Source organism: Micromonospora sp. MW-13, from assembly GCF_003434305.1.
Classification (GTDB): domain Bacteria; phylum Actinomycetota; class Actinomycetes; order Mycobacteriales; family Micromonosporaceae; genus Micromonospora.
This window is the reverse complement of the sequence record NZ_QKKX01000011.1, coordinates 115,344-230,686: the sequence shown is the minus strand read 5'-3', so window position 1 is coordinate 230,686 and position 115,343 is coordinate 115,344. Positions and strand designations below refer to the sequence as shown.

The window sequence follows — 115,343 nt, the reverse complement described above, 5'->3', positions numbered from 1 at the left end:
AGCCGCAGGTACGCCCAGGCCAGCAGCGCCGCGCCGGCGGCCCGGCCGAAGGCGACGAACCACGGGTCGAGCTGTCGTACGGCGACGCGGGTGGCGGGCAGCGACATGCTGAAGGCGAGCACGCCCAGCGCGCCGAGGGCGAGACCAACCGCCCGATCCGCCGTTACCGTGGTCCTGACAGTAGCGCTACTCTTGCCTCTCATGGGTAAGCGTAACTCGGTGACTCGCGTTATCCAAGATCTTCGCCAGCTCGCGGTGGCCGCGGAGCCCGGCGCGCGGCTGCCCTCGGTGCGGGAACTGACCGCCCGGCATCAGGCCTCGCCGGTTACCGTCACCGAGGCGATCCGGCAGCTGGTGGCCCAGGGCCTGATCGAGGCGCGATCGGGCAGGGGCACCTTCGTGGCCGCCCGGCCGGACGAGCGGCGCGCACCCGACCTGTCGTGGCAGACCGTGGCGCTCGGCCCCCGCCCGGCGGGGGAGGAGGAGATGCAGGCGCTACTGGCGTTACCTCCTGCTGGAGCGATCGCGTTGTCCGGCGGCTACCTGGACGCGGATCTGCAGCCGGCCGCCGCGCTCGGCGCCGCGCTCACCCGGGCCGCCCGGCAGCCCGCCGCCTGGCAGCGTGGGCCCGTCGAGGGCCGCGAGGACCTGCGCGCCTGGTTCGCCCGCGAGTCCGGGGGCGGGCTGCGCGCCGAGGACATGGTGATCTGTCCCGGCGGGCAGGCCGCGCTGTCGTCCGCGCTGCGCGGGCTCACCGCGCCCGGGGACACCGTGCTCGTCGAGTCGCCGACCTACCTCGGCGCGCTGGCCGCAGCCCGAGCCGCGGGACTGCGGGTGGTGCCGGTGCCCGCCGACGCCGACGGCGTACTCCCCGACCAGCTTGCCGCGGCGTTCGCCCGTACCGGCGCGCGATTGTTCTACTGTCAGCCGCTGCACGCCAACCCGCACGGCGCGACCCTGGCGGGTCACCGCCGGGCCGAAGTCGTCGGGGTCGTCCGCCACTCCGGGGCGTTCCTGATCGAGGACGACTACGCCCGCGACCTCACCATCGACGGCGAGGCCCCGCCACCGCTGGCCGCCGACGACCCCGACGGGCATGTCGTCTACCTGCGTTCGCTGACCAAATCCGCCGCTCCCGGGCTGCGGGTCGCCGCGATCGGCGGCCGTGGCCCGGCCGGCGCCCGGCTGCGGGCGGCCCGACTGCTCGACGACTTCTTCGTGGCCGGCCCGCTGCAACAGGCCACGCTCGAGTTCGTCACCGCTCCCGCCTGGGCGCGTCACCGCCGTGCCCTGCGCACCGCGCTACGCACCCGGCGCGAGGCGTTGCTGACCGCGCTGCGCCGGCAGCTGCCGGAACTCGTCCCACCGGCGGTCCCGCGTGGCGGTCTGCACCTGTGGAGCCGCCTGCCCGACGGTACCGACGACGTCGCGCTGGCCGCCGCTGCGGCTGCGGAGGGTGTCATCGTCTTCCCCGGCCGTCCGTGGCACGCCGCCGAACCCCCGGCCCCGCATCTGCGCCTCACCTACGCCGCCGCCCCAGCCGAACTCATGGACGAGGCCGTCGACCGCCTCGGCCGCGCCCTCCGGCGGGGCGCGGCACGTTCCTAGCCGCTCGTCCCGGTGCTGGCTGTGGGGACAGCCACTCGACGGTTTTGTCACTGATCGTGATGGATCCCGGATCTCCTGGGCTGTCCCGCGTGGCGGGCCGGCGGCTCCGTTCTTGTCGTCCGGGTGGGCTAGCCTCCGGTATCTTTTCCCGTCGAGCGTTGGATGTCCACATGGGATGGTCAGAGGTGGCGGGTGGCTATCAGGTCACTCTCCGCGATGGCGAGGTCGTCGCCCGTAATGCCAAGGGCAGGGAACTGCGCTCCCTGCCGACATCGTTGCGGGACGACCCGGCCGTGGTCGGGCTTCGGCAACTCACCGAGTGGTTGGCCCGGCACGAGGCACAGTGCCGCACGGACATCGAGCGCTGGATGGTGCGCTCGCTGCCGGTGCCGGTCGCGGTCCTGACCGAGGTGTGGCCGGACGAGGCGTGGCGCAACGCCCTCACCGACCTCGTCGTCGCGGTGCTCGACGACGACGGCGGCTGGGACCCCGACGAGGTGGGCCTGCTCCGCGAGGCGGGCGACGGCCAGATCGGCCTGGTCGACCTGGACGGTGACACGGTCCGCCGGGCCGCCCGGCGGGTCGTCGTCCCGCACCCGGTCGCGCTCACCGACCTCGACGACCTGCGTGAGTTCGCCGCCGACCTCCAGGTTCGCCAGTCCGTCGACCAGCTCTTCCGGCAGACGTGGGTCCGTGGGGCGGACGTGGACCCGAAGGCGTTCCGGTTCAGCGAGTACTCCGGTGGCCGGTACGGCCAACTGAGCCACCTGACGGCCCGCGCGACGAAGCTCGGCTACCCGGTGCGCGGCGGCAACGCGGTGTGCCGGGTGTTCGAGAACGGCCGCACCGTCGAGGCCCGGTCGTGGGTCGGCGCCGACGACCCGTACTACGAGACCGAGACCGGCGACCTCGTCTTCACCGACCGGCACGGCACCGCCCTGCCGTTGGGGACGGTCGGCCCGGTGGCCTGGTCGGAAGGCACCCGGATGGCTGCCGCGCTGTACGCCGGACGGATCGTGGCACAGGAGCAGGAGGAGGAGCAGTGAGCGCGGACGCGATGGACCTGTTGGATGCGGGTGCCGTGCTGCCGGCCGGCACGGTGGTGGCCAAGGACGACACGGTCGACACCCTGACCGCCCGCCGGTACGCCCACCCGGTGCTCGCGGAGCGGACCGTGGTGCGGCTGGTCAGCGGCACGCTGGGCGAGGCCGAGGACCTCTCCATGGAGTTCCTGGGCTTCGCCCGCCCGGAGCGGGTGGCCCAGGTCGGGGTGGTCCGCCAACAGGCGCTCGGCTTCCCGGCGTGGGCGTTGGTCCACGATCCGGCCAACGGGCACCACGCCCTGGCCCTGGTCAAGGAGATCGAGCGGCTGGCGCGGACCGCCCGATCCCGGGTCGGCCCGGCGAAGGACGGCTTCAACGCCCTCGGGGAGCGGCTGGCCCGGTCGGTGCCGCACTTCCTGCCGACGTTCTACGAGGAGGCCGGGCGGGCGTTCCTCGCCGCCGACAGCGTGACGTACGCGGCGAGCATGTTCGGCAGGGCGCGCGAGGCCGAACGGGCCTACGCGCTGACCATCGACGAGGAGCGCCAGCACGCCGTGTTCCTGGAGTTCGCCCTGGCCGGCGCGTTGACCGCGAAGGCGCTCTCCAACCACGCCCGGGACCTGGCGACGCGGTGCGAGCCGTCGGCCGCGTACGACCGGTTCCTGCGGCTGTGTGTGGAGCGCACCCTGGGTGGTCTCCCGCCGTACGCGGCGATGCACACCGACCTGCGCCGGCTGGCCCGCAAGGCCGGGGTCGACCCGGTCGCCACCGACGAGCGGGTGCTCCGCGAACTGCTGGACGCTCCGGCGATCAGCCGGGCCCCGGAGGCGTTCTGGGTGGCCTACCGGGCACCGTTGGCCCGGCTCGCCGCCGCCGACCCGGCCCTGCGCGGCCGGCTACTCGGTCTCGTGCCCGAGCACTGCGGCGACGACGTCTGGCTGGGTGTGCTGGAGGACGCCGGAGCCACGGCGGCGCTGACCGAGCCGGCGGGAAGCGTCCCCGCCGGGGCCGACTCACCGGACGGCCCCGCCGGCTGGCTGCGCCGCTTCGACGAGCACCGCGAGAGACGCTCCTGGCGGACCCGCAACCGGCACCCGGGGCTGCTGGCGTTGGTCGAGCGGATGGCCGGTCGGCTGAAGTCCGACGGTGCGCCGGTCGCGCTCTGCCGTAAGCACGACGGCGTGGACCTCGACCTGCTCGACACCTGCCTGGCGCTGGGGGTGCCCGTCGCGGATCCGGCCCGCGCCGCCCGGTACTGGGTGGAGCAGTGGCTGTCGGATGAGACCGACGGTCGGCGTGACCTGGTGGCGACCGCCGCCGACCCGCGCTTCCTGCCGGCGCTGCGGGAGGGCGTGGAGAGCCAGCTACAACCCGGCTGGCGCGACGAGAACACCGACCCGACGGCGCGGGTGGGTAAGGTGATCGCGGTACCCGGGCTCCGGACGGCCCTCCAGAGCTGGCTGGACACCGTCGCCGACGCCGTCGCGCGGCAGGGGCTGCCGACGCTGGACAGCCAACTCGACCGGGTCGGCACCGTCGCCTGCCCGGCCGGGTTCGCCGTCAATCCCGAGGCGGTACGCCGGGTCGTCGACCACGACCTCGGCCCCGTGCTCGGCCGCACGCTGCGGGCCGGTCTGCTCGACGAGTACGGCTGGCCCGCCCTGGAGTCCGCCGCCGAACGCCTCGGCCTGACCGGCGAGCAGGACAAGGACCTCCAGGTCATCGGGCAGTGGCCGTACCTGCTGCTCCGCCGCGGTGACCTGGTGCTGGTGGTCGGGCGCGACGGGGTGGAGTACGAGCACCTGATGCGGATCCCGGCCGACGAGCGCCGCTACATGTGGCGGCTGGTGCTGCGCTACGTCGACGGCCAGTTGCTGGTCTGCTGGGACCGGGGCCCGGACCGGGCCGGCTACTGGAGTGGCGCGCCGGAGGACGTCTTCACGGTCGCCGACGACGCCTTCGCCATGAACGCCGCCCTGTCGCTGCCCCTGCCCGGTGGCGGGCGCACCTTCGGCCGGCGCCCGCTGCGGGTGGGTGACCGGGGCGAGCGGACTGCCGGCCGGATCATCAGCGACGGCAGCACCTACTGGGTGCGCTCCGGCGACCAGGCGCCGCGATGGCGCGAGTACGACCCCGCGACCGGCGAGCCCGGCCGGTTCTCCATGCCGGCGTTCTTCGAGGACGGCGCCGTCGACGGCCAACCGTTGGACGCCGACCTGTCCTGGCTGCGCCCCACGGAGTCGTCCGAAAGCCCGCTGGGCCGGGCCGACGGGCTCGCCGGGTGGCGGGCCCGGCGGCGGCCCGACGGCGGCTGGGCCGGCGAGGCCGTGGACGGCCGGTCCTTCGCGTTGCCGGCCGGCACCGACCTCGACGCGAAGCTGGCGGGAGCGGTGCGGTTCCCGGGCGCAACCGCCACCTACGGTCTGTTGTCGGGTGGCCGGGGCCGCAACGGTGAGCTGCTGCTCTGCGCCGACGACGGCTTCCTGCTGGGGCGGTACGCGCTCGACGGCGAGGCCTCGACGTCCGCCACGGGCACCCGGCTGCTGCCACCGGTGGCGTTCTGGCACTTCCTGCGTCCCCGCGACGAGGCCGGTTCGGCGGCGCTGCGGGCCGTGACCGACGAGCAGGCCGGGGCGCTGCTGGCCGAGGCGGCCGGCCTGGACACCGCACAGGTGCGCGCCCTGGTCGGCCGGTACCTTCCGCAGCTCACCGCCCCGGCCCTCGTCGCCGGGGTCGCCGGCATCGTCGAGCAGGCCGCCGGGCAGGCGGCGAGGCTACGCACGTTGGCCGGCGTGCTGGCGGGCCGGGGGAGTCTCACGGAGCTGGCCGGGTCCGCCGGGGATCAGGGTTCCGCCGGTACCGAGGACGCGGCCTCGGACAAGCTGCTCGCCGCCGGACTGTCCGGGCTCATCCGGTACTGCTACTGCCGGGGGAACAGCGCGCGGCGGCTCATCGCGCGGGCGGGAGCAGTGCTCACCGGCGCCGTGCCGGTCCCGGTCGACGGGGTCGAGCTGGACGGTGACGTCGACTGGTTCTACGCGCTGGAGCTGCTGCCCGCCGCGATGTACCGGGCAGCGGCGCCGCTGACCACGCCCGACGTGCGCGACGCCCTGCTGACGCTGCTGGAGACCTGCGCCCGGTCCGGGCTCGTCGCCCCGGGCAGCCGGGTACGGCGGGCCACCCTGGTGGCCGACGGCACCGGCCAGCTCAGCCAGGACAAGGGGCAGGTGTTCGAGGCCGACGGGCGTCGGCTGCTGGTGCTCGATGTGGACACCGACGACCGCGAGGTCGACGTGCTCGAATGGGCACCCACCGGGCGGTTCGGGGCGGTGCCGGGCTTCCGGATCACCCGGGAGCGGATCCTCCTGGGCGGTGCGGTCACTCCGGAGCGGATCGACGAGTTCGTCCGGCTCGTCCGGGAGAACGGCCCGGTGGCCTGGCGCGCGGACCGGGCGCGGGCGTTGTCCGAGGAGGCGGGCATGGGTCACGCCGAGGCGGTGCTGCTGCTGGCGGGCCTGCCCGAGGCCGCCTGGGAGAGGGCGGAAGCCGAGCCGGCCCGTACCACGCTGGGGTTGCCCGACCCGGTGGCCGCGTCGGTGGCGGCCAGGTACTGGGGCTCCGGCCGCCGTCGGGGCGGCGGTGGCGGCGTCGCCGAACTGCTGGGGCTGCTGTTGCCCGAGGACCCGGCGGCGCTCTGGGCCGACGGGCCACGATGTCACCTGATCGTCGAGGAGTGGACCCGGCTGCGCGGGCGGCGCCGCCCGGTGCCCGACGAGCTGATCGTCGCGGCGCACCGGGCCAATGTGGCCAGCCCGCTGGCGGCCTCGGAGGTGATCCACGGCGTAGCCAACCCGACGACCTGCCGCTGGCTGGCCGGCTCCGTGCCCAGGATCGACGACGACGACGTGCTGACGGCGTTGACCAAGACGCTGCCGTGGCTGGCGTACCACCTGCCCGCCACCGACCCGATCCGCTCGGCGCTGCCGGTCGCCGCCCGACTGGTCCGGCAGCGGCTGGCCGATCCCGATTTCGCCGTCCCGGTGGGCCACCTCGACGGGAAGAAGATCCCGGCGTTGGCCGCCGCGCTCGGCGTCCCGGCGGTGGCCAACCCCGCCGGGACCGAGATCGGCCCGGTGCTGATCCCGCCCGCCGACGTTTGGCACCGGGTCCTGCTGCGCCCGGCCGGGCTGCGGGGGGTGGACGATCCGGTGCTCGTGGTGCTGCAGGCCCGCCTCGACCAGGTCGACGAGTCGGTGTTTGCGGCGCTGCGGGCCCTGATCGGTGACCAGGTCACCGAGGTGGTGTCCTACGCCGTCCCGGACGCGGCCGAGGGGTTCGCGCAGGATCCGACCCGTTCCGCGCCGGACCTGGTCGCTGCGGTCGGCGCCAGGCTCGGCCTGGGTGCCGACGCGTCGGCGTTGTACCTGCAACTGCTCGCCCTGCCCGACCCCACCGACCGCAACGTGGCCCGGTGGACCGGCTGGAAGCCGGCGCGGCTCAAGGCGGCCCGGACGGAGCTGGCCGCGACCGCACACGTCGTGGCGGCGAAGCGACCCCGAGCCGGGCGGTCGCTGTTCCTGCCCGGTGGCTGGTTGGCGCTGAAGGCGCCGCTGCTCCCGCTGGAGCGGTGGAAGCTGCCGCTGCTGATCGGGGACGAGGGCGGCGTCTCCGCCCTGGGCATCATCACCCCGGTCGCCCCCGCGCCCCGGCTGTTCGAACTCGCCTGGGCCCGGCTGCTCGCCGGTGACGCACCCCGCTTCGACGATCTTGTTACGGAAAGGCGCCGATGACCACGACCACCCCGGCGGTTCGGCAGGTGGATCCCGCCGAGCACGCCCACGCCACCGAGTTGGAGTTCCTCGCCGCGTACGACGACGGGCCCCGTCCCCCGGGCTGGCGGCTGACCCCGCGCGCGGTCGTCACGTTCATCGCCGGCAGCGCCGGCGGCGAGCTTGAGCTGCCGAAGGAGGCGCGCCGCGAGGGCCTGCCCCGCAAGCTGGTCATCGCCGCCAAGTTCGTCGGCGAACGGGCCCTGGTCGAGCGCTGTGTCGTCACCCTTGCCGGGGAACGGGGCCTGCTGCTCGTCGGCGAGCCGGGCACCGCGAAGTCGATGCTGTCGGAGTTGTTGTCCGCGGCGGTCTGCGGCACCAGCGAGCTGGTCGTGCAGGGCACCGCGGGCACCACCGAGGACCAGCTCCGCTACGGCTGGAACTACGCGCTGCTGCTCGCGCACGGCCCCAGCGCCGCCGCGCTGGTGCCGTCGCCGATCCTGTCGGCGATGCGTACCGGCGCGGTCGCCCGGGTGGAGGAGATCACCCGTTGCCTGCCGGAGGTCCAGGACGCCCTGGTGTCCATCCTGTCCGACCGCCGGATCGCCGTGCCCGAGCTGTCCGGTACCGCCGACGCCACCGTGCCCGCCGCGCCCGGTTTCACGCTGATCGCGACCGCCAACCTCCGGGACCGGGGCGTGTCGGAGATGTCCGCCGCGCTCAAGCGACGGTTCAACTTCGAGACCGTCGGCCCGATCCCCGACCTGGCGCAGGAGACCGCGCTGGTCCAGCGGCAGGCCCGGGCGGCGCTGGACCGGGTGCGGACCCCGTTCGCGGTCGACGACGCGGTGCTGGAGGCGCTCGTCACCGCGTTCCGGGATCTGCGCGCCGGGCGCTCGGTCGAGGGCTGGGAGGTGGAGCGGCCCTCGACGGTGATGAGCACCGCCGAGGCGGTGGCGGTCGCGACGTCGCTGGGGCTGGCAGCGGCGTACTTCCCCGGTGACCGGGACGTGTTGTCGCTGTTGCCGGGGCACCTGCTGGGCGTGGTCCGCAAGGACGACCCCGCCGACGGGGCCAAACTGCTCGGGTACTGGGACGGCGCGGTCCGGCGCCGGGCCGAGGACGGCGCACGGCTGTGGCGCCGGCTCTGGGAGCTGCGTGATGTCCTTGCCGACTGAGCCGCCGGACCTGACCGGGCCGCCAGCCGCCACCGGGCTGGTCGACCCGACCGGACTGGTCGATCCGGTGGTCGCGGTCACGGAGCTGGCCGGGCACCGCCGGCCGTACCTGATCGGGGTGCGGCACCACTCACCCGCGCTGGCGGTGGCACTCCCGCGACTGCTGGCCGAGTTCCGGCCCGAGGTGCTGCTCCTCGAACTCCCACCCGAGCTGGGCGAGTGGCTGCCGTGGCTCGCCGACCCGGCCACGATCGCACCGGTGGCACTGGCCGGGGTGGTCGGCGACAGCGGGGGACCCGCGTTCTACCCGTTCGCCGACTTCTCCCCCGAACTCGTCGCGGTGCGCTGGGCCGCCCGCAACGGGGTCCAGGTCGTACCCTGCGATCTGCCCCTGGCCGACGAGGCGTGGCGGCAGGGCGGGCCCGCACCGGGCGACGTCGCGGCGGCGGGCCGGTCGTTCGCCGACTCGCTGCGGGCGGCGGGCACCGGGCGCTGCGACGAGGACCTGTGGGACCGGTCCGTCGAGGCACGGGCGCCGGGCGCGAGTCCGGAGGCGGTCCGCCGCGCGGCGCTGGCGGTCGGCTGGGCGCTGCGCGTCGACGCCGAGCGGGGCGCCGGGGTGTCCGCACTCGACCTGCGCCGGGAGGCGCGGATGCGGCAGTGCCTGGCCGAGGCGGGCCAGCGGCGGGTCGCCGCCCTGGTCGGCGCCTTCCACGCCCCGGCGCTGCTGACCGGGGCGGGCGCACCGCCGCAGGACGGCCCGGCCACACCGCCGGTGGTGACCTCGCTGGTGCCGTACACGTTCGGGCTGCTGGACGCCCGGTCGGGCTACCCGGCCGGGATCCGCGATCCGCAGTGGCAGCAGTCGGTCCTCGCGGCCGACGGTGACCCCACCGCCGTCGAGTCGGCGACGGTGTCATCCGTGGTGGCCGTGTGTGCGGCGGTCCGCCGGGCCGGTCACCCGGCGGGCCCCGCCGAGGCCCGGGAGACGGTCCGCCTCGCGGTCGACCTGGCCCGGCTGCGGGGCCTGCCCGCACCGGCCCGGGGCGAGCTGGTCGAAGCGATGCAGAGCGTGCTGGCCCACGGCGAGGTGATGGGCCGGGGCCGGGTGGTGGCCGGGGCCATGGAACAGGTGCTCGTCGGCGATCGGCGTGGCGCGTTGGCCCCCGGCACCCCCCGCTGCGGGCTGGCACCGGCGGTGCGGAAACTGCTGGCCGGGCTGCGGCTGCCCGGCGCCGGCGACCCGGCCAAGGAGCTGCGGCTGGATCCACTCCGTTCCGATCTGGACCGGCGTCGGGAGATCACGCTGCGCCGGCTCGCGGTCTGCGGCGTCGCCTACGCCGAACCGGTCGCCAGCGAAGGGGTCGGCGGTGTCGACCCGGTCACCGCGCGCTGGCGGGTGGGCTGGTCGCCCCGGACCGAGGCGACGATCGAGGTGGCCGGCCTGCGTGGGGTGACCCTCGCCCAGGCCGCCGAGGGCGCCCTGGTGGAGCAGCGGCGGCGTGCGCAGGCCGACGGAGGTCCGACCGCGACCGCGGTGATCAGTGGTCTGGAGGCCGCCGCGCGCTGCGACCTGGCCGACCTGGCCGCGCGCCGACTCACCGAACTGTCGGTCACGGTACCGGCGGAGGGCACCCTCACGGAACTGATCATGGCGTTGGCGCTGCTCGACCGGCTGCGCCTCGGCCACCTGCCCGGTGGGTCAGGGTTGCCGGTGAGCGACCTGAGCGCGGTGGCCGAGGCGCTGGAGAGCGCGGCGATCCGGCAGGTCGACGGGCTGACCGGCTCCGAGGAGGTGACCGACGCCGAGGCGTTGGCCGCGCTCGCCCAGCGGGCCGACACCGCCGGGGCGGGGCTGCGCCTGGCCGACTGTCTCACCCGGCTCACCACCCAGGGCACGCCGATGATGGCCGCCGCCGCCGGGGCGGTGCGGGTCCTGTTGGGCCTGGGGAAGCCGGCCGCGTTCGGGCGGCGCATCGCGTCCTGGCTGGACACCGCGACCACGCCCACGGCGCGGCACCAGCTCCAGGGCCACCTGACGGGGCTGCTGGCCGTCGCCGAGCCGCTGCTGCGGGCCAACGACGATGTGCTGGGTGGGCTCCTCGACCGGGTCGAGACGCTGCCCGACGAGGAGTTCCTCACCCGGCTGCCGGCGCTGCGCGCGGGTTTCCACGTGATCAGCCCGGCCGGCCGGGACCGGCTGCTGGACGTGGTCCGGGAACGGCTCGGCGGCAGCGATCCGGCCACCGACATCTCCGTGGTCGACGATCCGGACACCCTGTTGGTCCGGCTGCTCGCCGACCGGGCGGGCCGGTCGGCGCTGGTCGCGCAGGGTTTCCTCGCCCCCGAGCCGAACGACCCGCCGGCCGACCCCGGCGCCCCGGGGCCGCCCACCCGCCGGGCCCCGGCCGGTGAACTCTCGACCGTCGACCGTTGGCGGCTCGTGCTCGGCCGGGACACCGCTCGGGTCCGGCCGGGCGTGCGCCGGTACGCCACCGCTCTCGACGAGCTGTACGGGGCTGGCCGGGGCGAGGGCGCCGGCGCCGAGGCGGCCGGACGTGCCGGCCGGGAGGCATCGTTTCCCGGCGTACGGCAGTGGACGGAGGAGCTGTCCGCCCTGTTCGGGCCCGGGGTCCGGGAGGAGGTGCTGGCCCGGGCCGTCGAGGCGGGCCGGCTGGACGTGCTCACCGAGCTGGATCCCGAGGCGGTGCGCCCCTCCGTCGAGCTGCTCCGGGACGTGCTCACCCTCGCCGGTGGGCTTCCGGAGTCCACCGTGGCGCGGCTGCGACCGCTGGTGGCCCGCATCGTCGAGGAGCTGACCAGGGAGTTGGCCGCCCGGCTGCGGCCGGCCCTGACCGGGCTGACCACGCCACGTCCCACCTACCGGCCGGGCGGGCCGCTGGACCTGCCCCGGACGCTGCGGGCCAACCTGGCCACGAGCCGCCGCGACGAGCGGGGCCGGATCACCCTGGTACCCGAGCGGCCGGTGTTCCGGACCCGGGCCCGGCGGGGGGTGGACTGGCGGCTGGTGCTCGTCGTGGACGTCTCCGGCTCGATGGAGTCGTCGGTGATCTGGTCGGCGCTCACCGCCGCCGTCCTGGCCGGTGTCCCGGCGCTCACCACGCACTTCGTGGCCTTCTCCACCGAGGTGGTGGATCTGTCCGAGCGGGTGGACGACCCGCTGGGCCTGCTGCTGGAGGTCAGCGTCGGTGGGGGTACGCACATCGCGGCCGGGCTGCGCTACGCCCGTTCGCTGGTCACCGTCCCGCAGCGGACCATGGTGGCCGTGATCAGCGATTTCGAGGAGGGATTTCCCATGGGCGGGCTGCTGGCCGAGACCCGGGCGTTGGTCGAGGCGGGCTGTACGGTGCTGGGCTGCGCCAGCCTGGACGACACCGGGCGGCCCCGGTACTCGGTCTCGGCAGCGGGGCAGCTGGTGGCGGCGGGGATGCCGATCGCGGCGTTGAGCCCGTTGGAACTGGCCCGGTGGGTCGGGGAGCAGGTGCGCCGGTGACCGGCCTGCCCGCGGTGACCGCGCCGGTGCTGGCCGAGGCGCTGGACGCGCTGCCCGGGCGGTTGCGCAAGAAGGTGGACGACGCGGTGGCCCGGGCCGGTGGCTGGCCGGTCACCGGCGGGGCCGGCGAGGTGACGGTCCAGGTCGACGACGCGACCACCGTGACGCTGGTGGCGACCGACGGAGTGGTGCGCGACGCCGCCGCCGCCCGGTGCAGTTGCCTGCTCGCGCCCAACTGCCTGCACCGGGTAGCGGTGCTCGCCCTGGCCCCGGTGGACGACTCGGCCCCGGTGGACGACTCGGCCCCGGTGGACCCGGCGCCGGAGACCGCCGGGCCGGCTGCCGTCGCGGCGCCCGGGCCGACCAGCGGTTCGGCGGCCGAGGCACCGGTCGGGCCGCCGGTGGGCGGAGAACTGACCGAGCGTCAGCGGGCCGCCGCCGACGGACTGTGGCAGGTGGCGGTGACCGTGCTCGCGGCGGGGATCGTCGGCTGCGGGGTCGTGCTGCGTACCGCCCTGCTCCGGGCCGTGCACGAGGCCAGGGCCAACGGCCTGCACCGCGTCGCCGCGACCGGCACCCGGGTCGCGGTGGGACTACGCGCAGCCCGGGCGGCCGAGCCGCAGTACCGGCTGACCGACCTGACCGACGACCTGCGCGAGCTGCTGGCCGTGTCGCGTCGCCTGCGCGGGACCGCGCTGCCAGCCGGGGAACTCGGGCACCTGCTGGGCACCGCCCGGCGTGCGTACGACCCGCAGGCCGGCCTGCGGCTGTACGGGCTCTGCGCCGTGCCCGTCGTGGCGGACTCCGGGTACGCCGGGGTGGTCACCTATCTGGTGGACCGGGACGGTCGGCTCTGGACGGTCGCCGATCTCGCCCCGGGTGATGTCGGGCGGGCCGCCGGTGCGGGTGACTCGGCGGTGGCGGTGGGCGAGTCGGGGCTCAGCCACCGGCAGCTGACCCGGGCCGGGCTGGTGGTGTCCGGCGGCACCGCGTCGGCGTCGGGGCAGTTGGGCACCGGACGATCGGTGCGCGCGGTACGGGCCGGCGGGGCCGGTTGGGCCGACGATCCGCTGGTCGGGTTGTGGGCGCAACCGCTGGCTGACCAGGTACGGCGGGCCTTCGCCGCGTCGGCGCTGCCGGTGCCGGAGCGGCCCGCCGGTGCCGACCTGCTCTTCCTGACCGTGCGCGTGCTGGGTACGCACGAGAACACCGTCCTGGCCGCCACCGGAGACGGTGGGGTCTTGACGTTGACCGTCGCCGACGAGCACGCCGAACTGGCCCACCGTCACAACCTGCGACTGCTGGGGCAGGCGGTGGGGGTAGAACTGCGCCTGGTGGGCCGGCTCGATCCGACCCGACGGGCGACGGTGCAGGCGCTCGCCGTCGCGCCGGTACCCGCCAGCGGGCCCGGGCTCGGCCTGCCGGAGAGCTGGGCGGGGCACGTCGACCTCGGCTACGACCGGCTGCACCACAGCCAGCTCAGGACGGCAGGTGAGCCGGCGTCGACGCCGGTCGGCGGTCAGCGCCCGGGCACCGGCGATCCGGCGCTGCGCCTGCTGCGCCGGCACCTGGAGCGGGTCATCTCGGGCGGGCGGGCGGTCCAGGCACTGGCCGACTCCTCGCAGCGCGGACTGCGTCGGGCCCGCCTGGATCTCGGCGCGTACCTGCTCGGGGCGATGAGCGTCGCGGCCCGGGCCCGTCCACGGGACCCGTTCGGCCGGGTCACCGACGACGACGGGCAGGCGTTCGCGGAGTCCTGGCTGGCGTTGGCGGTCTACGAGGAGGCGGCGTCCCGTGCCCTCGCCGAGGCGTCCTGGCTGCCCTGACGGCCGGGTCGGTCGACGTCGCGCTTCGTCATCGTCGAACGTGGGACAGCGCCGGCTGACGACGGCCCGACCGCAACGGTTGACGTCCGGGACGGGGGGAGGTGGCTCGCTCGGTCGGCGGGGCACTGCGCTCCTCGCCAGGGTTCTCGCCGCCACCGACGTTCGGAGCTCCGGCCTGGGCCGGAGCTCCGAACCGACGCGGGCGGCACTGTCACTGTCAGGCGGCGCCACCGTTGACGTACAGCACCTGGCCGTTGATCCAGCGGGCCGGGCCGGCGAGGAAGGCCACCACGTCGGCGGTTTCGGTCGGGTCGCCGAGCCGGTTCATCGGCGACATCGCCGCCATCCGGGCGATCATCTGTTCATCCTTGCCCTCAAGGAAGAGCGCGGTGGCGGTGGCGCCGGGCGCGACAGCGTTCACGGTGATGTCGCGTCCCCGTAGCTCCCGGGCCAGGATCAGGGTGATCGAGTCCATCGCGGCCTTGCTCGCGGCGTAGGCGGCGTAGCCGGGCAGGGACAGCCGGGGCGTCGTGCTGGAGATGTTGATGATCGCGCCTCCGGGCCGGACCCGGCGGGCCGCCTGCTGGTCCACCACGAAGGTGCCGCGGACGTTGGTGCGGTGCACCCGGTCCAGGTCGGCGAGGTCCAGCTCGGCCACGGGGGAGTGGACCGCGATCCCGGCCGAGTGCACGACGACGTCGATCCCGCCGTATGTTCGCTCGGTGGTGTCGAAGAGGTCGGCGACCGCGAACTCGTCGGCGACGTCGGCCTGCACCGCGACGGCGTTTCCGCCAGCGGCGATGACCTCGGCCACGGCCTGCTCCGCCTCGACCTTGCTGGTGGCGTAGTTCAGCGCGACCGCGTATCCGGCCGTCGCCAACCGTTTCACGATCTGTCGGCCGATGCCCCGAGAACCGCCGGTGACGATTGCGACGCGCTGCGAGACAGCCATGATTAGTTCTCCTTGATCCTTGAGGGACCGGCGCGGTGGAGCCGCTCCGGAGACCGGATTAGATCAAACGAAGGCTTTTGACGGGCGCGGTCACCCTGCCTGCCACTTCGGTCGGGGAGCGGGGGCGGACGGCCGTTCGGTACCGAGGCGGGACAGGGTGGAACGGGAGGTGTACCGGCGACAGAGAGGGGTACGGGGTTCGTGCCCGCCGCCACCCGTGCGCTCGGGTTGTCCGCAGCTCGGGGGTGCACCGTGCCGCTGCCAGTGCCGAACGCATCGCCTGCCCGGCCCGTCCGGTCCGGGCACCGCGACGCGCCGTCGCGTCGACGGTCGCCCGGTCGATGAGCCGGGTCCGCAACCTCCGCGTCCGGCCGGATCTGCTCTACGTGGCGAGCGGGTGGAGCACGCTGGTCACGGACGTGCGCGGCCGGATCACCGGTGCCGACCCACAGGGCTTCTTCGCCCGCAACACCCGCGTGCTCAGCGTCGAGCAGGTGGCGGTGAACGGCCGCGAGCCGGTGCCGTTCAGCACGGCGAACGTCCAGGGACATGCCCAACTCTCGTACGCCGAGATCAGCGACGGCGAGACCCTACCCTCCCGTGCCGCCTACCTGGTGACCGAACGCTTCGTCGGCGAAGGGCTGCGGATTCGGCACACCGTGGTCAGCTTCGCCCAGCAGTTGTTGACTCTCCGGTTGGGGATCCGCCTCGCCGCCGACTTCGCCGACACCGGCGAGGCCGAGCGTGGCCGCCGCGTGCAGTGCGGTGCCGTCGGTGCGAGCTGGGACGCCGGGGAGCAGGAACTGTGCCTGACCTACCTGCGCGACGACCTCGACCGCGCGGTCCTGATCCGGGTACGGGCCGATGCGCCCGTGCGGTACGCGGACGGCGCGCTGACGATCGGGTTCGCCCTGCCGCCGGGCGCAAGCAGCCGGGTGGACCTCACCGTCGAGCCGGTCTTCGACGGGGAGCGTCTGCCCGCGCCCCCGGCGAGCTTCACGGAGCCCGGCGACGCCGCGGCCGGCGCCCGGGCCCGGCTGACCCGCGAACTCACCCGGCTGGGCAGCACCAACTTCGACGTCGCGGCGGCCTGGCGGTGCGCCGTGGACGACCTGGCCCTGCTGCCGCTCGGTGAACCGTCCGGGCCCACGGCGCCGATGGCGGGACTGCCCATCTATCAGGAGATCTTCGGCCGCGACACGATGACCGCGTCGTGGCAGGCCCTGCTCGCCGGGCCGACCATGCTGGCCGACAGCCTCCGCCTGATCGCCCACCACCTCGGGCGGCGCATCGACGACTGGCGGGACGAGGAACCCGGCAAGCCGCTGCACGAGGCCCGCCGGGGCCCGGTGTCCGTGCTCGGCCTCGACCCGTACACCAGCTACTACGGCGACTGGTCGACCGCGCCGGACTTCCTGGTTTTCCTGGGCCAGTACTTCGCCTGGACCGGAGACCTGGACATCCTGCGGGAACTGCTGCCGACGGCGCGCCGCGCCCTGGACTGGATCGACCGGTACGGCGATCTCGACGGGGACGGCTTCCTCGAGTACCGCTGCCGCTCTCGGACGGGCCTGAAGAACCAGGGGTGGAAGGACTCGGACTCGGCCATCGTCGACGAGCACGGGACGATCGTGCCGAACCCGATCGCGACCAGCGAGTTGCAGGCGTACTGGTACGCCGCGCTGCGGCACGCCGCCGTGGTGCTCACCGCGACCGGCCACCCCGCCGCGGGTGCGGTCCTCGTTGCCCGGGCCCACCGGTTGCGCCGCCGTTTCCACCGGGCCTACTGGCTTCCCGACCTCGGCTGTTACGCGATGGCGCTCGGGCCGGACAAGCGGCCGGTCCGGTCGGTCAACTCCAACGACGGCCACCTGCTCACCACCGGGATCGTGCCGCCCCGCGTCGCCCCCGCGGTGGCCCGCCGGCTGCTCGCGCCGGACATGTTCAGCGGCTGGGGTGTGCGTACCCTCTCCGCCGCGCATCCGGCATACAACCCCTTCAGCTACCACCGGGGCAGCGTCTGGCCGGTGGAGGCGGGCACGATCGGGCTCGGCCTGGCCCGGTACGGCTGCTGGGAGCACCTGCACCGGGTGGCCGAGGGGATGTTCGCCGCGGCGGCGATCTTCGAGGAGCACCGCCTGCCCGAGGTGCTGAGCGGTCTGCCGCGCGACGAACAGCACCCGCACCCCGGCGTCTACCCGAACTCCTGTTCCCCGCAAGCCTGGTCGGCCAGCTCGATCGTCGCGTTGGTCCAGGCGCTGCTCGCGCTGCGTCCGGCGGCACCGCTGCGGACGATCTTCGTGGATCCGCACCTGCCCGAGTGGTTGCCGGACCTCAGGCTGGAGGGCGTGCAGGTCGGTGGCGCGACCGTCGACCTGGTCGTCCGGCGCCGGCGCGGCGGCCGGACCACGGTCCGCGCCCGAGGCGACCGGATCGCGGTTGTCCGCCGCCCCACGGTGCAGGCCAGGTCCACCCGCCGCCACCAGTCCTGACCGGCGGTCAGCCATCCCGCATCCGGCCGGCTTCTCACCAAGGGACGTGTGACAACGCCGAAACGGGGAATCCGCCGAATTGCCTGGGGGGAGACAGGGAGACGTGTCATGGAGAGCCGAGCCAAGGCGATGGGCCATGGGGTCCACCCGATCCTGATCGTGTTTCCGCTCGGACTGTTCGCCACCTCGGTGATCTTCGACATCCTGTACCTGATCACCGACCGGTCGGGCTTTCAGATCTCCGCGGCGTACACGATGGGGGTCGGCATCATCGGCGGCCTCGTCGCCGCGGTGTTCGGTCTGATCGACTGGCTGGCCATCCCCGCCGGCACGCGCGCCAAGCGGGTCGGCGCGGTGCACGGTATCGGCAACGTCGTGGTCGTGCTGCTGTTCGCCGCGAGCTGGTTGCTGCGGCTCTCCGCGGACAACTGGGACCCGAGCGCCCTTGCCCTGACCTGTAGCTTCGTGGGCGTAGTCCTGGTCGGGCTGACCGGGTGGCTCGGCGGTGAACTGGTCGAGCGGCTCGGGATCAGCGTCAGTGAGAACGCGGGTGTCGACGCGCCGAGTTCGCTGTCGCGCCGGTCCGCCGGTCGGCCCCGCGGCGTCTGACCGACCTGCCGCTGCGGGCGCGGTGCGAGCCGCGGGTGGCCGGCCGGGTCCCCGGACGTGAGCCGGACAGTAGCGGAGTCACGGCCTGGGCAGGAGGAGGTCCGCGATGCCGGCGCACGGTTGCTGTCAGGTGACCGGGCTTCCACCGGCCTGAGCGCGCGGGCCGGCCCGCGTCCTGTGCGGACGTTGTCCACGCTCTCCCGGTATCGACCGACGAGCCGCACCCGCTGTTTGCGCAAGCAGGCTGAGTAGGGGGCGTGCGGATCGCCGGCCCGGGTTTAGGCTGCCGGGTGTCGAATGCCGAACCCATCGACTGATGAGGATTCCCATGGTTGACGCTGGGCAGTCGCCCGCCGCCGCAGACGGGCCCGTGCCGCCGCGACGTCCTGACCGGACAGCCGTCGTGGGCGTCGGGCTGGCGCTCACGGCGCCGGCACTGATCGCCCTGATCTGGTCGTACCTGCTGCCCACCGTGACCACCCTGCGCCGCAGCTTCAGCGCCGGGCCGAGGGTGCGCGACCTGGGTCGTGGCGGTGACCTGGGGCTGGCGAGAGCGTCGGCTTGGACAACTACCGCGCGCTGTACGAGGCCGGTTTCGTCGAGTCGGTCACGTTCGTGGTGCTGCTCGCGGTGGTGCCACTGCTCCTCGCGGTGCTGATCGCCCCGCTGCTGGCGGTGCTGGCCGACCGGGCGGGCCGGGTTGCCCGGCTGGCCACCCGGGGTGTTCTCGCGTTGCCGCTGGCCGGGCACGCGCCGGCGGCGGTGTATCTCGGCTGGCGGCTGCACCGCGTGGACGGCGGAGCCCAGTCCCGGGGCGCTGTGATCATGATGGTGGCGGTCACCAGCTTCGGTCTGGTCGTCGCGGTGGCGGCCACCGCGTACCTGGCGGCGCTGCGCAACCGGTCCTCCGGCCGCAGCCCGTTGCCCGCGCTGCTCACCGTGGGAGGTCTGCTCGCCCTGGGCGTGATCGCGGTGGCGTTGCAGAGCTACACCGTGGGCGCACTGACCCCGGTGCAGGGGCGTGGCGCACCACTGGTTGGCGTGTTCCAGTCGAGTTTCGGGCAGCTGCGGTTCGGGGTGGGCGCCGCCGGATCGGTGCTGCTGCTCGCTGTCCTGGGGGTGCTGGGGCTGGTGGCGGTCGGGTTGCTGCTGGCCACCCGGGCACGCATCGAGGTCGAGGGGCGGTGGCCAACCGCCCCGACCGGGGGCGATCCGCTGGCCACCGGGTTGGTCGTGGTGGCGCTGGTCGTCTTCGTCGCGGTCGTCGGCTGGGCGCTGGCGCCCTGGTTGCGGCACGGCTTCGAAGGGGTGCCCGAGGCGCGCGGCGGCGTCAGCCTCGCCACCGTACTGGCCAACACCTGGCTGCCGACGCTGATCGGTGCCACCGTGTCGGTCGGGCTGGCCGCAGTGGCGGGTTTCGGCATCGGGGCGTTGCGTCCGCTGGGTCGCTGGAGTGAGCTGTTGCTGCTGCCGTTCGCGCCGTGGCTGTTCGTCGGCACCGGCCCGCTGGCCATCGAAGGCTTCTTCCGGGCCCGTGAGCTGGGCCAGGTGAACACCTTCCTCGGCCTGATCCCGCCCGGCTGGGTGTCGATCCCCGCGCTGGTGGCGTTCACCCTGCTGTTCCGGGGCCAGCAGGCGCGCGGGCAGCACAGCGGGGGCACGGTGGTTCGTACCCTGGTGTTGCCGGCGCTGCCGATGCTGGTGCTGATCGGGCTGCTGACCTGGTTGATCCAGGCGCAACAGTTGCTCTGGCCGTCGATCGTCAGCGGCGATCCGGAGAACTTCACCGCTCCCCTGGCAGCGCAGTTCCGGGCCAACCGGTTCGGTCCCAGGGCTGACGGTGCCGGCCTCGGTTCGGTGCTGCCGGTCCTGATCCTGCTGCTCTTCCTGGTCGCCTTCGTCGTGTTGCAGACCCGCTACCTGGATCGCCTTGCCTTCCGGGTCGGCCGCGACGACGCCGTGGCACCGGTCGGCCCGACCGGCGTGCCGACACCGCGCGGACCGGTGGCGGGTGGACCGGCGCAGGCAGGGCTGGCGGTTCCGGGCGCATCGCGTCGAGATCAGCACCGAGACATCCAAGAGTCGTAGCCGGGTTTCCGGACCCCGGCAGACACGGCGATGCCCCCGACCGAACCCGCGACCGGCCCGGGGCATCGCCGAGTGCTTCCGGTACTGGGGCGGAGCGTTTCGTGCCGAGGCCCGGCGAGCTACGAGAACAGGGGCATGCTCTGCCGGACGGTACGCTTGCGCCACTGACCCTCTGCGGCCTTGACCAGGAAGGTCAACGGGATGGTGAGCATCAGATAGGTGACGGCCAGCGCGACGACCACGGGCAGCACGTCGTACGTGCGGTCCATCACCGAGCGGCCGGTGTGCAGCAGCTCCGGCAGGCCCACCGCGGCGGCGATCGCGGTCAGCTTGGTCAGCGCGACGGAGCAGCGCGGGCGGACGTCAACGACTTCATCGACAAGATCATCGGCAGGCTGCTCGCGTACGACCGCGAGCACCGGACCCAGCTCCTCGACACCGCCGAACGGTTCGTGTCGTGCGGCGGGAAGTACCAGGAGACATCCGTCAAGCTGCATGTGCACGTCAGCACGCTGCGCTATCGGCTGGAGCGGATCACCGAGCTGATCGGGCGCGACCTGAACGACGAGGAGGCGCGGTTCGAGATCATTCTCGCGACGCGCCTGTACCGGCTGCGGTCGGCCGCGCTCCGTGCCCGGGCCAACGACCGGCCCACCGCCTGACTCGCGGGCCCTGCGCTCCAGGGTCGTCACCCCGCACGGCCTCGGCGGGTGGCGGGCCCCGGGTCAGGCCGCGGAGGCGGTCAGGTCGACCGTCTCGTCCTGGTTGCGGCTCTCGCCTCTGGCGCCTCTGTCGGTTTCCTTGACGAGGAAGTGCGGCCGGCGCTTGGTCTCGTAGTAGATCCGTCCGATGTATTCGCCGATCACACCGAGGATCATCATCTGGATCCCGCTCATTCCGACGACCGCGGTGATGATCGTCGTGTAGCCGGGCATGTCGATGCCCTCGATGATGGAGTGCGCGATCACCCAGGCCGCGTACCCGGTGGCGAGCAGCGTCTGTAGCAGGCCGGCGTAGATGGCGAGCCGCAGCGGCTTGTTGTTGAAGGACAGCACGCCGTCGATGGCGTAGTTGACCAGCTTGCCGAAGCTCCACTTACTGGCGCCGGCCTGCCGTGTCTCGTTGGGGAAGGGCAGCACGAAGGTGTTGAAGCCGATCCAGGAGAAGATGCCCTTGGAGAACCGGTTGTACTCGGGCAGTGCGAGGATCGCGTCCACGGCGGGTCGGGAGAGCAGCCGGAAGTCACCGGCGCCGTCGTGGAGGCGGACGTCGATCAGGCGGTTCACCGTGCGGTAGAACAGGCGGGTGGCGTACCTGCGGGTCATGTGCTCGCCGCGCCGGTCCCGGCAGGCGATCACCTGGTCGTATCCCTGCTGGTACAGGGCGATCATCCGGGGGAGGAGGTGCGGGGGGTGTTGCAGGTCGGCGTCGAGAACGACGACCGCGTCGCCGGTGGCGCGGCGTAGCCCGGCGAGCATGGCGGCTTCCTTGCCGAAGTTGCGGCTGAACGACGTGTAGCGGACCGCGGAGTCGGCGGCGGCGAGACGGCGCATCACGGTCAGGGTGCCGTCGGTGCTGCCGTCGTCGACGAGGACGACCTCGAGATCGTCGGTGAGTCCCGTTGTCGCGGCGGTCAGCGCCTCGTGGAGCGGTTCCAGGGACGATTCTTCGTTGAAGCAGGGCACCACGATCGACAACCGCATGCGTCCTCCGATCTACTGCTTCATCCGCGTGGCGGTCCGGTGGTGTGGGCGGCCAGTTGTCATCCGGTCGAGGGGTCGAGGTGGTAGACCAACGCTCCGTCGACCTCCTCGCGGGTGATGCCCAGTCCGTCCACCGGTCGGTTGGGGACGCCGTCCCAGGCGGTCCCGGCGAGGCGGTCGGGCAGGACCACGACGGACCGGATGCCGGCCTGCCGCAGGTACGCGACGCTGGCCGGGTCGGGGAACGCCGCGGTGATCTCCCGGGTCCGCTGCTGGCTCGTGGGCACGAAGCCGGCGAGGCCGTTGGCGACCTGCGGGAAGCCGTCGGTGGACCACAGCATGATGTTCAGCTCCAGCAGGCCGTCGCTGGGCAGGACCAGCAGCGGCGCGGAGGCCGACCGCAGCGCGGTCGGCGCTCTGGGCACCTCGGGATGGGGGGTGCGGTTGACGCCCTCGACGAGCACGAGGGCCAGGGGCAGCACCAGGGCCACCCGTGCGACGCGCCACCCGGGCCGGACGGTCGGTGCCACCTTCGGGTTGTCGGCGCTCTCGTCTGGCGTTCCCCGAGCCGCCCGGGCCATGTCGTCGCCGATCGCGGTGATCGCCCCGGCGGCGAGAATGGCCAGCAGGAGGCTCGTCCAGATCATCATGCGCCCCGGGGTGCGAAGCGCGTCCCAGCCGGGGAGCAGTCTCGACAGGGTCAGGTACCCCGGATCCCCGTCGGCGCCCAGGTTGCTGCCCAGTCCGAGTGCGCCGCTGACCAGCACGCCAAGGCCGAGCAGGACCCGATGGCGGAGCCGGAAGCTGGAGTAGGCCAGGCCCAGGGCGGCGAGGACGATCAGCGTCACCCCGGGCAACAGGGCCATCTCCGGCGCCCAGGACAACTGGGCCCGGGCGTAGGTGTGCCGGGTTCCCCAGAGCCAGGAGTCCGCGGGCGCGACGACGTATCCCCGCAGCGGTGGCGAGAGCCACCTGGTCCAGGCGAGATCCCGCTCGGCCTGCGGGTTCTGGTCGACGACGCGCAGGTAGACCGAACCGATCGACACACACGTCGCGGCGAGGACCGCGCCGCCGCCGAGATCGGCCAGCAGCAGCCGGCGGCCGAACAGGTACCGGCCGCGCCTCAGCCGGACCCAGCCGACGGCGGCGGCGACCACCACGCACCCGGCGAGCAGGAAGTAGACCAGCGGCAGGCCGATGCCGAAGCCGAGGCTGACCTGCCAGGCGGCGACCAACCAGCCGGCCAACGCCCAGCCCGGGCGGTGCCGCTGCGGTTGGTGCCCGTCCCGCAACGACCAGCCATGTCCCCGGGCCAGCATGGCCAGGCACAACGCGATGCCCCCGATGGAGAGGATGTTCAGGTGCCCGCTGTGGGCCAGCCGCCACGGGGCGTACGCCCACGCGACAGCCGCCACGGCAGCCGCGATCCGGCGGGCGCCCACCTGCCGGACCAGCGCGTACGCTCCGACGAAGGCGAGGGCGTGCGACAGGACGTAGAGGATGTTGTACCGGAACACCGCCTCCTGCGGGTCGGAGACGAACAGCCCCGCCGGGGCGTAGCCGAGCAACGTGTCGCTGTAGGCGTACGTGTACCGCTCCGGAAAGAAGGTGTTGGAGTGCCACAGCGCCAGGGGATCGGTGAGCAGCGCGTGCCCGGACCAGGCGACCTGCCACGCCTGTAGGGTCGGGTCGCCCAGGTCGCCGGGGATCGTGGTCCACGGGTGGCGCAGCGTGGGCCAGGTGAGGACCACCGCCAGCAGCAGCCCGGCGAGCACCGCCAGGGTCCACTCGTGGCGCAACCACCACCACGCGGTCCGATCAGCGGCCGGGGGCGGCTCGCCTCCGCTGCCGCCGGGCCGCCCGCCGCGGTCCGCGTCCAGCAGGTTCGCCAGTCGTTTCGTCACCGTGGCGGAGCGGCCCGGCCCGGAAGCTCGGCCGGCTTCGGACGCACCCGTCTGTTCGGGCTGCGGCACGGCGGGCCGGACCAGCCGCCCGCTGACCGCCGGGGCGTGGACCTCGGGGCCGCCAGGTGATCGCGTCGCGGTTCCGTGACCGCGCGGGTGCGCGGGTGACCCGTGCTCTCCCGCCGTCGGGTCATCCGCCATGGCGCACCTCCAGCGGCCAGCCGGTGTGCGGGCCACCGAGGACGGTCACGGCTGTCTTCGCGCCGGAGCCCGAGCACCGGTGGGTCCACCCGGCGGTCGACCCGGTCGCCGCTGGCCACGGCCCGCGCACCGGGGACCGCGAGCACCGCGTCGCCGGTGCCGGCCACGGTGGGGAGGGGAGCCTCCGCGAGGCGCCCGCCCGGGGCTGTCCCATGAGTTGTCCTTCGGCCCAAGTCCCTGATTGGCGCACAATTCGCCACATCAGGAGTTGATAGTTGGCTATCTAAATTAACGGCGGAGACACGTGCGCGACAAGCCCCCGACGCGGACGGGCGCGCCGCCCCGCGTCATTGACAGCCGAGAGTTCGGAGCCTAGAACAAACAATCGACAGCTATGGATGGAAAGGTCGTCACCGAAGGCGCCACCCCACGCACAGGGAGGATCCGGAGCATGCATCGACCAGGCCCGTCCCGCCGGCTCGGCCTGCTGGCCACCGCCGTCACCGCCACGTTCGTCGTCGTAGCCGTCACCCCACCCGCCGAGGCCGCGGCGGCCGATCTCACGCAGTACGTCAACCCGTTCATCGGCACCGACGACAGCAACGCGCCCAACCCGGTGGGCGGCGGCGCCGGTGGCAGCACCATTCCCGGCCCGGTGCAGCCCTTCGGGATGGTGCAGCTCAGCCCGGACACGCCGACCGCCTCACCCTCCGGGTACCGGCACAGCGACACCGAGATCGAGGAGTTCAGCCTCACCCACTTCAACGGGGCGGGCTGCGCCAACAACGAGGATCTCGGCATCCTGCCGATCACCGGCGCCATCGGAGCCTCCCCCGGGACGTCCTGGACGTCCTACCGGGCCACCCAGACCAAGAGCCAGGAGCAGGCCCGCCCCGGCTACTACCAGGCGGTGCTCAGCAACTACGGCAACACCCGGGTGGAGGCCACGGCGACCACGCGCACGGTCGCCCTCCGGCTGACCTACCCGTCGACCGCCGCCGCCCGGGTGCTGGTCAACACCAGCCGCAGCGCCACCGGCAACCGGAACGGCTCGATCACCATCAGTGGATCATCCGTGACGGGCAGCGTCACCGGCGGCGGCTTCTGTGGCAGCTCGAAGACCTACCAGATCTTCTACCGGATGGAGTTCGACCGCGCACCGTCCGGGGTCGGCACCTGGTCGGGGGGTACGGTCAGCGCCGGGTCGACCAGCACCAGCGGCACGAACTCCGGCGGGTACCTGACCTTCGACACGTCCAGCAACCCGGTCGTGCAGGTCAGGGTCGGCATCTCGTTCGTCAGTCAGGCGGGGGCCCAGGCCAACCTCGTCAGCGAGCAGCCAGGCTTCGACTTCGACGCGCTGCGGGCGCGGGCCGACGAGCAGTGGAACGGCGTGCTCAACCGGGTGCAGGTCACCGGGGGCTCCGGCGCCGACCTGCGGAAGTTCTACACCGCGCTGTACCGCGTCTTCATCAACCCCAACGTGTCCAACGACGTCAGTGGGCAGTACCGGGGCTTCGACAACGTGATCCGCACCGCCAGCCACCCCGTCTACCAGAACTACTCCGGCTGGGACGTCTACCGGTCCTGGGCGGCGCTCATCGCGTTCATAGCGCCTGCGGAGGCGGCCGACATCGCCAAGTCGATGGTGCTCGACGGGCAGCAGGGCGGCCTGCTGCCCAAGTGGTCGCACAACACCAACGAGGCCTTCGTCATGACCGGCGACCCCGGCCCGATCATCGTGGACAGCCTCTACCAGTTCGGTGTCCGCGACTTCGACACCGCCGCCGCGCTGGAGTTGATGAAAAGGAGCTCCGCCGGCGGCACCACCCAGGGCAGCCCGATCCGCGGCCGGCAGGGCGGCTACGTGCAGCGCCACTACATCGACGGCGACCCCTCGGACTCGCTGGAGTACTCCGCGAGCGACTTCGCGGTCGCCCAGTTCGCGCGGGCCCTGGGGGACACGGCCACGTACGACACCCACATGGCCCGGGCCCAGTGGTGGCGCAACGTGTTCAACACCGAGTCCGGCTACGTCCACCCGCGAAACGCCGACGACAGTTGGCCGTGGCCGCTCGACCCCGCCAGCCAGTCGAACTACGTCGAGGGCAACGCCTCGCAGTACACCTGGATGGTCCCCTACAACCTCGGCGGCCTGATCAACCTCATGGGCGGCCGGCAGACCGCGATCCAGCGGCTCGACCACCACTTCACCCAGACCAACGGGGGCCAGTCGCAGCCGTACTTCTACATCGGCAACGAACCGGAGCACGGCGTGCCGTGGGCCTACCACTTCGCCGCCGCGCCGGCCGGCACCAGCGCGGCGGTCCGGCGGATCATGAACGAGTCGTTCACCACCGGCGCCGGCGGCCTGCCCGGCAACGACGACCTGGGCGCCACCTCGGCGTGGTACGTCTGGTCCGCGCTCGGCATGTACCCGCCCACGCCCGGCGCGGACACCCTGGCCCTGCACGGCCCGGTCTTCCCGTCGATCCTGGTCGACCGGCCCACCGGTGACCTGCGGATCGACGCCACCAACGCCGGGCAGGGCAACCAGTACGTGCAGAGCCTGTCCCGGGACGGCTCGGCGACGCAGCGCACCTGGCTGCGCTACGGCGACCTCGCCGGTGGCGCGACACTGTCGTACACGATGGGCGCCTCGCCCTCGTCGTGGGGGACCGACCCCGCCGACGCGCCGCCGTCGTTCGACGACGGGGCCACCCCGCCGGCCGCCGCCGCCGAACTGGGCCCCAACCTGGCCGCCGGGAGGCCGGCCACCGGCTCGGCCGCGTGCAACGCCACCGAGGGCCCCGAGAAGGCGTTCGACAGCAGACTCGGCGGCGCCAGCAAGTGGTGCTCCCTCGCCACCGGCACCAAGTTCCTCCAGGTCGACCTGGGATCGAACCAGACGATCCGCTCCTTCGTGGTCAAGCACGCCGGGCTCGGCGGTGAGACCACCGGCTGGAACACCGGTGACTTCACGATCCAGACCAGCACCGACGGCAGCACCTGGACGACCCGCGCCACGGTGTCCGGCAACCGGGCGAGCCGGACACACCACCCGATCCTCGCGGCGCCGGCCCGCTTCGTCCGGCTGACCATCACCAGCCCCACCAACAACGGCAACAACGCGGCCCGGATCGACGAGTTCGAGGTGTACGGCACGAACAACCAGGCCAACCTCGCGCTGAACCGCCCGGCCACCACGGATGCCCAGTGCGCCGCGAGCGAGGGGCCCGAGAAGGCCGTCAACGGCAGCACCTCGGGCGGCGGCTCCGACAAGTGGTGCGCCAACGGCGGCACCAGGTCCCTGCGGGTCGATCTCGGCGCGGGCCACCGCGTCCAGTCGATCGTCGTCCACCACGCCGGCGCCGGCGGCGAGGACCGCGCGTGGAACACCCGGGACTTCGACCTGCAACTGTCCACCGACGGCGCGACCTGGACGACCGTGGCACAGGTCAGGGGCAACACCGCCGACATCACCAGTCACCAGGTCTCGGCCGACGCCCGGTACGTGCGGGTGAACGTCCGCACCGCCACCCAGACCACCGACACCGCCGCCCGGCTCTACGAGGTCGAGGTCTACGGAACCTGACCCTCCCCGGCCGGCCGCCCGCGTCCGGTGGCCGGCCAGGGCCAGGTCCTCGTGGACGACGCACTCCCGGCCGGCGCCGCGATCCGCTCACGCCTCGGGCACCCGGGCCCACTTCTGGAGCGTGTCCTCGCGCCCGGTCGCGTCGAGGTGCAGCGCCGCCTCGATCAGCGCGAGATGGGTGAACGCCTGGGGGTAGTTGCCGGTCGCCGTCCCGTCACCGGCCATCTCCTCCGCGTACAGTCCGAGGTCGCCGGCCCGCGCGCAGAGCCAGTCGAAGGCCTGCTGCGCCTCCCGCCGCCGGCCGGTCAACGCCAGGCAGGAGACCATCTCGAACGAGGTGAGCAGGAAGCCCGGCTCGCTCCCGGGCAGGCCGTCGTCGACCTCGCGGGTGTCGTACCGGTGGACCAGCGCCACGCCGTCGCCGAGCCGGCGGTGGATGACGTCGATGGTGGAGCGGATCCGCGGGTCCTCGGGCGGCAGGAAACCGACCAGCGGAAGACGCAGCACCGCGGCGTCCAGGGCGGTGGAGTCGTACGCCTGCACGAAGCAGCCCAGCCGCTCGTCGTAGCCGCGATCGATCACCTGACGGTGGACCTCGTCCCGCTCGGCGCGCCAGCGGGCGAGGTCACGGTCGTCGTCGAAGTGCTCGGCGAGCCGGATCGCCCGGTCGAGGCAGACCCAGGCCATCACCTTGGAGTTGACGTAGTGCCGGGGCACGTTGCGGATCTCCCACACGCCGTGGTCGGGCTCGCGCCAGCGTCCCAGGGCGTCCTCGACCCAGTGCCGCAGCCGCTCCCAGCCCTCCGGCGGGAGCCCCCCGCTCAGCTCGTGGTAGGTCAGGGCGGCGTCGAGGAGGTGGCCGTACACGTCGAGCTGGAACTGGTCGAACGCCTCGTTGCCGACGCGCACCGGCCGGGAGTCCCGGTACCCGCGCAGGTGCGGCAGCCTCGTCTCGGGTCGCCGGACGTCGTCGATGCCGAACATCGCCGGCAGGTACGGGTCGTCGGCCGCCGCGTCGAGCAGGAAACGCAGGAATCGGCCCCCCTCCTGGGCGTGCCGGAGGCGGAACAGGGCGAGCACCACGAGCGCCGCGTCCCGGGGCCAGGTGAACCGGTAGTCCCAGTTGCGGACACCGCCGAAGCTCTCGGGCAGCGACGTGGTCGCCGCGGCCAGCAGGGCGCCGGTCTGGTCGAAGGACAGCCCGCGCAGCACCAGGGCGCTTCGCAGCACCTGCTCCCGGCCGGGCCCGTCGTAGGCGGCCCGCGCGGTCCAGTCGCGCCAGGTGTCGCACGTGCGGCGGAAGATCCGCTCCCCGTCGCCCGGTTCGAGATCCGACTCGGTCGCGCCGTCGTAACCGAACACACAGGTCCGCAACTCACCCGGGCCGACGAGTTCGTCCGCCAGCAGCCGGTCGTCCTCCTGGCGGAACGCCACGTTGGTCAGCAGCCTCAACTCGGGCAGCCGCCACCGGCCGGTTCCCTGTGCCCTCCAGCGCCCCGGACCGCGCCCGTAGTCGGGTCGGGCGTCCACGACGAAGCGCACCATCGCGTAGCCGGAGACCACCCGTACGCAGCGCACCAGCCGTCGCTCGGCCACGATCGGCACCTCGTCGCGGCTGCCCTGACGCACCGCCAGGAAGTCGTGGACCAGCACCTCCGCGCCCTCGTCGGTGAGGTAGCGGCTCTCCAGCACGAGGGTGTCCTGGACGTACCGGCGTTGGGCGGCGCCGGCACCCACGACCGTGATCTGCGCGGCCCCGCCGCGCTCCCGGTCCAGCAGCCGACCGAACACGCTGGGCCCGTCGAAACGGGGCACGCAGAACCAGTCGACGGATCCGTCCGGACCGACCAGCGCCGCCGAGTGTGTGTCGGAGAGGAACGCGTACGCGTCGATGGCCGGGAAGGTGTCCGTCATGCGCCGTCCCTCTCACCGCGGGTGCGTCCGTCGTGCCCCGGCTACCCGTTGTGCCCGCCCTCAATCCCGGGCCGTGCCCGCCGTGCCCGCCGGGACCCGGGTGACGTCGACGACCCGCGCGACCGGGTGTTGTCGCTACCTCTCCGGGCGTTCGACGCGGGTGGGGTTGCCGCGGACGAGCTCGTCGTGGACGCGCCAGCGGGCGGTGGTGACGGCGCGTCCTGCCGTCTCGTCGCCCTGCTCGATGCGCTGTCGCAGCAGCCGCACGGCGATGCGGCGGTTGAGGCTGAACTGCCGCTCGGTGTCGACCACGAGGACGATCCCCGAAGGGCGGTGGGTCGCCCGTACCGCCGTGCTGGCCTTGTTCCGGTGTTGACCGCCGGGGCCGCCGGTGCGGCAGCCGACGATGTCGACATCCGCCTCCGCGAACGTCGTGCGCGGGGTGTCGACCTGGCACGGTCGGGCGATGACGTACCAGTTCTTCCGGCCGGTGCCGGGCCGGTAGGGGCTGGGGGCCTGCCAGCACAGGGTTCCGGTCCACGAGGCGGCGAACGTCTCGGCGCCGGCTCCGGAGATCCGGACCAGGACCGACCGGTAGGTGCCGGGCCGGTCACCGGGCACGGTGTGCGTCCGATGGGTCGTCAGGCTCTGCCGGACGGCGTCGGCTTCCAGGCGGCGCAGCAGCCGGGCCAGCGCCCAGGCGCACTCCTGCGGGCCGCGTCCGGCCGACACGAGCAGGTGGACGCTCACGGCCGGCCCCGCCTGCGGCGGTGGTCCCGGCGGTCGCGTGGGGGCGTCGACCCGAGGTCGGGCGTCTTGTAGGTGACCAGGGGGACCGTGGTGGCCACGGGCGTGGCCAGTTCGTGGTCGACGAGGTCGGCGATCACCTGCTCGATGCGCTTGTAGGCCGTCGGTGCCTCCTCGAAGAGCAGCTGGCGGTCGCCGCACACCACCAGCGACCCCAGCGGCGTGCGGCGCAGCTCCTCGACCGTGTGCTTGGCCCGGCCCCGGCGCAGGGCGTCGGCGCGCGACATCTTCCGGCCCGCGCCGTGCGCCACCGAGTGGTTGGCGCCCGGCCCGGAGTGGGCGGCCACCAGGTAGGAAGGGGTGCCTCGGGTGCCGGCGACGAGCACGTCGCGGCCGTCGCCCGGCGCCGCCCCCTTGCGGTGCAGGTAGACCCCGTCACGGATCTCGACCAGGTTGTGGCACTCGTCGACGATCGGCTCGGTGGGCTCGGTCCCCAGGGCGTGGGCGACCCGGGCGGCCATCAGCCGCCGGTTGAGCGAGCCCCACCGTACGGCGTCGTCGTGCATCGCCAGGTAGGCGGCGGGATCCGGGGCGGGGCCCGCGCCGTGCACCTCGGTGTGCGCACGCAGGATCCGCTCGCCCAGCCCCCGGGAACCGCTGTGGACGACGAGCACGAGGTCACCGGCGGCGAGCCCGAGCCGGCTCGCGTGGCCCGGCTCGAAGACGGTGCCGATCCGGGCCAGCTCGACGAAGTGGTTGCCCCGACCGACCGTCCCGAGTCCCTCGACGTGACCGGCGGGAACGTCGTCCGTCATGACGGCCCAGGCGGGGTCGTCGGCGTCCTGCGCGGGGTCCAACGCGCGGTCGAGGTCGGGAAACCGGGCGGCGAGCCGCTCGGGCACGGCCCGCTTGAGCCTGAGGGGGAACACGGCGATGCCGCAACCGATGTCGGAGCCCACCAGGAACGGGTACAACACGGTCGACGCCATGGCGGCGCCGATGGGGGCGCCCTTGCCGGGGTGCAGGTCCGGCATGGCGGCGACGTGGATCATGCCGTCGAGGGCGGCCACCTGGTGACACTGCGCGAGGGCGTCGGACTCGATCCAGCTCGTGGGGGAGGCGAACACGGTGACGGTGGCCGAACCGGCGGCCGGGGCGGGCTGCGGCAGGGCCGCCCGCCGCAAGGGTGGCTGAGACAACGACGCTCACTTCGCTGAAAGTGGTCATGGACGGACGGCACGACGGCGCGGGTCGGCGCCGTGCGGCCGTGGGGCAACGGGGGTGCTGTCCGTCAGAACGTCATGGACATCACCTTCGCGGAGCCCACCGCGCGCGGCAAGCGCTTTTCGGCCGTGCGGGGCGTTCGATCAAGGTCGACCGGGCCGCGAGCCGAGGGGAGCGGGGCTCGCGGGATCGGAACCCCGCGGCAGGCGCCCCGGTTGCCCACCATGGGCCGGCGCGCCCACCGGGGTCCCGCCGAGGGACGGGCAGGGCATCCCGTAAGTTGTGTCCCGCGTCACATTTTGCCCGCGGCGGGACGTGTCGCCGTTCCGTCCACCCAGGCCCTGGTCAGGCGTGGGTGGACAACGACCTTTGGAGGTTTCCCACAACTGAGGCCGTGCAGGATGCGCAATCTGCGATATGGCGTCGCCAGCCGGGAGACGGAAGGGTGAATACTGCCGGGACCGCCGTGTCCCGGCGCATCGTTGGTCTACAGAAGGGCTCGGTCGGGTGTTCAGTCGTGTCGCCATCGTCAACCGTGGTGAGGCCGCCATGCGGCTCATCCACGCTGTACGGGACATCGCCGCGGAGACCGGGACCCGGATCGAGACCGTCGCGCTGCACACCGACGTCGACCGGGCCGCCACGTTCGTGCGGGAGGCCGACATCGCCTACGACCTCGGTCCCGCCTCCGCGCGCCCGTACCTGAACCTGGAGGTGCTGGAGCGGGCGCTGGTGGAGACCGGGGCCGACGCGGCGTGGGTCGGCTGGGGCTTCGTCGCGGAGGACCCGAGGTTCGCGGAGCTGTGCGAGCGGGTCGGGGTCACCTTCGTCGGACCGAGCGCGGATGCCATGCGCAAGCTCGGCGACAAGATCGGCGCGAAGCTGATCGCCGAGGAGGTCGGCGTCCCGGTCGCGCCGTGGAGCCGCGGTGCGGTCGAGACCCTGGACGCCGCCCTGACGGCGGCGGCCGAGGTCGGCTACCCACTGATGCTCAAGGCGACCGCGGGTGGCGGCGGGCGCGGCATCCGCGTGATCACGAACGAGGCCGAGCTCGCCGACGCCTACGAGCGCACCAGCCAGGAGGCAGCGCGGGCGTTCGGCAGCGGCATCGTGTTCCTGGAGCGCCTGGTCACCGGCGCCCGGCACGTCGAGGTGCAGGTGATCGCCGACGGTCAGGGCACCGCGTGGGCGCTCGGCGTCCGCGACTGCTCGGTGCAGCGACGCAACCAGAAGGTCATCGAGGAGTCGGCGTCGCCGGTGCTCAGCCCCGCGCAGGCGGCCGAGCTCAAGGCGTCGGCCGAACGGCTGGCCGTCGCGGTCGGTTACTGCGGCGCGGCGACGGTCGAGTTCCTCTACCACCCCGGCGACGAGCTGTTCGCGTTCCTCGAGGTCAACACCCGTCTGCAGGTCGAGCACCCGATCACCGAGTCCACCACCGGGTTCGACCTGGTCAAGGCGCAGCTGCACGTGGCCGCCGGCGGCAGGCTCGACGGCGAGCCGCCGGTGGAGCGCGGCCACGCCGTCGAGGCCCGCCTGAACGCCGAGGACCCCGACCGCGACTTCGCGCCGTCCCCGGGCCGCATCGCCCGGCTGGCCCTGCCCGCCGGGCCGGGCATCCGCGTGGACACCGGCGTCAGCGAGGGCGACACCATCCCCGCCGACTTCGACTCGATGATCGCGAAGATTATCGCCTACGGCCGCGACCGCGACGAGGCGCTCGGCAGGCTGCGCCGGGCGATGGCGCAGACCACGGTGATCATCGAGGGTGGCGCGACGAACAAGAGCTTCGTGCTCGACCTGCTCGACCAGCCCGAGGTCATCGACGGCAGCGCGGACACCGGCTGGATCGACCGCGTCCGGGGCGAGGGCCGGCTCGTCTCGCACCGGCACTCGGCCGTCGCGCTGGCGGCTGCCGCCATCGAGGCGTACGAGGAGGAAGAGCGCGTCGAGCGGCAGCGGCTGTTGTCGACGGCGTTCGGCGGACGCCCGCAGGTGCAGCACGAGAGCGGCCGACCGCTGGACCTCAAGCTGCGGGGCGTCGGCTACCGCGTTCGGGTCGCGCGGGTCGGCGCGCACCGGTTCCGCGTCGGCGTCGAGGCGGGTGACGACGTCCGCACCGCCGACGTCGAGCTCGACCGCTTCGACCGGCACACCGGGCAGGTCGTCGTCAACGGCACCCGGTACCGGCTGCTCACCGGCACGCACGGGCCGATCCACCTGATCGAGGTGGACGGCGTGACGCACCGGGTCAGCCGCGACGAGGGTGGTGTCGTTCGCTCGCCCATGCCCGCGCTGGTCGTCGCCACGCCGCTGAAGGTCGGCGCCGAGGTCGAGGCGGGCGCGCCGGTGCTCGTGCTGGAGAGCATGAAGATGGAGACGGTGCTGCGGGCACCGTTCAAGGCGCGGCTGAAGGAATGCGCCGTGTCCGTGGGCAGCCAGGTGGAGGCCGGTGCGCCGCTGGTGCGGCTGGAGCCGCTCGCCGACGCCGAAGTGGAGAGCGACCCGGCGGGGGAGTCCGTCGAGCTGGACCTGCCCGCCGCGCCCCGGGAGATCCCGGCGCGGGCCCGCACCAGGCGCGGCCAGGAGGACCTGCGCAGCCTGCTGCTGGGCTTCGACGTCGACCCGCACGACGAACGCCGGGTGCTCGACGACTACCTCGCGGCACGCCGGGCGGCCATCGCGGACGGTCACCGGCCGCTGGCCGCGGAGCTCGAACTCGTCGACATGTTCGCCGACCTCACCGAGCTGAGCCGCAACCGGCCGACGGGTGAGGACGGCGGCGGTGACGGTCACCTGCACAGCGCCCGCGAGTACTTCCACACCTACCTGCAGAGCCTCGACGTCGAGCGAGCCGGGCTGCCGGAGGCGTTCCAGGCCAAGCTCGCCAAGGCGCTCGGGCACTACGGCGTCACCGATCTGGAGCGTTCCCCCGAACTCGATGCCGCCGTGTTCCGGATCTTCCTCGCCCAGCAACGCGCGTCCACCGACGCCGCGGTCGTCACGGCGTTGCTGCGCGCCTGGCTGCGGGAGCCGCCGCCGGACGAGGCGTTGCGCGAGCCCGCCGGCCTGGCGCTGGAGCGGCTGGTGGCCGCGACCCAGGTGCGCTTCCCCGTGATCTCCGACCTCGCGCGCGGCGTGGTGTTCGGCTGGTTCGCCCAGCCGTTGCTGCGTCGCAACCGCGCCAGCGTCTACGCCAGCGTCCGCAAGCACCTGCGCCACCTGGACACGCACCCGGACGCGCCGGACCGTGCCGAGCGCATCGCCGAGATGGTGCGTAGCACCGAGCCGCTGGTGCGGCTGCTCGGCCAGCGGCTGATCCGCGCCGACCTCGGCAACGAGGTCATGCTGGAGGTGCTGACCCGGCGGTACTACGGCAACAAGGGCCTCACCGGCGTGCGCACCAGCGAGGTCGCGGGCTGCACGTTCGTGGTCGCCGAGCGCGCGGGCTCGTGCGTGGTCTCCTCGGCGGTGGGCTTCGAGGCGCTGGGCGCCGCGCTGCGCGGGCTCGGGGAGCTGGCGAGCGGCGAGGACGTCTTCGACGCCGACATCTATCTCGCCTGGGAGAACCAGCCGGAGGACACCGACGCGATGGCCGCCGCGCTGCACGAGGTCGTCAGCGCGCACCCGTTGCCGGGCCAGGTCCGCAGACTCACCGCCACCGTCGCGGGCCGCAGCGGCGCGGTGATGCACCACCACTTCACGTTCCGCCCGTCGACCACCGGGATGGTAGAGGAACGGCTGGTCCGCGGCCTGCATCCGTACATCGCGCAGCGGATGCAGTTGGAGCGGCTGAGCAAGTTCGACCTCACCCGGTTGCCGTCGTCCGACGAGGAGGTCTACCTCTTCCAGTGCGTGGCGCGGGAGAACCCGTCGGACGACCGCCTCGTCGCGTTCGCGCAGGTACGCGACCTGACCGAGCTGCGCGAGCACGATGGCAGGCTGGTCGCGCTGCCGACCGCCGAGGACACCGTCGCCACCTGCCTCGACTCGATCCGCCGCGCGCAGTCGCGGCGACCGTCGAAGAAGCGCGTCAACACCAACCGGATCGTGATCTACGTCTGGCCGCCGAGCGACCTCACCCGCGCGGAGCTGGAGATGATCGCCGGGCGAGTGCTGCCGACGACCGCGGGCGCCGGGCTGGAGGAGATCCTGTTCATCGCGCGGCAGCGCGACCGGGAAACCGGCGAGCTGACCAAGATCGCCGTGCGTATCTCCTTCGACGCCACGGGCGGCAGCGAGCTGACCGTCGGCGAGCCGTCGGACGAGCCGGTCGAGCCGCTCGACGACTACCGGCAGAAGGTGCTGCGCGCGAGCAGCCGCAACACGGTGTACCCGTACGAGCTGACCGGCCTGCTCGGCGACTTCGTCGAGTACGACCTCGACGACGAGCACGCGCTGGTGCCGGTCGCCCGCCCGAAGGGACGCAACACCGCGGCGATCGTCGCGGGTGTGGTCAGCACGCCGACCCGGTGGCACCCACAGGGCGTCACCAGGGTCGTGCTGCTCGGCGACCCGACGAAGTCGCTCGGCGCGCTGTCGGAGCCGGAGTGCCGCCGGGTGATCGCCGCGCTGGATCTGGCCGACCGGATGCGGGTGCCGCTGGAGTGGTACGCGCTGTCCTCCGGCGCGCGGATCTCCATGGGGTCCGGCACGGAGAACATGGACTGGGTGGCCGCGGCGCTCAAGCGGATCGTCGAGTTCACCCAGGACGGTGGCGAGATCAACATCGTGGTCGCGGGCATCAACGTCGGCGCGCAGCCGTACTGGAACGCCGAGGCGACGATGCTCATGCACACCAAGGGCATCCTGGTGATGACTCCGGACTCGGCGATGGTGCTCACCGGCAAGCAGTCGCTCGACTTCTCCGGCGGCGTGTCGGCCGAGGACAACTTCGGCATCGGTGGCTACGACCGGGTGATGGGGCCGAACGGGCAGGCGCAGTACTGGGCGCCGAACCTGTCCGCCGCGCGGGACGTGCTGATGTCGCACTACGACCACACGTACGTCGCCCCCGGCGAGCAGGGGCCGCGGCGGGCGACCACGACCGACCCCGTCGACCGCGACATCTCCGACTTCCCGCATGTCGTGGCGGGCAGTGACTTCAGCACCGTCGGCGAGATCTTCTCTGCCGAGGCCAACCCGGACCGCAAGAAGCCGTTCGACATCCGGACCGTGATGCGGGCGCTCTCCGACCAGGACCACCCGGTGCTGGAACGCTGGGCGGGCATGGCCGACGCGGAGACCGCGGTGGTGCAGGACGTGCATCTCGGTGGCATGCCGGTGTGCCTGCTCGGCATCGAGTCACGGTCGGTGCCGCGGCGCGGTTTCCCGCCCACCGACGGCCCGGACACCTACACCGCGGGCACGCTGTTCCCGCGGTCGTCGCAGAAGACCGCGCGGGCGATCAACGCGGCCAGCGGCAACCGGCCGTTGGTGGTGCTGGCGAACCTGTCGGGCTTCGACGGGTCCCCGGAGTCGATGCGGAAGCTACAGCTGGAGTACGGCGCCGAGATCGGCCGCGCGATCGTGAACTTCCGCGGGCCCATCGTGTTCTGCGTGATCTCGCGGTACCACGGTGGCGCGTTCGTGGTGTTCTCGAAGGCGCTGAACCCGAACATGACCGTGCTCGCGCTGGAGGGCTCGTTCGCCTCGGTGCTCGGCGGTGCTCCGGCCGCCGCGGTGGTGTTCTCCGGCGACGTCAACGCCCGGACCGCGGCCGATCCGCGCCTGCGGGACCTGGAGGCCCGCGCTGCGATCGCCTCCGGCGCCGACCGCGCCGCGTTGACCGCCGAGCTCGACGAGATCCGTTCGTCGGTCCGCGCGGAGAAGCTCGGTGAGGTGGCCACGGAGTTCGACCGCGTGCACAACATCCAGCGCGCGGTCGAGGTCGGCTCCGTCGACGCCGTCATCCGCGCCGCGGAACTGCGCCCGCGGATCATCGAGGCCATCGAGTCGCGTCTGCGTTAGTCCGGTCCACTGCCGTGGACCAGGCGACCGTCGCGCCACGTGCAGTGGGGAACACCGCGACGGCCTGATCGAGCACCGCATGCGAACGGCCGACCGGTCGCGTGCGGTGCTCGATCAGAGTCGTCGCCACGCACCTACCGAGCTGCGGCCGGACCCGGAAGCGGCTGCGTCAGCCCGGCCCGCTACCAGGCCATCCGCGAGCTGCGACCACCGGTTCCACAGCTCTCGACGACCATGTTCGGTCCCTCGGCGGATCCTGCGGGAGCGCGTTCGCGTCCGGGACCTCATCCTGACGAGCGACCGCCGGTGCGCGGACGCCCTCGGGCTATTTCCCCCGTATCGAGCGTTCAGTCCCAGTTGAGCCAGTAACGTCTCATCCGACAGCGGGGAGACCGGCTCGACGGGTGAGTCTCCGGTCCAGCCGAGAAGGATCAGGACCAGTGCATCTGACGCCCAAGGAATCTCTCGATGGCATGGTGGCCGACCAGCACTGGTCGGCCGTGGTCAAGGGCGCGAAGAGGTACGTCCCGCTCGCCGTGGACCGCAAGGGCATGGAGTCGGTGATGCGTACCCACGCGTTCACCGGGATCACCCATGGGTTCGTCCCCGGCACCGAGGCGATCGCGTACCTCGCGCCGCACGAGTCGCGGCGGTCGTTCGGCGGCGCGGACTCGACCCCGCACTCCCACCTGCCCGCCAACCTCGACTGAGGAGGGCTCGTGCGCGCGATGGTCGAGACGCTGAAGCTGTTGCAGTTCGTCCACGACCGAGCACCCTCCAGGACTTCGTCCGCACGACCATCCGGCTCGCCGCCACGGGGGACGGCGTCGCGCTGCTCACCGGGCACCGCGGCGCCACCGCCGGTCGTGTTCACCGACTGCAAGACGGGCGAGGGAATCGACGGATGGACGTCGACCTGGCGCCGGGCAGCCAGGCGCACGTGGTCACCCAGGCCGCCACCAAGATCCAGGAGATGGACGCGAACCACGGCTCGCAGATCCAGACCTGCACCCTCGCCTCCGACACCCGTCTGGGCCGCCGCGACGCCGCTGGCCGGCGCCGTCAGCCGGCTGCCGAACGACGCCGGGCTGATCTTCAAGGTCCTCGGGCAGGAAGCGGAGCCGGTGCGCGAAGCGATCCGCGCCTTCTGCGTGCCGCCCGCGAGGAAGTCACCGGTCGGACCTTCCCGCCGGCATCCAGTTGGCGTTGACGCAAGCGAAGGAGACAGAGATGGCCGAGGCCGCGCGGGGCTGGAAACGGCTGAGCGACCGCTACCCGGTGGTCGGGTTCGTCGACGCGTGTCTGCGCGGGACCGCGCAGGTCGTCCTGCAGAACAACCCGCTGACCGGCCTGCTCATCCTCGTCGCGATCGCCTGGGGCGCGTTCGAGAACGGCATTCCCCGGGTCTTCGGCGGCGCCGTACTCGGTGTCGTCGTCGGCACGGCGACGGCGGTCGCCCTCCAGGTCGACCGGACGTCGTTGCGGCACGGGCTGTTCGGCTTCAGCCCGCTGCTGACCGGGATCGGCGTCGCGACCTTCCTCGACCACCGGCCGTTGATGTGGCTCTACCTGGTGTTCGGAGCCGCCGCCACGACCGTGGCCACCCTTGCTCTGAACCGGGTCTTCAAGACCTGGGGGCTGACCGCGTTCACCTTCCCGTTCGTGCTCACCACCTGGGTGCTGTTGCTGGGGGCCTACCAGTTCAGCCGGTTCACCGTGCTGACCAACCTCAAGCCGATCTTCCCCGGCGAGGGGACGCTGGCCGCCGGCAGGTTCGACTGGGACCTCGTGCCGACCTTCCTCCGGGGGGTCTCCCAGGTGTACCTCACCAACAGCTGGGTCAGCGGGCTGATCATCGTGATCGCGCTGCTGGTCAACTCCCGCTGGTCGGCGCTGTTCGCGGTCGTCGGCAGCGTCGGCGCGACCCTGCTGGCGCTCTGGTTCGGCGCCGACGGGCTCTCGCTCGACAAGGGCCTGTACGGCTTCAACGCGGTGTTGACGGCGATCGTGGTGGGAGCCGTCCTGCACCGTCCCGGCCCGCTGGTGACGGTCTACACCCTGTTCGGCATCGGCCTGACGCTCTTCGTGCAGGTGGCTCTGGCGAGCGTGCTCACCCCGCTGGCCATCCCGGTGCTGACCGGGCCGTTCAACTTCGCCACCTGGTTGCTGCTGCTGCCCCAGCGGCACTTCGCGTCGGTGCCCGACCACGAACGTGTCAAGGAAGCCGCTGTCTCGGCGGTGAAGCGTACTGGAGCAGGGCGTTGAGCGCCGTCAGGACCGACCTGGCGAGCACGGTGACGGCGAGCCCTCGAACCCGGCCGGCCGGGGCGGTTCTATGCTGCGGCGACTACGTCCGGGGCCCGTAGGTCAGGCGGCGTAGGACGATCTCGGCGGGACCGGCCTGCCCGCGCTTGTCGAGCAGGTGGGCGATCAGAACGGCCGCGAGCCAGACGGCCACCGCGATGATCAGGCCGGTCGCCGTGGGGCTGCCGAAACGGTGGCCGAGGGCGAGCGTGAAGGGCGCCAGGAGGACCAGCCAGGCCACCGACTGGAACAGGTAGCCCGACAGGGAACGCCGGCCCAGGGCCGAGAGCGCGCCGACGACGGGGCCGGGCCGGGTGACCCGCATGGCGATCAGGCCGAAGACGGCCACGTAACCCGGGCCGGCGAACATGCCGCTACCGCCGTGGAGCACCAGCATCAGGCTGGCGGTGGACTCGTCGGCGTTCAGCCATCCGGCGCTGACCAGGGCGGCCGGGAGGCCTCCGGCGATGGCGACGCCGAGGCCGAGGACGGCGGTCCACGTGAGCAGGCTCCGGTGGCGGGCCGGCTCTTCGAGGACCCGGCGGCGGGCGGCCCACATGCCCAGCCAGGTGATGATGATGAAGGGCAGGACGGTCAGCGTGTGCACCGGCCATTCGCCGAGGCGAGCCAGCATGGACGCGAGGTACCCGGGGGCGGCGAGGGAGTCGACGTGGCCCGACGGCAGCGGGACCGACCCGCCCGAGCCGCCGAGGAGGCCGCTCGTCACGACGGCGCCGATGACCAGGATCTCGACCGCCGACAGTGCCCAGAGCACCAGCGCGATCCGGTGGAACCTGTCGCCCCGGCGCAGCAGCACCAGGGTCATCACGATCCCGACGATCCCGTAGGCGCCGAGGAAGTCGCCGTAGTACAGCAGGGTGGCGTGTGCGAACCCGAAGACGACGAGCCAGAGGTTGCGGCGCAACAGCACCGAGCGGACCTGCTTCGGCGTGGCGCCGGAGGCGTCCTGGCGGCGGGCGAGCTGGACGAGTCCGTAGCCGAACATCACGGCGAAGACCGGGTATCCGCGGGCGTGGACGAGTTCGAAGAGCAGGAGGTTGAGCCCGCGTTCGGCGCCCTCCGGCGTGGCGTCGAGGCCGGGCTCGCCGGCGAAGACGACTCCGGCGGCGTTGGCCAGCGCGATGATCAGCAGCATCGCTCCCCGGGCAAGGTCCGGCGCGAGGGCGCGTTCGGCACGCCGTACCGGTCCTCTCGGCGTCCGTGGTGCGGTGTCAATGCTCATGGTCGTCCCTCTCCCCGAGAACCAGTCTTTAGTTTCTCAGGGAAAGTATCACAGACAAACTAATGAGGTCTGGCATGATGGGGCCGGATTTCGGCCGGGCGAACGAGGGAGCCAATGACCAGCGAGGACTTCGTTCCGGCGTCGCTGCGCCGGCTGTGGGGGATGTCGGAGCCCTCGCGTCTCGGGCGGCCGGCGGCCCTCGACGTCGGCCTGGTCGTCCGCGCGGCGGTGGAGATCGCCGACCGCGACGGGCTCGGCGGCGTGACGCTTCCCAAGGTCGCCAAGAGCCTCGGTTTCACGGGGATGTCGCTCTACCGGTACGTCGGCTCCAAGGACGAGCTGCTCACGCTCATGGCCGACTGTGCCCTGGGCGCGCCGGGGGAGATGGACACCGACGACTGGCGCGCAGGGCTGCGCGGCTGGGCCTTCGCGCAGCGCACGGTGTTCCAGCGTCGGCCGTGGCTGACGCGGTTGCCCACCTCCGGTCCGCCCTCCGGACCGAACCAGATCGCCTGGATGGAGGTCGCGCTGGCGATCATGTCCGGCACCCGTCTCGACTGGGCGCACAAGGTCGGCACCCTGTCACTGATCAGCGGCTACGTGGTCCAGTCGGTACGGCAGGACCGCGAACTCGCCGAGGGCAGGGCCGAAGGTCAGGGGCAGGCCGACGCCGAGCGTGACTACGGCCGCGCGCTGGCGCGGCTCGTCAAGCCCGAGCGCTTCCCCGAGATGGCACGACTGTTCTCCTCGGAACTGTTCGAGGCGCCGCCGCCGGACACCCCCGACGCGGCGATCGCCGACGCGGACTTCTCGCTCGGGCTGGAGTTGATCCTCGACGGCGTCGCCGTCCGCATCGGACGCTCCGGCTCCTGACGCGCGCCCCAGGACGGCCCCGGGGCGCACGTCGACGGCCGGTTCAGTCCGTCGTCACCCTCTGTCTGAAGAGGCCGTCGATCGGGCGAGGGGGCGTCCGCCGGTCGTCGAGGGCGGCACCCGATTCGACAACCTCGACGTCTTCCTCTGGTCCGTCGTGCGCTACCACGCGGTGCGGGCCGGCGTGCTGGAGCGGGCCGCGGTCGAGGCGGATTTCCTGCGCACCCCGTCCGCTATTTGTCAGCCGGTGCTCCAGCGACGGGTGACGCTCTTGTGGGCGGGGTGCGTGTCGATCGCTCTGGTCTCCTGCGGCCTGGTCCTGCGCCGTGCCGAGCCGCTCTCCGATCTGCACATCTACTACGGAGCGCTGGCGCACATGCAGTCGGGGCGCCCCCTGTACGAGTACGTCGCGGAGAACGGGGGCCCTTCACGTACCCGCCGTTCGCGGCCCTCGTCCTGTGGCCGATCACCGCCGTCCCCGAGTCGGTGGTGCGGGTGGCCTGGCTGGCGATGACCTGCCTTGCCGTGGTGCAGGTGGCGGCACCGTCAACCCGCCCCGCCCGCGGTCACCCGACCATCGCGCGACGGCAGCGATCAAGCTCCGCGCGCAGGTCGCGCCGCAGCGCCCGGTCCAGGCGGGGCTGGGCGAGCGCGTCGGTGAAGTCGCGGGCGGCCTCGTCCCACCGCCCCAGCCGCATGAGCGCGGTGCCCCGGTTGTAGCGGGGCACGGGCGCCGCCGACAGCGCCACCGCCCGGTCCAGGTCGGCCACGGCGGCGGCCACGTCGCCGCGTTCGAACCGGACGGCAGCCCGGTTCGTCCACGCCTCGACCAGCCCCGGATCCCCGGCCAGGGCCCGGGTGAGCAGCTCGTCGGCCTCGGCGAGGCCGCCACGCTCCGAACGGATGAGCCCGAGGGTGCACAGCAGCGCCGGCTCCTGCGGAGCCATCGCCAGCCCGGCCAGCGCGCCCGTCTCGGCCGCGTCGAACGCACCGCGCTCCACGTGCAGGTTGACCAGGGCGATCCGGGCGTCGAGGTGTCCGGGGTCGATGGCGAGCACCCGGTCCAGGTCCGCGCGCGCCCGCTCGGGGCGGCCCCGTTCCTGCTGGAGCACGGCCCGGTTGTAGTACGCCTCGGGCAGGTGTGGTCCCAGGCGGATCGCGGTGTCGTAGTCCCTGATCGCGGCCGAGGACCGCCCCGCCGCCCGATGCAGGGCCGCCCGGTCCACGTAGTACTCACAGTTGTCGGGATCATGGGCGATCACGGTGTCGAGGTCGGCCAGGGCCTGCGCCGGATCGCCGAGCGCCAGGTGTACCTGCGCCCGGTTGTGCCGCAGCCGGGCCAGGTCCTGCGGGCGCTCACCGGGGCCGAGCACCGCCGTCAGCCGGGCCAGCCCGTCGTCGATCAGCCGCAGCGCGCGGGCGGGTTCGCCCGCCCTGCTGTCCAGCAGCGCCAGGCCCTGCTCGTAGAAGACGGTGGACAGCACCCGCTGCCGCGGGTCGTCCAGGCCGGTGGCGAGGTGGATCGCCTGCTCCAGCCAGTGCCGCGCCTGCGCCGGGTCCTGGTCGGCCGCCGGTAGGTGCCGGGCGTACAGCATGGCGGTGGCGTACGCGGCCGACATGGTGATCTTCGGGTCGCCGGTGGCGGCGCGCGCCTCGCGATAGAGGTCGAGCGCCTCGGTGGCCTCGTCCAACGCCGCCAGGGCGGTGGCCAGGCCGGTGGTGAACGCCCACCAGTGCCGCAGGTCGCCGTCCGGGGTCACCGTGGCACGCCCGCGCCGCGCCACCCGGGCCGCGTGGTGGTAGAAGCCACGGGCCAGACTGTCGCCCAGGGCCCTGCGCGTCGCGTCCGGTGTCGGGTCGGCCGCTGCCGGCTCGCGGTCGCCACCGTCGCGCAGCTCGAGGCGTACCGGGGACGACCCGATCCGGCGGGTCAGCGCGTCCAGCAGCTCGCGGGTGGTCTCGTCGGCGCTGGCGATGTGGTCGAACCGGACCGTCACCGGGCGTCGCAGCTTGCTCGCCCAGGTGGCCACGAACTCCGCCGCGCCGTAGGCCAGGCAGGCGGTGCGCCGGGCGGGATGGAACCGGATCGGCTCCTCCTCGGCGGCCGGTCGTGCCGCGTGGTCGAGCCGGGGCGCGATGGCGTGCAGCTCGACCACGTGGCGGGACGCCAGGCGGGGGCTGTCGGCGGCGATCCGGCCGAGGAAGTCGGCGACCCCGGCGTACGGCCCGTGGGCGCGGTGGCAGTCGTAACCGCCCGGCTCACCGGTCACGGCGGGCCCCTCTCCGCAGTGGCGGGCGCCCGAGGGCGCCCGCCGTGCCGGGAACTACCAGCACCACTCGATCCAGAGCCGGCGGGCACCGGACACCAGACGCAGCGCGCTCGTGCGGCGGACGGTCATCTTCTTCACGGGAACCTCCACAGTGATTCACTTCAGGACAGAGGCAGAGCGTAAACCCGATCAAGGAGAATATGAAGACCACTCGTGACCAGACTGGGGGCATCGCCCCCGCGACCCCTACCGGACACGGGTGAGGTGCGGCAAGGCAGCCCAGGCGTCCCCGCGTTGCCGGCGCGGCGTCGGTGGCCGCCGACGACGATCTGCGCCGGTCCGGTCGGGCGGCGCGATCAGGGCTGCTGTTCGTCGTCGCCCACCGGCACGCTCTCGCCGTCGTGCTGGTAGCGCACGACCAGGTGCTCGTCCGGCTGCTCCGCCGTGGCGGTGCCACGGGTCTGTGGCACCGGCCGGCCGGACCTGACGGCCCCGGGCGGGGCCGTGCCGGTGCCCCGGACGGCCCGGCCGGCCGCGAGCGCGGCGGGCGGCCCGGCCCGCCGAGGGTGCCCGAGCAGCCAGCGCCGGCGGCGATTTTCGCCGGAATCGATCCTGTCCCGCCATCCGGTCGGACAGGCGCGCGGACCGGCCCGACCGGGGTTGCCGACCGGGCTTGCTGACCTGCGAAGTCTCGGCGAATAGCCGCCAATCATCCGACATGCCGCTCGTCGGGCTGTCGGGACCCAAGCTGTGAGAAGTGGCCGATTCCGGCCAACCGTCACTCTTGCAATCATTGTTAAATCTATGAATACTTCGACGCCTCCGATCGGGTGGGTCTCACCGGCCGATCGGTTGCCCGGGGCTACCCGAGAGGGCAGCCCGTGCTCAGCTCCAGGAGGTATCCACATGCGACTCTCCGGGTCCCCGCTGCGCCACGTCACCGCCATCTCGGTGGCCGGCGCCCTGGTCGTCGGCGCGCTGACCAGCGCTCCTGCCCAGGCCGCACCCGCGAAGAACGCCTCCCCCGACCAGGCCACCGCGCTCGCCGCCGCACTCGGCGAGCGCTCCGGCGGGGCGTACGCCCAGGCCGACGGCACCATGGTCGTCACCGTGACCGACGCCGCCGCCGCCCGAAAGGTCCGCGCGGCCGGCGCGACCCCGAAGCTCGTCGCCCGTGGTGCGGACGACCTGGCCCGCGCCACCGCCACCCTCGACAGTTCCGCCCGGATCCCCGGCACCGCGTGGTGGACGGACCCGGCGACCAACCAGGTCGTCGTCTCCGTCGACAGCACCGTTACCGGCGCGAAGCTCCAGCGCGTCGAGGGCGTCGCCGAACGGCTCGGCGGCACCGTCCGCATCGAACGGGAGGCCGGAAAGCTCAGCACCCGGGCCGCCGGCGGCGAGGCCATCTGGGCCGAGGGCGGCGGTCGCTGCTCGCTCGGCTTCAACGTCCGCAGCGGCGACAGCTACTACTTCCTCACCGCCGGGCACTGCACCGCCATCGCCGCCAACTGGTACGCCGACTCCGGGCAGAGCAGCCCGCTCGGCTCCGGCGGCACCGGCAGCTTCCCCGGCGACGACTACGGCATCGTCCAGCACAGCAACGCGTCCGCCGCCGACGGCAGCGTCTACCTCTACGACGGCACCACACAGGACATCACCGGCGCGGCCGACGCCTTCGCCGGGCAGTCGGTGCAGCGCTCCGGCAGCACCACGGGCCTGCACGGTGGCACCGTCGAGGCGGTCGGCGCCACGGTGAACTACGCCGAGGGTACGGTCACCGGCCTGATCCGCACCACGGTCTGCGCCGAGCCGGGCGACAGCGGCGGCGCGCTCTTCAGCGGCAGCACCGCTCTGGGCCTGACCTCGGGCGGCAGCGGCAACTGCTCCTCCGGCGGGACGACCTACTTCCAGCCGGTCACCGAGGCGCTGAGCGTCTACGGGGTGGAGATCGTCTGATCGACGCACCACCAGTGAGGGCCGCCGCGACACCGGCGGCCCTCACGCCTGTTCCCGGGACGGACGCCGGGTGAACGGGCGCGCCGACTGGTGACCGCGCTCCGCGGTGGCGGGTCAACCGTCACGCGCCGCTGACCCTCGGCTGTCGGTGGTCGGTCAGCCGGAGCCCGACACCGCGTACCGCGACGACGGTGACGCCGGTGCCGATCTGGCCGAGCTTGCGCCGCAACCGCTTCACCAGGGACTGCACGTCCGCCGTGCGCTGGCGTCCCTCGGCCCGCCAGACCGAGCGGTGCAGCTCGGCGTAGCTCCAGACCCGGACCGGCTCGGTGACCAGGCAGGCCAGCAGGTCGTGTTCGAGCCGGGTGAGGGAGACCTCACGGTTGCGGCAGCGGGCGGTCAGCCGGGCCGGGTCGATCCGCAGGGTGTCCTCCGGTGGCGCCGGTGCGGCGGCCCGGGCCCCCGCCGCCGCGCCGGGCGGCGGCTGCGAGGCCGCGATCAGCCTGCGCAGCTCGTCGAGGTCGGCCACCAGCAGCAGCGGCGCGATGCCGTCGAGGCGTTCGGCGAGCCGGATCCGTTCGGCCGGTGACGGTGTCACCGCGATCACCAGCGGGAACGGGCTGGCGGTCTCGTCGAACCCGTCCGGCGTCGTGCTGTCGTCCTCGGTCACCGCACCCACCCGGAAAACGATGGGCAGTTTCTGCCCGACTTGGTCATGGCCGTGACAGTAATTGTCAAACCCGTCGTCAAGCAGGCAACTCCTAGCGACAAGTTGCTCACGTGGCGTGCTTGATCGTTCACCTTTTTCGATCATAGTGTCCACACAGGCAGCCGGCGTGACCCGCTCGGCGCCTGGGGGGCCTGGGGGGTTCGTTCCGGTGTGATCCAGACGGGAGATGGGTCGTCTGCACCCTTCGCCATGGCTCGATTGACCGCGGGTCGTTTCTGGAGGAGACAGCACCGATGCTGAGACGTCCACACGGGAGGCGCCTGATCAGGCGCTTGGCGAGCGCGGGCGCGGCGATCGCCCTCGCCGCGACAGCTCTGGCGGCAACCGGCTCCGGCGTACAGGCCGCTCCGGGGGGAACCGACGCGTCCGCGTCGGCGGAGAAGATCCGACCCGAACTGATGAGCCAGCTCCAGGCCAAGAGCGAGAGCGACTTCTGGATCCGCTTCACCGACCGGGCCGACCTGAGCAAGGCCAGCGCGATCAAGGACTGGACCAAGCGGGGCGCCGCCGTCGCCGATGCGCTGCGCAGGAGCGCCGTCGACAGCCAGGCCAAGGTCCGGGCCGAGCTCGACGGCTCGGGCGCCAAGTACCAGTCCTTCTGGGCGACCAACGCCATCAAGGTCAGCAGCGGCTCCCTGAGCATGGCGCAGAACTTCGCCGCGCACGCCGAGGTCGAGGGCGTCTACGCCTCGACGGCCTACGAGCTGCCCAAGGTCACCAAGGGCAGCGACGAGAAGGCGGCGAACGCCCTCGAGTGGGGCATCGCCAACATCAACGCCGACGACGTCTGGTCCCAGTACGGCGTCACCGGCGCGGGCATCACGGTGGCGAGCATCGACTCCGGGGTGCAGTTCGACCACCCGGCGCTGGTGGGCGCCTACCGCGGCAACAACGGCGACGGCACCTTCGACCACAACTACAACTGGTTCGACGCCGCCGGCGAATGCGCCAGCGCGCCCTGTGACGGCGACGGCCACGGCACGCACACCATGGGCACGATGGCCGGCTCCGCCGACGCCAACCAGATCGGCGTCGCGCCCGGGGTCAGGTGGATCGCGGCCAACGGCTGCTGCCCGAGCGACGCCGCACTGATCACCTCCGGTCAGTGGATGCTCGAGCCCACCGACCTCGACGGCCAGAACCCGGACGCCAGCAAGCGGCCCAACATCATCAACAACTCGTGGGGCACCCGGACCCCCTCCAACGACCCGTTCATGGAGGACGTGACGCTGGCCTGGGCCGCGTCCGGCATCTTCGGGACCTGGTCCAACGGCAACAACGGCCCGGCCTGCCAGACCAGCGGCTCACCGGGCAGCCGGAGCAGCAACTACTCCACCGGCGCGTACGACGTCAACAACACGATCGCCAGCTTCTCCTCCCGGGGGACCGGGCAGAACGGCGACATCAAGCCCAACATCTCGGCGCCCGGCGTCAACGTCCGCTCCAGCGTTCCCGGCAACGGCTACGGCAGCCTCAGCGGCACCTCGATGGCCGCGCCGCACCTCGCGGGCGCGGTCGCGCTGCTGTGGTCGGCGGCGCCCGCGCTGGTCGGTGACGTCACCGCGACGCGCGCCCTGCTGGACGACTCGGCGATCGACAAGGCCGACACCCAGTGCGGCGGCACCGCCGACGACAACAACGTCTACGGCGAGGGTCGACTGGACGCGCTCGCCCTGCTCGCCGCCGCCCCGATCGGCGACACCGGCACCCTGGCCGGCAAGGTCACCGACGCGGCCGGCGCCCCGCTGCCGGGCGCCACGCTGGCCCTCACCGGCCCGGCGACCCGCGAGCTGACCACCGGGACCGACGGCACGTACTCGACCCTGCTCCCGGCCGGCGAATACCAGGTCGCCGTGACCGCGTTCGGCTACGGGAGCAAGACGGTGCCGGCGACGGTCACCAAGAACGTGACCACGACGCTCGACGTCGCCCTGGCCGCCGTGCCGAGCGTGACGGTCAGCGGCTCGGTCACCGACGGCTCCGGACACGGCTGGCCGCTGTACGCCAAGGTCAGCGTCGTGGGCCTGCCGGTGTCCGACTACACCACGCCCGCCAACGGCCGGTACAGCTTCACGCTCCCCGCCGGCGCGACGTACCAGGTCAAGGTCGAGCCGCAGTACCAGGGCTACCAGACCGTGACGAAGGACGTCAGGGTCGGCTCGGGCAACACCACCCACAACGTCGCCGTGCCCGTGGACTCCGCCGCCTGCACCACGGCGCCCGGGTACACGTACGGCTCGGACGGCGTGTACGAGACCTTCGACGGCGACCGCGTGCCGGCCGGCTGGTCGGTGGTGGACCACGCCGGCACCGGCCAGGTGTGGGACTTCGCCGACGCCGGCGACCGGGGCAACCTCACCGGCGGCACCGGCCACTTCGCGATCATCGACAGCGACAACTACGCCAGCGGTGGCCGGCAGGACACCTCCCTGGTCAGCCCGGTCGTCGACCTCACCGACGTGGCGACCCCGGTGATCCGGTTCAACCAGGACTACAACTGGCTGAACTCCGACCGCGCGGACGTCGACCTCAGCCTCGACGGCGGTGCGACCTGGGCCAACGTGCTCCGGCAGGCGGCGGACGTCCGCGGCCCGCGGGTGACCGAGGTGCCGATCCCGCAGGCCGCGGGCAAGGCGGAGGTCAAGGTCCGGTTCCACTACTACGAGGCGTCCTGGGAATGGTGGTGGCAGGTCGACAACGTGCTGATCGGTAGCGAGATCACCTGCAAGCCGACCAACGGCGGCCTGGTGCTCGGGCACGTCCGGGACAAGAACGACAACGGGTACGTCAACGGCGCCACCGTCACCAGCGACGACCGGCCGGCGGAGACCGCCACCACCGTGGCCACCCCCGACGACACCGGTCTGCAGGACGGCTTCTTCTGGCTGTTCTCGTCGCTGACCGACGCGCACCGCTTCACCGCCAAGGCCGGCAACTACGTCAGCCAGAGCAAGCAGGTCGACGTCCAGGCCGACTGGGCCACCCCCGTGAACTTCCAGCTCGCGGCCGGCCGGCTGTCGGTGCAACCGGCCGCGGTCAACGCCACGGTCCGGATGCCCAGCGGCAAGGCCACCAAGACCGTCACGGTGACCAACACCGGCGGGGCCCCCGTCAAGGTCCAGTTCAGCGAGCGCGACGACGGGTTCGAGCTGCTGCGGGCCGACGGCTCCCGCCTGTCCGAGCAGCAGATCCTCAGCTCCTCCGGCGCTCCGGCGCAGCGGCTCACCGCCGCCACGTCGTTCGCCGCGCAGGCGTCGGGCAAGGCGAGCACCGCCACCTCCGCCCCGGTCGGCCCGCAGGCCGAGCCCTGGACGGACATCGCCGACTACCCGACGAACCTGATGGACAACCGGGTGGTCAACCTGAACGGCAAGGTGTACTCGATCGCCGGCGGCAACGGCACGGCGTCGACCGCGAAGAACTACGTCTACGACCCGATCGCGCAGAGCTGGACGGCGATCGCCGACCTGCCCGGCGCGCGCAACGCCGTGACGGCGGGCGTCGTCGACGGGAAGATCATCGTGACCGGCGGCTGGGGGCCCTCCGGCCCCGACGGCACCACCTGGTCGTACGACCCGGCCGCCAACACCTGGACCGAGAAGGCGGACAACCCCGCGCCGCGGTCCGCCGCCGGTCAGGCGGTCGCCGACGGCAAGCTGTACGCCATCGGCGGGTGCACCACGGCGAACTGCACGCCGATGTCGAACGACGTCGTCCGGTACGACCCGGGCAGCAACAGCTGGGAGGCGCTGCCCGACTACCCGAAGTCGGTGGCGTTCCTGTCCTGTGGCGGGATCGGCGGCACCGTCTACTGCACCGGCGGTAACGACGGATCGGCGGCGCAGAAGGTCGGCTACGCCTTCGACCCGGGCGCCAACGCCTGGACCGCCATCGCCGACGCGCCGGTCGACAACTGGGCCAGCTCGTTCGCCGTCGCCAACGGCAAGCTCCTGGTCGTCGGCGGTTCGCAGGGCGGTGCCATCACCAACGCCGGCTTCGCCTACGACCCGGCCACCAACTCGTGGTCGAACCTGCCCAACGCCAACACCGCCCGGTACCGTGGCGGCGCGGCGTGCGGCTTCTACAAGGTCGGCGGCTCGTCCGGTGGCTTCACCGCCACGGCGGACAGCGAGGCCCTGCCCGGGTTCGGGGAGTGCGCCGAGGCTGCCGCGGACGTCAGCTGGCTGACGATCGACAAGACGGCGGCCACCCTGGAGCCGGGCCAGAAGGTCACGGTCACCGTGGGCATCGCGGCCACCGTCGACCAGCCCGGCACCTACTCGGCGTCGATCCTGATCAAGGAGGACACCCCGTACACGGTGCCGCCGGTGGCGGTGACGATGACCGCGCAGCAGCCGACCACCTGGGGCAAGCTGATGGGTACGGTCACCGGGACGAGCTGCCAGGGGGCCAGCGCGCCGATCGCCGGCGCGGTGGTCCAGGTCGACTCCTGGGCGATGTCGTGGACCTTCGCCACCGACGCCGAGGGCCGGTACGCCTACTGGCTGGACAAGCGGAACAACCCGCTGACCATGATCGTCGCCAAGGACGACTGGAAGCCCCAGACCCGGCAGACGAAGATCACTACCGCCACGCCCACCGTGGAGAACTTCGCCCTGTCCCCGATCCGTTGCTGACCACTGACCGCTGACGAACAGATCCGGCCCGCCTGGTCGCCCGACCAGGCGGGCCGGACCCGTCCCGCAGCGGCGTGCCGGCCTCGCGGTCAGTACACCGTGAGGCGGAGGCCGACCCCACGCACCGCGTGGATCGTCGCCGACGCGCCGAGCCGGACCAGCTTGCGCCGTATCCTGCGGACCACGGAGTGCATGTCGGAGCGCCGGCCCAGGTGTTCGGTGCCCCAGACCTCGCGGTGCAGCCGCTGGTAGCTCCACATGTGTCCGGGCGTGCCGACCAGGCAGCGCAGGAAGTCGTGCTCCAGCGGGGTCAGGTCGATCTCGCGGCCCTGCCAGCACAGCACCCGGCGATCCGAGTCGATGCTCAGTTCCGACGCCGGCGGGCCACCGTCGGCCACCGGTTCGGTCGGCGCGGTCCGCTCGGCCGGCGCGGCCCGCACGGACGCCGCGGCGGCAGGCCGGCGGACCACGCCGAGGAACCGCCGCGCCTGGTCCACGCTCGACACGATCAGGAACGCCTCGGTGCCGCCGAACAGTTGCGCGAGTTGCCGGCGGTGCGCCGGTGAGGAGGCGATGCCGATGACCAGGGACGCGATCCCGCTCATCCTCCGCCCTTCCCCATCCCCTGCTCGCGGGATGGTGTCTTGCTGACGCCGTTCGATCGCTTCGGTGGTGGTGGCGTGGCGGGACCGGGGCGCAGCCGGTCGGCGCGCTGACGGTCCGCGACGGACCGGTGACGCCATGGTCGCCTCCCGGGCATCGGTATAGTAATGCACGTCTATGTTGCCGGCAACGCCCCAAGCCGGGCAGACGTGCCCCCGGCGGGCACGTACCCCGTCCCGCCGCCCCGCTGTCCGAGCCGGGCGCGGGCGACGGCCCGCCGGACGATGACGTCGGTGGGTTCCAGGCTCTACGGTGAGGGTCGTGACGCTGCCGGTGACCTTTCGTCCGCCGTCCGATGTGCCCCGCCCGGGGCCCGCCGTGCCCGCCTTCGCCGCGGCGCCCGTCGCCCTGGTGGCCTCGGTGGTGGCGGGCCTGCTCGCGGTGACCGCCGACGGGTACGGCTACCACCGCGACGAGCTGTACTTCCGGTTCCTGGGCTTCCACCCCGGGTGGGGCTACGTCGACCAGCCGCCGGGCACGCCGCTGCTCGCCCGCGCCGCGGTGGAGGTCTTCGGGGACAGCGTGTGGGGGCTGCGGGTTCCGGCGGTGCTGGCGGCGGTCGCCGTGGCGGTGCTGCTGGCCCTGGTCGCGCGGGAGGCCGGCGCCGGCCGGTTCGGGCAGAGCGTCGCCGCGTGCGGCGCGGCCGGCACGTTCGTGCTGCTGCTCGGCCACGTCCTGCTCACCGCGTCGGTGGACATGGTGATCTGGCTGGCTGTGCTGCTGTTCGCCCTGCGCGCGCTGCTGCGCGCCGAGCCCCGCTGGTGGCTGGCCGCCGGCGTGGCCGTCGGGGTCGGGCTGTGGTTCAAGCTGCTGATCGTGCTGCTGCTGGCCGTGTTGGTGGCGGCGGTGCTGGTCGCCGGGCCGCGGTCGGCGCTGCGCTCGCCCTGGCTGTGGGCGGGGGCGCTGGCCGCGCTGCTGATCGGCTTGCCGAACCTGGTCTACCAGGTGGCCAACGGCTTCCCGCAGCTCGCCATGGCGGACGCGCTGCGGGCGAACAAGGGCGCCGAGGCGCGCGTCCTGCTGGCGCCGTTCCAGTTCGTGGTCGTCGGCCTGCCGCTGGTGCCGGTCGTCGTCGCCGGCCTGGTCGCCCTCCTGCGCCGGCCGGCGCTGCGGCCGGTCCGCGCGCTCGCCCTCGGGTACGGCCTGCTGCTGGTGGTGCTGTTCGCGCTGGCCGCGCAGCCCTACTACACCGTCGGGCTCGTCCTGGCCCTGTACGCGATCGGTGCGAGGGTCGTCGAGGGGTGGGCGACAGGGGCCGCCCGCCGGGCGGTGCTCGCGGCGGCACTGGCCCTGAACACGATTGGGGCGGTGGCGTTCGCCCTGCCGGTGTTCCCGCTGTCGGTGCAGGAACGCATCGGTGTCGCGGAGGTCAACCAGGGCACCCGGGACCAGATCGGCTGGCCTGCCTACACCCGGCAGGTCGCCGACGTCTACGCCGCCCTGCCGCCGCCGGACGCCGCGCGGGCGGTGATCGTCACCGGCAACTACGGGGAGCACGGCGCGATCCACCGGTACGGCCCCGCGTTGGGGCTACCCGTCGACCGGCTCTACAGCGGCCAGAACGAGCTGCACCGCATCGCGGCCCCCGGCGAGGGCGGCACGGTGGTCGTGCTCGTCGGCCTCGGCGAGGACGGCAGTGTCATGCGTACCTGGTTCGCCTCGTGCGAGACCGTCGCCCGCCTCGACCACGGACTCGACATCGCCAACGAGGAGCAGGGGCGGCCGATCACCGTCTGCCGCCAGCCGCGGCAGCCCTGGTCGGTGCTGTGGCAGCGGTTCCAGCACTACGACTGACGCCGCGCCGGCTGTGGCGCGTGCCGCCGGCGACCGGGCGGTGCTCGTCCTCGGGGCGCGCCGGCACCCCGCAGACCTGCCCGCGACCGGGGCGACGGGACGGTCGTTGGCCGCCCCGGTCCGCCACGAGGACGGACCGGGGAGCGGGCTTCACACCAGGTCGACGCGTTCGTACTCGATCGGGTAGCCGGCCCGGGCGAAGGTGGCCGCCATCGGGGTGTTGTGCTGGTCCGTGGCCGCCGCGATCCGGTCCGCGCCCGCCTCGACCAGGAGATGGGTGGCCTCGGCGAGCAGGTCGTAGGCGTAGCCGTGGCCGCGTTGCTCGGGCAGCACGCCGATGAACGCCACCACCGGGTCGGTGTGGTTGCGGCTCGGCACGGCGATGCCGGCCAGGTGCCCGTCGGCGGTGTACGCCAGCCGCCACCAGTCGCGCGGGCCGGGCATCCAGAGCAGGAGGTCGAGGTCCTCCTGCGCGGCGGCCTGCGGGCCGTGCCGCTGTGCCGCGTGCCGGAAGTGCGCGTCGAGGCTGCCCTCGCCGACGCGGCGCAGCACGTCCAGGATCACCGTGTCGTCGGGCTCGGGGCGGAACTCCAGCCGTCCCGGCCGCTCGGGCAGGCCGCAGTCGGCGGTCCACCGGTAGCGGTAGCGCTCGACGAGCACCGCCATGCCGGCGGCGGTCGCGGCGTCGATCCGGGCCTGCGCCTGCGCGCGGACGGCGGGCGCGTCCCGCCACCCGGGCGGCAGCGAGATCGAGTACTCGGCCCGCAGCGGCGCGGCGCGCAGCAGTTCGACGGCCGCCTCGGCGTCGGTGAAGTCGAACCAGTCGAGGGCGAGCGGGGCCGGGTCGTCCGGTCCGGCCCACCAGGCGGCGCGGGCGACCACGGTGCCGTCGCGCAGGGCGACCCAGGTCCACTCGGGGCGGTACGTGCCGTCGGCGTACGTCTGACCGAACGCGGCGCGTCCGACGAGCCCGGGGTCGGGCAGGGAGTCGAAGAGGTGCTTCTCGCCCGCGACGAGCGGGCGGATGACCAGGTCGGTCATGGGGGTCCTTCCGGGAGGCGTGTGCCCCCGGTTCAGGAACCCGGCGTCCTCGTGGCCGGCGGGGAGCACATGACGGTGGTGCGGGTCATGGGGCTCACCTCCCTGCCGGTGTGTTGATCGAGGACGCGGGGGAAACCGTAGCAGACGCCGCGGGCTCCCCGCCTGGGCAATCCCGACAGGGGGGCCCGCAGCCGGAGCTAGACTGCCGGTACCCGGCAACGAAGCGCCGGGCCGTCCGGTCGATCCCGCCCGCCGGGCCGACCGTGGGTCGCGCGGGACGGCTGGCGGCGCTGCCGCCGGAGTCGCAGCGCGCCGGTGGCGGTCAGGCGTGAAGGCGAGGCGCGATGGCGGACAACACCCGGTCGACCGGCCGGCGTCCCGGGGCTGCCGTCGCGCCCGAGGACCGTTGGCTGGCCGAGGTGGCCGCGGGCGCGAGCCGCGACGCCGGCGGGATCGACGTGCGACTGCTGGGGGAGTACCTGCCGATGCTGGCCGACGCGGCGGTGCACGGACGCCGCCCCCGCCGCGAGGAACTGGACGTGGTGGAGGCGCTCGGCAGGCGGGCCGCGGAACAGGGCATATCGGCGGGGCGGGTGGTGCAGCTGTACCTGTCGGCGGCCCGCCGGCTGTGGCACGACCTGCCGGCCGTGGCGCGCTCGGGTGACTGCGAGGCGGTGCGGGTCGCGGCGACCGCGGTGCTGCAGGTGGTCGACGACGCGGTGGCGACCCTCGCCGAGGGCTACGCGGTGGCGCGACGCGACCTGGTGCGCCGGGAGGAGGCGCTGCGGCGCGAGCTCGTCGACGACCTGCTGCGCGGCGACTCCGACCTGGGCACGCTGGTCGAACGGGCCGAGCCGTTCGGGCTGGACCTGGCCCGGGCGCACCGGGTGGCGCTGGCCGCGCCGAGCCGCCGGCTGCCCGACGCCGACGCGGCGATCAGCGCGCTGGAGTCGGTGATCTTCGACCGGCTCGGCGACCGCGACGTGCTGGTGGCCACCAAGGAGGGCCTGCTGGTGGTCATCGCGCCGGCCGACGCGGCCACCGCGCAACTGGTGGCACCGGTTTCCGAGCCGCGCGGTGAGCTGGGGCGGCTGATGCACCGGGAGCTCACCCGGCTGCCGCGCGGGGATGCGTGGCGGGTCGCGGTGGGCCGGGCCCATCCCGGGCTGTACGGCATCGCCCGCTCCTACGAGGAGGCCCGCGAGGCGTTGTCGATGGCCGAACGGCTACAGGTGAACGCCCCGGTGGTCGACGCCCACGACCTGCTGGTCTACCGGGTGCTGCTGCGCGATCAGCCGGCGATCGTCGACCTGGTGCAGGCCGTGCTCAGCCCGCTGGCCGACGCCAGGGGCGGTGCCCAGCCGCTGCTGGACACCCTGCGGGAGTACTTCGACACCGGGGCGGTGGCCACCGAGTCGGCCAAGCGCCTGCACGTGTCGGTACGCACCGTCACCTACCGGCTCGACCGCGTCCGGCGGCTGACCGGCTACCACCCCGCCGACCCCGCCCACCGGTTCACCCTGCAGGCGGCCGTGCTCGGCGCGAAGGCCCTCAACTGGCCGGCGCAGCCCCTGCCGACCGCCGGCTGAACGCCGCCCGCCCGACGGTCGGCGGCCGGCCCAAACGGCGATCGGGCACGGCCCGGGAGGTGGGCTATAGTCGCCGCATGCACGCCGGGCACGCCTACCTCGGCGTCGGCGAGCGCAGACCGCTGTCGACGCTGTTCGTGCTGGCCGTGCTCGTGGTCGTCCTCTGCGCGGCACGGGCGGTGGGCCTGTGCATCGTCTTCCGACTGGGTCGTCGCGCCGTGCCGGGCTGTGTGCCGGCCTGGTCCGCCGACCGCGCTCCGCCGCAGCTCGCCGTCGCCTGACCCCTGCTCCCCGCGCACCGGCCGCGACCGGCCTGGTCGTCGTCCGGGCCGGCGGCGGCCCGCGTCGACACCTGCCGGCGCCGTGCGCTGCCCGCTGCCCGCTGCCCGCGTCCTGCCGGCCCCGCTGACCTGCCAGACCTCGGCAGGTCCGGCCGGCACCGGAGTCATCCACCCACCGATCTCGGCACGTCAGCCGGGTGGACGGCGGCTCCGGCGGCCGACCGTCGGCGAGCCCCGCGTGGCCGCCGACCAGCCCAACCGCGCCTCACCCGTCACACCTTCTGCGGAGCTGCCCCCATGGAAGTCGAACACACCCCACTGCCCGGTATCGGAATGCGCCACTGCTTCACCACCGAGCGCGGGCGCAGGGTGGGTGTCGTCACCCACCACGCCAGCGGCCGTCGCGACCTGGTGCACGACGACGGCAGCGACCCGGACAGCAGTTGCAGCCTGACACTGACCCGCGCCGAGGCGATCGCGCTCGCCGGGTTGCTCGGCATCCTGGACATCGTCGACGTGACCGACGGCCCGGACCACCGCATCCCCGACCCCGAACCGCAGACCGGACCCGGATCATGACCGCCGCCGCCCCTCGTGCGCCTCGGTTCCCACGAGCGGAGAACGGGACGAGGATCCGTTCGGTCAGCCGACAGAACGACCTTGACGTGCTGCGGATGGTGCTGGAGGAACAGTACGCGCGACACCACACGCAACTCGCCCTGCTCGCCCGGCAGGGCGCCCAGCCCGACCACCCGGCGGCCGACACGGACACCACCGCGGCGTTGACGGCCGCGTCGCGTCGCGCGCTCGACGACCTCGCCCGCGCCCTGCGCCACCTGGAACAGGGCCGGTACGGCACCTGCCGGCGATGCCGAACCGACATCCCCATCGAGTACCTGGCCCACCGGCCCGGCGCGAGGTTCTGCCCGCGCTGCGACGCCGCGTCCACCCGCCGGTGAGCCGGCGGCGCGACCCGGCGCCACCACCACGGATTGCCGGGCGCCGGCAAGACGACAGGCCCAGCTTGACCGGTGGCGGCCCTGGCCGGGGTGGGCGGCGCGCGGCCATGGTTGGGCCATCTGCGGCCGGGCGTGTGCCCGCCCCAGGAAAGGAGCAGGCAATGTCACCGGAACCCGAGCAGCAGCACGCGCCGGCGTTCGTGGCCGACGCACCGCGTGACGTTGCGGTCGTCGGGGCAGGGATGGTGGGTCTGTCCACCGCCTGGTTCCTGCAGGAGGCGGGCGTGCACGTCACGGTGTACGAGCGGCACCACGTGGGTTCCGGGGCCTCCTGGGGCAATGCCGGGTGGTTGACGCCGGGCTTGACCGCGCCGCTGCCGGAACCGGCGGTGCTGCGGTACGGGCTGCGGGCGGTGCTCAGCCCCCGGTCGCCGGTGTACCTGCCGCTGCGTGCCGACCGTGGCCTGGCGCGCTTCCTCACCTCGTTCGTGGCGCACAGCACGGCACGGCAGTGGCGGCGGGGGATGGCGGCCTACGTGCCGCTGAACGAGCGGGCCCTGGAGGCGTTCGACGTGTTGGCTGCGGGCGGGGTCGCCGCGCAGACGACCCGGGCGGGCAGTTTCCTGGCCTGCTTCGCCGGGGAACGCGACGCGCGGGGCCTGCTGGCCGAGCTGGAGCAGATCCGCGACGCCGGCCAGGAGGTCAGCTTCCACCCGGTCACCGGCTGGCGGGCGCGTGCCCTGGAGCCGGCGCTGACCAACCGGGTGGCCGCCGCCATCCAGATCTACGGGCAGCGCTACCTGGACCCGCCCGAGTTCGTGCGCTCGCTCGCCGAGGCGGTGCGGGCACGCGGCGGTGAGATCGTCGAAGGCGTCGAGGTGGCCGACCTGCGGCCCCGGTCCGGCAGTGTCTCGGTGCTCTCGGGTGCCGACGAGAGACAGCACGACGCCGTTGTCGTCGCCACCGGCGCGCTGCTCGGCGGGTTGACCGCCCGCTTCGGCGTGCGACAGCCGGTGCAGGCGGGCCGCGGCTACAGCTTCAGCGTGCCGGTCCGGCAGATGCCGCGCGGCCCGCTCTACTTCCCGACCCAGCGGGTGGCGTGCACGCCGCTGGGCGATCGGCTGCGGGTGGCCGGGATGATGGAGTTCCGTCGTCCCGGCGACCCCCTCGACCCACGGCGGATCACCGCCATCGTGGACGCCGTCCGCCCGTTCCTGACCGGCGTGGACCTCGACGACCGGCGCGACGAGTGGGTCGGCTCCCGGCCCTGCACCCCCGACGGGCTGCCGCTGGCGGGCGTCACCGCCTCCCCACGGGTGTTCGTCGCCGGTGGCCACGGCATGTGGGGCATCGCGCTCGGCCCGGTCACCGGGCAGCTGATGGCCCAGACCGTGCTCAAGGGGGAGGTGCCGCCGGAGTTGGCGCCGTTCGACCCGCTGCGCTGAGCCGGCACCCGCGAGGGGCGGGCCGCCCGCGCCGACCCGGGCCACCCACCCCGGGTACGCGCACGGATGGTCACGCCACGTCACGGCGGCGTAGCCGGTCGGCGGCCCGGCCCCGGGGGCGTCACTCGTCCTGGCCCGCGGCCGGCGGGGTCGCCATCTTGTGGTTCTGCCCGGCAACCCGGAAGTGGTGGAAGGTGACCGTGGCGCTGACGTCCAAGGCCTGCACCCAGTGCCACCAGCCGACGGGGACGAGCAGCATCTGCCCCGGTTCCAGGACGGTCTCCAGCACGGTCGCCTCGGCGAACCGGGGGTGCCGGGTGAGGTCCGGTCGGGCGGCGTCGACCGCGCTGAACGTCCCGCCGCGCGGGTAGACCAGGTGCCGCTCGTACGAGGGCACGAGGCGTACGTGCTTGCGGCCGAGCACCTGGCACAGCAGTACCGTGCTGTTGTCCACGTGCAGCGGTGTCACCGTGCCCGCCGGGCCCAGCAGCAGATGCCCGAGGGCAGCCGGGTCCACGATCCCCTCGGGCGGGCGCACGTCGGCGGCGAGCGGGCGCAGCGCCTGCGACCAGTTCTCGTTGCGGGGCACCATGTAGTAGTCGTTGGTGCGGGTCCCGGACCGGAGCAGCGTCAGGTAGTCGCGGAACGGCATGGTGGTGCGGTGGCGGTCGTACTGCCAGGCGTGGTCGGGGTTGGCCTCCCGCCCGGTCATCACCTCGACGACCGCGTCGCCGCAGGCCGCGGCCAGGCCGTCGAGGGTCCAGTCGAGCGCGGGCCAGTCCGTCATCAGGCCGTCCAGCACGACGGGCCGGTGGCCGAAGTAGTACCGGGCGAAGAACTCCTCCGGTGTGATGCCCGCACGGCGCTCCAGGGTGCCGCCGCCGTCGCTGTTGCGCAGCGTCCGGTAGGTGTCCAGCACGGACTCCATCCAGTCGTAGCGCAGCGCGAGGCGGCGGCACACGGCGAAGTACGGGTGGGCGGTGAGCTCGCGCAGCTCCGCGTCGACGGCGTCCGCGTCGGCGCCCGCGGCGACGGCGGCGGCCCGTGCCTGCTCGACGGGGGCGCCCATGGCCAGGTTCTCGACCAGCCACTCCTGCCAGACGCGGTCCAGCCCGGGGGTGGCGAGCACGGTCATGCCGCGCCGCCCGGGACGGCGGTGAGTTGGGCCGGGCGGGTGTACTCGGCGCAGACGACGTAGTTGTTCTTGACGTGGGCGGGGAAGTGGTCGGCGTCGGGGACGGCGGTGAGTTGGGCCGGGCGGGTGTACTCGGTGCAGTTGACGTAGGAGTTCTTGACGTGGGCGGGGAAGTGGTCGGCGTCGGGGACGGCGGTGAGTTGGGCCGGGCGGGTGTACTCGGCGCAGTTGACGTAGGAGCCCTTGACGTGGGCCGGGAAGTGGTCCGGAAGTGAGGTCATGGATCAGAGTCAACGTGCCGGGTCGACCCGGCCGCCAGGGACAGGTGTCCCGTCCGGCCGGGAGCCTCCGGCGCCGTCGGCGGATCGACCCGGCGGGCGGTGGGGCCGGCGGTCACCGCCCGGGCGGTGTCGCGCCGTTCCGGACGTATCGTCGCGTGTATCAACTGTGTGAACTTGTGTGAACATTGACTTCGCAGGTCATCGGCCATTCGGCCAGCGTGGGTGGTCGCTTTCGGGAGTTCGGTAGCGAACAAGGTTCAGACTCTTGTTCACTCTCACTTAATCCGGTAGAACACGAGTAGGTCCGCAGCGCGGACCATCTGCCTCGTGGTTCTAGGAGGACTACCCATGGCTCGTTCCCACCGCGCGGGCGGCGCCTCCTCGCCCGCCCTCTCCCGCCGCGGGGTCCTGCAGCTCGGCGGCAGCGTGGCGCTGCTGCTGGCTACCGGCGCCTGCGCCGCGAACAGCGAGTCCAAGCCCCGCGACGGCGCGTCGGGCGGCCCCACCGCCAAGGCCCTGCGGATCGCGGTCTCGAGCTACCTGTCGAGCTGGGACCAGGACTTCGTGGGCTTCGACCTGACCGCGCTGATGCTGTACAAGAACGTCTTCCCGTACCTGATCGACTACGGCGTCACCGCCGCCGGCGACAGCCAGATCCTCGACACCCAGAACGTCACCCCGACGTTCGCCGAGTCCTTCGAGCCGGACGCCACGCAGCGGGTCTGGACGCTCAAGCTGCGCCGCGGGGTCAAGTTCGCCAGCGGCAACGAGCTGACCGCCGCCGACGTGAAGTGGTCCAAGGACCGCGCCTTCGCCGCCCAGGCCAACGTCGCCGGCATCTACCGCACCATCGGCCTCACCGGCCCCGACCAGGTCAAGGTGGTCGACGACCACACCGTCGAGTTCCACCAGGCGTTCCCCAGCGCCCTCACCCGGCAGATCCAGGCCATCTCGCTGTACGTCTTCGACTCCACCGAGGCGAAGAAGCACGCCACCGCCAGCGACCCCTGGGCCAAGGAGTGGTTCGCCAAGAACCCGCCCACCGGGGGCTACTACAACGTCGCCAAGGCCACCCAGGGGCAGGAGATCGAACTCTCCGCGAACCCGGGATACCCGGGCCCGGATCCGGCCAAGACGCCCACCATCAGGATCTCCGTGGTGCCCGCCGCCTCCAACCAGCGGCTGCAACTCCAGGCCGGCGACATCGACATCGCCCTCGGCATCAGCCAGCGCGACATCCAGGACCTCAAGAAGGCCCCCGGCATCAAGGTCATCTCGGCCGCCAGCAACCGTCAGGTGACCATCCAGATGTCGGTCACCACGGCGCCGTTCAACGACGTGAACGTCCGCAAGGCCCTCGCCCACGCCGTGCCGTACGAGCAGATCATCAACAACGTCTACGGCGGGGACGCCCGCGCCGCCAAGAGCCCCGTGCCGCTGGACATGCCCGGCTACGACGCCGCCGGGTACCCGTTCACCCACGACCTCGACCAGGCCAAGGCCGCCATGGCCGCGGCCGGCAGGAGCACCGTCGACTCCGAGCTGGTCTTCGAGTCCGACAACGAGGAACAGCAGAAGATCGCCGTCCAGGTGCAGAGCGAGGCGGCGAAGGTGGGGATCAACCTCAAGCTGACCCCGCTGGACCCGGCCACCCTCGGCGAGCGGCGGTCCAAGAAGAACGTCCCGCTGCAGATCACCTCCGGCCAGCTCTGGGTCAACGACGTCGAATACATGCTCGCCACGAGCTTCGTCAAGGGCGCGAACCTCAACTACTCCAACTACAGCAACCCGGAGATCGAGAAGATCTACGAGCAGTCGCACACCACCGTCGACCAGGCGGCCCGCGGCCGGCTCTGGAAGCGCGTCCAGGAGATCCTCGCCGCGGACGTGCCCTGGGTGGTCGTCTGCCAACCCAACTTCAACCTGCCCGTTCGCGACGACGTCGCCGGCTGGGTGCAGCCGATGGACGGCCTCGCCCGGCTGCGCTACCTGACCGCGTCGGCCTAGGACGGGCGGGACCGCTGCCCATGCGCATCCTCCGGTTCGTCGCCAGAAGACTGCTCCAGCTCATCCCGGTGCTGCTCGGCGTGATCGTCCTGACCTTCCTCCTGGTCCGGGTGCTGCCCGGCGACCCGGTGCGGACCATCCTCGGGCAGAACGCCACCGAGGCCGACGCCGCCGCCGCCCGTGCCCGCTTCGGGCTGGACCAGCCGCTCTGGCGGCAGTTCCTCGACTACCTGACCGGGCTGGTCACGGGCGACTTCGGCACCTCCATCCAGAGCGGCGCCCCGGTCGGCGCGGAGATGGCGCTGCGGGTGGGGCCCACCCTCGAACTGGTCGTCATCGCCGTGACCATCGCCCTGGTGGTGGCCACCGTCCTCGGCGTGTGGTCGGCCCGGCGCGCCGAGCGGCCGGCCGACCACGGCATCCGGGTCCTCGCCCTGGTCGGTAACTCCGTGCCCGAGTTCTGGCTCGGACTCGTGCTGGTGCTGGTGGGCTACAGCGTGCTCGGCTGGTTCCCGGCCCCCAACGGGCGGGTGGACCCCGACACCGGCCTGACCCCGCTGACCGGCGCGGACCTCGTCGACGCCGTGCTCACCGGGAACGGACCGGCCATCGCCTCCGCCGCGGCGTACCTGGTCCTGCCGGTGCTGACCCTGGTCATCGGTGTCGTCGCGCCCCTGCTGCGCAGCGTGCGGGCCTCGGCCCTGGAGGTGCTGCACTCCGAGCCGTACGCCGCGGCGGCGGCGCACGGCCTGCCCCGGCGCACCCTGCTGTACGGCTACCTGATGCGCGCGACCCTGGTCCGGCTGCCGTCCCTGGCCGCGCTGGTGTTCGGCACCGCCATCGGCTCCACCGTGCTCGTCGAGTACGTCTTCTCCTGGCAGGGCTTCGGCCAGTGGGCGCTGCGCGGCCTGCTCTACCGCGACTACCCGGTGGTGCAGGCCTCCGTGCTGGTGATCGCGCTCTGCTACGTGCTGGTGTTCCTCATCGCCGACGTGGTCCACGCCATCCTCGACCCGAGAGTGAGGATCTGATGGCCGACCTGCGCACGAGCGGCCCGACCGAGGCCACGGACCCGCCCGGGCCCGTCGCCGGCGCCCGGGACAGCCGCTTCGCCCGCGTCCTGATCATCACCGGCGCCGCGATCCTCGCGGTGATCGCGGTGGCCGCGCTGTGCGCGCCGCTGCTGAGCTCCTGGGGCGAGACCGAGATCGACCCCGCCGCCACCCTGACCGCCCCCGGCGGCGGCCATCTGCTCGGCACCGACGGCAACGGCATGGACATCTGGAGCCGGGTGCTCTACGCCGCCCGGCTGGACCTGGGCATCGCGGTGGCCGCCGTCGCGCTCGCCGTCACCGTCGGCACGCTGCTGGGCCTGGTCGCCGGCTACCGCGGCGGCTGGCTCGACGACGTGCTGATGCGGGTGGTCGACATCTTCCAGGCGTTCCCCACCTTCATCCTGGCGCTGGCGGTGGCCGCCCTGCTCGGCAACGGCACCGTCAACCTCATCATCACCATCGCCGCGGTGAACGCCCCGGCCTACGCCCGGCTGGTCCGCGCCGAGGTACGCACCCTGCGCGAGCTGCCCTTCGTCGACGCCGCCGTCACCTCCGGGGCGTCGACCACGGGCATCCTGTGGCGGCACCTGCTGCCCAACAGCCTCACTCCGGTGCGGGTGATCGCCCCGCTCAACTGCGGCTGGGCGATGCTGACCCTGGCCGGGCTGTCCTTCCTCGGCCTCGGCGTGAGCATCCCCGCCGCCGAGTGGGGGGCCATGATCAGCCTCGGCGCCGCGGACGTGGTCGGCGGCCGGTGGTGGACCTCGGTCCCACCCGGCCTGGCCCTGCTCGTCTGCGTCCTGGGATTCAGCCTGCTCGGCGAAGGCCTGCAGGAACGCGCGGACGCGAAGCGGCGGTGACCGGAATGCTGTCGATCGAGAACCTGTCGGTGGCCATCCGCCGCCCCGGCCGCGAGGTGGCCGCGCTCAGCGACGTCACGCTCGCCGTACGACCCGGCGAGGTCGTCGGCCTGGTGGGGGAGAGCGGCGGCGGCAAGAGCATGGTCGCCCGCGCCGTGGTCGGACTGCTCCCCGGCGGCTCGCACGCCACCGGGCGGGTCGTCTTCGACGACGCGGACGTGCTGCGGATGGACGAGTCCGCGCTCAGCGCCCACCGCGGTCGGGGAGTGGCGATCTGCTTCCAGAACCCGCGCGGCGCGCTCAGCCCCACCCGCACCGTCGGCCGGCAGCTCGTCGACCGGCTCGTCACCCACCAGGACATGTCCGCGGAACGGGCCCGCGAGGCCGCGCGGGAGCTGTTCGAGTCCGTCGGCATCCGCAGCCCGCAGCGCCGGCTCGACGCGTACCCCCACGAGCTGTCCGGCGGGATGGCCCAGCGGGTGATGATCTCCCTGGCCACCGGCTGCGCCCCCGGCCTGCTGATCGCCGACGAGCCGACCACCGGCCTCGACGTGACCCTGACCCGGGAGATCCTGCGGCAGTTCCGGCACGCCGCCGACACCGACGGCCGAGCCGTGCTGCTGATCTCCCACGACCTCGCCTCCATCGCCCAGGTCTGCGACCGGGTGGTGGTGCTCTACGCCGGCACCGTGGTGGAGAGCGGCCCGGCCGCTCAGGTGCTGCGCCAGCCGGCGCACCCGTACACCCGCGCGCTGCTGCGGTCGGTGCCCGACCTCGGCGGCCGGCCCGTCGTCGCCACCCCCGGCGCGATGCCCCTGCTCACCCGGGCGCCGCTCGCCTGCCCGTTCGCCGCCCGATGCGCGCACGCCGACGACACCTGCGCCACCCGCCGGCCGCCCACCGAGCCCCTCGCCGGCGGCCCGGACGGGTGGTCGCTGGCCTGCTTCCACCCCCGCACCGGCCCCCTCGACGCCGGCCCGGGCGACGCCCCGCCCGGCTCGGGCGGTCCGGTTGGTTCGGTCGGCACGGTCGGCTCCGCCGTCGTCGCCGCGGCGGCCCCCGTATCCGAGGCCGCGGACCCGGCACCGCGCGGCGCCGGTCCCGCCGTACTGGAGATCGACGACGCGCACGTCGTCTACCGGAGCCGGTTCTCCTCCGGCGGCCACCACGCGCTGCGCGGGGTGAGCCTGCGGCTCGCGCCCGGCGAGACGCTCGGCGTGGTCGGCGAGAGCGGCTGCGGCAAGAGCACCCTCGCCAAACTCATCATGGGCCTGGTGCCGCCCACCTCCGGCACGGTCACCGTCGCCGGGCACCGCGCGGCGCCCGGCCGGGGTCGCCCGTCCGGGCGGGCGGCGCGGCGGCTGCGCACCCGCGCCCAACTGGTGTTCCAGGACCCGATCGGGTCGCTCAGCCCGCGCCGCACGGTCGGCGACTCCATCGCCGAGCCCCTGCGGGCCGCCGGCCTGCCCGCCGCCGAGCGCGACGCCCGGGTCGCCGCGGTGCTGGACCGGATGGAACTGGACCGCGCGATCCTGCGCCGCTACCCGCACGAGCTGTCCGGCGGGCAGGCGCAGCGGATCGGCATCGCCCGCGCCCTGGTCGGCGAGCCGGACCTGATCGTCTTCGACGAGCCCACCTCGGCCCTCGACGTCACCGTGCAGGCGCAGATCCTCGACCTCATCGCCGACGTGGCCGCCGACGCCGAGCGCGCGGCGGTGTTCATCTCCCACGACCTGGCCACGGTGCGCGGGTTCGCCGACCGGGTGGTGGTGCTCTACCTCGGACGCGTCGTCGAGGAGGGCCCCGTCGACGTCGTCTTCGACCACCCCCTGCACCCGTACACGCGGGCCCTGCTGGCCAGCGCCCCCCGCCTCGGCGGGACCCCGCCGGCCGACGCCGCCCCGGTGGAGCTGGTCAAGGACCTGGAGGAGGCGGACGCGGCGACCGGCTGCCCGCTGGCCGCCCGCTGCCCGTTCGTCACCGACACCTGCCGCACACAGCCACAGCAGCTCCAGTCCCACGGCGCGAGCCAGGCCGCCTGTTGGCGGATCCCCGAGCTCCCCGCCCTGATCGGAAAGCAGGCCACCACGCCATGACACGTCGTCCCGTCCGGCTGGCCGTCGACATCGGTGGCACGTTCGTCGACGCCATGGAGCTGGACACCCGCACCAACCGGGTCCGCTTCCGCAAGGCATCCACCACCCCCGCGCGCCCCGCCGACGGGGTGCTCGCCGCCATCACCGCCCTGGGCACCGACCTGTCCGAGGTGGAGCTGTTCATCCACGGCACCACCCTCGGGCTCAACGCGGTGCTGGAACGCCGGGGCGGACGCACCGGCATCATCACCAACGACGGCTTCCGGGACGTCTTCCTCATCGGCCGGGGCAACGTCCCCAACGACCACATGTACGACTTCCAGTACGAGCGGCCGGAGAGCCTGGTCCAGCGCCGGTTCACCGCCGGGGTGCGGGGCCGGCTCGACCACCGGGGCCGGGTGGTGGAGGAACTGGACCCCGACAGCGTCCGCGCCGCTGCCCGCGCCCTCGTCGTCGACCAGCAGGTCACCTCGATCGCCATCTGCTTCCTGCACTCGTTCCTCGACCCGAGCCACGAGCAGGAGGCCGCCCGGCTGATCCGCGAGGAGTTCCCCGAGGTGAGCCTGTCGCTGTCCACCGACATCGTGCGTGAGTACCGGGAGTACGAGCGGACCAGCACCACCGTGCTGGAGGCGTACATCCGGCCGATCTTCGAACGGTACGTCGACGAGCTGGAGGCCGGGCTGGCCGAGCGGGGCTTCACCGGCCGGTTCCTGATCATGCGCTCCGGCGGCGGCTCGATGACCAGCGCGGTGGCCAAGACCTCGCCCACCCACACCGTGCTGTCCGGCCCGGCCGGCGGCATCGTCGGCGCCGCGTACCTCGCCGCCGAGCTGGGCCGCGACAACCTGCTCACCTTCGACATCGGCGGCACCTCGCTGGACGCCTGCGTCATCGAACGCGGCACCCCCGTCGCCGCGTACGAGGCCCAGCTCGAACACTTCCCGCTGCTGATCCCGACGTACGACATCCGGACCATCGGCGCCGGCGGCGGCTCGATCGCCTGGCTGGACCGGGGCCTGCTCAAGGTCGGCCCGCACAGCGCCGGCGCCGACCCCGGCCCGGTCTGTTACGGCCGGGGCGGCACCCGACCGACCGTCACCGACGCCGCCGTCGTGCTCGGCTACGTCGACCCCGACCGCTTCCTCGCCGGCACCATGGGGCTGCACGACGAGGCGGCGCGCGACGCCGTACGCGAGCAGCTCGCCGAGCCGCTCGGCCTGAGCGTGGAAGCCGCCGCCGCCGGCGTGTTCGACGTGCTGCTGGCCCGCACCGTCGGCGCCGTCCGGCAGATCACCGTCGAACGCGGCCACGACCCCCGGCAGTTCTCCCTGCTCGCCTTCGGCGGGGCGGGGCCGCTGCTGGCCCCGCTGCTGGCCCGGGAGATGGGCATCGGCGAGGTGATCGTGCCCTTCGCGCCGTCCGGCTTCTCCGCCTGGGGCATGCTGTCGGCCGACATCGTCAACGACTTCAGCCGCACGGTCATGGCCACCCTCGACGACGCGGACCTCACCGAGCTGGACCAGCTGTTCAAGGCCGTCGAGGCAGAGGCGGTCGCCTCCCTGGTGGCGCAGGGCGTGCCGGCCGGCCAGGCCGTGCTGGAACGGCAGTTCGAGCTGCGCTACCTGGGCCAGGAACACAGCCTGATGGTCACCGTCGGCGGCACGCTGGACCGCGACGCGGTCCGGACCGCCTTCGACGAGCTGCACCGCAGCCGGTACGGCCACACCATGGGCAACCCGCTGCAGATTCTCAACCTGCGGGTCCGCGGCATCGGCCGCACCGACCGGCCGGAGCTGGGCACCCGCCCGCGCGGCGACGGCGACCCGGCGCAGGCCCTGCTGGCCCACCGGGACGCCTACGACGTCGGGCGGCGCGCGGTCGTGCCGTTCGCCGTGTACGACCGGTCCGCGCTGGACGCGGGCGACACGTTCGCCGGTCCGGCGCTGGTCGACGAGGGCACCTCCACGACGGTGGTGCCCAGTGGCCAGCGGGTCACCGTCGACGACCACGGCCACCTGCTCGTCACCCTGGAGGATGTCGCATGACCACCCTGGACGGCGCCCGGGTCGAGGTCGTCCGCAGCTACCTGCTGTCGGCCGCGGAGGAGATGCGGGCCACCCTGATCCGCACCTCGTTCAACCCGGTCATCTACGAGGTGCACGACTTCGGCCTGTCGATCTACGACCCCGACCTGCGGCTGGTCGCCGAGGCCACCGGCCTGACCTTCTTCCTCGGCGCCAACGACCACTCGTTGGCCAAGGGCGTCGAGTACGTCGGCCGGGACAACCTGCACCGCGGCGACGTGGTGCTGCTGAACTACCCGTACTGGAACGCGGCGCACGCCTACGACGCGACCCTGTTCGCGCCGGTCTTCCGGCCCGACCCGGCCGACGCGGACGCCGACGGTGACCTGGTGGGCTTCCTCTGCGTCCGGGCGCACTGGATGGACCTGGGCGCCAAGGACCCGGGCTACGTGCTCGACTCCACCGACATGCACCAGGAGGGCCTGATCTTCCCGGGCACCAAGGTCGTCTCCCGGGGCGAGCCGGTCCGCGAGATCCACGAGCTGATCCGGTTCAACTCGCGGATGCCCGACGCCGTGCTCGGCGACCTGCACGCGCAGATCGCCGCGCTGCGCACCGGCGAGCGCCGGCTGCTGGAGATCGTCGAGAAGTTCGGGCGGCCGACCGTGGACGCGGCCGTGGACCGGATCATCGCCGACGGCGAGGCCCGGGCCCGGGCCGCGCTCGCGGCCCTGCCGCAGGGTAGCTGGACCGCCGAGGACTGGGTCGACGACGACGGCATCACCGACGACCCGGTGAAGATGCGGGTCACCGTCACCATCGCCGACGGCACCTTCACGGTCGACTTCGCCGGCTCGGCGCCGGCCACCCGGGGGCCGATCAACATGCCGTTCGGCGCCACCGAGGCGATCTGCAAGGTCATCCTCAAGTCACTGACCTCACCCGACGAGCCGTCCAACGCCGGCACCGTCGCGCCGCTGGAGGTACGGGCCGAGCCCGGCACCCTCTTCCACGCGGTCTACCCGCAGCCCACCTTCACCCTGTGGACCGGCATCGTCGCCGTCGAGCTGATCCTCAAGGCCCTGGCCCAGGGCATGCCGGACCGGTTGCCGGCGTCCAGCGGCGGTGACGTGCCGGGGTTCATGATGGTCGGCCTGCACCCGGACACCGGGCAGATGTTCGCGGTCAGCAACAACGACCTGGTCGGCTGGGGCGGCACCCCGGACCACGACGGGATGGACGCCGCCACCCACGTCTCCGGCAGCACCGGCCGGGGCACCCCGATCGAGGTGCTGGAGGCGCGGACGGGGATGTTCTTCGAGCGGGTGGAGATTCGTACGGATTCGGGTGGGGCTGGTCGGTTCCGGGGTGGGTGTGGGTTGCGGCGGGACATTCGGTTCGTGTCGGCGGGGGAGTTCCTGTCGGTGATCAAGAAGACGAAGTCCGCGCCGTGGGCGCTCGATGGCGGGTTGTCGCCGGAGCCGAACCGGGTGGTGGTGTTCCCGGGTACGGATCGGGAGGCGCGGGTGAGTACGAAGCGGACTCCGGTCGAGGCCGGTGACCGGGTGACCCTGTTGACCGCCGGTGGTGGTGGGCACGGTGACCCGAGGCGACGCGATCCGGAGTCGGTGCGCCGGGACGTCGCCGAGGGCTACGTCTCCGCCACCGCCGCCCGCGAGGTGTACGGGGTGGACCTCGATGGGTGAGCCGACCGTCGACGGGGCCACCGTCGAGGTGGTCCGCAGCTACCTCGTCTCCGCCGCCGAGGAGATGCGCGCCGCGCTGGTCCGCACCGCCTTCAACCCGGTCATCTACGAGGTCTACGACTTCGGCATCTCCCTCTACGACCGCCACCTGCGGCTGGTCGCCGAGTCCACCGGCCTGTCCCGCTTCCTCGGCGCCAACGACTACGCCATCCAGCGCGGCGTGGAGTACGTCGGCCGGGACAACCTGCACCCCGGCGACGTGGTGCTGCTGAACTACCCGTACTGGAACGCCGCGCACAGCTACGATGCGACGCTGTTCGCCCCGGTCTTCCTCCCCGACGGCGGGGAACTGATCGGCTTCCTGTGCGTCCGCGCCCACTGGATGGACCTGGGCGCCAAGGACCCGGGCTACGTGCTCGACTCCACCGACATGCACCAGGAGGGGATCATCTTCCCCGGCACGAAGGTGTACGCCCGGGGCGAGCCGGTCCACGAGATCCACGAGCTGATCCGGTTCAACTCGCGGATGCCCGACCTCGTCCTCGGCGACCTCAACGCCCAGATCGCCGCGCTGCGCACCGGCGAGCGGCGGATGACCGAGCTGTACCGGCAGTACGGACCCGTCACGGTGGACGCCGTGATCGACCGGGTGATCGCCGCCGCCGCCGACTCCGCCGCCGAGGCGGTGGCCGCCCTGCCGCAGGGTAGCTGGACCGCCGAGGACTGGCTCGACGACGACGGCGTCACCGACGACCCGATCCGCATGCGGGTCACCGTCACCGTCGCCGACGGCGCGTTCACCGTGGACTTCACCGGCTCCTCCCCGGCGGTGGCCGGGCCGGTGAACCTCCCGCTCGGGGCCACCATCGCCACCTGCCGGGTCGCGTTCAAGGCGATCACCACGCCCACCGAGCAGACCAGCGCCGGGCACTTCGCCCCGCTGCGGGTGCGTACCGAGCCCGGATCGCTGTTCCACGCGCGGTACCCGGCGGCCACCTTCACCCAGTGGACCGGCACCGTCGCCCTGGAACTGATCTACCGGGCCCTGGCCAAGGGCATGCCGGACCGGTTGCCGGCGTCCAGCGGCGGTGACGTGCCGGGGTTCATGATGGTGGGCCTGCACCCGGACACCGGGCAGATGTTCGCGGTCAGCAACAACGACCCGGTCGGCTGGGGCGGCACCCCGCAGCACGACGGGATTGGGCCGGCCAACCACCTGTGCCAGACCCAGGCCCGCAACACCCCCGTCGAGGTGCTGGAGGCGCGGACGGGGATGTTCTTCGAGCGGGTGGAGATTCGTACGGATTCGGGTGGTGCTGGTCGGTTCCGGGGTGGGTGTGGGTTGCGGCGGGACATTCGGTTCGTGTCGGCGGGGGAGTTCCTGTCGGTGATCAAGAAGACGAAGTCCGCGCCGTGGGCGCTCGACGGTGGGTTGTCGCCGGAGCCGAACCGGGTGGTGGTGTTCCCGGGTACGGATCGGGAGGCGCGGGTGAGTACGAAGCGGACTCCGGTCGAGGCCGGTGACCGGGTGACCCTGTTGACCGCCGGTGGTGGTGGGCACGGTGACCCGAGGCGACGTGACCCGGAGTCGGTGCGCCGGGACGTCGCCGAGGGCTACGTCTCCGCCACCGCCGCCCACGACCTGTACGGAGTGACCGCATGACCGCCGCAAGCACCCCCATGCCGCCGAGCCTGCTGCTCGGCAACTGCACCGTGCTGGACGCCCGCGTGACGGACGGCACCGGTCCCCTGCCCGACGCCGGCGTCTGGGTCCGCGGCGACCGGATCGCCGCCGTCGGCCCGTACGCCGAGGTGGCCGCGCGGGCCCGGGCCGCCGGCCCGGTGACCGACCTGGACCTCGACGGGGCGTACCTGACCCCCGGCCTGGTCAACATGCACACCCACTTCTCGCTGTCGCTGCCCGGCTCCGGGGGCGACAGCGTCAAGGGCATGGGCCCGCACGACCTCGCCCTCTACATGGCCGACGGGGCCCGGCGGACCCTGCACTGTGGAGTCACCACCGTGCGCTGCGTCGCCGAGAAGGACCACGCCGACTTCGCGCTGCGCCGCGCCATCACCGCCGGCCGCACCGAGGGTCCCCGCATCCACACCGCCGGCCGCGCCCTGGTCTGCACCGGCGGGCACGGCCACGAGAGCAGCGACACCCTCGAATGCGACGGGCCCGTCGGCTTCCGCCACGGCGCGCGCAGCCAGATCCGGGCCGGCGCGGACCTGATCAAGGTGATGGTCTCCGGCGGCATCGCCGGTGAACACGAGCGCATCCACACTCCCCAGCTCTTCGCCGACGAACTCGCCGCCGTGATCGAGACCGCGCACGCCTGGGGACGCAAGGTCACCGCGCACGCCGGACCGGCGGAGGTGATCGGCGCGGCCGTGGACCTCGGCCTGGACTGCGTGGAGCACGGCTACCAGCTCACCCCGCAGGTCGCCGCGCGGATGGCCGAGCGCGGCACGGCCCTGGTGCCGACCCTGCTGGTGACCCGGTGCAAGGAGTTCTTCGACGAGTTGGGCGTGCCGGAATGGATGCAGTGCCGTTCGCTCGGCGCCGGCCCCCGGCACCTGGACAGCTTCGCGACGGCCGTCGCCGCCGGGGTGCAGGTGCTGCTCGGCAGCGACATGCCGCCGTTCTGGGACTTCGAGGGCACCAACGCCACCGTGCGGGAGCTGGAGTACATGGCCGAGGTGATCGGGCCCGCCCGGGCCCTGCACGCCGGCACCCTCGGACCCGTCCGGTGGCTGGGCGTCGAGGACGACCGCGGCACCGTGCAGGACGGCAAGCTGGCCGACCTGGTCGCCATGGACGACGACCCGCTCGACGGCGCCGCCGCGTTCCGGGGCGTGCGCTGGGTGATGAAGGGCGGCCGGGTCGTCCGCGACGACCGGGCCGCCGCGCCGGGAGGTGCGTGGTGACGTTCGCCGAAGCCGGGTCGGCGGCCATCGCCGCCGGGATCGACGACATGTACGAGGCGTTCCTGGCCGGGGACCGCCCCCGGTTCGACGCCCACCTGCACGCCGAGGTGACCACCTGGGAGAGCCACCTGCCCGGCCCGCTGCGCACCCGTTCGCAGCTCGACGCGTACCGCGAGCAGCGCGACGCCGCCGGGCGGCCCCGGCTGGCGGTGCTCGCCGCCCGGGACAAGCACATCGACGTCTGGGGCGACTTCGGCGTCGCCCGCTACGTCCTCGTCGCCCAGGCCCAGGCCCAGGACCCGCCCGCGCTCACCCGCGTCACCGACGTGCTGCGCCGGGTCGGCGGCCGGTGGCTGATCGTGCACCACCACGCCGAGCTGGTGCGCGAACCGGAGGAGGCTTCGTGATCCGGCGACTGGTCGCCCACCGCACGGGCGAGCCGGCCGACGTGCTGTCGGTGGCGGAACTGCCCGACGACCCGCCGCCCGGCCCCGGCGAGGTACGCCTCGCCGTCCGCGCGGTCGGCCTGAACTTCCTCGACGTGTCGCTGTGCCGGGGCGAGTACCCGGTGCGGCCGGACCCGCCGATGACCCCCGGCGTCGAGGCCGCCGGGCGGGTCGTCGCCGCGGGCGAGGGTGCCGCGCACCTGCTCGGCCAGGAGGTCGTCGCCTGCCCGTCGCTGCCCCGCGGCGCGCTCGGCTCCACGGTGACGGTGGACGCCGCCGTGGTCGTGCCCCGCCCGTCCACCGTCGACCCGGTGACCGCGGCGGCGCTGCCGGTCACCTACCAGACCGCGTGGTTCGCCCTGGAACGCGCCGGCGTCACCGCCGGGCAGACGGTGCTGGTGCACGCCGGAGCCGGCGGTGTCGGCATCGCCGTCACCCAGCTCGCCGTCGCCCGGGGCGCGCGGGTCCTCGCCACCGCCGGCGGCCCCGCCAAGACCGCCGTCTGCCGGGACCAGGGCGCGGCGGTGGCCATCGACTACACCACCGAGGACTTCGTGGCCGCCGTGCGGGACGCCACCGGCGGCGACGGCGCCGACGTCGTCGTCGACCCGGTCGGCGGCGACATCCTCGCCCGGTCGCTGGACTGCCTGGCCTTCGAGGGCCGGCTCGTCACCGTCGGCGCCGCCGGCGGCCCACCGCCGCCGGTCGACCCGGCCCGGCTGATCGCCGCCAACGCCACCCTGGTCGGCCTGTCCTGGGGCTCCCGGTATCCGTGGCGCCGCGCCCCCGAGGTGCGTGCCGCCTACCAGGCCCTGTTCGACCTGCACGCCACCGGCGCGGTCCGGCCGCCGGTCAGCCGGGTGGTGTCCCTGGAACAGACCCCGGCGGCGCTGGCCGAGTTGGCCGCCCGCCGGACCACCGGAAAGATCATCGTACGGGTCGAGGAGAGGGAGCCGGCATGACGGAAACCCCGGACGGCGACATGGACATCTACGACCTGCGGGTCACCGTCGACCGCATCGAGGGGCGGTCGGTCTGCGGCATGGCGGTCGGCGACCACTTCGAGCTGACCGACAGCGCCCACCTGAAGCTGCCCGATGGCCAGCACTTCTGCGTGTACGCGCTGGCCTCCGTGCTGCCGTTCCTCGCCGCGAAGCAGCGCGACCTCGCCGCCGGGGACTGGCTGGCCCAGGACTCGCACTTCGCCTGCCCCGATCCGGAGGAGCGGCTCGTCATGAAGGTGGAACGGACCTGTCGGCGGCGGATGAACTCGGCGGACCTGACCTGATGGCCGTCGAGATCGGACTCGGGCTGCAGAGCGACAAGCCCGCCGGCGCGTACGCCGCGCTGGCGGCGGCGGCCGAGGCCCACGGCTTCGACGTGCTGACCGTCTTCGGTGACCTGATGTACCAACCGCCCATCTTCCCGCTGCTGGAGATGGCCGCAGCGACCAGCCGGGTCCGGCTCGGGGCGGCCTGCCTCAACCCGTACTCGCTGGCCCCGTACGAGATCGCCGGCCAGCTCGCGGCCCTGGACCTGGCCTCGCACGGCCGGGCCTACCTGGGGCTGGCCCGCGGCACCTGGCTCGGGGCGGTCGGCCTGGCCCAGCCCCGGGCGCTGACCACGATCGAGGAGGCGGCGGCCGTCGTCTACCGCCTGCTGCGCGGCGACCGGGACGGCTACCCCGGCCGGGTGTTCACCCTGGCGCCCGGCACCGCGCTGCGTTACGCCGTGCACCGGCCCGACCCGCCGCTGCTGCTCGGCGCCTGGGGCCCGCAGGGCGCGGCCCTGGCCGGCCGGATCGCCGACGAGATCAAGGTGGGCGGCAGCGCCAACCCCGACATGGTGCCGGTGATCCGCGACCGGGTGCGGGTGGGCACCGACCGGGCCGGTCGCGACGCCGCGGACGTCGGCATCGTGTTCGGTGCCGTGACGGTGGTCGACACCGACGGCGAGGCGGCCCGGGCGAAGGCCCGCACCGAGGTCGCCATGTACCTCGCCGTCGTCGCGGAACTCGATCCGACCGTAGCGCTGCCCGACGGCCTGGTGCAGCGGGTCGGCGCCCTGGTGGACGAGGGCGCGCACGAGGCCGCCGGCCGCCTCATCCCTGACGACGTGCTCGACCGGTTCGCGTTCTCCGGCACCCCGGCGCAGGTGGCCGCGCAGGCCCAGGCGCTGATCGACGCCGGGGTCCGCCGGGTCGAGTTCGGCACCCCGCACGGGCTGACCGACGACCGTGGCGTGGACCTGCTCGGCTCCGCCGTACTGCCCCTGCTGCGCAGGTAACCCCGCCGTCCCGCCCGCGAGAGAGGAGCCCCGTCGGTGCGGATCGTCGTCGTGGCCGGCCCCGGACTGGTGGCCGACACCGCCCTGCTGGAGTCGCTGACCGCCACCACCTGCGCCGAACTCGGCGTCACCGGCGGGCTCGTGACCGCCACCTCCGCCGAGGAGGTGCGGGCCCTGGTCACGGGGGCCGGCCCGCTGGTCGTGGCGCTGCCCGGTCCGACCCCCGAGGTGCGGGCCCTCATCCCCACCGCGCCGCGCACCGTGGTCTGGTACGACCTCACCGTCGAGCCCACCCGTCGACGGGGCCGCGCACCTGTCCGGCCGGGGCGCCTGGGGCGTGGTCTGGGCCGTCCGGCACGCCGTGCACCGCCACCGGTCCCCGGCCACCCGGATCGGCTACGGTCCGCACCCGCAGCAGTGGGGCGAGCTGCGGCTGCCGGTCGGGACGGCGGGGCCCGTCCCGGTCGCGGTGCTCCTGCACGGCGGGTTCTGGCGGTCGGTGTGGGCGGCCGACCTGATGGACGCCCTCGCCGTCGACCTCGTCGACCGCGGCTACGCGTCGTGGAACGTGGAGTACCGGCGTCCCGACCGGCACGGCTGGGACGCCACCACCGGCGACGTGGCGGCCGGCGTCGCGGCGCTGGGCGGCCTCGCCGCGGACGCCGGGCTGGACCTGGGGCGGGTCGCCGTCGTCGGCCACTCGGCCGGCGGCCAACTGGCCCTGCGGGTCGCGGCGGACCTGGCCGCCGGCACCGAACCCGGCCCGGCCCCGGCCGGCGGGGCGGCGGCCGGGGCACCGGCGGTGCGGGTCGCGCTGGCGGTGTCGCTGGCCGGCGTCCTCGACCTGGCGGAGGGCGAGCGGCGGTATCTCGGTGACGGCGCCATCCCCGCGGCCCTCGGCGGCACACCGGCGACCGTGCCGCACCGGTACGCCGCCGCCGATCCCATGGCCCGGCTGCCGATCCGGGTGCCGACCCTGTTGGTACAGGGCGCGGCCGACAGCCCCGACCTGGTCGACGTCAACCGCCGGTACGCCGCAGCGGCCCGCGCGGCCGGCGACGACGTCAGCCACCTGGAGCGGCCCGGCGACCACTTCGACGTCATCGATCCCGGCTCGGCCGTCTGGCGGGACACCATGACCGCCGTGGACCGCCGGCTGGGCCGCTGAGCACCGGCGCCGCCACGCGGCGGGCCGCCGGCCATGTCCGCGATGTTTCACCAGCGTGAACAAGACGTGCTGCCGCCGCGGTCGCCTCCCGGGCGCCGGGTCGATCGACCGCCGTCAGAACAGCCGCGGCGTGACCACCGACACGACGGTCGTCACCGCGGCGGTGTCGTTGTACATCGAGTGCGGCACCGACGAGCGCAGGTGCACGCTGTCGCCCGGGCGCAGCCGGTGCTCGACGCCGTCGACCTCGTAGAGCAGTTCGCCGGAGATGACGTACGCGAACTCCTCTCCGGCATGGCCGTAGGCGGCCTCCCGGCGGCCCCCCGGAGCGATGTGCACCAGCATCGGTTCGAGTACCAGGTCCGGCCCCCGCTCCGACAGCATCCGGTAGGTCTGCTGGCCGGAGACGTACTGGGTGGCCGGGGTTTCCGCCCTGGTGAGGGTGAAGTGCGTGGGCAGCGGGCCGACCGTCCGGTCGGGGGAGTCCGCACCGGCGTCGAAGAACTCCGCCACCGTGCGGTCCAGGGCCTTCGCGACGCTGCCCAGCGCGGTCAGGCCGATGGAGGAGATGCCCCGCTCGACCTGGGACAGGAAGCCGATCGACAGCCCGGAGCGGGCGGCCAGCCCGCGCAGCGTCAGCCCGCGCTCCTTGCGGTACTGGCGGATGCGCGCGCCCGCCAGGCCGGCGGGGGTGGCGTCCTGCGCCCCCTCGTCGGGGCGGATCCGCTCCCGGGCCGGGTTACTCTCCATCGACCGCACGGGGACCTCCTGTCGCGTCCCGGCGGGAGAGCCCGCCACGCTTGTTCGATGGTATCGAACTTCGGGGCATCCGCGACGTCCGGGCCGCCCCGTCGCGGCGGGCCGTCGGCGGGGCGGCCGGCGCGGGCGCGCCGGCAGGTGCTGCTGCGGGTGGACGAGACCTCGTGCGAGGGCGGCCACCCCGGTCGAGTGGTCGCGGATTTTCCTGACTAAAGTCAGGCATGTGGACATGGACCTGGTCGCCGCGGTGCGGCGGTTCAACCGGACGGTGACCCAGCGGGTGGGGGCGCTCGACGACGAGTACATGGCGCGTGGCCGGCCGCTCGCGCAGGCGCGCCTGCTGTGGGAGATCGGCCCCGGCGGCGCCGAGGTGGCGGCGCTGCGGTCCCGACTCGGGCTGGACTCGGGGTACCTCAGCCGGCTGCTGCGCACGCTGGAGGGCGACGGGCTGGTCACCGTGGGGCCGGCCGACCGGGCCGGCGGCGACGGGCGGGTACGGGTCGCCGCGCTCACCGGGGCCGGCCGGGCCGAGTGGGCCGAGCTGGACCGGCGCTCCGACGAGTTCGCCCGGTCCATCCTCGCCCCGCTTCCCGGGCGGCGGCGGGAACGGCTCGTCGCGGCGATGGCCGAGGTCGAGCGGCTACTCGTCGCGTCGCTGGTGGTCATCGGGCCGTGCCCGCCGGGCGACCCGCGGGCGAGGGCCTGCGTGCGGGCCTATGCCAGGGACGTGGGCCGGCGGTTCGACGGGGGCTTCGACCCGGCGCTGAGCAGCCCCGTGCACGACGAGGCACTGGTGCCGCCCGCCGGGGTGTTCCTGCTGGCGTCCCTCAACGGCGAGCCCGTCGGCTGCGGCGCGGTCAAGCTGCACCCCGGAGCCCCCGCCGAGATCAAACGCGTGTGGGTGTCCGACCAGGTGCGCGGGCTCGGGGTCGGGCGGCGGATGCTCGACGAGCTGGAACGGTACGCCGCCGAGCGCGGCTGGGCCGCCGTCCGGCTGGACACCAACCGGGCGCTCACCGAGGCGATCGCGATGTACCGCTCGGCCGGCTACGGCGAGGTCGAGCCCTACAACACCGAGCCCTACGCCCACTACTGGTTCGAGAAGCGCCTCGCCCAGTGACCGGCGCGGTGGTGGCGGGCCTGCCGGCCAGCGCCACCGCCGCGCCGGTCACGGATCAGTGGATCAACACCGGGGCGGTGCGGTCGCCGCCCTGCTCGTCGTCGAGCAGGTGCGACTGCTGTCGCCTGCGCGGCAGGAAGTAGGCCGGGACGAACGTCACCAGCATCAGCGCGAAGCCGACCCAGAACGTGGTGCCGAACGAGTCGGCCACGAACTCCAGGCCCCGCTGGAGGATTCCCGGGTTGACCGGGAACTGTTGGGTCAGGTCCGGGTTCTGCTTGACGGCGATCGCGAGGCCGGCCTCGGTGACCGGTGCGCCGGTGTTCGGGTCGACCGCCCCCGGGATGACCGGCGAGTTGTTCAGCTCCTTGGTCAGGATCACCGACATCATCGCCGATCCGACCGAGCCGGCGATCTGCTGGAGGATGTTCAGCAGCGTGGAGCCACGGGCCACCTCGTGGTTCGTCAGCGTCTTCAGCGCGGACGTCATGATGGGCATCATCGTGCCGCCCATGCCCAGGCCCATGACGAAGAGCGAACCGCACAGCAGCCAGTACGAGGTGTCGGTGTCGACCTGGGTGAACGTGAAGAAACCGGCCGCGATCAGCACCAGTGCGAACGGCACCGTCCGGCCGACCGGGATCTTGTCGGCCAGCATGCCGGCGATCGGCATGGTGACCATCGCCCCGATGCCCTGCGGCGCCATCAGCAGGCCGGCGTCGAGCGTCGACTCGCCGCGCACCTGCAGGAAGTAGCTCGGGAACAGCAGGCCGGCGCCCATGAACGCGATGGTGAACACGGCCAGCGTCACGGATGCGACCGTGAGGTTGCGGTCGCGCAGCAGCCGCAGGTCGAGCAGCGGGTGCTTCGGCTTGAACGAGTAGAGGACGAAGCTGATGACCAGCAGCCCGCCGACCAGCATCGGCAGCCACACCTTGTTGTCGGCGAACGTGCCGGTCTCGGGCAGCGACGACACCCCGTACAGGAAGAGGGCCAGGCCCGGCGAGAGCATCAGCATACCGACGAAGTCGAACGACTCGGACGGCTCGGGGTTGTCCTTCGGCAGCGCCCACTGCGCGTAGGCCAGGGCGACCGCGCCGATCGGCAGGTTGATCAGGAAGATCCAGTGCCAGCTGGCCACGTCGATCAGCCAGCCACCGAGGATCGGCCCGCCGATCGGGCCGAGCAGCATCGGGATACCCAGTACGGCCATCAGCCGGCCGATCCGCTCCGGGCCGGCCGCCCGCGTCATGATCGTCATGCCGAGCGGCATCAGCATGCCGCCGCCGAGGCCCTGAAGCACCCGGTAGCCGATGAGCTCGCCGATCGAGTCGGCGGTGGCGCAGAGGGCGGAGCCGAGCGTGAACAGCACGAGCGCCGCCATGTAGAGCCGCTTCGTGCCGAACCGGTCGGCGGCCCAGCCGGTCAACGGGATGACCGTGGCCAGGGCCAGCGTGTAGCCCGTCATCGTCCAGGCGACCCGGGCGTACGACGCGTCGAATTCGGTCTGGAACGTGGGCAGCGCGACGCTGACCACCGTCACGTCGAGGATCGACATGATCGCACCGAGGACCACGACCCCGGCGATCTTCAATACGGCGCCGTCGAGCTTGGCCGGCGCCGCGGATTGACTGCTCACAGCGAATCTCCTGGTGAAACTTTGCGAATGACGCCGATCGGCCACGCGCCACACCGCGCGTGCCCGCACGTCTGAGTCAGAGGTCAGGCGGGGAGGTCGCAGACGACCGCCCGTGTCCGCGGGCCCGCACGCTGTCTCCCCCCTCGCGCGCCTGATCCCCCGCGGACGCACGCCGCGACGGTAACAAGGCCGACGCCCACCTCACCGCCCTTTATCGGGTCATCCGGCTGTGGTCACGATCACTGCTCCGGGCGCCGCCGTCCGGCGCCGCGCCGGGGGCCGGCCCGGGGGCTCACCGGCGCCGTGCGGGTGGCGGGGGACGTCCGGCGGCAGAGGGGGCCGCCGGGCCGCCGGGCGAGGGGTGGCGCATCTGAAATTTTAGTGTAATGTCAGCGGCCGGCCGGGGTGCCGACCCGATCCGGGCGCGCCCCGGCGCGCGTCGCCCGCCGAGCGAGCCCGCCGGCCCGGGCCCCGCCGAACCGTGATTCCCGTCGATGCGAGGAGGACCAGAGTGGATGCCGTGACGAGCCCGCCGTCCCCGGTCAACGAGCCGACCCTGAGCTACGCCCCCGGCAGTCCCGAGCGGGCGGAGCTGGAGCGGGAACTGGCGCGGCAGGAGAGCCAGCAGGTGGAGCTGACCGCCACCATCGGCGGTCGCCGCCGGATGGGCGGGGGGACGGAGATTCCGGTCGTGCAGCCGCACGACCACCGCCACGTGCTCGGGGTGCTGCGCAACTGCACCCGCGCCGACGCCGAGGACGCCGTCGCGGCGGCGGGACAGGCGGCGCCGGGCTGGCGCGAGCTGTCCCTCGACGACCGGGCCGCGATCCTGCTCAAGGCCGCCGACCTGCTGGCCGGCCCGTGGCGCCAGCGGCTCAACGCCGCCACCATGCTGGGCCAGTCGAAGACCGCCGTCCAGGCCGAGATCGACTCCGCGTGCGAGCTGGCCGACTTCTGGCGGTTCAACGTCCACTACGCCCGGCAGATCGTGGGCGAGCAGCCGGTGGCCAACTCCCGGGGGGTGTGGAACCGCACCGACCACCGCCCCCTGGAGGGCTTCGTCTACGCGGTCACCCCGTTCAACTTCACCGCGATCGCGGGAAACCTGCCGACCGCGCCGGCACTGCTGGGCAACACGGTGCTGTGGAAGCCCGCGCCGACCCAGCAGCTCGCCGCGAGTCTGATCATGGAGCTGCTGGAGGAGGCGGGCCTGCCGCCCGGCGTGATCAACATGCTGCCCGGTGACGGCCTCGACGTCTCGGCGGTGGCGCTGACCCACCGCGACCTGGCCGGCATCCACTTCACCGGCTCCACCGCGACGTTCCAGCACCTGTGGTCGACGGTGGGGGCGAACCTCGGGGGCTACCGGTCGTACCCGCGGGTCGTCGGCGAGACCGGCGGCAAGGGCTTCGTGCTCGCGCACGGCTCCGCCGACCCGGACGTGCTGCGGGTGGCGCTGCTGCGCGGCGCCTTCGAGTACCAGGGGCAGAAGTGCTCGGCCGCCTCCCGGGCGTACGTGGCCCGGTCGGTGTGGGACCGGGTGCGCGACCCGCTGCTCGCCGAGGTGGAGGCGCTCACCATGGGCGACGTCACCGATCTGGCGCACTTCATGGGGGCGGTGATCGACGCCCGGGCGTTCGGCCGGCACCGGGCCGCGATCGAGCGGGCCCACGGGCGGGACTCCCTGACGGTGCTCGCCGGCGGCGCGGTCGACGACTCGGTCGGCTGGTTCGTCCGGCCGACCGTCGTGCAGGGCACCGACCCCACCGACGAGATGTTCCGCACCGAGTACTTCGGGCCGATCCTGGCCGTGCACGTCTTCGACGACGACGCCTACGACGGCGTGGTCGACCAGCTCGACTCCGTCTCGTCGTACGCCCTGACCGGCGCGGTCGTCGCCCGCGACCGCGAGGCGATCGCCCGGGCCAGCCGGCGGCTGCGGTTCGCCGCCGGGAACTTCTACGTCAACGACAAGCCGACCGGGGCGGTCGTCGGGCAGCAGCCGTTCGGCGGCTCCCGCGCCTCGGGCACCAACGACAAGGCGGGCGCGGCGTCGAACCTGACCCGCTGGCTCTCGCCGCGGTCGATCAAGGAGACCTTCGATCCGCCCCGCGACCACCGCTACCCCCACCAGGGTGCCCGCTGAAGCACGGCGTTCACCAGGCAGAACTGCCTCTGGACCGACTCGCCGAGCAGGTGCTAGCGTCGTCCACACTTCACTAAAATTTCACTGAAATTCCTATTCACCCCCATGCTTCACGACCATCGACACGGAGGTGTCAGATGAAGAGGTCCCTACGCTCCCTCGGCGTCGCCACGGCCATCAGCGGGCTGATCGCCCTGGCCGGGTGCGGCACGGACACCTCGTCCGCCGGATCCGGGGCAGCCGACTTCGGCGACTGTGCGGTGACGGAGAACCCCACGGTGCACAAGTTGCAGACCAAGACCGAGGGCACCCTCACCGTCGCCGCCTCGCTGCCCTACCCCGCCGGCTACCGGGGCAACACCCTCGAATCGGTCGACGGCGGCTACATGTACTGCCTCGACGCCGAGATCGCCAACCGCGCCGGACTGGACCGGATCAAGCTGGTGAACGCCTCGTTCGAGGCCCTCGTCACCGCCAAGGCCTCGAACTTCGACTTCGCGGTCTGGGACATCTACGACACCCCCGAACGGCGCAGGGCCGTCGACTTCTCCACGCCCTACAACACCTACCGCACCGGCGTCCTCGTCAAGACCGGGTCCGACCTGACCAAGGACAGCATCAGGACCGCCACCGTCGGTGTGCTCGCCGGATCCGTCCAGCTCAGCTACGTCAACGAGACGCTCAAGCCCAAGCAGGTGCGGGTCTTCGCCTCCAACGACGACCTGTTCAACGCCGTCCTGGCCGGGCAGATCGACGCCGCGCTCAACGACACCGCCACCGTCATGCCCCGGGCGGCCAGCTCCGGCGGCAAGCTCGAGGTGATCGGGCAGTACCCGGTCGGTGGCGACGTGGCGGCGCTGTTCCCCAAGGGTTCGCCCAACGTCACCGTGGTCGACCAGATCCTCGCCGACATGAAGAAGGACGGCACCCTCGCCGCCATCATGGCCAAGTGGCTGAACCCGATCCTCGGCGGAGACCCTGACAAACTGGCCGACTGGAGTGCCTGACCATGACGGTGCAGGCACCCGAGACACCTGAGGCCCGGGCGACACCGCCCGGCGCCGGCTCCACCCCGACCAGGCCGCTGGCGACGACGGCCTACCTCACCGCCGCGGCCCTGCTCACCGTCCTGGCCACGACCCTGTGCCACCAGCTCGCCACCATGCTGGTCGACGGGCCGGCCGCGCGGCTCCTGCTCGGCGCCGTGCTGCCGCTCGCCGCGCTCGGCTGGCCCCTCTGGTCGGCCTACCGGCGCAGCCACCGGTCCCGACGGGACTGGGCGGCCGGCCGGTACGTCGAGGCCCGCCGGGCGGCGGCCGGCTCCCGGGACGCCGCGATCTCGTCCCTGGGACTCAGCGGGTGCCTGGCCATCGTGGCCCTGCTCGCCCTGATGGTCTTCACCAACGACGGGGCGGTGCAGAAGACCTTCTTCAACGGCGAGTACATGTCGCGCAGCTTCCTGGACATCGTCCGCGCGCTGTGGATCAACATCCAGATCGCGCTCGGCGCCCAGATCCTCGCCATGGTCTTCGGCCTCGTGCTCGCCATCGGCCGGCAGCTTCCCGGCCGGGGCTTCCGCCCGGTCCGGGCGCTGTCCATCGCCTACATCGACGTGTTCCGCGGCATCCCGTCGGTCGTCCTGATCTACCTCGTCTGCTACGGGCTGCCGCTGACCGAGGTGCCGTTGCTCAGCGGCGGGTCGCTGGTCGTCTACGCCATCGTGGCGCTGGCCATGACGTACAGCGCCTACAACGCGGAGCTGTACCGCGCCGGGATCGAGTCGATCAACCCCGGCCAGAGCTCGGCCGCCCTGTCCATGGGCCTGACCCAGACCGACGTGCTCAGGTTCGTCATCATGCCGCAGATGGCCCGCAACATCGCCGCTCCCATGCTGAGCACGTTCATCGGCCTGCAGAAGGACACCGCGCTGGTCATCGTCGTCGGCATCATCGACGCCTTCAGCCAGGCCAAGATCTACTCGGCGAACGACTTCAACCTCTCCGCGGTGACCGCCGTGTGCCTCGTGTTCGTCCTCATCACCATCCCGCAGACCCGGTTCGTCGACTACCTGCTCGCCCGCACCGGGGCCAGGAAGACAGGGGCGTGAGCCATGTCGCGACCGTTCATCGAGTTCGACCAGGTGACCAAGCGGTACGGCGACCTCACCGTGCTGGACAAGGTCGACCTGACCGTCGACCGGCACGAGGTGGTCACCCTGATCGGCGCCTCCGGCTCCGGCAAGTCGACGCTGCTGCGCTGCGTCAACGGGCTGGAGGACGTCCAGGGCGGGCGGATCCTGCTCGACGGTGACGTCGTCTCCGGCGAGGGCGTCGACCTGGTCGGACTGCGTCGCCGGGTCGGGATCGTCTTCCAGAGCTTCAACCTGTTCCCGCACATGACGGTGCTGCGCAACTGCACCCTCACCCCGGTGCGCGCCGGTGTGGCGAGCAGGCCCGAGGCCGAGGCCAACGCGCGGGCGATGCTCGACCGCGTCGGCCTGCGGGACAAGGCCGACTCCTACCCCGCGCAACTGTCCGGCGGCCAGCAGCAGCGCGTCGCCATCGCCCGGGCGATGCTCATGCGTCCGCAGGCTCTGCTGCTGGACGAGATCACCTCAGCCCTCGACCCCGAACTGGTGATCGAGGTGCTGAACCTGGTCCGGGAACTCGCCTCCGACGGCATCACCATGATGATGACGACCCACGAGATGCCCTTCGCCCGGGAGATCTCCTCGAAGGTCTGCTTCCTGCACCGCGGCACGATCCTCGAACAGGGCCCGCCCGAGCAGATCTTCGAAGCACCCACCTCGCCCGAGCTCCGGTCGTTCCTCCGCAAGATCCACGAAGCCGGCCGGGACTAGCCCCACCCCCTCCACGAGACAAGGTCAGGGACACCAACCGATGAGCAAGCCGTACGACACCAGGGACTTCTTCACCTACCTCGGGTACCCGAGCGGCGACCAGCCCTACTGGTGCAGGGACCTGCGCAGCCTGTCCGTCTACTGTCGCGGCGATCGGGCGAACCTGGAGGCGCTGCTCGCGCCCACCCCGTTCGAGCTTGCCGACGACCGGTTCGTCGTGCAGATCGCGGACTTCGGCAACGCCACCCCCGGCGCCTTCTACGACTCCGGGGTCGTCATTCCCGTCCGCTACGGCGACCACCGGGGGGTCAACTACTTCTTCGAGTACGAGGACCAGCCCTGGAGCGTCGCCTTCGGCCGGGAGGTCTGGGGCTACCCCAAGCAGTACGCCGACATCGCGCTGACCGACACTCCCGAGGCGGTCTCCGGCACCGTGCACCGCTCCGGCAAGCCGGTGTTCGGCATCTCCATGACGCCGGGGGAGGGCCACGACAACGCCGCCTGGGCCGACCTGTCCCTGTACCCGCACCTTCAGGTGCACGCCCTGCCCGAGGCCGACGGGCCGGGGTTCCGGGTCTTCGAGATCATCTCCCGGGACACCTCGAAGGACTTCGTCCTCAAGCACCGCAGCTTCGGACCGGCAACCGTCGAGCTCACCGACGCGCTCTCGGTCAACGGCGTCGAACTGAAGGTGGTCGAGGTGCTGGGCGGCGAGTACTCCGTCGGGGACTACGCCTGCACCGTGCAGAACGGCGTCTCGACGGTCATCGACGACCTTCTCGGCAACCCGTCCCGCGGCGGAGCGGCGGAACGGCCGTAATCGTCCGGTAGCTTGCCAGAGTGCGGGGCCGCTGCGCAGAAGCGGTGCACGACGTGGGGGAGGAACAGATGTTGTCGGAGTACGTCGGGAAGGGCGCGCTCGTCGGCACCGAACAGGCGGGCAACGCCCTGCTCAGCGAGTCGGCCTACGCCAGCCTGTGCTCCCGGCTCGTCCGCGCCGAGATCATGCCCGGGGACCGGCTCGTCGAGAACGACCTGCGGGCCGACCTCGGCGTGGGCCTGTCCCCGGTGCGCGAGGCCATCAGGCGGCTGGAGTTCGAGAAGCTGGTCGTCATCTACCCGCGCAGCGGCACCTACGCCACCGAGATCGCGCTCAAGGACTCCCGCTCGGTCATGGAGTTGCGACTGGAACTGGAGTCCCTGGCCACGACGCTGGCCTGCGGGCGCGGCTCGAAGGCGGAGAAGGAACAACTCGTCGCGCTCGCCGAGGAGCAGGCCCGGACCACCGACCTGCAACGGTGCATCGACCTGGACGCCGCCTTCCACCAGTGCGTCTACCTGATGAGCCGCAACGAGTACCTCAACGCCACCGCCCGGATCTACTTCAACCTGGCCCTGCGGCAGTGGTACTTCTGCTCCAAGGTGGTCACCACCCCGGACTGGACCGCGGTGGACCACCGGCCCCTGGCGGCGGCGGTCGCCGCCGCCGACGAGGCCGCCGCCGCCGAGCAGATGCGCGAGCACGTCCGCCACGACTCCCAGAAGGTCTTCGAGATCCTCACCAACTACGGCCTGTAGCCCGCCCCGAGGGGCGCGTCCGGGCCGCCGGAAAGGACCCGCCGTGCCATCGGCCGCACTGACGTCCCTGTTCACCCTCGACGGAACACGCGCCCTGGTCACCGGGGCGCACGGCGGCCTCGGCCGCGCCCAGGCCCTCGCCCTCGGCCAGGCCGGCGCCGAGATCGTCGCCACCGACCTGACCACCGAACGCGCCGAGCAGGCCTGCGCCCACCTGCGCCGGCAGGGCGTCCGCGCGCTGCCGCTGGCGCTGGACGTCACCTCCGTCGACAGCATCGAGGCCGCGTTCGACGACCTCGAACGGCGGGGCCACGTGCCCGACGTGGTGGTGAACAACGCCGGTGTGTCGCTGCGCAACGCCGCGCTCGACGCCACCGCGGCCGAGTTCGACCTGACCCTGGGGGTCAACCTGCGCGGGACGTACTTCGTGGCCCAGCGCGCCGCGCGGGCGATGCGCCCGCGCGGCGGCGGCCGGATCATCAACCTCGCGTCCATCGGCGGCCTGGTCGTCGACGGCGAGCGGTCCTCGGTGTACGACGCGTCGAAGGCCGCCGTCGTGCAGCTGACGAAGAACCTCGCCTACGAGTGGGGCGGCGACGGCATCCGGGTGAACGCCATCGCCCCGGGCTACATGCGCACGGAGATGACCGCGGACCTCATGCCCACCAGGGACGCCGAGGACGAACTGGTGGCCCGGCACATCCCCCTGGGCCGGGTCGGCGAGCCGGGGGACCTCGCCGGCGCCGTGGTGTTCCTCGCCTCGGCGGCGTCCGCGTACGTCACCGGGCACACGCTCACCGTCGACGGCGGCTGGGTCGTCTCCCTGTAGCCGCGGCACCGGAACCTGGAGCGGCACCACCTACCGATCCGCCGACCGCGCGGCCTCAGGCACCGCGCAGCCGGGCGAGGAGTTCCCCGGCGCGGCGTAGCTCGTAGGCTCGCCCCTGCCGCGCATCCGACGGGTGGGTTGCCATGGTGCGCGGCAGTTTCGGAGCTGCCCGCTGACCTGCCCGCTTTTGCCCCGGGATCAGGCAACACAATCAACTGTCCGATAGTCGACATCGCCGCGACCGCGTCGGCCGTTTCGGCCGGTAGACGGCACCGTCACCGTGGGTGATCGGGGTGGGCTGCCACCCCGTTCACCTGGCGATCTATGCCCGTTGATGGAAACCGCCTACGTTGCCACCCAGACGTTCCGTCCTGGGAGGCAGCATGTCGGGACCGCTCGGCCCCCGCACCATCCGATCGAGGGTCTGGGCCGGCGCCCGACTCCGGTTCGGCGCGGCTCTCGCCGCGCTCGTCCTGCTGCCGGCGCTCGCCGTCCGGGCGGACCTGCCGGACGTCGTCCCGGCCTCGGTCTCCTGCGACTCGGTCGGCTACGCGTACGACGCCGCCGGGCAGTTGGCCGGCGTGCAGGACCAGGCCGGCCGGACCGCCCGGTACCGGTACGACCCGGCGGGCAACATCACCTCCGTCGCCGGCGAGGGCAGCCCCGCCCTCGCCCTGCTGTCGGTGGTGCCGGCGCGGGCGGCCGTCGGCGCCGAGGTCACCCTGGAGGGCGGCTGCTTCTCCACCGTGCCGGCCGGGAACGCTGTCGCGTTCAACGGCGTACCGGCCACGGTCACCGCGGCCGCCGGCCGGCGGCTGGTCGCCCGGGTCCCCGCCGGCGCGACCACCGGCCTGGTCACCGTCTCCGTCGGCGGGGCCACCGCGAGCAGCCCGCAGTCCTTCGTGGTCGTCGGGCCGGACGAGTCCGCGCCGACCATCACCGGCGTCTCTCCGACCGTCGTCGCCCCCGGCGCGACGGTCACCGTCAGCGGCACCGGCTTCGCCGCCGAGGCGGCCGACAACGCCGTCACCCTGAACCGCACCCGGGCCTTTCCCTCGGCGGTCGCCGCCGGCAGCCTGACCGTCGAGGTGCCCACCGGCGCCGGCTCCGGCCGGATCGGGGTACGCACCCGCCACGGCAGCGGCGACGGCGCCGCCGACGTCTTCGTCGCCCCCGCCCCCTACACCGTCGCCGACGTGGTGCACACCTCCCGGGTCGCGCTCGGCGGCACCGGGTCCGTGTCGATCCCGAGCGCGGGCGACATCGCGCTGGTCGTGTTCGACCTGACCGAGGGGCAGCGGGCGAGCGTGCAGCTCGCCGACGGCACCCTCGGCTCCTGCGGCATCTCCACCGCGAAGGTCCTCGACCCGTTCGGGCGCACCGCGGCGTCGTCCGGCTGTGTGGGCGCCACCGGCTTCCTCGACACGGTGACGGCGCGCACGGCGGGCACGTACACGCTGCTGCTGGCCGCGTCGAGCGCGGCCACCGGCTCGGTCTCCGCGACCGTGCGGGAGGTGCCCGCCGACGCTACGACGGCCACCACGCCGGGCGGGAGCCCGGTCACCGTCACCACCACCGTGCCCGGCCAGAACGCCGCCGTCACCTTCCCCGGCAGCACCGGCCAGCGCGTCTCGGTCAAGCTCAGCGACGGCACGTACGGCACCTACAACGCCGCCGTCACGCTGCGCAAGCCGGGCGGCGGCACCGTCACGTCCAACGGGTCCTGTGGCACCGCCTGCTTCCTCGACACCACCGTGCTGCCCACCGACGGCACGTACACCCTCGCGGTGGACCCGCAGTCCACCACCACCGGGGCGATCACCGTCCAGGTGTACGACGTGCCGGCCGACGCCGCCGTGGCCACCACTCCCGGCGGCGGTCAGGTCACCGCGACCACGACGGTGCCCGGCCAGAACAGCGTCGTCTCGTTCCCCGGCACGGCGGGCCAGCGGGTCCTGGTCCACCTCACCGGCGGCACGTACGGGACGTACAACGCCTCGGCGGTGGTGCGCAAGCCGGACGGGTCGAACCTGACCGGCAGCGCGTACTGCGGCAGCTCGTGCCTGTTCGACACCACGGTCCTGCCGGTCGACGGGACGTACACCATCCTGGTCAACCCCGACACCAGCTACGTCGGCGCGGTCACCGCGCAGGTCCACGCCGTGCCGGCGGACGCGACGGCGAGCACCGCCCCCGGCTCCGCCCCGGTCACCGTGGCCACGGTCGTCGGGCAGAACGCGGTGGTGTCGTTCCCCGGCACGGCCGGGCAGCGGGTGTCGGTGCAGCTCACCGGCGGTACGTACGGGACGTACAACGCCTCGGGGGTGATCCGTAAGCCGGACGGGTCGAGCCTGACGGGCAGCGCGTACTGCGGGGCGTCGTGCTTCTTCGACACGGTCGTGTTGCCGGTCGACGGCACGTACACCCTGCTGCTCAACCCCGACGGCACCTACGTCGGCCAGGTCACCGCCCAGGTGCACGCCGTGCCGGCGGACGCCTCGGCGAGCACTACGCCCGGTGGGGCCGCGGTCACCGTGACCACCACCGTGCCGGGGCAGAACGCCGTCGTCTCCTTCCCCGGCACCGCCGGGCAGGTCGTCTCGGTCACCCTGGCAGGCGGCACCTTCGGCACCTACAACGCGTCCGTGACGGTGCGCGCCCCGGACGGCTCCACCGTCGTCAGCGAGAGCTACTGCGGCACGAGCTGCTCGTTCAACGCGGTCACCCTCCCGGCCACCGGCACGTACACGGTGTTCGTCAACCCGACCGGGACCACCCTCGGCGCCGTCACCGCGCGGGTCTACGACCTGCCCAACGACGCGGTCGCCAACACCACCCCGGGTGGCGCGGCGGTGACGGTGACCAGCACCGTGCCCGGGCAGAACGCGGTGGTCTCCTTCCCCGCCACGGCCGGGCAGCGGGTCGCGGTGCAGCTCAGCGGCGGCACGTTCGGCGCCGCCGAGGCGGTGGTGACGCTGCGCCGCCCCGACGGCACCGCGATCGTGTCCAACACGACCTGCGGCACCTCCTGCTTCCTCGACACCCAGGCGCTGACCGTGGCCGGCACCTACACCGTCCTCGTCGACCCGAAGGGCACGGTCGTCGGCAGCATCACCGCGAAGGTGCACGACGTGCCCGCCGACCCCACGGCGACCACCACCCCGGGCGGCGCGGCGGTGACGGTGACCAGCACCGTGCCCGGGCAGAACGCGGTGGTGTCGTTCCCGGGCACCACCGGGCAGCGGGTGTCGGTGCAGCTCAGCGGCGGCACGTTCGGCGCCGCCGAAGCGACGGTGACGCTGCGCCGCCCCGACGGCACCACGGTCACGTCGAACACCGCCTGCGGGACCTCGTGCTTCCTGGACAGCACGGTCCTGCCGGCGGACGGCACGTACACCCTGCTGGTCGACCCGAAGACCACCGCCGTCGGCGCGCTCACCGCCCGGGTGCACGACGTGCCCGCCGACTCCACGGCGACCACCACCCCGGGCGGCGCGGCGGTGACGGTGACCAGCACCGTGCCCGGGCAGAACGCGGTGGTGTCCTTCCCCGGCACCGCCGGGCAGGTCGTCACCGTCAGCCTCTCCGCCGGCGCGTTCGGCGGCGGCAACGCGACCGTGACGCTGCGCGCGCCCAACGGCAGCGCCGTCACCAGCTCCTCGTCCTGCGCGACGAGCTGCTCGTTCAGCTCGGTGTCGCTCGCCACGGCCGGCACCTACACCGTGCTGGTCGACCCGGTCGGGGTGGCCGTCGGCAGCCTGACCGCGCAGGTGTTCGACGTGCCGGTCGACGCCACCGTCGGCACCACCCCGGGCGGCGACCCGGTGACCGTCACCACCAGCGTCCCGGGGCAGAACGGCGTGGTGACGTTCCCCGGCACGGCCGGGCAGCGGATCCTGGTGCAGGGCACCGGCGGCACGTACGGGACGTACAACGCGACGGCGATCGTGCGTAAGCCGGACGGGTCGAACCTGACCAGCAGCGCGTACTGCGGGGCGTCCTGCCTGTTCGACACGATGGTGTTGCCGGTCGCCGGCACGTACAGCCTCCTGGTCGACCCGGCGTCCACCTACACCGGCTCGGTCACCGTCCGGGTGTACGACGTACCGGCCGACGCCACCGCCAGCACCACCCCGGACGGGACCGCCGCCACCCTCACCACCACGGTCCCCGGGCAGAACGCGGTGCTCTCGTTCGTGGGTGCGGCGGGTCAGCGGATCGTGGTGCAGGGCACCGGCGGCACGTACGGGACGTACAACGCGACGGTGATCGTGCGCAAGCCGGACGGGTCGAACCTGACCGGCAGCGCGTACTGCGGGGCGACGTGCTTCTTCGACGTCACGACGCTGCCGGTGGCCGGCACGTACACCATCCTGCTGAACCCCGACGCGGCCTACACGGGCGCGGTGACCCTGCGGATGTACGACGTGCCGGACAACGCGGCGGTCAGCGCCACGGTCGGCGGTCCGGCCGTGCCGGTGACCACCACCGCCCCGGGGCAGAACGCGGTGCTGTCGTTCGCGGGCGCGGCGGGTCAGCGGATCGTGGTGCAGGGCAGCGGCGGCACGTACGGGACGTACAACGCGACGGCGATCGTGCGTAAGCCGGACGGGTCGAACCTGACCGGCAGCGCGTACTGCGGGGCGACGTGCTTCTTCGACGTCACGACGCTGCCGGTGGCCGGCACGTACACGATCCTGCTGAACCCCGACGGCATGTACACCGGCTCGGTGTCGCTGCGGGTGTACGACGTGCCGGCCGACGCGACCGCCGGCACGACGCCGGGCGGCGGCGCGGTCACCCTGACCACCACCGGCCCCGGGCAGAACGCGGTGCTGTCGTTCCCCGGCACCGCCGGGCAGCGCATCTCGGTGCAGGGCAGCGCCGGCACGTACGGCACGTACAACGCGACGGCGATCATCCGCAAGCCGGACGGGACGAACCTCGGCAGCAGCGCGTACTGCGGGGCGACGTGCTTCTTCGACGTCACGACGCTGCCGGTGGCCGGCACGTACAGCATCCTGCTGAACCCCGACGGCATGTACACCGGCTCGGTCGCTCTCCAGGTGCACGACGTCCCGGCCGACGCGACCGCGGCCACCACCCCCGGCGGCCCGGGGGCCACCCTGACCACCACCGTTCCCGGCCAGAACGCCACGCTCACCTTCCCGGGCACCGCCGGGCAGGTGGTCACCGTGGCGATCACCGCCGGCACCTACGGCCGCTACAACGCCACGGCGGTCGTCCGCAAGCCGGACGGGACGAACCTCGGCAGCAGCGTGTACTGCGGCGACACCTGCACCTTCATCTCGATCACCCTGCCGGTGGCCGGCACCTACACCCTGTTCGTCGACCCGGCGTCCAGCACCGTCGGCGGCCTGACCGGCGAGGTGCGGCTACCCGCGGCAGTCGCCGCCGCCAGGAAGGCGCCGACGAAGATCCCGGCCCGGCCGGCCGGCGACGTGACCGAGACCTGGATGCCGGACCGGTTCAACCTGGCCGGCGAGGACTGGCAGAGCCACCGCACCGGCGCGTACGGCAACCTCCAGCCGGCGCTGCGCGCCGAGCGGGGGGTGACCGCGCTGGCCGGGCAGGCCCTGCTGCTCAACGGCCACCCGCTCGCCGACGTCACCCTCGCGGTGGGCCGGCGCAGCACCCGCACCGACGCCACCGGCCGGTTCCTGCTCACCGGGCTCACCGCCGGCCACCACGTCCTGGTCATCGACGGCGCGACGGCGGGCAGCCCCGGCCGCGCCTTCGGCCGCTTCGAGACCGGGGTGGACCTGCGGGCGGGGGAGACCGTCGAGCTGTCGTACCCGATCTGGATGACCCGGCTCGACACCGCGCACAGCGTCCGGTTCCCGTCGCCCACCACGAAGCAGACGGTGATCACCACCCCGGCGATCCCCGGCTTCGAGGTGCGGCTGCCCAAGGGCTCGGTGATCCGCGACCGGGCCGGCAAGCGGGTCACCGAGCTGTCCATCACCGCACTGCCGGTGGACCAGCCGCCGTTCCCGCTCCCCGCCGGGGTGCGCACCCCGGTCTACTTCACCGTGCAGCCCGGCGGGTCGGTGATCCTGCCGAAGGGCGCGCAGATCATCTACCCGAACACCCAGGGCCTGGCGCCGGGCAGCCGGCTGGACTTCTGGGACTACGACCCGGAGCGGGCGCCGTGCACCAGGGCGCCGGTGAAGTCGTACCCGAAGAAGCCCGTGAAGGCGGCGAAGACCCCCGCCGTCTGCGCGGTGACCGGCGCGGAGGCCGGCTGGTACATCTACGGCCACGGCACCGTCACCCCGGACGGCCGGCAGATCGTGCCCGACCCGGACGTGCGGGTCTGGGAGTTCACCGGGGCCATGTTCAACGGCAGCGGCAAACGCCCTGCCGGCACCGGCCCCGGTGAGGACGGCGACTCCGGCGGCGACCCCGTCGACCTGGCCAGCGGCCTCTTCGTCGACGAGCACACCGACCTGGCCGTGAACGACGTGCTGCCGATCTCGATCACCCGCACCTACCGGCAGAACGACACCCAGAACCGGGAGTTCGGCATCGGGGCGAACTTCACCTACGGCATCTTCGTCTTCTCCAAACAGGAGTACACCGAGGCCGACCTGATCTTCCCGGACAGCGGCAAGGTGCACATGGTGCGGACCAGCCCCGGGACCGGCTGGACCGACGCGGTGTTCAAGGCCGTCGACACCACCGGCCCGTTCCGGGACGCCGTGATGACCTGGAACGGCGACGGTTGGGACCTGGTCCGCACCGACGGGATGGTCTACGTCTTCGGCGAGAACGCGCCGTTGCAGTCCATCCGGGACCGGCACGGCAACCAGATCACCCTGACCCGGTCCACCGGCGGCCAGTCCGGCGACATCACCCAGGTCACCTCGCCCAACGGCCGCTGGATCAAGCTCAGCTACAGCGGTGGCCGGGTCGTCCGGGCGCAGGACAACGCGGGCCGGGCCGTGCAGTACGGCTACGACGCCTCCGGCCGGCTGACCACGGTCACCTCGCCGGGCGGCCGGACCACCACGTACACCTACGACACCGCGCACCGGATGACCACGGTCACCGACCCCCGGGGCGTCACCTACCTGACCAACAGCTACGACGCGGCCGGGCGGGTGGCCGCCCAGACCATGCCCGGCGGGGTCACCTACGGCTTCGCGTACACCACCGACGCCGGCGGCAACGTCGTGAAGACGGCGGTCACCGAGCCCGACGGCAGCGTCCGGGAGACCAGCTTCGACGCCGAGCACCGGGTGGCCGCCGAGACCACCGCAGCCGGCACCGCCCAGGCACGCACCGCCACCACCGCCCGGGACCCGGTGACCCACCTGCCGACCGCGCTGGTCGACCCGTACGGCCGCCGGACCACCCTGGGATACGGCGCGACCGGGCAGCTCACCGCGCTCACCGCGCTCGCCGGCACCGCCGCCGCCCAGTCCGCCACGGTCACCTCCGGCGGGCCGTACCGGCAGCTCACCTCGGTCACCGACGACCAGGGCCGGACCACCCGGATGGGGTACGACGACACCGGCAACCTCACGGCGGCGACCGACGCCGCCGGCCGCACCCGCCGCTACACCTACAACCCGGCCGGCCAGGTCACCTCGTTCACCGACCCGCTCGGCAACACCACCCGCTACACCTACGAGCAGGGCGACCTCGTCGCGGTCACCGACCCGCTGGGCCGGACCACCCGCAGCTTCGTCGACGCCGTCGGCCGCCCCGTGGCGGTCACCGACCCGGCCGGCGTGCTGGAACACGTCCGCTACGACCCGGACAACCAGGTCCTCACCAGCACCGACGGCCTCGGCCGGGTCACCGCCTTCGAGTACGACGGCAACGGCAACCTGACGAAGGTCACCGACGCCCGGGGCAACAGCACCACCGTCGCCTACGACAGCTCCGACCGCCCGGTCACCGTCACCGACCCGCTCGGCAAGCAGGCCCGGCAGGCGTACGACGTGCTCGGCCGGGTCGTCTCCGCCACCGACCGGCGCGGCAGGACCACCGTCACCGAGTACGACGTGCTCGGCCGCACCACCTTCATCGGGTACGGCGCGACCGCCGGACCGAGCTACGAGAGCACCAAGCGGTTCGGCTACGACGCGCTGGACCGGCTCACCACCATCAACGACTCGGCCGGCGGGCTGCTCACCCTCGGCTGGAACGACCTCGACCAGGTCGTCGCCGTCACCGATCCGGCCGGCACCGTCGGCTACTCCTACGACGCCGCCGGCCGGCGGTCGGGGATGACCGTGCCCGGCCAGCCGGCCATCGCCTACCGCTACGACCAGACCGGCCTGATCGAGCAGATCACCCAGGGCGCCACCACCGCCACCTGGCATCGGGACGCCGCCGGCCGCACCGACCGGGTCGAGCAGGCCGGCGTCGAGACCCGGTACACCTACGACGCGGCCTCCCAGCTCACCGGGATGTTCTACGAGAGCACCGGCGGGGTGCCGATCGGCCACCTCGGCTACTCCTACGACGGCGCCGGGCGGGTGCGGGACCTGACCGGCAGCCTCGCCCACGTCACCATCCCGAGCACCGGCCCGCCGGCCAGCTACGACGCCGCCAACCGGCTGACCAGCCGCGGCGACCGCACGTTCAGCTACGACGACGAGGGCAACCTGACCGGCGACGGCGTGCTCGGCTACACCTGGAACGCCCGGGGCGAACTGACCGGGGTCACCGGGCCGGGCCTGACCACCGCGTACGGCTACGACGCCGCGGGGCGGCTCGCCAGCCGCGCGGCCGGCGGGGCCACCACCGGCTTCCTCTACGACGGCCCGAACCTGGTCCGCGAGCGGACCGGCGCGACGGCCGCCGACCGGCTCACCGCCGGGCTCGACCAGACGCTGGTCCGCACCGACGCCGCCGGCCCCCGGGTGCCGATCACCGACGCGCTCGGCAGCGTGCTGGGTCTGGCCGACTCCGCCGGCACCCTGAGCACCCAGTACGCCTACGACCCGTTCGGGGCGGTCACCGCCAGCGGCGCCGCCAGCGGCAACACGCAGCAGTTCACCGGCCGGGAGCGCGACGCCGCCACCGGGCTGACCTACCACCGGGCCCGCTGGTACAGCCCGGAGACGGGCCGGTTCCTCAGCCAGGACCCCGCCGGCTTCGGCGGCGGCAGCGCCAACCTGTACACGTACGCCCTCAACGACCCGGTCAACCTCTCCGACCCCAACGGCGACTGCCCGATCTGCGTGCCGATCCTGATCGGGGCGCTGATCGGTGGCGGCACCTCGGTCGGCATCGGGGCGGGCCTCGCGGCGCTGACCGGGCGCAAGTACAGCATGGGCGACGCCCTGAAGGACTTCGCCATCGGCGGCGCGCTGGGCGCGGTCAGCGGCGGCCTCGGCGCGTACCTGAAGGCCGGCAGCTCGGTGTGGAAGCTCAACCAGTTCGAGCGCGGGCTGGCCATCGAGGCGAAGCTCGGCGGCAACCTGCCGCGCAGTTTCCCGACCATCGACCGGTTCGCCAACGGCACCGCCACCAGCATCAAGAGCGTGGACCTGACCGCGAAGAGCTACCAGAGCGCCGGCCAGCTCACCAGCCGGTTGCAGGGCTACGTGGACAAGGCGGCCGGCTTCGCCAAGAGCAACCCGGTCACCTGGGACGGCGTCACCATCAAACCGGGCCAGGTCGCCGTCCGGGAACTGGAGATCGCCGTCCAACGCGGCGCGGCCACCAGCGCCCAGCAGAACGCCCTCAACCAGATAGTCCAGTACGGCGCCCAGAAGGGGGTGACCGTTCGGATCATCCCGATGAGATAGAACCATCGGGGACACCCCACGGGTACCCTGGGGCGTCCCCCTCCCCACCGAGGACCCCGATGACCAGACTCGCCGCACTCGACCTGCGCAGAGGTCGGTACGTCGCGCACTCCTCCTCGCTGACCGGCGACGGCATGTGGATCGCCAACGGCGCCTTCGAACTCCTCGACGAGCCGGCCGACGCCCCGCTGGGCGCGGCGGTACGACGGATGCTCGACGCCTCGCGTACCGGCGTGCCCACCCCCGACCTGCGGGGCGGGCCCTCGCCGTTCGCGCCGGTCCTCGACGCGCTCGGCCTGCGCACCTGGGCCACGTACGCCAAAGGCGCCCGGCACGTCGACGTCGAGCAGGACGGCGCGACGGTGCTGGTGAGCCCGACCCGCAACGGCGGCGCCCGGGAGGGCTTCGTCGGGCTGACCGGGCAGGCGGTGCGGCTGACCGCGCCGGGCGACGAGGAACTCGGCGGGGCGCTGCGCGCCGCGCTCGACCGGTCGAGCTGAGGCATGGGCGACCAACCCCGACTGCCCCGCCGGACGGTGCTGGCCGGTGGCGCCCTGGCCATGGCCGCGTCCGCGTTGGCGGCCTGCTCGGCCGGCGCCCGCACCCCGGACCGCCCGGCCGCGCCCGACCCGGCGCAGGGGCTGCCCGACATCCAGTTCGACGTCGCCCGGTACAGCGCGCCCGAGCAGACCTCGCCCACCGGCGGGCCGTTCGTCATGCCGCCCGTGCACACCGTCTACCTGACCGCCGCGCTGTCCCGCAGTCCCGGCCGCGACGACCAGCGGGAACTGGCCCGGGTGCTCGCCACCCTGGAATCCCGGTACCCGTTCGGCGCGGCCGGCCTGATGACGTTCGTCTCCTACGGCCTGCCGTACTTCCGGCGGCTGCCGGGCGGCCTGGCCGGCGACCTGGTCGGCGCGCACCTGCCCCGGCTGCTGGCCGACCCGTCCCGGTCGGTGCTGGAGGAGGCGGAGCCGGGGCCCACCGACGTCCACCCGGACAACCCGGGGGTCACCAAGCGGCGATTCACCGTGCCCGTCCGCATCGAGCAGAACGACCTGCTGTTCACCTTCCGCAGCGACCGGGCCACCGTCGTCCAGGACGTGCTGGCCTGGTTCGAGGGCAGCGGCACGCTGGCCGGCCAGCCGACGCCCCCGCCGGCCTTCGCCGGGCTGCTCACCGTCACCTCCAGCCGGCACATGTTCACCCAGACCGGCCTGCCCCGCTCGGTGGCCGAGCAGAACCGGCTGCCGTACGCCCGGTTCATCCAGCCCGACTCGCCGATGTGGATGGGCTTCTCCGACCAGCAGTCCAACGCCTCCGGCCCGCCGGCGATCTGCACCTTCGCCGGCCACCCCTCGGCGCGGCTGACCACCGCCCGCCCCGGCGACTACCTGGACAACGGCGGCGTGCAGCACCTGTCGCACATCATCCTCGACATGCTCCAGTTCTACGACATGGCCTCGCCGGACACCCCGCCCAGCGACAACGGCAACTTCACCAAGCGGGTGCAGTACATGTTCCACGCCCCGCCGGTGCACCCCGGCAACACCGACCAGCTCACCGACGGCGGCGGGCCGTCGTTCCTGCCCGCCGACAATCGTGGCCCCGACTACGCCGAGCGCACCGCCCGGGGCGTCGGCCTGCCCCGGGGCGAGCGCCGGATGGGGCACCTGTCCACCCTCCAGCGCAGCTCCCGGGCGCCCGACGGCACCCCGATGCACCTGCGGGTCGACGGCCCCGGCTTCGACTCCCTGGACGTCCCCGACGGCAGCAGTCAGCCGAAGCTGCACTTCAGCGTGTTCGTGCCGACCGCCGACTTCTTCGCCCGGATGCGGCGCAGCCAGGCGTCGGTGGACCTGGCGCGCAAGCACCGGGTGACCGAGCAGGACAACGGCCTGGAGCGCTTCCTGACCTGTACCCGCCGGCAGAACTTCCTGGTCCCGCCCCGCCGGCACCGGGCGTTCCCGCTCGCCGAGCTGGCCGGCTGAGCCCGGGGGCGACCGGTGTCGCCCCGGCCGGGCGGTGGCCTCAGGAGAACGCCGTCCTCGGCCGGTCCAGCCGCCGCCCGTCCACGACGAGGTCGACGTGCTCGTTGTAGAAGGCGATCAGCCCGGCGACGGGACCCAGCGCGCCGGTCGGGAACCCGTAGGACCAGGCCAGGTCCGGGTGCACGGCGGTGTCGGTCCGCACCGACCAGTAGTCGGTGGTGCGCCCCTTGTACGGGCAGGCGGTCCGGGTGTCCGACGGGACCAGGCGGGTGAGGTCCACGTCGGTGCGGTCGAGGTAGTAGCGGGTCGGCAGGCCGGTCTCGAAGACCAGCACCGGGGCGGCCGACTCGGCCAGCGGCACCCCGTCCAGCTCGACCCGCACCCGCCGGGTGGACCGCAGCGCGTCCACCCGGCTGTAGGGGCTGCGGGGGTGGACGAACACCTCCTCGTCCTCCTCGAACCACGCGTCCAGCGCGGTCCACTCGAACCGCACCGTGCCCGACAGCGCCGCCGGCCCGTCGTCGCCGAGCACCCGTGCGGCCGACGGCCGTACCGTGTCGCCCGCCCGGATCCCGTGCACCCGGGCCGTCCCGCGCGGTGTGCGCTCGACGCGCCCCTCGTCGACCAGCAGCCTCCGGTCGACGTCGGGGAGGGGCACGTAGTACTGCGGGTAGGGCGGCATCTCCCACACGTACCGGGCCCCGGTCGTGTCCAGCAGCGGGACGCCGCCGACGTACGCCCGGATCCGGCGTGGCACCGGCTCGACGTGGCCGACGGGAACGATCGCCTTCGGGTAGCTCTGCACGTGGTCCTCCGGTTCGGGTGCGCGCGTGCGGGCTGCGACGACCGGGTCGACCCGCCCGCGCTGGCCGTCCGGCGGAGCCGTCGCCGGCCCCGCCTGCTCAAACGAGCCGCGTGCCCTGCGGTGGTGAGCGCCCTGCGGCCGGCTCTGCCGAGTAACGTGCCGCCCCGGGCGGGCGCTCACCCCGCCCAGTCGTCGACGTACCGGTCGAGCAGGGCGTGGAAGCTGGGCGCGAGCACGGTGCTGGTCGCCGAGTCGTGCTCCGGCCGGCGGATCACCCCGTCGGCGTCGAGGACGATCGGGTCACCGGTGCCGTCGATCGCGATCACCAGGCCGGTCCCGGTCCCCGGCCAGCCGTCCCGCCGGTAGCGCAGGGTCAGGTCGACGCAGCTGACCGCCTCCAGCAGGTGGGAGTTCCGCAGCCCGTACACGGGCATCCCCACGTAACACCCGCCGAACCGGGCCACGAACTCGACGTAGTCCGGCGTCGGCAGCACGCCGACCGTCGCCAGCGCCGCGACGGTCTCCGCCGGCGGGGACGGGATCCCGGCCCCGTACCTGCCGACCGCCTTCTCCAGCCTCTCGACCAGTTCGCCGCTGAGCATCCGTGGATGGTAGGCGGCGTGCCGCCCGGGACGCCGCCCGGCCGGCTTCCTCGCCGCCGCGGGCGTGCCGGACGGCCCCGCCCTGCCCCTCCGGGCAGTGGGCACTGCCCCGAAGGCAGCCGGCGGCACGTGTCGATCCGGGCAGCGGGCAGGGCAAGGTGGCCCTCGGGGAGGTCCATTCGGACCGGAGCGGACCGTCAGAAACGTGCTCATCACCAGCCGGTTCCAGCTGCGCAACCGCACGCACGCGGTCGCCTACGCCGTACGCCACCATGCCGTTCCGTCAGGGCGTGACGATCCGGATGCCGGGTGGGGTGGGGCCGTCCATGGCGGCCAGCGCCGCCGGCGCGGCAGTCAGCGGCAGTTCCTCGGCGACCAGGTCGCCGGGGCGCAGCAGGCCGGCCTGCACCAGGGCCATCAGCTCGCCGTACGCGTGGGCTGCCATCCCGTGGCTGCCGACGATCTCCAGCTCGTGGGCCACCACCCTGCCCATCGGCACCGTCACGTGCGGCGGCAGCAGCCCCACCTGCACGTGCCGGCCCCGCCGGCGCAGCCCGTCGACCGACGCGGTGAGGGTGGCCTGGCTGCCGAGGGCGTCGATCGACAGGTGCGCCCCGCCGTCGGTCACGGCGGGGATGTCCGGCGGCGCGGCGGCCGCGTCCAGCGTCACCGTGGCACCGAACCGGGCGGCCATGGCCAGCGCCCGCGGCTGCACGTCGACCGCGACCACCCGGGCCCCGGCGGCGGCGGCGATCATCACGGCGGACAGGCCGACGCCGCCGCACCCGTGCACGGCCACCCACTCCCCGGCCCGGACGCGGCCCTGCGCCACGACCGCCCGGAATGCGGTGGCGAAGCGGCAGCCGAGGGCCGCGGCGGTCGGGAAGTCCACCGTGCCGGGCAGACGGACCAGGTTGACCTCGGCGTGGTGCACCACGACCAGGTCGGCGAACGAGCCCCAGTGGGTGAAGCCGGGCTGCTGCTGGCGGTGGCACACCTGGTGGTCGCCGGCGAGACAGGCGGGACAGGTGCCGCAGGCGCAGACGAACGGGACGGTCACCCGATCGCCGACAACCCAGCCGGTGACGCCCGCGCCGAGGGCCGCGACCACCCCGGCGAACTCGTGCCCGGGCACGTGTGGCAGCCGGATGTCCGGGTCGTGCCCCCGCCAGCCGTGCCAGTCGCTGCGGCACACCCCGGTCGCCTCGACGGCGACCACCACCCCGCCGGGCGGGGCCACCGGGTCGGGAACCTCCCGCACCTCGGGCACCGTGCCGAACGTCTCGTAGACCACCGCGCGCATGCCACCAGCATGCCTGCCCGGCCCGCACCCGGCGACGGCAGGTGCGCGGGGGACGGCGTCCCGGGGTCCGGGACCGGGCGGCCGGGGTGCGGCGAACCCAGAACCTGACCGTCACCGGCGCCGGCCGCTACGCGCGGGTACGGCACCGCCCGGGCACCGCGTCGTCCACCGGGGGTGCCGGCACCCCCGCGTCGGCGGCCGTCGACGGCAACACCGGCACCCGGTGGGCCAGCCTCGCCGCCGATCCCCAGTGGCTCCAGGTCGACCTCGGCGCCAGCCAGTCGATCTGCCGGGTGGTCCTGCGCTGGGCGGCCGCGTACGCCCGGGCGTTTCAGATCCAGACCTCGGCCGTGGCCCTCACCCCTGCCCCGGGTCGCCCCACGCCGCCTCGACGAGGGCGGGGAGGACCCGGGCGGCCGGTCCGCGCAGGTTCACGGCACAGACCGGATCCAGCGGCGTCTGGTGCGGGTTGACCTGGATCACCGGAGCGCCCCGGCGGGCCGCGACCTGGGGGATCTCGGCGGCGGGATGGACCAGGCCGGAGGTGCCCACCGTCACCAGCAGATCACAGGAGGACGCGGCCTCGACCGCGGTCGCCAACGCCGCCTCCGGCAACGCCTCGCCGAACCACACCACCCCCGGCCGGACCGGCGCCCCGCAGCGCGGGCACCCGGGCGGTGGCACCCGCCGGCCGTGCGCCGGCTCGTCCGACGGCTCGTCCGGCGGCGACGCCGGCCGGGAGCAGGCCGAGCAGCGCGGCGCGAACAGGCTGCCGTGCAGGTGCAACGGCGCGGCCGACCCCGCGCGCTCGTGCAGGTCGTCGACGTTCTGAGTGATCAGGACGCTGTCCGGGACGCGTCCCTCGATCGCGGCCACCGCCCGGTGTCCCGCGTTCGGCCGGGCCGCCCGGACGGCGCCCCGTCGCCACTCGTACCAGCCCCACACCAGCGCGGGGTCGTCGCGAAACGCCTGCGCCGTGGCCAGCGTCCGCGCGTTGAACCGTTCCCACAGCCCGGTGAGAGCGTCGCGGAAGGTCGGCACACCGCTCTCGGCCGAGATGCCCGCGCCGGTGAACACCACCACCCGGCGCGCCCGGCCCAGCAGCGCCGCGGCCTGCCGTACGTCCTGCTCCATGTCGTGCCTCCCTCCGTGCGCGGGCGGACCGCGCGGGGACGAGTCTCACAGCCGCCCCGAGCCCGGGTCGCACGGGACCCGCCTGCGGCGCACCCGCCGGCGCACCCACCCGCCGCCGCGATCGCCCGGGCCGGCGCGGCCGTCAGGTCGGGCTGCGGACGAAGCTCTCCTCGCCCCACGACCCGTCGTCGTTGTCCTCGCGGATCACGAGCAGGTCGTCGGCGCACCGGTACGAGCCGGTGGTGTCCCCGGCGGCGGTCGTCACGTCCACCTCGCGGTCGTCGATGCGCAGCAGCATCACGTCGCCGGAGGCGACGGAGTCGCGCTGGGTGTAGCGCCCGGCGCCGGCCGACCAGCGGTAGGTCACCACTCCCCGGTGGACGCTGCGCACCGGGTGCCCGTTCAGCGTGCCCTCGGCGACGAAGAGGTCGTACAGGTCGGTCGCGCTGCCGTCGGCCCGGTACGCGGTGGCGAAGCCGCTGCCCGGCCCGCTGGCCAGGTCGACGCCGGCGTCGCCGGTGAGGCCGGCCATCGTGCCGAGCCGCGAGTCGGCCGCGACGAGGACGTGGTAGCGGCCGGCGGTCAGCCGCCAGACCCCGAGCAGGCAGGGGTCCCGGCCGGCGGGCGTCGCCGGGACCGGCCGACCACGGGCCACCGCGACCGTGCCGGCGGACGCGAGCAGCACGACGACCGCGGCCACCACCCACCGCCGATGCCGCCCGGCGGCGGCCAGCCCCGCCGCCACGGCCGCCCCGAGCGCGGCGCCGAGCACCGCCGCCACCGGGGCGACGACGAGGGCGTGGGTGAGGGCGCGGACGGCGTCGGACCCGTCGACGGCGGGGATGCACCGGTCCGTGGTGCCGGCCACGCAGGACAGCACCGTGCCGGCGGCCAGGATGGCCGGGACCAGCAGCAGCCCCGCCGTGAGGGCGGCCAGCAGGGCGTGCGGCAGCGACAGGCGCCGGGTGGACACCGCCGCGACGGCGACGGTCAGCTCGACGAACGTGACCGGCAGCAGGGTGTGGCTGTTGACCAGGACCGCCGCGGTGGACGTGGCGAGGCCGGGATCGCGGGCGGCGACGCCGACACCGAGGGGCACCAGCGGCAGCACCAGGGCGCCGACGGCCCCGCCGACGAGGCCCAGGCGCGCCGCCCGCCGGGTGGCGTGGCGGGTGGCCAGGACCGGGAACAGCGCCGCGGCCAGCGGCAGGGCGAGCAGGTACGGCGCCTGGGCGGCGACGATGCGGAAGAAGAAGCCGAGCAGGTCGAGCAGGACCAGCGGGGTGAGAGTGTCCGGGTGGCCCTCGCGCGCGGCGACGAGGCGCCACATGCTGAACTCGCCGTCGGTGGACCAGGCACCCAGCACGAGCAGGGCCGCCACGTAGCCGGCACTGACCGCCGTCGTGGCCAGTGCGGCACCGGCCCAGGCCAGCCGGGTGCGGGACGCGTCCGACGGCGCGATGCGCCGCAGGTGCGCCCGCGCGCCGCCGGCCACCCACCGGCCGAGCAGGGCGCCGCCGGCGATCCACAGCAGACCCAGGATCCCCTCGACCCACCAGGCCCGCCGGTCGTCGGTGTACGCCGTGGACCAGGCCAGTCGCCGGCCGACGAGCAGGCCACAGGCCAGCGCCGCGCCGAACACCCCGCCCGAGGCCGCCGGCGCGCCGGTGCGTCGCGCCCACCAGGCGGACCGCCACAGCGCGCCGGTGGTGACCAGCGCGATCGGTGCGCCGAGCAGCACGCCGGTGGCGAAGGCGCCGCCCGTCAACGGGTCCGGGCCGGGCAGCGTGCGTGGCAGGCTGGTCATCAGGTCCAGCAGTGGCGGTGCGGCGATGCCGGCGGCCAGCCCGGCGCCGAGCGCCTCCACCGGCCGGGCGGCGTACCGGCGCCCGGGACGGTCCAGGGCGTCCTCGCGGGCCCGGGCCAGCGGGTGGAACCGGAAGGCCGCTCCCACCCGGGCCCACCGGCCGGCCCGCCTGCGGTCGGCGGCGAGCAGCGCCCGGACGGCCCCGATGTCGCCGCCGGTGAGCCGGGCGTCGGCGGCGAACTCCCGGGCGCGCAGCACCGACCAGGCCGACACCTGCACGATCAGCGCGAACGCTGCCAGCCGCCAGGCGTCGTCGAACAGGTGCCGGGCGGGAACCGATCCGACGTAGTTGACCGCGACCGGGACGAGCACGGCGAGCGGGAACGCCCATGCCTGGGCGATGGTCAGCCGGGTGAGGTGGACGTCGGCGTTGCGAACGTGGGCCAACTCGTGCAGGACGACGGCCCGGAACAGGTGCGGCGCCGTCCGGTGGGCGTGCACCAGCCCCAGGTCCAGCCGGACGTACCGGACGGGCCCCGCGCCGAAGGTGTTGCCGCTGATCCGCGCCGACCGGGACACCACGAACGTCGGTGGGCGGCGCAGCCCCGCCTCCCGGACCAGCCCGGCCAGGTCGGACCGCAGCGCCTCGGTGCCGGGGGTCCGGTCGAGGCGGCGCAGGCCGCGCAGCCGGCACTCGCACCAGGGCGCGGCGAGGTAGACGACGGCGGCCACCGCCGCGAGCACGGCCAGCCCGATGACCATCTGCCGGAGCAGGTCCCCGTGCAGGGTGCCCAGGCAGCGCTGCACCGCCGCCAGGGAGTCCTCGTCCACCGTCCCGGCGCGCACGTCGATCGGCGGTGCGGCCCCGCGCAGCCCGCTGAGGCACTCCGCCCGGGCGCGGGTGGCGTCGCCGTCGACGAGGACGGTCTGCCAGCCGAACATGCTGGTGCCCACGACCGCGGTCACCGCGGCGACGAACCGGCCGAGGGTGGTGGAGGGCAGCGGGGGCGACCCCCCGCCGGCGGGTGGGTCGCCGACCTCAGCCGCCGTCGACATCCGGGCCGGCGACGCCGAACCGTTGGGCGAACGCGTCCCGCACCGCGTCCCGCAGCACCGCGACCTGGTCCTCGGTCAGCTCCCAGCGCGGGTCCCGGGCGGCGGCGGTGACCGCCTCCTCGATGCGCAGCAGTTGGCCGGGCCCCAGGCGCACCGTGGCGGCCGGCGGAAGCCCGGCCGGGGACCGGCGGTCCCGCCACCGCCGGCCGAGGCCACGCAGGCCGCCCCGGACCGCCTCCGTGGCGTGCTCCCGCACCCCGTCGCGCAGCGCCTCCAGCCCGATGCCGGTCAGCACCAGCAGGTACGGCAGGAGCGGCTCGACGGCCGCCTCGAAGCCGCCGCCGCCGGCCTCGCCGCCGCCCACCCGCACCAGCCGGGCCGGGTCACGGCGCCAGCGGCCGGGGCGGCGCCGGTAGGCGGGTGCGAGGAACGGCAGCAGCGGCTCCTCGGCGGGGGCCACGGCCCGGACGGCCAGCCGGACCAGTTCGTCCTCGATCCCGGCCGGGCAGGGGTGCGTCGACGTGGTCCGGGCCATCGTGCTCCTGCCTCCGGCGGGTCACCCGTGGGTCCTCGCCCGTCACAGTACGGGGGACGGCGGCGGGTGGCGGTCGGCAACCGGACAGTCGCGGCGGTCGTCGTCGGGACCGGCCGTCGACGAAACCCCGCGCGGTCCTCAGTCGCCGGGTCGGCAGCCGGGCCGGACGGCCCGCCCGGGGAATCGACTAGAGTCGCTGCGGAACCGGGCATCCGGGCGGGGCTGGCGGGTCGTCCCGGGACCTGCGGCGCGGTTGCCCCCTGGACGACGACGGACACACGGGCGGACGGTTGACGGACATTCGGCTGCGCGGGTCGCTCCGGCGGCGGTGGTGGTGGGCGGCGGGGGCCGCGCTGGCCGCAGTGAGCACCGTCGGCATGCCGCCGGTGGCGGCGGCGAACCCGTCCACCGTGCTGTCCCCGGCCGCGGGCACGCCGGTGTGTCAGATCCGCGACGGCCGGCTCAACGAGATCTCCGGGATGGCCGCCACCGGCGGCGGGTTCGTGGTGGTCAACGACGGCGCCGACGAGGAGGCCCGGCGTCGGATCTTCTTCCTCGACGCCGACTGCGCGGTGGCGCGGACGGTGCGCTACCCGTCGCGTCCCCGGGACACCGAGGACCTGGGCGTCGGCGCGGACGGCACGGTCTGGGTGGCCGACGTCGGCGACAACGACCGCTCCCGCCGGACGGTCGCCCTGTGGCGGCTGCGGCCCGGCAAGGACCGCCCGGTGCTGTACCGCCTGGCGTACCCGGACGGCCCGCACGACGCGGAGGCCCTCCTGGTCGCCGGTGACGGACGCCCGGTGATCGTGACCAAACAGGGCGGCGGCGCCGGCCTGTACCGCCCGGCCGCGGCGCTGCGGCCGGGCGCGACGGTGCCGCTGGTCCGGGTGGGTCAGGTGCGGCTGCCGTCCACCAGGACCCGCAACCCGTTCTCCTTCGTCGGTCGGGCGGTGGTCACCGGCGGCGCGACCGCGCCGGACGGGCGTCGGGTGGTCCTGCGCACCTACGCCGACGCGTTCGAGTTCGACGTGACCGGCGGCGACGTGGTCGCCGCCCTGACCACCGGCGCGCCGCGGGTCGTCCCGCTGCCGGACGAGCCGCAGGGGGAGTCGGTCACCTACAGCCGTGACGGCCGGTTCCTGCTCACCGTCTCCGAGACCGCAGGCCAGCCGCCCGGCACGCGGCCCACGATCCTGCGCTACGCGCTGACCTCGGCGCCGCCTCCCACCGGGTCCCGGGGCGATCCGGCCCCGACCGCCTCCCGGGGTGCCGGTGCCCCCGCCCGCGGCGACCGTGGAGGTGCCACGTCCCCGGCCGTGGGGGCGGCGGTCGCGGCGCTGGCCCTGCTCGTGCTGGGGATGATCATGGCGAGGGGCGCGGGTCGCGCGGGCCGGTAGGTCGCCGACGGCGCGGGCGCACCGGGCGTCGGCCTGGCTCACCGTGTCTGGCCGAACTCGTCCAGCTATCTCACAGGTGGCGTTGCTAGGTTGCCGGGCCAGCGGCATCCATCATGGACGCCGCCGATCACGTTGTGCCGCAAGGGCTCTGCCGGCGATTCACCGCCGACGGGCGCCGGCGCGACCGAAACTGGCGAGGGAGTGGTTCGTGGTGTTCAAGAAGATGCTGGGAGCGTTCGGGGTGGGCGGGCCCAGCGTCGACACGGTGCTGTCCAACCCGGGTACCCGACCGGGGCTGGTGCTGGCGGGGCAGGTGAACCTGACCGGCGGCGGGCACGATGTGGAGATCGACCACATCACCCTCGGCCTCGTCACGAGGGTGGAGGCGGAGGGCGCGGAGGAGGAGTACGACGCGCTCGTCGAGTTCCACCGCACCCAGGTCGCGGGCGGCCTGCGCCTGTCCGAGGGGCAGCGGTTGTCGCTGCCCTTCCAGGTGCCGGTGCCGTGGGAGACCCCCGTGACGACCGTGTACGGGCAGCACCTGCACGGCATGACCATGGGCCTGCGTACCGAGGTGGCCGTGCGTGGCGCGGTGGACAAGGGTGACCTCGACCCCGTCCACGTACACCCGCTGCCGGTGCAGGAACGCATCCTTGAGGCCTTCGGCCGACTCGGTTTCCAGTTCAAGGGCGCCGACCTGGAACGCGGGTACATCGCCGGCCTGCACCAGACCATGCCCTTCTACCAGGAGATCGAGTACTACGCCGCCCCGCAGTACGCCCACGGCGTCAACGAGGTCGAGTTGACCTTCGTGACGAACGAGTACGGGGTGGACGTGGTGCTGGAGTTCGACAAGCGCGGCGGCCTGTTCGCCGGCGGTCACGACTCCTTCGGTCGCTACCGAGTCGACCACGCCGACGCCGACCACGTCGACTGGGCCGCCCAGGTGGACACCTGGCTGCGCCAGGCCCTCGACGGGTACCAGAGCCGGCACGCCGGGCACGGCTACGGCCAGGTCGGGTACGGCTACCCCGTGCCCGGTGGCTACCCGCCCGGCCCCGGCGGGTACGCCCACGGCGACCACCACGAGGAGCACCACGAGCGGCGCGGCCCCGGCATGGGTGCCGTCGCGGCCGGCGTGCTCGGCGGCGCGGCGCTCGGCTTCGCCGGCGGCATGGTCGCCGACGAGGTCTTCGACTCCTTCGGTGACGACGACGAGGGCGACGACGAGGGTGGCGACGAGGGCGGCGACGACGAGGACTGAGGGAGCCCGGTCCGGAGTGGACCGCCGGCGTGCGAGATGATCTAATTCAGGTAGTTGTTCCGTTTCGGCCGGAATGTCCGGCCGGGTGTGAAGGAGAGTGCATGCCCGTCACCGCCGACCTCACCAAGCTGGTCGACAAGGCATACCAGGACAAGACCCTCGCCGAGCTGGTCGACGCCCCGGTGTCCGCCCTCGCCGGGGTCAGCAACGGCGACGCCAAGCTGCTCAAGGACGCCTTCGGTATCACCACCGTCGGCGACCTCGGCCGCAACCCGTACTTCCACACGGCCAGCGCCCTCGTCGCCCTGACCGGCACCAAGTAGAACCCCCGGTGCCCGGCGACTGCGGTCGCCGGCCACCGGCCGGCCGGTGGCGCTCGGGTCGTCCGGGCCCGCGCGTCCGGCCGGCGGGCGTCCTCGCCGGCCCCGGTGCGGACCGGGGCCGTGCGGTCAGGACATGCTGGCCCGCGGGGCGCCCGGGCCCGGGTCGATCCTGGTCGGGCCACCGGCGGACGGGCGCACGTCGAACTTGAAGATCTCGGTGGGCAGGTACACCGTCGCGCAGGAGTTGGGGATGTCCACCACCCCGGAGAGCCGGCCCTCGATCGGTGCCGCGCCGAGCAGGAGGTACGCCTGCTCGGGCTGGTAACCGAAGCGGGTCAGGTAGTCGATGGCGTGCAGACACGCGCGCTGGTAGGACAGTTGCGGGTCGAGGTACCGCTGCTGGCCGTCGAGGGTCACGGAGATTCCGGAGAAGGCCAGCCACTGGCTGAACTGTGGCGGGGTGTTCCCCGGCAGGAAGATGGCGTTCTCGGCGACGCCGTACGTCTGCATGCCGTTCTTGATCAGGTCGACGTGCAGGTCGACGAAGCCGCCCATCTCGATCGCGCCGCAGAAAGTGATCTCCCCGTCGCCCTGGGAGAAGTGCAGGTCGCCCACGGACAGGTTCGCGCCGGGTACGTAGACCGGGTAGAAGACCCGGGTGCCCGCGGTGAAGTTCTTGATGTCCTGGTTCCCACCGTTCTCCCGGGGCGGGGCGGTACGCGCCGCCTCCGCCGCCACCCGGTCGAACTCGGCGCCGGTGAGCGTGCCGAGGATCGCGTCGCGGGGCTCGGGCGGCAGGGACAGCGGCGGTACCCGGTCCGGGTCGGTGGCCCGCAACGCGCCCTCGCGTCGGTTCCAGGTGGCCAGCATCCCCGCGGACGGGGCGGTGCCCATCAGCCCGGGATGGGTGATCCCGGTGAACTCGACGCCGGGGATGTGCCGGGAGGTGGCCTGCCGACCGGTGAAGTCCCAGATGGCCTTGTAGGCGTCGGGGAACTGCTCAGTGAGGAATCCGCCGCCGTTGCCGGTGGGGAAGACGCCGGTGTACCCCCAGCCCTGGCCGGCCAGCGGCCCGGAGTCCTCCTGCGGGATGGGCCCGAGGTCGAGGATGTCGACGACGAGCAGGTCGCCGGGTTCGGCGCCCTGCACGGCGAAGGGGCCGCTGAGGGCGTGGACCGTGGTCAGCGGGGCGTCCCGGACGTCCTCGGCCGAGTCGTCGTTGTGGATCGCCCCGTCGAACCACTCCCGGCAGTGGACCCGGAACGTCTGGCCGGGCCGGACGGTGGCCACGGGTGGGATGTCCGGGTGCCACCGGTTGTGGCCGATCTTCTCCTGGTCGGTGAACCTTCTGCCGGAGTCGAGCGGGAACAGCAGTTCGGGCATGTCGTTCTGCCTTTCGATCGTCCTGGTGGGACCGGCCGGTGTGGGCCGGTCACCAGCGGGGCAGGCGGGCGTGGGCCGGGTTCGGTGACCGTCGGATCGGAGGCCGGCCCGGGACGCGCGTCACGACGTCCGGGGCCTCCGCGCTACGCTCCGCGCGGTCGATAGCTTGGCGCAGGGGCGCCGGCGTGCGGCTGAGCCGAGGCGCTGAGAAGACCCGGGCGGCCCGGCCCCCGCACCGTGGGCAGCGCGCCGCCGGGCCGGCGGCGCCGATCGGCAGCGTGGTGTCGAAGCTGCCGTCCTGCTGGCATCGGTACTCGTACGTGGCCATCCACCGCCCCCTCGCAGTCCTGCGGGCGGCGACCGGCCTGCGGCTGAATCGCCCGCATGCTGATTCTCCGCCCTTTTTGCCCGCAGAATGGCACGAAGTCACCAACGGGGGACGCCGGCGGTGGCGTCTACGGGGTGCCGGCTGACCGCGCCCTCAGCTCGGGGTCGTCGCGTCCGCCGGCGCGCTACGGCGCGTCGACGACCTCGCGCCCGAGGGGCCAGAACGCGGCGGGTACGAGCTTGAAGTTCGCGATGCCGAACGGGATCCCGACGATCGTGACGCAGAGCGCGATGCCGGCGAGGACGTGGGACAGCGCCAGCCACCAGCCGGCCAGCACCACCCAGAGGAGGTTGGCCAGGCCGGAGGGCACGCCGGCGCCGGACTTGGGCACGAGGGTGCGTCCGAAGGGCCACAGCGAGTAGCTGGCCAGGCGTAGTGAGGCGACCCCGAACGGGATCGTGACGACCAGGACGAAGCAGATCAGCGCGGCGATGCCGTATCCGACGGCGAGGACGAGGCCGCCGCCGAAGGCCAGCCACAACACGTTGAGCACAAAGCGGATCACCCCTCCAGCATGACTCCCGCCCGCCACCGGAGCGCCCCGGCCCGGGCCGCGCCCAGACGAGGCTGGCCGGTCACGCCCCACGGCGGCCCGGGCGAGCGGGGCGGCACCGGCGGCACCGGCGGTCCACCCTCGGTGCGAGGGGTGGTTCGTCGACCCCCTTGGCATCGATGCACGTGGTTATACTCGGTCATGCGCCGACTCCTTGCCTGCCTGGTCGCCGTGCTCGTGGCCAGCCCTGTCGTCAGCACCGCACAGGCGGCCTCCGCGGCGACCACGCCCGCCGCGCTCGTCATCGGCGGCGACTTCCCCGACCCGGACGTGATCAAGGTCGGGAGCACGTACTACGCCTACTCGACCAACAACGGCTTCGGTAACGTGCCGGTCGCCACGGCCGCCTCGCTGGGCGGGCCGTGGACGCGGCGGCCGGACGCGTTGCCGACCCTTGGCGCGTGGGCCGACGGGGGCCGCACCTGGGCTCCCGACGTGTCCCCGCGTGCCGACGGTCGGTACCTGCTCTACTACACCGCCCGGAGTCGGGCTGCCGGCCGGCAGTGCATCGGCGTGGCCCTGGCCAGCTCGCCGCTGGGCCCGTTCGCTCCCGTCGGGACCGGGCCGCTGGTGTGCAACGGCGGCGAGGGCGGCGATATCGACGCGTCCAGCTTCGTCGACGGCACGGGGCTGCGGTATCTGCTCTACAAGGACGACGGCAACGCCGTCGGCCAGCCGACGAGCCTCTGGCTCCAGCGGGTGGCCGCCGACGGTGTGACGCTACAGGGCGCCCGGGTGGAGCTGCTGCGTAACGACCGCCCGGAGGAGGCCGGCATCGTGGAGGCGCCGGTGCTGACCAGGGTCGGGGCGCGCTACGTGCTGTTCTACTCCCTCGGCGGGTACGGCGGGGACGGCTACCAGACCAGCTACGCGACCGCGACCTCGCTGACCGGGCCGTACACCAGGGCGTACCGGTCGCTGCTGACGACGGCGAGCGTGGACGGCGCGGTGCGGGGTCCCGGCGGCGCGGACGTCGTCCGCGAGGCCGGCGGCGACCACCTCGTCTTCCACGGCTGGATCAACAACTACACGGCGCGGGGGATGTACGTGGCCGCGCTCGGCTGGGCGGGGGAGTATCCCGTCGTCCGGGGCAGCCGGGTGCGCTACGAGGCGGAGCGCGGGACGCTCAACCACTGCGCGGTGCGGAACACCGCGAGCGCCTCGCAGGGGCAGGTGGTGGCCTACCTCGACTACGCCGACAGTTGGGTCGACGTCACCGTCTTCGCCCCGCGGGCCGGCGGCTACACGGCCCACCTCGCCTACGCCGCCGGGTACGGCGACGCCACCCACATGCTGACCGTCAACGGCGGGGCCGCCCAGGTGGTCAGCTACCCCAACTCCGGGTGGGAGAACTGGCGGCAGGTGCGCGCCGACGTCACCCTGAACGCCGGCTTCAACACCCTGCGGCTCACCCACCGTGACGGCTGGGCGGAGCTGGACTTCGTCGAGGTCGCGTAGGCCGACGGGTGGCGGGGTGCGGCAGGGCGGCGGGGTCGTTGGGCGACCTTCTCCTCCAGCGTCATCAGCGGCACGAGCGCGTCGGCCCGCGACCCGCGCCGGCACCCGCCAACCCGGCGCGGGCGGGTGCCGGGGACGTGGGACATGTGACAGTCCAAGGCCAACCATGCAGGTCATTGACAGACCGAACTGGGTCCGGCCAGGATTGGCCAACCGATCGGAAAGACCTGATCGACCGCCCGTCACGTCTACCCACGGCCCTCGCCACATCGTCCGGACCGGAGCGGCGCCGGTTCACCACCCCGCACGGTTTCGCGTGTGCCTGCGTGTCCACTGTGCGCGCGGGGTCGATGTAGCGATCCGTGCGTCACCCAGCTGCGCGCAGTCGGTGACGCGTACCCTCACCCCCCGCGCGGACCGGCGACCGCCCATCGGCTGCCGGTCCGCCAGCTCCATACAGGAAGGTGGCCACAGATGTCCCGATCCGCCCTGCCCCGTTGGCGAAGGCGACTGCCCGCCGCAACCGCCGCAGGCGTCGCCCTGCTTCTGCTCGCCGGCCCGGCCACCGCCGTCACGGCCGCTCCACCCACGGCCGACGAGGGCGCACCCGCCGTCCTCGAACGGTCCGCCGACGAGCAGGCCGACGTCGTGGAGGTGACGGTCGCCGACAGCGCCCAACTCGACGAGCTGGTCGCCACCGGCGTCGACCTCGACCACCACGTCACCCGCGTCGAACAGGGCATCGTGGTGCACGCCGTGGTCACCCCCACCGAGGTCGCCGCGCTGAAACGGATGGGCTACCGGGTCGGCGGCGTGCTGTACGACTCGGCGGACTCCGCGCAGCGGGTCGCCGAACGCGAGGCGACCATCGCCGCGCACCGGGCCGAGAACCAGGCGTACTCCGCCACCCTCGCCCAGACCGCGACCGTCTCCGACGTGAAGATCATCCGGGCTGACTACTACACCTCCGGCGCCAACCAGGTGCTGTCGGTCGAGGCGAAGTGGGCCCAGGGACAGACCTCCACCAGCACCCTGACCGTGGCCCGCGACAGCGGCCCCGGCACGGAGATCGGCTCCGGCGGCACCCAGACCATCAACCGGTTCGTCGACGCCGGGGTCTACCTGTACCACCGCGGCGCCGCCTCGGTCACCACCCGGCCGCACCGGATCCAGATCACCAGCCCGACCGGCGACGTCGCGGTCGTCGAGGTCAAGGAGTGGCTGCCGATCCCGGAGACCAACCCGGAGGGCCCCGGCTACCAGAAGGACTTCGTCACCAGCTACCTCACCCCGACCGAGCTCTACGCCCGGATCAAGCAGCTCGCCGCCGAGTTCCCGCAGCTCGCCGAGGTCGTCGAACTGCCGTACAAGACCAACGGTTACCGCCGCAAGGCCCAGGTCGTGCTCGGCGCCGCCAACGCCAACCGGGTGGCCGTCGACTCGCTCGCCTGGGGCCACGAGGGCGGCAACGACATCTCCGTCGAGCTGGCCGACCCGGGGGC

80 protein-coding genes and 1 pseudogene (2 of these 81 cut by a window edge) are annotated in these 115,343 nt (G+C 73.4%); 55 read left to right on the top strand and 26 right to left on the bottom strand.

The window, feature by feature from the left end; genetic code table 11:
* A protein-coding gene (locus tag C5N14_RS08765; protein WP_117667336.1) for a DMT family transporter crosses the window boundary here: on the bottom strand, window positions 1-203 show its 5' portion. The gene continues 736 nt to the left of window position 1, outside the view; the window shows 203 of its 939 coding nt (coding positions 1-203); its start codon is at window positions 201-203; the stop codon falls past the left edge of the window.
* Between C5N14_RS08765 and C5N14_RS08760 the strand changes: the two genes are divergently transcribed.
* From C5N14_RS08760 to C5N14_RS08735, 6 genes are all read left to right on the top strand, one after another.
* A complete protein-coding gene (locus C5N14_RS08760) occupies window positions 202-1,608 on the top strand; it encodes a PLP-dependent aminotransferase family protein (protein WP_117667334.1) in 1,407 nt (468 codons plus the stop codon). The two genes, C5N14_RS08765 and C5N14_RS08760, sit on opposite strands and share 2 nt — an antisense overlap.
* Window positions 1,609-1,778: 170 nt before the next feature.
* Complete coding sequence (locus tag C5N14_RS08755) at window positions 1,779-2,654, top strand: DUF4132 domain-containing protein (RefSeq protein WP_117667332.1); 876 nt, start codon at window positions 1,779-1,781, stop codon at window positions 2,652-2,654.
* Window positions 2,651-7,441, top strand: a complete 4,791-nt coding sequence (locus C5N14_RS08750; protein WP_117667330.1) for a hypothetical protein — start codon at window positions 2,651-2,653, stop codon at window positions 7,439-7,441. The genes C5N14_RS08755 and C5N14_RS08750 overlap by 4 nt, the downstream gene beginning before the upstream one ends.
* Complete coding sequence (locus C5N14_RS08745; protein ID WP_117667328.1) at window positions 7,438-8,598, top strand: AAA family ATPase; 1,161 nt, start codon at window positions 7,438-7,440, stop codon at window positions 8,596-8,598. The genes C5N14_RS08750 and C5N14_RS08745 overlap by 4 nt, the downstream gene beginning before the upstream one ends.
* Window positions 8,582-12,112 (top strand): DUF5682 family protein, encoded by a 3,531-nt coding sequence (locus C5N14_RS08740; protein WP_117667739.1) that lies wholly within the window; start codon window positions 8,582-8,584, stop codon window positions 12,110-12,112. The genes C5N14_RS08745 and C5N14_RS08740 overlap by 17 nt, the downstream gene beginning before the upstream one ends.
* Window positions 12,109-13,938: a hypothetical protein gene (locus C5N14_RS08735; RefSeq protein WP_117667326.1), complete on the top strand. Its 1,830-nt coding sequence runs from the start codon at window positions 12,109-12,111 to the stop codon at window positions 13,936-13,938. The genes C5N14_RS08740 and C5N14_RS08735 overlap by 4 nt, the downstream gene beginning before the upstream one ends.
* A 217-nt stretch (window positions 13,939-14,155) precedes the next feature.
* On the opposite strand, the gene C5N14_RS08730 is transcribed toward C5N14_RS08735, so the two are convergent.
* The gene (locus C5N14_RS08730) at window positions 14,156-14,890 is read right to left on the bottom strand and encodes an SDR family oxidoreductase (RefSeq protein WP_117667324.1); all 735 of its coding nucleotides are present in this window, start codon (window positions 14,888-14,890) and stop codon (window positions 14,156-14,158) included.
* A gap of 341 nt (window positions 14,891-15,231) precedes the next feature.
* Between C5N14_RS08730 and C5N14_RS08725 the strand changes: the two genes are divergently transcribed.
* The 3 genes from C5N14_RS08725 to C5N14_RS08715 all read left to right on the top strand — a co-directional run bounded on the left by C5N14_RS08725 (window position 15,232) and on the right by C5N14_RS08715 (window position 20,079).
* Complete coding sequence (locus C5N14_RS08725) at window positions 15,232-17,382, top strand: glycogen debranching N-terminal domain-containing protein (protein WP_117667322.1); 2,151 nt, start codon at window positions 15,232-15,234, stop codon at window positions 17,380-17,382.
* Window positions 17,383-17,490: 108 nt separating this feature from the next.
* On the top strand, window positions 17,491-17,991 hold the full coding sequence (locus C5N14_RS08720) for a DUF2231 domain-containing protein (protein WP_117667320.1): 501 nt from the start codon (window positions 17,491-17,493) through the stop codon (window positions 17,989-17,991).
* A gap of 561 nt (window positions 17,992-18,552) precedes the next feature.
* Window positions 18,553-20,079 carry a sugar ABC transporter permease gene (locus C5N14_RS08715; protein ID WP_117667318.1) on the top strand — a complete coding sequence of 509 codons (1,527 nt, stop codon included), beginning with the start codon at window positions 18,553-18,555 and terminating at the stop codon, window positions 20,077-20,079.
* Between the two features lie 119 nt (window positions 20,080-20,198).
* Here the strand turns inward: C5N14_RS08715 and C5N14_RS32045 are convergent, their stop codons facing one another.
* On the bottom strand, window positions 20,199-20,387 hold the full coding sequence (locus tag C5N14_RS32045; protein WP_165878055.1) for a hypothetical protein: 189 nt from the start codon (window positions 20,385-20,387) through the stop codon (window positions 20,199-20,201).
* On the opposite strand from C5N14_RS32045, the gene C5N14_RS32040 reads away from it, so the two are divergent.
* The gene (locus C5N14_RS32040) at window positions 20,364-20,741 is read left to right on the top strand and encodes a CdaR family transcriptional regulator (RefSeq protein WP_165878054.1); all 378 of its coding nucleotides are present in this window, start codon (window positions 20,364-20,366) and stop codon (window positions 20,739-20,741) included. The two genes, C5N14_RS32045 and C5N14_RS32040, sit on opposite strands and share 24 nt — an antisense overlap.
* Before the next feature lie 63 nt (window positions 20,742-20,804).
* Here the strand turns inward: C5N14_RS32040 and C5N14_RS08705 are convergent, their stop codons facing one another.
* Both C5N14_RS08705 and C5N14_RS08700 read right to left on the bottom strand, forming a co-directional pair.
* Window positions 20,805-21,782: a glycosyltransferase family 2 protein gene (locus C5N14_RS08705; protein WP_117667313.1), complete on the bottom strand. Its 978-nt coding sequence runs from the start codon at window positions 21,780-21,782 to the stop codon at window positions 20,805-20,807.
* A gap of 59 nt (window positions 21,783-21,841) precedes the next feature.
* The gene (locus C5N14_RS08700; protein ID WP_371685814.1) at window positions 21,842-23,887 is read right to left on the bottom strand and encodes a hypothetical protein; all 2,046 of its coding nucleotides are present in this window, start codon (window positions 23,885-23,887) and stop codon (window positions 21,842-21,844) included.
* 451 nt (window positions 23,888-24,338) lie between these two features.
* On the opposite strand from C5N14_RS08700, the gene C5N14_RS08695 reads away from it, so the two are divergent.
* On the top strand, window positions 24,339-27,482 hold the full coding sequence (locus C5N14_RS08695) for a GH92 family glycosyl hydrolase (protein ID WP_117667311.1): 3,144 nt from the start codon (window positions 24,339-24,341) through the stop codon (window positions 27,480-27,482).
* Window positions 27,483-27,569: 87 nt separating this feature from the next.
* Here the strand turns inward: C5N14_RS08695 and C5N14_RS08690 are convergent, their stop codons facing one another.
* The 3 genes from C5N14_RS08690 to C5N14_RS08680 all read right to left on the bottom strand — a co-directional run bounded on the left by C5N14_RS08690 (window position 27,570) and on the right by C5N14_RS08680 (window position 31,342).
* Window positions 27,570-29,396: a glycoside hydrolase family 15 protein gene (locus C5N14_RS08690; RefSeq protein ID WP_117667309.1), complete on the bottom strand. Its 1,827-nt coding sequence runs from the start codon at window positions 29,394-29,396 to the stop codon at window positions 27,570-27,572.
* A 135-nt stretch (window positions 29,397-29,531) separates the two neighbouring features.
* Window positions 29,532-30,146 carry a peptide chain release factor H gene (prfH, locus tag C5N14_RS08685; RefSeq protein WP_117667307.1) on the bottom strand — a complete coding sequence of 205 codons (615 nt, stop codon included), beginning with the start codon at window positions 30,144-30,146 and terminating at the stop codon, window positions 29,532-29,534.
* The gene (locus tag C5N14_RS08680; RefSeq protein ID WP_371685813.1) at window positions 30,143-31,342 is read right to left on the bottom strand and encodes an RNA ligase RtcB family protein; all 1,200 of its coding nucleotides are present in this window, start codon (window positions 31,340-31,342) and stop codon (window positions 30,143-30,145) included. The genes prfH and C5N14_RS08680 overlap by 4 nt, the downstream gene beginning before the upstream one ends.
* A gap of 532 nt (window positions 31,343-31,874) precedes the next feature.
* Here C5N14_RS08680 and C5N14_RS08675 point away from each other — a divergent pair.
* From C5N14_RS08675 to C5N14_RS08655, 4 genes are all read left to right on the top strand, one after another.
* Window positions 31,875-37,334 carry a carboxyl transferase domain-containing protein gene (locus C5N14_RS08675; protein ID WP_117667305.1) on the top strand — a complete coding sequence of 1,820 codons (5,460 nt, stop codon included), beginning with the start codon at window positions 31,875-31,877 and terminating at the stop codon, window positions 37,332-37,334.
* A 440-nt stretch (window positions 37,335-37,774) separates the two neighbouring features.
* Window positions 37,775-38,044, top strand: a complete 270-nt coding sequence (locus C5N14_RS08670; protein ID WP_243639326.1) for a hypothetical protein — start codon at window positions 37,775-37,777, stop codon at window positions 38,042-38,044.
* A 194-nt stretch (window positions 38,045-38,238) separates the two neighbouring features.
* A complete protein-coding gene (locus C5N14_RS08660) occupies window positions 38,239-38,544 on the top strand; it encodes an urease accessory protein UreD (protein WP_243639325.1) in 306 nt (101 codons plus the stop codon).
* A gap of 20 nt (window positions 38,545-38,564) precedes the next feature.
* The gene (locus C5N14_RS08655; protein WP_117667303.1) at window positions 38,565-39,599 is read left to right on the top strand and encodes an urea transporter; all 1,035 of its coding nucleotides are present in this window, start codon (window positions 38,565-38,567) and stop codon (window positions 39,597-39,599) included.
* Between the two features lie 82 nt (window positions 39,600-39,681).
* Here the strand turns inward: C5N14_RS08655 and C5N14_RS08650 are convergent, their stop codons facing one another.
* Window positions 39,682-40,881 (bottom strand): DUF418 domain-containing protein, encoded by a 1,200-nt coding sequence (locus C5N14_RS08650; protein ID WP_117667300.1) that lies wholly within the window; start codon window positions 40,879-40,881, stop codon window positions 39,682-39,684.
* Window positions 40,882-40,995: 114 nt separating this feature from the next.
* Between C5N14_RS08650 and C5N14_RS08645 the strand changes: the two genes are divergently transcribed.
* The gene (locus C5N14_RS08645; protein WP_117667298.1) at window positions 40,996-41,754 is read left to right on the top strand and encodes a TetR/AcrR family transcriptional regulator; all 759 of its coding nucleotides are present in this window, start codon (window positions 40,996-40,998) and stop codon (window positions 41,752-41,754) included.
* A 273-nt stretch (window positions 41,755-42,027) separates the two neighbouring features.
* A pseudogene (locus C5N14_RS34125) lies at window positions 42,028-42,309 on the top strand (glycosyltransferase 87 family protein); the annotation flags it as partial.
* Window positions 42,310-42,320: 11 nt separating this feature from the next.
* Here the strand turns inward: C5N14_RS34125 and C5N14_RS08635 are convergent.
* Complete coding sequence (locus tag C5N14_RS08635; RefSeq protein ID WP_117667296.1) at window positions 42,321-44,024, bottom strand: tetratricopeptide repeat protein; 1,704 nt, start codon at window positions 44,022-44,024, stop codon at window positions 42,321-42,323.
* Between the two features lie 906 nt (window positions 44,025-44,930).
* Here C5N14_RS08635 and C5N14_RS08630 point away from each other — a divergent pair.
* The gene (locus tag C5N14_RS08630) at window positions 44,931-45,983 is read left to right on the top strand and encodes a S1 family peptidase (RefSeq protein WP_117667294.1); all 1,053 of its coding nucleotides are present in this window, start codon (window positions 44,931-44,933) and stop codon (window positions 45,981-45,983) included.
* Window positions 45,984-46,104: 121 nt separating this feature from the next.
* Here C5N14_RS08630 and C5N14_RS08625 read toward each other — a convergent pair whose 3' ends face one another.
* Window positions 46,105-46,653, bottom strand: coding sequence for a winged helix-turn-helix domain-containing protein (locus C5N14_RS08625; protein WP_243639323.1), 549 nt, complete (start codon window positions 46,651-46,653; stop codon window positions 46,105-46,107).
* 332 nt (window positions 46,654-46,985) lie between these two features.
* On the opposite strand from C5N14_RS08625, the gene C5N14_RS08620 reads away from it, so the two are divergent.
* Complete coding sequence (locus C5N14_RS08620; protein ID WP_243639321.1) at window positions 46,986-51,350, top strand: S8 family serine peptidase; 4,365 nt, start codon at window positions 46,986-46,988, stop codon at window positions 51,348-51,350.
* Window positions 51,351-51,439: 89 nt separating this feature from the next.
* On the opposite strand, the gene C5N14_RS08615 is transcribed toward C5N14_RS08620, so the two are convergent.
* A complete protein-coding gene (locus C5N14_RS08615) occupies window positions 51,440-51,955 on the bottom strand; it encodes a winged helix-turn-helix domain-containing protein (RefSeq protein WP_117667288.1) in 516 nt (171 codons plus the stop codon).
* Between the two features lie 319 nt (window positions 51,956-52,274).
* Here C5N14_RS08615 and C5N14_RS08610 point away from each other — a divergent pair, with 319 nt between their 5' ends.
* Window positions 52,275-53,807: a glycosyltransferase family 39 protein gene (locus C5N14_RS08610; RefSeq protein ID WP_243639318.1), complete on the top strand. Its 1,533-nt coding sequence runs from the start codon at window positions 52,275-52,277 to the stop codon at window positions 53,805-53,807.
* Between the two features lie 150 nt (window positions 53,808-53,957).
* On the opposite strand, the gene C5N14_RS08605 is transcribed toward C5N14_RS08610, so the two are convergent.
* Entirely contained in the window at window positions 53,958-54,848 is an 891-nt protein-coding gene (locus tag C5N14_RS08605) for a GNAT family N-acetyltransferase (RefSeq protein ID WP_117667286.1), read from the bottom strand.
* A gap of 344 nt (window positions 54,849-55,192) precedes the next feature.
* Here C5N14_RS08605 and C5N14_RS08600 point away from each other — a divergent pair, with 344 nt between their 5' ends.
* The 5 genes from C5N14_RS08600 to C5N14_RS08580 all read left to right on the top strand — a co-directional run bounded on the left by C5N14_RS08600 (window position 55,193) and on the right by C5N14_RS08580 (window position 59,122).
* Entirely contained in the window at window positions 55,193-56,437 is a 1,245-nt protein-coding gene (locus C5N14_RS08600; protein WP_117667284.1) for a CdaR family transcriptional regulator, read from the top strand.
* A 77-nt stretch (window positions 56,438-56,514) separates the two neighbouring features.
* Window positions 56,515-56,718 carry a hypothetical protein gene (locus C5N14_RS08595; protein WP_117667282.1) on the top strand — a complete coding sequence of 68 codons (204 nt, stop codon included), beginning with the start codon at window positions 56,515-56,517 and terminating at the stop codon, window positions 56,716-56,718.
* A 297-nt stretch (window positions 56,719-57,015) separates the two neighbouring features.
* Window positions 57,016-57,297, top strand: coding sequence for a potassium transporter TrkA (locus tag C5N14_RS08590; protein WP_117667280.1), 282 nt, complete (start codon window positions 57,016-57,018; stop codon window positions 57,295-57,297).
* Window positions 57,298-57,392: 95 nt separating this feature from the next.
* Window positions 57,393-57,677: a TraR/DksA C4-type zinc finger protein gene (locus C5N14_RS08585; RefSeq protein ID WP_128763540.1), complete on the top strand. Its 285-nt coding sequence runs from the start codon at window positions 57,393-57,395 to the stop codon at window positions 57,675-57,677.
* A gap of 161 nt (window positions 57,678-57,838) precedes the next feature.
* Complete coding sequence (locus C5N14_RS08580; RefSeq protein ID WP_117667275.1) at window positions 57,839-59,122, top strand: FAD-binding oxidoreductase; 1,284 nt, start codon at window positions 57,839-57,841, stop codon at window positions 59,120-59,122.
* Between the two features lie 121 nt (window positions 59,123-59,243).
* On the opposite strand, the gene C5N14_RS08575 is transcribed toward C5N14_RS08580, so the two are convergent.
* Window positions 59,244-60,257, bottom strand: a complete 1,014-nt coding sequence (locus C5N14_RS08575; RefSeq protein ID WP_207892658.1) for a cupin-like domain-containing protein — start codon at window positions 60,255-60,257, stop codon at window positions 59,244-59,246.
* The gene (locus C5N14_RS08570; protein ID WP_117667273.1) at window positions 60,254-60,538 is read right to left on the bottom strand and encodes a hypothetical protein; all 285 of its coding nucleotides are present in this window, start codon (window positions 60,536-60,538) and stop codon (window positions 60,254-60,256) included. Before C5N14_RS08570 ends, C5N14_RS08575 begins: the two co-directional genes overlap by 4 nt.
* 348 nt (window positions 60,539-60,886) lie before the next feature.
* On the opposite strand from C5N14_RS08570, the gene C5N14_RS08565 reads away from it, so the two are divergent.
* The 13 genes from C5N14_RS08565 (at window position 60,887) to C5N14_RS08505 (ending at window position 77,120) form a co-directional block, all read left to right on the top strand.
* Complete coding sequence (locus C5N14_RS08565; protein ID WP_117667271.1) at window positions 60,887-62,545, top strand: ABC transporter substrate-binding protein; 1,659 nt, start codon at window positions 60,887-60,889, stop codon at window positions 62,543-62,545.
* A 20-nt stretch (window positions 62,546-62,565) separates the two neighbouring features.
* Window positions 62,566-63,576, top strand: coding sequence for an ABC transporter permease (locus tag C5N14_RS08560; RefSeq protein ID WP_117667269.1), 1,011 nt, complete (start codon window positions 62,566-62,568; stop codon window positions 63,574-63,576).
* Complete coding sequence (locus C5N14_RS08555) at window positions 63,576-64,460, top strand: ABC transporter permease (RefSeq protein WP_117667267.1); 885 nt, start codon at window positions 63,576-63,578, stop codon at window positions 64,458-64,460. The genes C5N14_RS08560 and C5N14_RS08555 overlap by 1 nt, the downstream gene beginning before the upstream one ends.
* A 5-nt stretch (window positions 64,461-64,465) precedes the next feature.
* Window positions 64,466-66,556, top strand: coding sequence for an ABC transporter ATP-binding protein (locus C5N14_RS08550; RefSeq protein ID WP_117667265.1), 2,091 nt, complete (start codon window positions 64,466-64,468; stop codon window positions 66,554-66,556).
* A complete protein-coding gene (locus tag C5N14_RS08545; RefSeq protein ID WP_117667263.1) occupies window positions 66,553-68,604 on the top strand; it encodes a hydantoinase/oxoprolinase family protein in 2,052 nt (683 codons plus the stop codon). Before C5N14_RS08550 ends, C5N14_RS08545 begins: the two co-directional genes overlap by 4 nt.
* The gene (locus C5N14_RS08540; protein ID WP_117667261.1) at window positions 68,601-70,289 is read left to right on the top strand and encodes a hydantoinase B/oxoprolinase family protein; all 1,689 of its coding nucleotides are present in this window, start codon (window positions 68,601-68,603) and stop codon (window positions 70,287-70,289) included. The genes C5N14_RS08545 and C5N14_RS08540 overlap by 4 nt, the downstream gene beginning before the upstream one ends.
* Window positions 70,282-71,952, top strand: a complete 1,671-nt coding sequence (locus tag C5N14_RS08535; RefSeq protein ID WP_117667259.1) for a hydantoinase B/oxoprolinase family protein — start codon at window positions 70,282-70,284, stop codon at window positions 71,950-71,952. The genes C5N14_RS08540 and C5N14_RS08535 overlap by 8 nt, the downstream gene beginning before the upstream one ends.
* Window positions 71,949-73,220: an amidohydrolase family protein gene (locus tag C5N14_RS08530; RefSeq protein WP_117667257.1), complete on the top strand. Its 1,272-nt coding sequence runs from the start codon at window positions 71,949-71,951 to the stop codon at window positions 73,218-73,220. Before C5N14_RS08535 ends, C5N14_RS08530 begins: the two co-directional genes overlap by 4 nt.
* A complete protein-coding gene (locus tag C5N14_RS08525) occupies window positions 73,217-73,627 on the top strand; it encodes a DUF4440 domain-containing protein (protein WP_117667731.1) in 411 nt (136 codons plus the stop codon). The genes C5N14_RS08530 and C5N14_RS08525 overlap by 4 nt, the downstream gene beginning before the upstream one ends.
* Window positions 73,624-74,628: an NADPH:quinone oxidoreductase family protein gene (locus C5N14_RS08520; protein WP_117667255.1), complete on the top strand. Its 1,005-nt coding sequence runs from the start codon at window positions 73,624-73,626 to the stop codon at window positions 74,626-74,628. The genes C5N14_RS08525 and C5N14_RS08520 overlap by 4 nt, the downstream gene beginning before the upstream one ends.
* Window positions 74,625-74,954 (top strand): TIGR04076 family protein, encoded by a 330-nt coding sequence (locus tag C5N14_RS08515; RefSeq protein ID WP_117667253.1) that lies wholly within the window; start codon window positions 74,625-74,627, stop codon window positions 74,952-74,954. The genes C5N14_RS08520 and C5N14_RS08515 overlap by 4 nt, the downstream gene beginning before the upstream one ends.
* Window positions 74,954-75,952, top strand: coding sequence for an LLM class flavin-dependent oxidoreductase (locus tag C5N14_RS08510; protein ID WP_117667251.1), 999 nt, complete (start codon window positions 74,954-74,956; stop codon window positions 75,950-75,952). Before C5N14_RS08515 ends, C5N14_RS08510 begins: the two co-directional genes overlap by 1 nt.
* 337 nt (window positions 75,953-76,289) lie before the next feature.
* Complete coding sequence (locus tag C5N14_RS08505; RefSeq protein ID WP_243639316.1) at window positions 76,290-77,120, top strand: alpha/beta hydrolase; 831 nt, start codon at window positions 76,290-76,292, stop codon at window positions 77,118-77,120.
* 114 nt (window positions 77,121-77,234) lie between these two features.
* Here C5N14_RS08505 and C5N14_RS08500 read toward each other — a convergent pair whose 3' ends face one another.
* Window positions 77,235-77,870: a helix-turn-helix domain-containing protein gene (locus tag C5N14_RS08500; RefSeq protein WP_117667729.1), complete on the bottom strand. Its 636-nt coding sequence runs from the start codon at window positions 77,868-77,870 to the stop codon at window positions 77,235-77,237.
* A 238-nt stretch (window positions 77,871-78,108) separates the two neighbouring features.
* Here C5N14_RS08500 and C5N14_RS08495 point away from each other — a divergent pair, with 238 nt between their 5' ends.
* Window positions 78,109-78,999, top strand: a complete 891-nt coding sequence (locus C5N14_RS08495) for a helix-turn-helix domain-containing GNAT family N-acetyltransferase (RefSeq protein ID WP_243639374.1) — start codon at window positions 78,109-78,111, stop codon at window positions 78,997-78,999.
* Between the two features lie 55 nt (window positions 79,000-79,054).
* Here the strand turns inward: C5N14_RS08495 and C5N14_RS08490 are convergent, their stop codons facing one another.
* Window positions 79,055-80,638 carry a DHA2 family efflux MFS transporter permease subunit gene (locus C5N14_RS08490; RefSeq protein WP_117667247.1) on the bottom strand — a complete coding sequence of 528 codons (1,584 nt, stop codon included), beginning with the start codon at window positions 80,636-80,638 and terminating at the stop codon, window positions 79,055-79,057.
* 511 nt (window positions 80,639-81,149) lie between these two features.
* Between C5N14_RS08490 and pruA the strand changes: the two genes are divergently transcribed.
* The 10 genes from pruA (at window position 81,150) to C5N14_RS08440 (ending at window position 99,830) form a co-directional block, all read left to right on the top strand.
* Window positions 81,150-82,784: an L-glutamate gamma-semialdehyde dehydrogenase gene (gene pruA, locus C5N14_RS08485; RefSeq protein ID WP_117667245.1), complete on the top strand. Its 1,635-nt coding sequence runs from the start codon at window positions 81,150-81,152 to the stop codon at window positions 82,782-82,784.
* Window positions 82,785-82,921: 137 nt separating this feature from the next.
* The gene (locus tag C5N14_RS08480) at window positions 82,922-83,791 is read left to right on the top strand and encodes an ABC transporter substrate-binding protein (protein ID WP_117667243.1); all 870 of its coding nucleotides are present in this window, start codon (window positions 82,922-82,924) and stop codon (window positions 83,789-83,791) included.
* Window positions 83,792-83,793: 2 nt separating this feature from the next.
* Complete coding sequence (locus tag C5N14_RS08475) at window positions 83,794-84,891, top strand: amino acid ABC transporter permease (RefSeq protein WP_117667241.1); 1,098 nt, start codon at window positions 83,794-83,796, stop codon at window positions 84,889-84,891.
* 3 nt (window positions 84,892-84,894) lie between these two features.
* Entirely contained in the window at window positions 84,895-85,644 is a 750-nt protein-coding gene (locus tag C5N14_RS08470) for an amino acid ABC transporter ATP-binding protein (protein ID WP_117667239.1), read from the top strand.
* Between the two features lie 40 nt (window positions 85,645-85,684).
* The gene (locus tag C5N14_RS08465; protein WP_117667237.1) at window positions 85,685-86,464 is read left to right on the top strand and encodes an acetoacetate decarboxylase family protein; all 780 of its coding nucleotides are present in this window, start codon (window positions 85,685-85,687) and stop codon (window positions 86,462-86,464) included.
* Window positions 86,465-86,532: 68 nt separating this feature from the next.
* Window positions 86,533-87,222 (top strand): GntR family transcriptional regulator, encoded by a 690-nt coding sequence (locus tag C5N14_RS08460; protein WP_117667235.1) that lies wholly within the window; start codon window positions 86,533-86,535, stop codon window positions 87,220-87,222.
* Between the two features lie 43 nt (window positions 87,223-87,265).
* Window positions 87,266-88,051, top strand: a complete 786-nt coding sequence (locus tag C5N14_RS08455; protein ID WP_117667233.1) for an SDR family NAD(P)-dependent oxidoreductase — start codon at window positions 87,266-87,268, stop codon at window positions 88,049-88,051.
* Between the two features lie 383 nt (window positions 88,052-88,434).
* Window positions 88,435-97,839 (top strand): RHS repeat-associated core domain-containing protein, encoded by a 9,405-nt coding sequence (locus C5N14_RS08450; protein WP_117667231.1) that lies wholly within the window; start codon window positions 88,435-88,437, stop codon window positions 97,837-97,839.
* A gap of 59 nt (window positions 97,840-97,898) precedes the next feature.
* Window positions 97,899-98,339, top strand: a complete 441-nt coding sequence (locus C5N14_RS08445; RefSeq protein ID WP_117667229.1) for a hypothetical protein — start codon at window positions 97,899-97,901, stop codon at window positions 98,337-98,339.
* 3 nt (window positions 98,340-98,342) lie between these two features.
* Complete coding sequence (locus tag C5N14_RS08440; protein ID WP_207892657.1) at window positions 98,343-99,830, top strand: hypothetical protein; 1,488 nt, start codon at window positions 98,343-98,345, stop codon at window positions 99,828-99,830.
* 40 nt (window positions 99,831-99,870) lie between these two features.
* On the opposite strand, the gene C5N14_RS08435 is transcribed toward C5N14_RS08440, so the two are convergent.
* From C5N14_RS08435 to C5N14_RS08425, 3 genes are all read right to left on the bottom strand, one after another.
* Window positions 99,871-100,635, bottom strand: coding sequence for a DUF427 domain-containing protein (locus C5N14_RS08435; protein ID WP_117667227.1), 765 nt, complete (start codon window positions 100,633-100,635; stop codon window positions 99,871-99,873).
* 176 nt (window positions 100,636-100,811) lie between these two features.
* Window positions 100,812-101,237: an SMI1/KNR4 family protein gene (locus C5N14_RS08430; protein WP_207892656.1), complete on the bottom strand. Its 426-nt coding sequence runs from the start codon at window positions 101,235-101,237 to the stop codon at window positions 100,812-100,814.
* A 283-nt stretch (window positions 101,238-101,520) separates the two neighbouring features.
* The gene (locus C5N14_RS08425) at window positions 101,521-102,540 is read right to left on the bottom strand and encodes an alcohol dehydrogenase catalytic domain-containing protein (RefSeq protein WP_117667225.1); all 1,020 of its coding nucleotides are present in this window, start codon (window positions 102,538-102,540) and stop codon (window positions 101,521-101,523) included.
* Between the two features lie 41 nt (window positions 102,541-102,581).
* Between C5N14_RS08425 and C5N14_RS34120 the strand changes: the two genes are divergently transcribed.
* Entirely contained in the window at window positions 102,582-103,013 is a 432-nt protein-coding gene (locus C5N14_RS34120; protein WP_117667223.1) for a discoidin domain-containing protein, read from the top strand.
* Here C5N14_RS34120 and C5N14_RS08415 read toward each other — a convergent pair.
* The 3 genes from C5N14_RS08415 to C5N14_RS08405 all read right to left on the bottom strand — a co-directional run bounded on the left by C5N14_RS08415 (window position 102,898) and on the right by C5N14_RS08405 (window position 107,072).
* Window positions 102,898-103,674 (bottom strand): NAD-dependent deacylase, encoded by a 777-nt coding sequence (locus tag C5N14_RS08415; RefSeq protein WP_117667221.1) that lies wholly within the window; start codon window positions 103,672-103,674, stop codon window positions 102,898-102,900. The genes C5N14_RS34120 and C5N14_RS08415 overlap by 116 nt on opposite strands.
* Before the next feature lie 142 nt (window positions 103,675-103,816).
* Window positions 103,817-106,537, bottom strand: coding sequence for a M48 family metalloprotease (locus tag C5N14_RS08410; protein WP_117667219.1), 2,721 nt, complete (start codon window positions 106,535-106,537; stop codon window positions 103,817-103,819).
* Window positions 106,521-107,072, bottom strand: a complete 552-nt coding sequence (locus tag C5N14_RS08405; protein ID WP_117667217.1) for a hypothetical protein — start codon at window positions 107,070-107,072, stop codon at window positions 106,521-106,523. The genes C5N14_RS08410 and C5N14_RS08405 overlap by 17 nt, the downstream gene beginning before the upstream one ends.
* Window positions 107,073-107,362: 290 nt before the next feature.
* Here C5N14_RS08405 and C5N14_RS08400 point away from each other — a divergent pair, with 290 nt between their 5' ends.
* The 3 genes from C5N14_RS08400 to C5N14_RS08385 all read left to right on the top strand — a co-directional run bounded on the left by C5N14_RS08400 (window position 107,363) and on the right by C5N14_RS08385 (window position 110,059).
* The gene (locus tag C5N14_RS08400; RefSeq protein ID WP_207892655.1) at window positions 107,363-108,472 is read left to right on the top strand and encodes a hypothetical protein; all 1,110 of its coding nucleotides are present in this window, start codon (window positions 107,363-107,365) and stop codon (window positions 108,470-108,472) included.
* 208 nt (window positions 108,473-108,680) lie between these two features.
* Window positions 108,681-109,736, top strand: coding sequence for a sporulation protein (locus C5N14_RS08390; RefSeq protein ID WP_117667215.1), 1,056 nt, complete (start codon window positions 108,681-108,683; stop codon window positions 109,734-109,736).
* Between the two features lie 101 nt (window positions 109,737-109,837).
* Window positions 109,838-110,059 carry a hypothetical protein gene (locus C5N14_RS08385; RefSeq protein WP_117667213.1) on the top strand — a complete coding sequence of 74 codons (222 nt, stop codon included), beginning with the start codon at window positions 109,838-109,840 and terminating at the stop codon, window positions 110,057-110,059.
* 126 nt (window positions 110,060-110,185) lie between these two features.
* Here C5N14_RS08385 and fmdA read toward each other — a convergent pair whose 3' ends face one another.
* The 3 genes from fmdA to C5N14_RS08370 form a co-directional block, all read right to left on the bottom strand.
* Window positions 110,186-111,442: a formamidase gene (fmdA, locus tag C5N14_RS08380; RefSeq protein WP_117667211.1), complete on the bottom strand. Its 1,257-nt coding sequence runs from the start codon at window positions 111,440-111,442 to the stop codon at window positions 110,186-110,188.
* Window positions 111,443-111,491: 49 nt separating this feature from the next.
* On the bottom strand, window positions 111,492-111,770 hold the full coding sequence (locus C5N14_RS08375; RefSeq protein ID WP_117667209.1) for an FmdB family zinc ribbon protein: 279 nt from the start codon (window positions 111,768-111,770) through the stop codon (window positions 111,492-111,494).
* 184 nt (window positions 111,771-111,954) lie between these two features.
* Window positions 111,955-112,335: a YccF domain-containing protein gene (locus C5N14_RS08370; protein ID WP_117667207.1), complete on the bottom strand. Its 381-nt coding sequence runs from the start codon at window positions 112,333-112,335 to the stop codon at window positions 111,955-111,957.
* Window positions 112,336-112,524: 189 nt separating this feature from the next.
* Here C5N14_RS08370 and C5N14_RS08365 point away from each other — a divergent pair, with 189 nt between their 5' ends.
* Window positions 112,525-113,841: a family 43 glycosylhydrolase gene (locus C5N14_RS08365; RefSeq protein WP_117667205.1), complete on the top strand. Its 1,317-nt coding sequence runs from the start codon at window positions 112,525-112,527 to the stop codon at window positions 113,839-113,841.
* 474 nt (window positions 113,842-114,315) lie between these two features.
* A protein-coding gene (locus tag C5N14_RS08360; RefSeq protein WP_117667203.1) for a M14 family metallopeptidase crosses the window boundary here: on the top strand, window positions 114,316-115,343 show its 5' portion. Its footprint extends 1,408 nt past the window's final position; 1,028 of the gene's 2,436 nt are visible here — the first part of the coding sequence; it begins with the start codon at window positions 114,316-114,318; its stop codon lies beyond the right edge, outside the window.

Bases quoted from the DNA above. Each gene is read 5' to 3' on its own strand.
- C5N14_RS08760 (WP_117667334.1), top strand. From the start codon at position 202: ATGGGTAAGCGTAACTCGGTGACTCGCGTTATCCAAGATCTTCGCCAG.
- C5N14_RS08755 (WP_117667332.1), top strand. From the start codon at position 1,779: ATGGGATGGTCAGAGGTGGCGGGTGGCTATCAGGTCACTCTCCGCGAT.
- C5N14_RS08745 (WP_117667328.1), top strand. From the start codon at position 7,438: ATGACCACGACCACCCCGGCGGTTCGGCAGGTGGATCCCGCCGAGCAC.
- C5N14_RS08740 (WP_117667739.1), top strand. From the start codon at position 8,582: ATGTCCTTGCCGACTGAGCCGCCGGACCTGACCGGGCCGCCAGCCGCC.
- C5N14_RS08730 (WP_117667324.1), bottom strand. From the start codon at position 14,890: ATGGCTGTCTCGCAGCGCGTCGCAATCGTCACCGGCGGTTCTCGGGGC.
- C5N14_RS08725 (WP_117667322.1), top strand. From the start codon at position 15,232: ATGAGCCGGGTCCGCAACCTCCGCGTCCGGCCGGATCTGCTCTACGTG.
- C5N14_RS08720 (WP_117667320.1), top strand. From the start codon at position 17,491: ATGGAGAGCCGAGCCAAGGCGATGGGCCATGGGGTCCACCCGATCCTG.
- C5N14_RS08705 (WP_117667313.1), bottom strand. From the start codon at position 21,782: ATGCGGTTGTCGATCGTGGTGCCCTGCTTCAACGAAGAATCGTCCCTG.
- C5N14_RS08700 (WP_371685814.1), bottom strand. From the start codon at position 23,887: ATGGCGGATGACCCGACGGCGGGAGAGCACGGGTCACCCGCGCACCCG.
- C5N14_RS08695 (WP_117667311.1), top strand. From the start codon at position 24,339: ATGCATCGACCAGGCCCGTCCCGCCGGCTCGGCCTGCTGGCCACCGCC.
- C5N14_RS08690 (WP_117667309.1), bottom strand. From the start codon at position 29,396: ATGACGGACACCTTCCCGGCCATCGACGCGTACGCGTTCCTCTCCGAC.
- C5N14_RS08660 (WP_243639325.1), top strand. From the start codon at position 38,239: ATGGACGTCGACCTGGCGCCGGGCAGCCAGGCGCACGTGGTCACCCAG.
- C5N14_RS08655 (WP_117667303.1), top strand. From the start codon at position 38,565: ATGGCCGAGGCCGCGCGGGGCTGGAAACGGCTGAGCGACCGCTACCCG.
- C5N14_RS08650 (WP_117667300.1), bottom strand. From the start codon at position 40,881: ATGAGCATTGACACCGCACCACGGACGCCGAGAGGACCGGTACGGCGT.
- C5N14_RS08645 (WP_117667298.1), top strand. From the start codon at position 40,996: ATGACCAGCGAGGACTTCGTTCCGGCGTCGCTGCGCCGGCTGTGGGGG.
- C5N14_RS08630 (WP_117667294.1), top strand. From the start codon at position 44,931: ATGCGACTCTCCGGGTCCCCGCTGCGCCACGTCACCGCCATCTCGGTG.
- C5N14_RS08615 (WP_117667288.1), bottom strand. From the start codon at position 51,955: ATGAGCGGGATCGCGTCCCTGGTCATCGGCATCGCCTCCTCACCGGCG.
- C5N14_RS08605 (WP_117667286.1), bottom strand. From the start codon at position 54,848: ATGACCGACCTGGTCATCCGCCCGCTCGTCGCGGGCGAGAAGCACCTC.
- C5N14_RS08600 (WP_117667284.1), top strand. From the start codon at position 55,193: ATGGCGGACAACACCCGGTCGACCGGCCGGCGTCCCGGGGCTGCCGTC.
- C5N14_RS08595 (WP_117667282.1), top strand. From the start codon at position 56,515: ATGCACGCCGGGCACGCCTACCTCGGCGTCGGCGAGCGCAGACCGCTG.
- C5N14_RS08590 (WP_117667280.1), top strand. From the start codon at position 57,016: ATGGAAGTCGAACACACCCCACTGCCCGGTATCGGAATGCGCCACTGC.
- C5N14_RS08585 (WP_128763540.1), top strand. From the start codon at position 57,393: ATGGTGCTGGAGGAACAGTACGCGCGACACCACACGCAACTCGCCCTG.
- C5N14_RS08580 (WP_117667275.1), top strand. From the start codon at position 57,839: ATGTCACCGGAACCCGAGCAGCAGCACGCGCCGGCGTTCGTGGCCGAC.
- C5N14_RS08575 (WP_207892658.1), bottom strand. From the start codon at position 60,257: ATGACCGTGCTCGCCACCCCCGGGCTGGACCGCGTCTGGCAGGAGTGG.
- C5N14_RS08570 (WP_117667273.1), bottom strand. From the start codon at position 60,538: ATGACCTCACTTCCGGACCACTTCCCGGCCCACGTCAAGGGCTCCTAC.
- C5N14_RS08565 (WP_117667271.1), top strand. From the start codon at position 60,887: ATGGCTCGTTCCCACCGCGCGGGCGGCGCCTCCTCGCCCGCCCTCTCC.
- C5N14_RS08560 (WP_117667269.1), top strand. From the start codon at position 62,566: ATGCGCATCCTCCGGTTCGTCGCCAGAAGACTGCTCCAGCTCATCCCG.
- C5N14_RS08555 (WP_117667267.1), top strand. From the start codon at position 63,576: ATGGCCGACCTGCGCACGAGCGGCCCGACCGAGGCCACGGACCCGCCC.
- C5N14_RS08550 (WP_117667265.1), top strand. From the start codon at position 64,466: ATGCTGTCGATCGAGAACCTGTCGGTGGCCATCCGCCGCCCCGGCCGC.
- C5N14_RS08545 (WP_117667263.1), top strand. From the start codon at position 66,553: ATGACACGTCGTCCCGTCCGGCTGGCCGTCGACATCGGTGGCACGTTC.
- C5N14_RS08540 (WP_117667261.1), top strand. From the start codon at position 68,601: ATGACCACCCTGGACGGCGCCCGGGTCGAGGTCGTCCGCAGCTACCTG.
- C5N14_RS08535 (WP_117667259.1), top strand. From the start codon at position 70,282: ATGGGTGAGCCGACCGTCGACGGGGCCACCGTCGAGGTGGTCCGCAGC.
- C5N14_RS08530 (WP_117667257.1), top strand. From the start codon at position 71,949: ATGACCGCCGCAAGCACCCCCATGCCGCCGAGCCTGCTGCTCGGCAAC.
- C5N14_RS08515 (WP_117667253.1), top strand. From the start codon at position 74,625: ATGACGGAAACCCCGGACGGCGACATGGACATCTACGACCTGCGGGTC.
- C5N14_RS08510 (WP_117667251.1), top strand. From the start codon at position 74,954: ATGGCCGTCGAGATCGGACTCGGGCTGCAGAGCGACAAGCCCGCCGGC.
- C5N14_RS08500 (WP_117667729.1), bottom strand. From the start codon at position 77,870: ATGGAGAGTAACCCGGCCCGGGAGCGGATCCGCCCCGACGAGGGGGCG.
- C5N14_RS08495 (WP_243639374.1), top strand. From the start codon at position 78,109: ATGGACCTGGTCGCCGCGGTGCGGCGGTTCAACCGGACGGTGACCCAG.
- C5N14_RS08480 (WP_117667243.1), top strand. From the start codon at position 82,922: ATGAAGAGGTCCCTACGCTCCCTCGGCGTCGCCACGGCCATCAGCGGG.
- C5N14_RS08475 (WP_117667241.1), top strand. From the start codon at position 83,794: ATGACGGTGCAGGCACCCGAGACACCTGAGGCCCGGGCGACACCGCCC.
- C5N14_RS08470 (WP_117667239.1), top strand. From the start codon at position 84,895: ATGTCGCGACCGTTCATCGAGTTCGACCAGGTGACCAAGCGGTACGGC.
- C5N14_RS08465 (WP_117667237.1), top strand. From the start codon at position 85,685: ATGAGCAAGCCGTACGACACCAGGGACTTCTTCACCTACCTCGGGTAC.
- C5N14_RS08460 (WP_117667235.1), top strand. From the start codon at position 86,533: ATGTTGTCGGAGTACGTCGGGAAGGGCGCGCTCGTCGGCACCGAACAG.
- C5N14_RS08450 (WP_117667231.1), top strand. From the start codon at position 88,435: ATGTCGGGACCGCTCGGCCCCCGCACCATCCGATCGAGGGTCTGGGCC.
- C5N14_RS08445 (WP_117667229.1), top strand. From the start codon at position 97,899: ATGACCAGACTCGCCGCACTCGACCTGCGCAGAGGTCGGTACGTCGCG.
- C5N14_RS08440 (WP_207892657.1), top strand. From the start codon at position 98,343: ATGGGCGACCAACCCCGACTGCCCCGCCGGACGGTGCTGGCCGGTGGC.
- C5N14_RS08430 (WP_207892656.1), bottom strand. From the start codon at position 101,237: ATGCTCAGCGGCGAACTGGTCGAGAGGCTGGAGAAGGCGGTCGGCAGG.
- C5N14_RS08425 (WP_117667225.1), bottom strand. From the start codon at position 102,540: ATGCGCGCGGTGGTCTACGAGACGTTCGGCACGGTGCCCGAGGTGCGG.
- C5N14_RS08415 (WP_117667221.1), bottom strand. From the start codon at position 103,674: ATGGAGCAGGACGTACGGCAGGCCGCGGCGCTGCTGGGCCGGGCGCGC.
- C5N14_RS08410 (WP_117667219.1), bottom strand. From the start codon at position 106,537: ATGTCGACGGCGGCTGAGGTCGGCGACCCACCCGCCGGCGGGGGGTCG.
- C5N14_RS08405 (WP_117667217.1), bottom strand. From the start codon at position 107,072: ATGGCCCGGACCACGTCGACGCACCCCTGCCCGGCCGGGATCGAGGAC.
- C5N14_RS08385 (WP_117667213.1), top strand. From the start codon at position 109,838: ATGCCCGTCACCGCCGACCTCACCAAGCTGGTCGACAAGGCATACCAG.
- fmdA (WP_117667211.1), bottom strand. From the start codon at position 111,442: ATGCCCGAACTGCTGTTCCCGCTCGACTCCGGCAGAAGGTTCACCGAC.
- C5N14_RS08375 (WP_117667209.1), bottom strand. From the start codon at position 111,770: ATGGCCACGTACGAGTACCGATGCCAGCAGGACGGCAGCTTCGACACC.
- C5N14_RS08365 (WP_117667205.1), top strand. From the start codon at position 112,525: ATGCGCCGACTCCTTGCCTGCCTGGTCGCCGTGCTCGTGGCCAGCCCT.